The sequence below is a fragment of the Tumebacillus permanentifrigoris genome (genome assembly GCF_003148565.1).
GTDB lineage: Bacteria > Bacillota > Bacilli > Tumebacillales > Tumebacillaceae > Tumebacillus > Tumebacillus permanentifrigoris.
The window spans coordinates 65,330-180,672 of sequence record NZ_QGGL01000001.1 but is presented as its reverse complement, the minus strand read 5'-3'; the positions used below and the strand labels follow the sequence as shown (position 1 = coordinate 180,672).

Here is a 115,343-nt window from a genome sequence, read left to right as displayed (position 1 = left end):
TGATCGAAGAGATTCGCTCGGCAGGCGCCCGCATCAAACTGATCTCGGACGGCGATGTCGCCGCTGCGATCAACACCTGCTTCGAGGAGACGGGCGTGGACATCATGTTCGGCTCCGGCGGCGCTCCGGAAGGCGTGCTGGCGGCCGCTGCGATCAAATGCCTCGGCGGGGAATTCCAAGGCCGCTTGAAGCCGGAGGATGACGCAGAGATCGCACGTTGCAAAACGATGGGCATTGATGATGCCAACCGCATCCTCTTGCTCGACGATCTCGTGCAAGGCGATGACGCGATTTTCGCCGCGTCGGGCGTCACCGATGGCGAACTGCTCAAGGGTGTGCGCTTCCTCGGCAACGGCATCTGCACGTCGCACTCGGTCGTCATGCGTGCGAAGACCGGAACGGTGCGCTTCGTCGAAGCTCGTCACAACCTCGATCTCAAGCCGCACTTGGTGATGGTCTAGTCAATTGTAAGTAAAATTCAATTAGAATAATTTTTGCATCATATATTTGATAGCTAGAAAAAGTGGTATAATAAGGGCATTATGATGTTGTGAAGGTGACGGTGCCACTTGCCCATGAACATGATCGAATTAGAGGAAAAGAAACTGACCGACTTGTACAAGTTGGCGAAGCAATTTGAGATCCCGTACTACGGTACGCTCAAGAAAAAGGAACTGATCTTTGCGATTCTCCGCGCTCAAGCGGAGGAGGAAGGTCTGATGTTCGCAGAGGGCATCTTGGAGATCATGCAGGATGGCTATGGCTTCCTGCGTCCGGTCGGCTACTTGCCGTCCACCGAAGACATTTACGTCGCTGCGTCCCAGATTCGCCGCTTCGATCTGCGCATCGGGGACCGCGTATCGGGCAAAGTCCGCAAGCCCAAGGAAAACGAACGCTACTTCGGCTTGCTCCAAGTCGAGGCGGTCAATGGCATGACCCCTGAACAAGCGGCGGAGCGCATCCACTTCCCGGCGCTCACCCCGCTATTCCCGACGCGCAAGATCCAGATGGAGACCCTCCCGGAGAAGATCTCCACACGGATCATCGACTTGCTCTCGCCGGTCGGATTTGGCCAGCGCGGTCTGATCGTCGCACCTCCGAAGGCCGGCAAGACATTGCTGCTCAAGGAAATTGCCAATTCGATCACCACCAATCATCCGACGGCGGAACTGTTCGTTCTGCTGATTGACGAGCGCCCGGAGGAAGTCACCGACATGCAGCGTTCTGTGAACGCGGAAGTCGTGGCCTCGACGTTTGACGAGGTGCCGGAACACCACATCAAGGTTGCCGAGCTGGTGCTGGAGCGCGCGATGCGTCTGGTCGAGCACGGCAAGGATGTCGTGATCCTCGTCGATTCGATCACCCGTCTAACCCGCGCTTACAACTTAGTGATTCCCCCGTCTGGTCGCACGCTGTCCGGCGGGATCGACCCGGCGGCGCTCCACCGACCGAAGCGCTTTTTCGGCGCGGCGCGCAACATCGAGGAGGGCGGTTCGCTGACCATCCTCGCAACGGCGCTGGTGGAGACCGGTTCGCGCATGGACGATGTGATCTACGAAGAGTTCAAGGGAACGGGCAACATGGAGTTGCAACTCGACCGCCGTCTGGCGGAGAAGCGCATCTTCCCCGCGATCGACATCCGCAAGTCGGGTACGCGCCGCGAGGAGTTGTTGATGGACCCGGACCACCTCGACAAGATCTGGACGATGCGCAAGACGATGAGCGAATCGGGAGACTTCACCGAGTCGTTCCTGCGCAACCTCAAGAAAACCACCACGAACGAGGAGTTCATGGCGACCATCGAGGGGCAGAAGGAACAGAAGCAACTCAACGAACAAACGTAAGGTCTGTCAGAGGACCGGATGCGCATGCATTCGGTTCTTTGTGTTAGAATAGTGGTCAGGTTATTTAGAAATGAGGGAATCCCGACATGCATCTCGTGTATGCAGATACCAAAGGACAAATCTACGATCATGCCGACCTGTTGGCGCTGGGGCGCAACGGGGAGTTTTTGACCGATATCTATGATGAAGAACTGATTCCGCTCCCGGAAGGCGCCACGCTGGTCTCGCTGCCTGGGGCACGTGCGCTCGGCCTCGACCCGGAGACGGGCAAGACGATCGCACTCCCAGAGGAGTTGTCTGCGGTCGGCGCGCTGCTGCCGCAGGGCTTCACCCGCCTGTTGCTGCCCGCGTATGCGAAAAAGGACCAGAGTGAAACCTGGCCGCTTTTTGGTTACACCGCAGTGGTCTGGAAGGACGATGGCTTCTATGTGGCGGCCGAAGCCAGCGATGACCCGGACAAGTGGAACCCGCTGAGCGCTCCTGATGACAAAGTCGAAGCGGCTGTGCAAAAAATCACGGAGCTCTACCCGGAGAACCGCATCTGGAACCACCTGACCAAGTGTGCGCTGGAGTACGGATGCCTGACTTCGCGCAACACCTTCCTCGAACGCTGGGAAGGCTCGCTCCCGGTCTCGATGACCTGCAACGCAGGCTGTGTCGGCTGCATCTCCGAGCAGCCGGACGATTCGCCGTTCCCGTCGCCGCAAGTGCGCATGGACTTCAAGCCGACCGTCGAGGAGATGACCCAGTTGATGGTCCATCACTTGCAGACCGCAGGCGATGATTCGATCATCTCGTTTGGTCAAGGCTGTGAAGGCGAACCGTCGACGCGCGGTGTGGATATCGCAGAAGCGATCCGCCGTGTGCGTACACAGACCGATCGCGGCTTCATCAACATCAACACCAATGCTGGCCTGACCGACATGATCAAGCTGATCACGGACGCAGGTCTCGATCTGATGCGCGTCTCGACGATCTCAGCGCTGGATGATCACTACAATTCCTACTACCGCCCGCGCTTGTATGGGGTGGAGAATGTCGGCCGATCCTTGAAGTATGCGGCAGACAAAGGGGTCTACACCTCGATCAACTATCTGATCTTCCCAGGTGTCACCGACCGCGAGGAAGAGATCGAAGCGATGGTTGACTTCATCAACCAGAACAACGTCAAGCTGATCCAGATGCGCAACTTGAACATCGACCCGGAGTGGTACTTGAACCACATCCCGAAGCAACGCGGTGAACTGCTCGGCATGAAGTCGATGCTGGATATCTTCCGTGCAGAGTGCCCGAACACCGTGATCGGTTCGTTTACACACATCCCGCCGGAACAGATGCGCCGCACGAAGCGCTAATCAGAAAAGAAGCCTCCTCGCCCTATGTGGCGAGGAGGCTTTTTGCTTAGTGATTGGGGCCATTTTCGTTCCACCACGTAGAGTCGATGGCAGGCGGGACCACCGGTGGTTCCACCGGTTCCTCAGGCGGGACGACTTCTGCGTCCGCCAACAGGTGAAAGTGCGGGTGTGTGCTCCAACCGGGTGGCCAATTAGGTGGCCAACTGGGGAACGTTTTGTGATTGGGTCCGGGCTCATTCCACCAAGCCCCCAATGATGGCGATACCAGCATACAACTCAGCAGTGCGCAACTTACGATGACAAACAAACTCGTGCGTTTTTTCATATCGAGAACACCCTCCCATTGGGTACCGGTCTATGCAATCGTCTATTTGATTTTATAAATATGCATAAATTCTTATGACCGGATGTCTTACGTTCTATTATACATAAGCAATCCCATATTACAACATACTAATAGCAATTTCGTTAGCATCAACTTAGAAAATTTACAAGCCCTATAACTACAATTTACGACAAATTTCAACAAAAAAGAAGCCAATCGCGGAGGATGGGCTTCTTTTGACGAGCATGCGGGAGCTTACTGTGGGAATCACTGCCTAGACGAGGATTCCGATTTTGCGCAGAGAGGTGTCCAGTACGGTGTGCAGTTGGCGCAGGGTTTCGTTGGCGGAAACATAGTCGCCGATCTGTTCGTACAGTTCGGAGAGCTCTTGAATCGCCGTGCGCAGTTCGGAGCGGTGTCCACGGGACTCGTGCAAGTGTATGGCGCGCTTAATCCAATCGATTGCAGCGGTCGTGTCGCCCTGCTCGCGTTTGACGCGGGCCAGCGATTGGTAGACGCCCGCGAGGTTTTGGGCGTGTTCGGGGAGCAGGAACAGCGTCTCTTGGCAGAATGCTTCCGCCTCCTGCAAGCGACCAGCCCGGATGTAGAGGGTGGCGATCTCACTGTGGATGCGCAGGTTGTCGGTCGGCAGTTCGTGCTTGCGGTATTCGGCGAGGCATTCATGCAACAGTTCGACGCCTTCATTGACATCGCCGCGCTCCGCTTCGACCAAGGCAAAGTTCACTTTGACATCGATCGCCTGGCGGATGTTCTGCAAGCTCTCATAAATCGTCAACGCGTCGTGGCAATAGTCCATCGCACGCGAGTATTCCCCGAGGTTTTTGTACGAGTTTCCAAGCCCGAGGTAGACGTCTGCCAGTTGACGCATGTTGGTGCTACCCCGCAGCAAATTATACGCTTCCCGATAAAAGCGCACCGATTCGGCGTATTCGCCGAGCTTGAAGTGGGCGTGTCCGAGGTTGGTGATGATCCGCGCACGCGTGAAGGGGTCGATCTCCTTCACGCGGGAGAACGTCTCATAGGCTTTGTGCCAATGGTAGAGCGACAGCGGGTAATTCTCTTGGTCATAGCGCGCTTCACCCAGTTTGTTTAGACAGAGCAGGGCGGAGGCATCGTCATTTTTACGAACGACGGTGTCCAGCACTTGTTCAAACAGCTCGACCGCTTTGTCGGTTTCGCCGCTTGAGAGCAAGGCATCAGCGAGATCGTATTGAACTTCATGTACCAATAAGTGCGGAGCTGGGTTGGAGATCAGATCGCGAAACAACGGGATCGCGAGGTCGAAATTTTTGGCGGCCAGATAGGCGCGTGCCAACTTGTACGTACTGCTCTGTTCCATTTGTGTCTGCATGTCTGCAACAAAGTATTCAATCGGCGTCTCCAGACGAGTCGCAATCTGTTCCAATACTTTATGCGACGGGTACGCTTTATCCGATTCGATCTGACTGATCATAGAGATCGTCACGATCCCGGCGCCTAACTCTTGCTGTGTTAATCCTTTACGAATGCGCAACTCACGGATTTTTTGCCCCAAAGAAATCAAAGTACACCCTCCTAGTTGTTTAATACGGGTCATGATATACATCATCGAGCAATTTAAGTCGCTCGTTATAGAGTAAACTCTACCACTTAAAGTACACCCATTTTTGAAACTTGTAAAGCATTTTTATGTAGGAGATGTTGTTGCTTCCTCTGCGTTCTATGTGTTATATTAACTTTTGCGTGTGAACAAAGAGCCATGGCACAATCTATGGCTAGGAAGAGGTGAACAGGAATGAAAACTGATATCCATCCGAAGTACAATCTGACCACCGTCACCTGTGCTTGCGGCAATAAGTTTGAGACCGGTTCCGTTAAGGAAGGCCTGAAGGTCGAGATCTGCTCGCAGTGCCACCCGTTCTACACCGGTAAACAGAAGTTTCTGGATGCAGGCGGTCGTGTCGATAAGTTCAAGAAGAAATACGGAATCTAAGACACGTGACAAAAAAGCAGGGCAGTTTCTACTGCCCTGCTTTTATTGTTTCTTGGGTACGCTATATACAGCCATATCTATTGAAGTTGGGAGAGATCGCGGTTGCATTTCATGAACAAGCCTGGGTGGATCGAGGTCATCTGTGGAAGTATGTTTTCGGGCAAGAGCGAGGAGTTGATTCGGCGGGTCAAGCGGGCCAAGATCGCCCGCCAATCGGTGCAAGTGTTCAAACCGAGAATTGACGACCGCTACCACCAGACCGCCGTCGTCTCACACAGTGGGGAGAAGGAGGATGCCTATGCGGTCGGTTCTGTCGCGGAGATCGTCGACATGATCGAACCGGGCATCGAAGTGATCGCTGTCGACGAAGTGCAATTTTTTGACCGCGAGATCATCTCCCGCTGCCAAGAGTGGGCAGACCGTGGGATTCGTGTGATCGTCGCGGGCCTTGACCAAGACTTCCGCGGGGAGCCGTTCGGTCCGACGCCAGACTTTTTGGCGATCGCGGAGTACGTCACGAAGCTGCAAGCGATCTGTACGGTCTGTGGCAACCCGGCGAACCGCAACCAGCGCTTGATCAACGGCGAACCTGTAGGCATCGACGATCCGATCATTCAGGTGGGAGCGGCAGAAGCGTATGAAGCGCGATGCCGTCACTGCCATGAAGTGCCACCGGGCCGCTCGACCAACAGTTTGCAGGAGGACAAGTACAGCCGCGCCTAATACACCAATTCCCAGTGTCACGTCACTTCCTGCCGGGCAAGCTAACGGTACCCGAAGGAGGTGACCTTGATGCAGAAGAACAAGTGGGTCCAAGGTCTTGCTGTCATGCTGGCTGTCGTTTCGCTAACCAGTATGACCGGTTGCACCAAAGGTGCGCAGAATGGGTCAGATAACCGGTACGGGGTCAACACGGTCGAGATTGCACCCGGCCAAGAGATGCACCGCGTGCCGAACTGGGACAACAAAAACATCGATGTTGATGGCGACGGTGACCGCGAGCATCTCGCAGGCCGCAACAACATCGCCAACCCGTCGATCGACTTGCGCTCCTTTGCCAACCCCGGCGGGGGTTCCGATCTGACGCAAGGGGTCTACCCGCACACGTTCACTGCGGATCGCCTCGCGGATCTGGCGCACTCGGTCAATGGCGTCGCCAATGCGCGAGCGCTCGTGGTGGGACAGACGGCGATCATCGCGCTCAACCTCGACAAAGGCGTCAAGCCCCAAGCGCAGGCGCAATTGGTGCAGACGGTTCGCCAGCGCATCTTGGTGCAGGCACCGGAGTTCAAACGCGTACACATCACGGCGGATCGCGCGTTGCAACGCCGTGTACAACGCATCGCCGATGAGATTCGTTCAGGGCATTCGCTGACGATGTTCAGCGATGACATCACGGATCTGACTCGCATCATCCCAGCGATCGGCCCAGGGATGACACCAGCAGTTCCTTAATATCTGTGGAAAAAGCGGAGTCGTGCAGACGGCTCCGCTTTTTTTTGTTAGCGGATGATCCCGGTGCGGATGATTTTGAGTTTGAAGTTGACGTCGATATCCGCCTTCTCGTAGACGCTGCGCCAGAGGTCTTCTGTCCACGGTTGTTTGTAGAGAGCAGCCGCTTTGATATGAGTGCCCATCCCGAGCGGGTCGACATGGAATTTGTTTTGAAATTGGTCGATCAGGTCTTTCATGCGCGAGGTCAGCCCCGCTTGGATCTGACTCTCAACATTTTTTCTTACCTTATCGTCGGTCAGGTCATCATCACCGGAGTACTCGATGATTTGCCCAGAGACTTTGACATCATAGATGAGGTGTGGACGGTTGTTTTTCATCTCGACTTTCAGTTTGTGTTTGGTGCGGACGAAGGTGAGCATCACTTGGTCATTGATCCCGTCGCGCCCCTTGGTGTGCAGGGTTTGTTTGATGTCGCCGCCTTCGCCGGTGCCGCGCAGGAGCAACATCATCTTGGTCTCCTCTGGGGAGATCGAACCGACATATTTGTCATTGTGAAACAGCGCGGTTCCGGCGGCGACGATCACTTTGTTCTCCAATTTCACCAAGGGAATCATCGGATCTGAACCTTGGTCGAGATACAGCCGTTCAAAGTCTTGGATCGACGTCTTGGGGACGGCATAGTTTTTTTGCGACTTTTTGAGCAGTTCATAGAGGTAGCGACCGCTGGAGGGGCGGGTGGGCACTTTGTTTTTGAGCAGATCGCTTGCTTTGCCTTCTGAGACGCAGAGCACCAGCGTCTTGGTGATGTTCACGTCGCGCATCAACGTGTCGAGCACACGCCAGATGCCCTTGCGTGCCAACTCCTCTGAGAACACGGCGACGCGCATCTGGCCGCTGACGATTTGGCGGTCGGTCGCGAGTCCGATGTTCTCTCGCGCTTCCTTGCTGAGGTCACCCTTGGAGGTCAGGGTGAGCGTCTGGTTCCCGCCATTTTCGCTGATGTCAGGCATGGTGATGGTAACCAGCAGCTTGCCGTCCTTCGAGAGATCATATCCGCCGGTGAGGATCATGCCAAGGTCTTCGAGGACATAGGGCCTGGCACACCCCGCCACAGCGACTGTGAGCGCGAGCGCCAGCAACAGCGGGCGGGAGCGCTTTTGCCAGAGCGGTGTGCGGTGCGTCATGAAGCGTTCACCTCCGGGGTGTCTTCGGCGGGGGGAGAGGCCGACCCGCGCTTGCGTAGGATGATAGAAGCCAGCAGGAGCAAGGCGGGCAACAGGATTGAGACGATTCCTCCTGTAGTGCCAAGGATGGTTTCGATCTTGGTAATCAGCAAGGTGTCTTGACTCCAGATCCCCATGACCAGCACGAGGGGGAGCGTGGCCAGCACGCAACGGGGCTCGCTCCATTTGCCAAAGGAATAGAGGAAACGTCCTGCTGCCCACAGGTACGTCGCAACCGTACTGACGACGAGAAAGGACCACGTCGAGATCCCGATATGCTCGATGCGCTCAATCATCGGCAACTCGACGACTTGGAACATATGCAAGGTAGGGGAGATCACTTTCATGATCTGTCCAGGGCTGTAGAAGCCGATGGCGATGATCGAGACGAGCAGGTAGATGGTTGTGGTCAACCAGATGCCAAGGGAGGCGGCGAGCATGTTTTTTTCCTTTTTCTTGGTGAAGACGTGATAGACCAGCAACAGTTCAAATCCGACGGCTGATATCGAGACTTTCCAAGTGGCGCGCAGCAACCCGACTGCAGTGGTGTCAAAAAGCGGGAGGTAGTACTCCGGTGTGATCATGCGGGCAGGGACGATCAAGAGAAACATCATCCATACAGTAGCAAGGAACGTCGCGATCCCGAAGCGCCCGAGCACACGAGCCCCCGCCGTCGCCGCGTAGTAGCACGGGAGCAGCAACAGGATGTAGAAAACGTTGGTGGAGGTCGTCGGGAACAGCCAGAGTTGCACGACCTCGATGTAGGCGCGGCAGACCACTGTGGCGATGGTGAGGCAGTAGAGGGCAAATAGACCTCCGCAAACTCGGCCAACCCATGTGCCGAACAGCCGAGTGAAGATCTCGTACAGGTCCTGTTCGGGGAAGCGTCTGGTCACCAACACGATCATCCAGACCGCGAGCTGTGCGAGGGTTCCGGCGATGATGATGCTGATCCAACCCGGGTGCCCCGCTTCTTCGACGATGACGCGGGGCAGGTCGAACAGTCCGATGCCGACTTGGACGGTTTGGATGAGAAATAGGACGTCGAGAAAGCCCAGCGAGCGGAATTTGCGTTCGTTGATGTTGCTGGGGGTCGGGCCTTTTTTCAACTGGGGTCACTCCCTTGGGGTTTCTCTGATGTGCCTTCGGTCGGTGAGAGCGCGGTAGGCGTTACTTCTTGGGTGAAGGGCATGCGTTGGTTGTCTTTGGCCATCGTGTTCGTTGGGCGGTATTTTAAGAAGGGCAACGGCACGCGGAGGAAGGTGTCCTTCCAGTCAACCAAGCGCAGCGGGGCAAACGGTGTGAAGTAGGGCGCACCCAGCGACGAGAGGCGTAGGAAGTGGAGGATCAACATCAGATAGCCGATGAACATCCCGTACAGCCCCCACCAGCCGGCGAGCAGGATCAGCGGGAAGCGGATGGCGCGCAGGGCGCTCGACATGATGTAACTCGGTGTGATAAACGACGCGACGGTGGAGAGCGCGACGGAGATGATCAGGATGTTGGAGGTCAAGCCGGCGGTGACGGCCGCTTGTCCGATGACGATACCGCCGACGATGCCGATCGTCTGTCCGACTTTGGTCGGCAGTCGGGCGCCCGCTTCCCGCAACAATTCGATGGTGGTTTCCATCAGCAGCGTTTCGTAGAGCGGGGGAAATGGCACCCGCGCACGAGACTGGGTGAGCGTGACGAGCATGTTGGTCGGGATCAACTGGTAGTGATAGGTGACGACGGCGACGTAGAGCGCTGACAGCGAGATCGAGATCAAGACCCCGACGAGGCGCAGGGTGCGGATGACGGATGCGCTCAACCAACGGTTGTCGTAGTCCTCCGACGTCTGGAAAAATTCGATGAAGGAGGCCGGGCCAGACAGGGCGAACGGGCTGCCATCGGAGAACACGACCACTTTTCCGTCACAGAGATGGGAGACGATCCGTTCCGGGCGCTCCGTCATGTGGAACTGTGGGAACGGTGAGTACGGGTTGTCGTCGAGCAGTTGGGCAAGTTCGCCACTGTCCGTTAGTGCGTCGATGTCCACGCGGTTGATGCGCTCGGTGATCGAGTCCACGTATTCATCCGGGGCGATGCTTTCGAGGTGGAGGATGGCGACGAATTTTTTGTTGAAGCGGCCTACGCGGGTGAAGGAGACTTTGAGGTCGGTCGACTTCAGTCTTTTTCGTAGCAGTGAGAGGTTGATTTGGATCGACTCGTTGAACGCTTCCTGCGGGCCGAGGATCACCGACTCTGCCTCGGAACGGTCGATGTTGCGCGTCGGCGGGAAGTAGGTGTTGACTGCGTAGGCGCAGTTGGTTTTCTGTACGATGAACACCGTCCACCCGTCGAGCACGTATTGGATCGCGTCTTTGACGGTTTGGAGGGGGACGACATCCATGCTGCCTGACGTTTCATTCGGGCGGATGGAACTTTCCGGGTCGGTCAAGGTGTGGATGTGCGAGAAGGCCATCTCCACCCACTCTGTTTTGACGAGGGATTCGATGTAGGAAACAAACACAGGGCTGTCGGTGATCGTGCCCTGTGCGAGTTCACGTAATTTGATGTCATCACAGCCTTGGAACGCGGCCTTGATCGCCCGGATGTCTTCTGCGTAGGAGCCGATGTTTTTTTTGATCGGCTTGGCGTCAGGCTGGCTCTGCTGCTCCAACTTGGGGCGGCGATGCAGTTTTTTGAGGACGCTTTGAAAGAGTTTGTTCATCGCACAGCCTTCCTTCCGAGAGGTCTTTGTCTCTACTCTCTGCTTATCCGCCCCATTTTATGAGATTTTGACGGGTGGGGGGTGGAAGTACTATAATTAGACTGTTATACAGAGAGAGATATCGGGAGGAGGGCGTACAGGAATGGAACCGCAATTGTACATCGGCGGACAGGCTGTCATCGAAGGTGTGATGATGCGCGGCGGCGACAAGGTCGCAGTCGCGGTTCGAAAGCCTGACAACTCGATCCATGTGGAGCACGAGGTGCGTCGTTCGTGGACGCAGCGTTTCAAGTTTCTGGCCCTGCCGCTCGTTCGGGGCACTGCAGTTCTGTTTGAATCGACGTTCATCGGCTACCAAGCGTTGAACAAGTCGGCCAATTTGTCTGTCGATGAAGAGGGCGAGGAACTTTCAAACTGGCAGATGGCGCTGACGTTGATTTTCTCGTTGGCTTTTGGCGTCGGGTTGTTCATTCTCGCACCGCTCTATATCGCGCAGTGGGTCACCAATGGCGCGACCGGCACGGCGTTTGCTGCGATTGAAGGCGTGTTGCGCCTCTTGATCTTTGTGGCATATATGTGGTTGATCTCCCGCATGAAGGACATCCAACGGGTGTTCATGTATCATGGGGCTGAGCACAAGACGATCAATTGTTTTGAGGCAGGCGAGGCTTTGACGGTGGAAAATGTTCGCCGTCATACGCTGATTCACAAGCGTTGCGGGACGAGTTTCCTGCTGTTCGTGATGGTGATCTCGATCATCCTGTTCTCGTTTTTCTCCAAGGAAGGCATGTCCCATTGGGAGATGATGGCCTACCGCATCGGGTTGATGCCGGTGGTCGCCGGTTTGTCTTATGAGTTGATCCGTTGGTCGGGCAATTCGACGAACCGTTGTGTGGCATGGCTCGTGTCACCAGGCATGCTGATGCAGCGCCTGACGACCAAGGAGCCGGATGACAGCATGATTGAAGTGGCAATCGCTTCTGTTCAAGCCGTGATCGAGGATGGCAAGGCAGAATCGGCGCTTCCTGCGTAAACTATAGAAGAGGTGAGGTAAGACCATGATCGACCGTTTACAGTCCCTAGAAGACCGGTACAACCAAATCAATGATTTCCTGTGTGATCCGGCGATTGCCAGCGATCCGGCGAAACTCCGCCAGTATGGCAAGGAGCAGTCTGATCTCGAGGAGATCGTCAATGCGTACCGCGAGTACAAGGAAGTTCATGCTGGACTCGTCGATGCGAAGGCGATGCAGGATGAGAAGCTCGACGACGAGATGCGCGATCTCGTGAAAATGGAGATCTCCGAACTGTCCGAGCGCGAACAGGAATTGAAGGACCGTCTGACGATCCTGTTGCTCCCGAAGGACCCGCTCGATGACAAAAACGTTATCGTCGAGTTGCGCGGGGCTGTTGGCGGCGATGAAGCGGCGCTGTTTGCAACCGACCTGTACAAAATGTACGTGGCGTTTGCCGAGCGTCAAGGGTGGAAGACTGAGGTGATCGACGTGTCCTACACCGAACTCGGCGGCTACCGCGAGATGGTGTTCTCGATCAGCGGCAAGGGCGCGTACTCGAAGTTCAAGTTCGAGTCGGGCGCACACCGTGTTCAACGCGTCCCGGCTACCGACTCCGGCGGGCGGATTCATACGTCCACCGCAACGGTCGCAGTGCTTCCGGAAGCGGAGGAAGTCGAGGTTGAGATCCACGACAAAGACCTGCGCATCGATACGTTCTGTTCGTCCGGTCCGGGCGGCCAGTCTGTCAACACCACGCAATCGGCCGTTCGGATTACGCACGTTCCGACCGGGGTCGTGGTTTCGTGTCAGGATGAGAAGTCGCAGATCAAGAACAAGGACAAAGCGATGAAGGTTCTGCGCGCACGGATTTTTGAAATGGAGTTGCAACGTCAACACGCGGAGAACGCGGCGAACCGCAAGTCGCAGGTCGGGACAGGTGACCGTTCGGAGCGCATCCGTACCTACAACTTCCCGCAATCTCGTGTCACCGATCACCGCATCGGACTGACGCTGCACAAGCTGGATTACGTCTTGGCGGGCGACCTCGACGAGATTATCAACAATCTGATCACCTTCGAGCGCACGGAAGCTTTGAAGGCGCAGACTGACGAAGAGTAATGGCAGGTACAACTCTGCGGGAAGTCCTCATGGGGGCTTCCCGTTTCTTTGATTCACAGGGGATTCGCTCTCCTCTGTTCAATGCGGAAGCGTTGGTGCAACATGTGCTGGGTGTGGACAAGGCACGGATGCTGATGGTCTGGAACGACCCGTTCCCGGTGGAGAAGGTGGCGGAGTTTGAGTCGTTGGTTCGCCGTCGCGGGGCGCAGGAGCCGTTGCAGTATCTGATCGGCTCGACGGAGTTTTATGGGCGGGAGTTTGTGGTCAGCCCGTCTGTCTTGATCCCAAGGCCGGAGACGGAGTTGCTGATCGAAGAGGTGTTGAAGCAACGGGATCTATTTGCAGGGCGAGCCCCGGTGATCGCAGATATCGGGACGGGTAGTGGTGCCATCGCGATCACGTTAGCTTTGGAGTGGGCGGGGGCGAAGGTGTACGCAGTGGACCTTTCGAAGGAAGCCTTGGCTGTAGCCGCAGGGAACGCCGAGAGACTGCAGGCACACGTCGAGTTCCTCGAAGGCGACCTGATCTCCCCACTGCTTGAACGCGGCATTCGTCCCGATCTCCTCATCTCCAACCCTCCCTATATCCCGACCGACGACTGCGAGGAACTCGATGCCGAAGTCCGCGATCACGAACCTCGGCTCGCGCTCGACGGGGGTCCTGATGGCATGTATCCCTACCGCATCCTCTCCCAAGCCCTCCCCACTCTCTGGCCCGCATCTGGCCCCGCCTATGTCGCCTACGAAGTCGGCATCCACCAGGATATCTACGTGCAACGGATGATCGCAAAGGCTGTACCCTGCGTGGAGACGGGCATTCTCCCAGACTGGCAAGGAATCGGTCGCGTGATCTGGGGACGGCGGAAGTAGTCTCGTATTTTTTTACTAGATTTTTTGGAATGCTAGGTTTAGACCCCTCGTAGAGCGTCCATACTGACTATCAGAAGCGGTTGAGAGTCTACGAGAGAGGGATGACGAACGATGAGAAAAGGTCTGGTTCTGGCTACTGTGGCGGTTTCGATGTTCTTGACGGGGGTTGGCTATTTCAATCAATCCCAAGCTGTTGCACAAGCGCAAGACTTGGTTGTCGCTCAACCAGTGATCGCAGAGGACGGCACGGACGTAACGGATACGATCCCTGGCGACGCCATTCGCTTGCGCATCATCGCCAACAGTGATGACCCGGCCGACCAAAAGCTCAAGCGTGATGTTCGTGATCAGATCATTGTGGCTGTAGCCGATGAGATCCGCGGGTTGAAGGATCATGATGCGATCAAGGCGACGATCGCGAACTCGGTGCCGGAGATGAACGATCTCGCGGCGAAGATCATCGCGGAGAAGGGCTACTCCTACCCGGTGCAAACCGACTATGGCAACGTCCCTTTCCCGACCAAGATGTACGGCGATAAGGTCTACCCGGCTGGCGAGTACGAAGCGCTCCGCATCCAAATCGGGGAGGCCGCTGGGCAGAACTGGTGGTGTGTGCTGTTCCCGCCACTCTGCTTTGTCGACATGGCCAACGGCGACGCTGTCGCTCAGCCGAAGGACATGGAAGGGAAAAAGCAACCCGCTCCCATCACGACTGTCGATGTAAAAGACTCGGCGGATGGTCATGAGCAGGAAGTTGAAGTCCGCTCGGCTCTGGTGGACAAGCTCAGCGAGTGGTGGGACAAGATCTTCGCGTAAGTCCCCTCTCGCCCTCTATCGCTTCCTCTACCAAGCTCGTCTCCTGTATTGTCTCTGGGGGGCGGGCTTTTTGTCTTTTCTTTTCGGGGGGAAGGGGGTTTCATCTACTTTATCGAATGGTAGGAGAGGTGAGTTTGAAGGGGGTAGTTTTTTTTGAAAAAGGTACTGGTCGCGTTTGTCGCGGGGATGGTCGTCGCTACCGCCGGAGCCGCTTTTGCTGACAATCAAATCGCTGCTTTGTTCACGACTTCGGTGAAGTTCAAGGTGAACGGGTCTGATAAAACCAATAGTCTCGGCACGATACTGTACAAGGATCGCACGTATGTCCCTGCTCGATTTGTCGGTGAGGCGTTAGGTGCGGAAGTTGGCTGGGACGGTGAGCACAACACCGTCATCCTCAATAATTCAGGGAAGTTCGCTGCTCCGGCCAATGGAGGCACAACGCAGGCTACGACTGTGGTCGGGGGTCACTTTGAAGTTAGTAAGTTTACGTTGAAGAGCTCTTCGAATGCGACGAATATGAACGGGATGATTAAGAATATGGATGGTGTTGGTCATGATCTGGTTTTGAAGGTCCATTATTATGACAAGACTGGGAAGCTTTTGGGGTACGGAATTGCCACGATCTTGGGTCTGACTTCAGGGGGGCAGGTTGAGTTTTACGCGTTGTCTGAGCGGATTGATGGCGTGGTGTCGTTTTCGTTTGAGGTTGATTCGGAGTTGTAGGTTGGGTGGGTTTGAGTTGTGGCGAGGGCTCCTCTGGTTGAGGGGCCTTTTTTGCGTTCGGCGCGGTCTCCTGCCTGGGCCGGTCCGGCTGCATCACCCCGGCTCCTGTGAAAGTCGCTCGGGTCGATTCAGCCTCCCCGTCCCTTGCGGTGGCGATTGCTGATTTAAGGATTTATGTCGCGGTTAAAGAGGTATTTTGAATTGCGTACATAATATATGATTATATGGTGGGTTATATTGTGAATGAAAGGTGATGGTGTTTGGAAATGGAACGTAAAGGAAGTAAGCGAAGGCGCTGGTTTCGTAGCGGAACGGCGAATTTGTTCCTCTCGGTTGCGCTGCTAGCCAATTTGGTCGTGCCCGCATGGGCAATCCCCTCACGGGCAAGTGCTTCTGATCTGCCTGCTGGCGACTGGAATCTGAATGAGAAGGTCAGCCGCTCCTCGGCTGGCGCCGACAACGTTGGCACCACGGCCAATCCACGGATTACCAAGGACGGTCGCTTCGTGGTCTTTGAATCCAATTCGTCGACGTTGGTCGAGGGCGCTGGTCAGGATGTGCAGATTTATTTGCACGATCGCAGGACGGGCTCGACGGAGTTGATCAGTCGCTCCGCGACTGGCGAGTCGGCCAATTCGATGGCTACGAAACCTTCGGTGTCTGATGACGGTCGGTACGTCGTCTATCAATCCAAGGCGACCAATCTGGTTCAGGAGACGATCGACTTCGATCCGATCGACTCGTTTGAACGCATCTATGTGTACGACACAAGCACTCATTCGACTCATCTGGTCAGTGTGTCAGCTACTGGGGCTCCCGCGGATTCTTTTTCTCAGCAGGCGGTTATTTCGGGGGATGGTCAGTGGGTGGCGTTTGCGTCTGAGGCCAGCAATTTGTCTCAGGACTCGAAGCTGTACAGCTGGAGGCTGTACTTGCACAACTTGCAAAGCGGAGAAACGCAGGTCATTCGCAATGATTTTGCCACCGGCGTCGATGCGTTGGAACAACCCGCGATCTCGGCGGATGGTCAGGTTGTCGCATTCCGTTCCTCAGAGGCTTGGATTCCTGAGGACACCAATCAGGTGGAGGACATCTATCTGTACGATCGTTCCATGCACGGCGTGTCGTTGGTCTCTCAGTCCTTCGTGGACGAAGCGACCAATGGGGCGAGCAGTTCGCCAAGCATCAGCGCCGACGGCGCTCTCATCGCGTTTACATCAGAGGCGAGCAACTTGGTGGCTGATGATACGAATGGTCTCAGTGACGTATTTGTCTTCAGTCGCGCCTCTGGCATGACAACGCGCGTGTCGGTGACCGACACCGGCGCTCAAGCCGATGGCAACAGTTTGCGGCCCTCCCTTGCGCCGAACGGCGAACGGGTGGCGTTTGAGTCGCATGCGTTTAATTTGCTGTCGGAGGGGCTGCCTGTCGACGTCAATCGCATGCCCGATCCGTCTGTGGTCTATGTCTACAATCTGGGTTCGCAGCACGTTCAGTTGGGCAGTCGCCCCTACCAAGGTCAGTTGAACGGGGAGAGCTTGATGCCCGCGTTGTCGGATAGCGGTGCATTGGCTTTTCGGTCGGATAGTGAAAATGTCGCCCCTGCGACGACGCCGTTCCAACAGTATGACTACGGGTCTCTGTACGTGGCGCAGAATGCCTCCACGTTGCCGCAGTGGCCCGCTGATAGCAAGTTGACGGCAAGTGATGTCAACGATTTTGGCCTCATGTTGCACTGGCCCGCCCTCATCGGCCAAGATGTCGTCGGCTACAAGGTGTTTCGCACGAACACCCACCAAGAATTGCTGGGCTTCGTGGACGCGAGTACGTCCTCGTTCCACGTAAGCGAACGCTCTTATGAGGATCTGCAGTCTGGTTTTCAGGTGGAGGCGGTCAATTCCCATAACCAAACGTCTTGGGGCTCGGGCCCGAAGTTGATCAAAGGATGGAACGATTCCGAACCTCCGATGTGGCCGACCGCACCGTCCTTGACCATCACCAACTATGCTGGCTACATCTCCCTGTATGTGTCCCCGGAAGCAACCGACAATGTCGAGGTTGCCGGGTATCGCCTGTACCAGATCGATCCTGTGACGCACAACTCAACTCTGTTGCGCGAGAGTCGCTGGAATCGGTTTGAGTTCATGCCGAACGATCTGTTGTCCGATACGGACTACATGGTGGTCATCAAAGCGTTCGATTTTGCAGGCAATGAGAGCACTCCCTCTCCTGAGTGGCTGATCCATACGCCGAAATCAGTCGAAGTACAGTCCGGGCAGTTGACCGTCAACTATACAGCAGGCGACTACGATCTGCTATGGACGGCGGGTGACGCTTCCGTGACCTCCTATGAGGTCTGGGATGTCACGCCGGGCACAGTTGCTCAGATGTTGAAGCAAGTGCCAGCGACGGAGACGAGCTGGCACTTGACCACTTCGTCTGGCGGTCTCCACACGCTCGTCATCCGCGGTCGCGATGGACAACAGCGAGTGGTGTACCAGACGAACCAATTCGTCGTCTCGACCGAAGGACAGAATTTGTCCATCACGGTGGAACGCACAGGCATGGTCGGGGACTCGATGCCTCGCGGTGCGCAACAAGCCGTAACGGTTACAGGGGCTCCGAACAGTCCGGTCACGGTGACGGTCAGTTCTGACAAGTGGGATACGTCCCAATCGCCTTATGTGAGCACCCAAGTGACGACCGCGGTCGAGATGACCGAGTCGGCAACGCCAGGCGTCTACAAAGGCACGCTGACGGTGCCGGAGGGCACCTCTGCGATCACCAACATCGTGGCATCGCAGGCGAATCCAGAGGGCGGTGACCCACTGGTCACTGCTGTTGCCGGTTTGCCGTGGCAGGTGTTCGCTGAATGGGAAGCGACGATTACCGTCCCGGCGGAGTTGGCGCGTCCCCTGCACTACCGCGTGGCCTTGGTCAGCCCAAGTCGCCAGATCAATCAGGTCAAGTCGTTGAATGATTCGAGTACGCTTTCCTTTGGTCGACTGCCAGGGGCGGATGACTATACGTGGAAGATCCTCGATGCGCTCGGTCGCACGGTTCAGGAATCCCCGAAGCCCTTCTCGATTTATGGCGGGCTCAAGAACCCTGAGCAACTGGATGTGAAGGTCACCACCGTGCAAGTGAAACTGGTGGAGGACTCGAACACTCCCGTCGCCAATGCAGCCGTTTCGCTGGTGAATCCGTCGAACGGAGCGATCCTCGCCACACTGTACACGGATGCCAGCGGCATGACCCGTTCCTTTTTCGTAAGTAACTCGCAATTGCAAAGTGTGCAGGTGCGGGTGTATCTGGACGAAAATGTCTACAAGCGAGTTCCGTATCAGATGCTGAATCTGACGACTGGCCAGCTCAATCTCCAGACGCTCACGGTGGAGAAGATTGGAAAGGGTATGATTCAAGGCACTGTTCGCAACCTCGATGGGAGCCCATTGCCCGATGCGACGGTGTCCGTGACGCAAAACGTCCAAGGACGCTTTTTCAACAAGTCTGTGATGACGAACGCAGAAGGCAAGTACTCGGTGGAGGCAGTCGAAGGGCCCGTTAGCGTGTTCGTCACGCTATCCGCCAAGTATGACTACGCCCACGCCTCTCGCGATGTCACCGTCACAGCGAACGGCACGGTCACGGCCGATTTCTCGATTGCTGCGATGCAAAGCGCGACCGTCAAGATCAATCTGTTTACGAAGTATGCAGGTGATGCGCAGTGGCAAGGCCCATTGCCGATTGACTGGACGGTTGGGATTCACATGCATATGACGGTCGATGGCAACTACGTCAACAGCGACACGTTGACGGTGCGCGGCAAACAGCCAGGGGATGTCATCACCGTCTGCGCCGATGGTCGTGAGGGCGGTCTGCAACAGGCCTGCGTGGATGCTGTCGTCGACGCCAACATGCAAGCGGTCGCAGATTTGCGCCTCACGCAGGACAAAACCAACATCGTCGGCCAACTGCGTCTGCCAGCAGGGGCAGGCACGGTGAAGTACTGGTCGGCCTCGCTCTATGGGGCAGATGGCGCGATCCTTGAGAACACCAGTGACTACAACAAGTCGAGCCTGCGCTTCGCCACGCAAAAGTCTGGGGCGATGAAGCTCGTCATCGAAGCCTATGGAGACAACTGGAGCACCCGCTACCGGAAGTCTGTCGATGTCAACGTGACGGCAGGCACGCCGCTTGATCTCGGCACGCTTGATCTGGCTCGCCTCGGCGTGTTCAGCGGCAACGATGGCAATTCGCTGACTTCCTCGACTCCGCAAGTGCGTCCCGGTCAGACGGGAACGATCCGCGCCGCTTTCAAAGGCAATCGAGGTGTCAACAACGCCAAGTTGATCCTGCGCATCCCACAAGGCACAGACTATGTAGCCGACTCGGTGATGCTGGGCGATGTGGCGGTCCCTGCCAATCAGGTTGACCTGATCTCGAAGCCGGGCTTCGTGATCGTCAAGCTCGGCAATCTGGCGTACAACCAAGCAGGTGTGGTGCGGTTCAGCTTCAAGGTGCCGACCACGTTCACCGAGGGAGTTCTGCTCGCGGATGCCCAGATGTCGTATGACGGCAGCGGCGGTGACGAGATCATCGGGCAAGTGAAGCTGACCTCGTCGCAACTCACGATCACCGCGCCGCTGCGGACCAATCATCTGGCATGGACGGTCAACGGCAACGGCCCGGCGAACCAAGAACTCTCGGTCTTCGAAGGCCAGCAGTTCCTGGGAAAAACGACCATCAGCGCCGCCGGCGTATGGTCGCTCAACCTGTCGCTGCCCGATCCGAGCGGTGACAAGTTGTTCCATCTGCAAGCGGTCACCACCGATGGCAATGGAAAAACGCTCCGCTCCAAAGTGGTGGACGTCAGCTACGAACCGAACGATCCTGTCTTGCAAGAGATGACGATGCGCCAAGGCGACGGCCGTCGCGTGACGCTCGATCTCACGCACGGGGTTCCGCGCTTCCCATATGTCGTCCGCCCGTGGGATGGTTTCTACTTTGACCTGAAGTTCAACGATCCCAACGCGGTCGAAAATGTCAAAGTCCATCTCGGACATGGTGCAGGGGAGACGGTCGGACTGGCAACCAAGCTCGACAACGGACTTTGGCACGTCGAGATGATCACCTCGGGCATCAACGGTGTCGGAGAAGGCATCTACGTCACCTACGACCGCAAGAAACTGCCGCCGACCCCCGTCACCAAGGTCCCGACGGAAGCGGAAGTCCGCGATCGCATGCCAGCAGGCATGCGCGATGTCACGATCGACAGCAAGGAAAACCTGCACACCGTGGGCAATCTCACCACAGGGCACATTGATTTGACCCTGCCGGATTCGAACATGGGTCTAGGTGTCGACGTTGCGATGGAGGAGGGGCTGACCTACTCCCCGACCACCGAAGATTTGCAAAAAGCGGCCTCCACCGGGGTTCCCGTCTACGGCATGACGTTTGATGTCCACCAAGACGAATCCACCGGCAAGTGGGTCTCTGACATCTCAGGATATGTGCAAAAACCGCAGACCGGACTCAGCGTCACCCAAGGTCTGAACTTGCTCCTATCCGGGATGGGGACTCCGAGCCCGACCTCGATCTCGCCGCAGTACGCCGTCGCGGGCAGCAACGTGCTGAACGTGGTGAAGGTCACGGGCAAGATCGTCTGGAATGAAAAAGACGCCCTCTACAAGGGCGGCAACGACATTCAGCAAACCAAGCAAAATATCGACGGACGTTACGAGGTCAACAAAAAGTTCGACCAAGTCGTCGCCCTCGCCCAACGCGCCAATGCCTGCCCAGGCGGTGCCGCTTGGAACGAAAGCATCGAGTTTGCCAACAACATGATCATCGCAGGGGAAGCATCCAAGTGGGCGCTCAACCTCGCCGGAGCAGCGCTCGCACCGGAAACGCTAGGATCATCGTTGGTCTTCAACATCGCCGGCAACTTGCTGGGTGCAGGTGTTGATGTGCTCGTCGACGCGCGTTTGAAATCGCTCGATGACCACATCTCGCAGATGGGGGATTGCGCGAAACCGCGAGAGGATGAGCTAGGGGAGGCCACCCCGACTGCATCCCCGGTCTGGATCTACGACCCGAGCGGCTATGTCTACGAAACTTTTGAGGACAACCGCGTCGCGGATGCCCAAGCGACCGTCTACTACCTAGACGCTCAGACCAACGAGTGGGTGAAGTGGGATGCGGACTGGTACGGCCAGATCAACCCGCAGATCACCGACCCAGAGGGCAAGTACGGCTGGGATGTTCCGAACGGCAAGTGGAAAGTCGTCTATGAAAAAGCAGGCTACGAGACGACGGAGAGCGGTGCGATGGACGTACCGCCGCCGCGCTTCAACGTCAACATCCCGATGGTTTCCACACAATCACCGACCATCGCGGTCACGTCGGCGCAATCGTCGAACAGTGCAACGGTGCTCGAATTCACCACCGACAAATACGTGCGCACAGCAGACCTGACTGCGAATTCCCTGACCGTCATGGTGGATAACGCAGCTGTTACAGGCACGCTCACCGCCGTCGACGCGCGCGAGGATGCCAACAACGTCTCGCTCGCCCGCACGTTCCGCTTCACCACGGCGCAGAACATCGCCGCCGGCAAGCAAGTCACGATCGCATGGCCCGCGTCTGATGTCGTCAGTTATGCGGGTATCCCAGCAGAACCGGATGCAGGTCAGGTCACGGTGACGCAGACGATCACCGTGCAAACGGCAGATACCGTAGCTCCTCTGCTGAGCACCGCGACGACAAGTGTTAGTGGCGATGTGATCACGCTGACGTTCAACGAACTGTTGAACACGAAAAAAGCGCTGAGCAGCGCACAATTCACGCTGCAAGGCACGACCGTCACCCCAGCCTCCGTCGAGTACGGGGAGGATGGCCAGACGGTGAAGCTCTTCCTGAACGGCAAAACCGCTCAGTCCGGTGTCGTCGTCAACATAGCGGCGAACAGCGTCGAGGACCGATACGCCAACTCAGCAAGCGCACTGTCCGGCAACGTCACCGACAATTCGGTTTCCAGTGACGCCTCGCTGCAGAGCCTCGTCCTCGCAGGCAACGCCTACCCGCTGACTCCGGCGTTCTCGCCAAACACAACGTCCTATACGCTCGCCGTGCCGGACAAAATGGCGACGACAACCCTGCGCGCCGTCACGAACGATGGTAACGCGACGATGCGCCTCGAAGGTTTCGATCTCGCATCGAACCAAGACCGCGACATTACGCTGGCAGGTGTAGGCGACACGGTCATCCTGCTCAGCGTCACCGCAGCCGACCAGTCGACGACCCGCCAGTACCAGATTACCATCACCCATGGCTACGTACCGCCTGTGAACAACGGGGGCGGAGGCGGCGGTTCTGTCACTCCCTCTCCGACCGGTACCCTGACGCTGGAGGATGTGAAAAAATCGCTGAGCGGCTCCACGCTCACGATCGATCTGAGCAACCGTCAAGCCCCGGCGATGCTCCAAGCGGACGCATGGGCGTACTTGAAGGAACAAGGTGCTGTGCTCGTGCTGAAGCAAGCGACGTCCACACTCACGCTCCCGGCGACCGCCTTCGACGATCAGATCGAGAAGCAACTCGGTTCGCTCGACAAGCAAGTCACCTTGAACTTGGCATGGGCCGAAGTCACAGTTGACACCGCCTCGAATTGGTTCCGACAAGCAAGCGATCAGGACGCCGCCTACAAGCCCGCGTCCGCTGCGCTGCAACTCGTAGCCACCGCGACTGCAGGCTCCCGCACTGTCACGTTGCAACCGACGGGCGAACTGCACGTCACGTTGGCACTCCCGCAAGCGACCGACATCACGAAGGTTGGGGTCTATCAATATGACACCGCGACCCGCAAGTGGAGCTACGTCCGCTCGACCAACGCTCAGAAAAACGGCCTCGTGAACACGACCGTCACCAACGGTCAACCGCTCGCCTTGCTCCGATATGAAAAGTCGTTCTCCGACATCACGGAGCACTGGGCACGAGGTTCCATTGAACACTTGGCCGCACATCACATCATCGCCGGCCAGACCGACACCGCGTTCAACCCAGAAGGCAACATCACCCGGGCGGAGTTCGTCGCCCTCATCGACCGTCTGATCGGCTTGCCAGATCCGCAGTATCGGATGCACTTCACCGACGTTGCCACCTCCTCTTGGTATGTGGCAAGCGTCAACCGTGCAGCCGCGGCAGGCATTGCACATGGCTTTGAGGACGGCACCTTCCAGCCGGAGGGACAGATCACCCGCGAGCAGATGGTCGTGATGGCGATTGGAGCGCTGCGCACCAACCGCACACTCGATCCGCTGACCGAAGCGGAGCAAGCGCATTACCTCACACAATTTGACGACAGCAGCGCGATTGCTGACTGGGCGCGTGAATCGTTCGCCCAAGCGATCAAGCTCGGCCTCGTCAGCGGCATTTCTGCAGACCAGTTGGCACCGGGCGACCTGTTGACCCGCGCACAAGCGGCGGTCATCCTCGATCGTTATCCACAACCAACCCTGTAAGCCGCCAAAAAAGAGCCGTTCCCTTCGTGGGAAACGGCTCTTTTTTCTCTCATAACGGCGCGGTCTCGCTCATAGACTGATAGAAACGAGTACACACAGGAGGCATCGCCATGAGTCTAGTCATCCGCCAAGCCACGCTCGAAGACTTTGCATCCATCCACAAGTACCTCACCTCGGCTGGAGTGTCCACGGGGGGCCTCGGCGACCATCTCACGAACTACTTGGTTGTGGAAAACCCGAACGAAAACAAAATTGTAGGCACGGTAGGCTTGGAAATCTACCGAGAAGACGAACGTTTGTACGGGCTCATGCGCTCTCTCGTGCTGGAAAACAGCACGGTACAAGCGCAGGTCGGAATGGAGTTGCTCTCCCGATTTTTTGCCTATGCTGAAACCAAATCGCTGACCGCTCTGTACTTATTCACAAAATCCACAGGAATCGACCTGTTTATCCACATGGGGTTTTCCACAGTGCAAGCGGATGCGCTTCCCACGTGTATTCTCCAGTCACCACCGTATTTGGCGAATGCACAACAGGACATGGTGCCGATGGGACATCTGTATAAGTCCACAACTTATCCACATGCCCCTGTGGATATTGTGGACAAGTGAGAACGAATGTTCTCCACGTTGGAATTTCTCGCAAGTATGCCTATACTGGATAAGACAATGACTATGGGCAGGGATACCAATGACGAGACAGACGATGAGATTCACCACGGCACGCCACGATCTGGAACAAGCAGCGATGCTGTTGCGAGATGGCGAGACCGTAGCTTTTCCTACCGAGACGGTATATGGGTTGGGTGCGAATGCACTCGATGCCCGCGCTGTGGACAAGATCTTCAAGGCGAAGGGCCGCCCCTCCGACAATCCACTGATTGTCCACATTGCCCACAGGGATGATGTGCATCAACTCGTGACGCACATCCCTGAGTTGGCGCGACTGTGCATGGATCACTTCTGGCCAGGGCCGTTGACGTTGATCCTGCCGTGTACAGACGCCGTGCCGGCGAATGTCACGGCGGGCTTGGACACAGTCGGCGTTCGCATGCCCGATCACGATACGGCGCTGCAAGTGATCGCCCTCGCAGGTGTGCCGGTAGCCGCCCCGAGCGCGAATCGTTCCGGTCGACCGAGTCCGACGACAGCCGAGCATGTGCTGGAGGATCTCTCCGGGCACATCGCAGGCGTTGTGGACGGCGGTGCGGCAGGCGTGGGCGTGGAGTCGACCGTGCTGGATGTGACCGGCGCTGTTCCGATGATCCTGCGTCCAGGGGGCGTGACCCGCGAGATGCTCGAACACCTACTCGGTCCAGTCGCGGTCGACCCGGCACTTGGCAACGAAACGATCGCGCCCAAGTCGCCGGGCGTGAAGTACACGCACTACGCACCGCGTGGCACCATGTACCTCGTGGAGGGTGAACAGGCGCTCGTGGAGATGCAACGCCTCGTCCAGACAGCTGATCAAAAAGTCGGGGTGCTCACCACCGACGAGCACAAAGACCTTTTTCCAACTGCGGCCCACGTGATCTCGCTCGGCTCGCAGGATGACCTCGCGACCGTGGCCGCACGGCTTTACGACGCGATCCGTTCATTTGACCACCATGAGATTGAGGTCATCTATGCGGAGACGTTCCCAGAGGACGGAATCGGGTTGGCGGTGATGAATCGACTGCGAAAAGCGGCGGGACACAGGGTGATTCTGGCAGAATAGGCGGACGAGCTCTGCTCATGCCAGTAAAAGGCGGAAAATTGGGTATGAAAGCGCTTCATCTTTCCCCAGTGGAACGTGTATAATGGAAACAGACAACACAACGACACAACAGCTGAGTTTGTGCATTTCCACAAAGCGGAGGACCCAATCATTTCGGGGTGAGTTCTGCCAGATGAGGCAGAAGGGGTGTAGAACTCTCTTGCCACCCTAACCCGTCAGCTAACTTCGTAAGCTGCTGCGAGAGAGGTCTCTGACCTCTGTTCTGGTTGTCCAATACTACATTGGATAAAGAGGTGTTTTTGGCATGAAACAATGTCTTGTAGTGACGATGGATGAGGCTGCGATCCCTTTTATCACCACGATGAACTCGCTGGGCGTTTCGTGCGCGATTCTCGACTATTGTGTGCAGACCACCCAGTTCCTGCGGGAGCATCTCGTCGAGGCGCCGGTCATCCGGGTCGGACATCACAAGTCGGATGTCGTGAACAACGAAGCGGTGCGCCAGTGCGATACCGCTGTGGTCTTCGAAGGTGCATGGCTGGAGAGCGCCCTGATCGTACAGGCGCTCAAACAGGCGGGGATCGAACAGGTCGTCGTCGTTGCGCAGAACCAGAGTTTCATGCGCGCGTACCGCGCTCTTGGTGCTGACCGCGTCGTCGGCGTAAGGCGTTGGAACCGCGACTCGTTGCGCGTTTTGAACGCGCAGCTCGCATAATCTACAGGTCATCATGACAGCAGCCGTTCCAGTCCTACAGGACTGGAACGGCTTTTTTGCCTACCTTGTGCGCTCGTTAAACACCAAATGACGCCTGTCCCCATAGGATATAGCAATCAAACAACCAGGTAGGTGCAAGCACAATGAAGAACATGAAACAACTCGTGGGTCATGTGGTAACGCTTCAAACCAGCAAGGGAATTCAAGTAGGTGTGCTGGACAAGGTGACCGAAAAAGGAGTCACGCTCAAACCGCTGCCGCAAAAAGACCGCAAGGGTCTGGACGCAGAAAACGTTTTCTTTGGCGGGGGGTACTACCCGTATCGCGGCTTTGGGTATGGCGCGGGTGTTGGCATCGGCGTAGGAGCGGGCGTGGGCATCGGCGGAGGACTCGGCTATGGTGGGGGCCTTGGCTACGGCGGAGGCCTTGGCTACGGCGGAGGCCTTGGCTATGGAGCAGGTCTCGGTTTCGGTGGAGGACTCGGCTATGGAGCAGGTCTCGGTTTCGGTGGGGGCCTCGGCTATGGAGCAGGCATCGGCATCGGTGGAGGTATCGGCTATGGAGCGGGCCTCGGCATCGGCGGAGGCTTCGGGCATCGCCGCTCCTTATTCTGGTAAGCACGATACGGTGGGCAAAAAACCTCGGAGGGTCAATCCGAGGTTTTTATTTTGGCCAAGCCGCATAGACATGAGGTAGCAGGACAACCGGGGGGAGGGATGGTAGTGAGCAGCATACTTCTACATAATGGTGAGTTTATGACCTTGCTGGTGATGGCGCTGGCGCTAGGCATGGATGCGTTCTCACTAGGGCTTGGCATGGGGATGCTCAAGCTGCGGCCGCGCGAGATTGCGCGCATCTCAAGTACCATCGGCGTCTTTCACGTGGTGATGCCACTGCTTGGCATGGTGGTCGGCCTGTATCTGTCCAGTGTGATCGGTGACTTCACGCGCTGGATCGGCGCGTTGCTGTTGATCGGTCTCGGAGGACAGATGGTCTGGAACTCGATTTTCAGCAGAGAGGACGAGCACGGTGACAGCCGAGCGGCAGCGCGCACGAGCGGCTGGGGGCTGTTTTTATTTGCGCTGTCCGTCAGCCTCGACTCGCTGTCGGTCGGCTTCTCGCTCGGAACGTTTGGTGCCAATCTCGGACTCGCCGTCACGCTGTTCGGGATCTGCGGGATGGTGCTCGCGGCACTCGGACTGGCGATCGGCGGTCGAATCAGTCATTTATTCGGCGAGTATGGGGAAGCGATCGGCGGTGCGGTCTTGATCGCATTTGGACTCAAATTTCTGCTGTAGCTGTGCACAAGAAAAGCCGACGGGGCTACCTATGTCGGCTTTTTGGAGATTAAAAAGAGAAAACAATTCTTTCTTTGTCCTTACTAAAATATCGTGCAGGAATTTCAAAGTTTTAATGCACTTTCCTTGACGTATATTTAATATACAGGTTATGATCTTTATGACTGGAAAAATCGCCGGATCGCCCAAGATAAGACACCTACGATGGTGGCGGGGGACGACACTTTTTTACGATCGGGGAGAAGAGGATCATGATTGAAAAATTATCATCGATCGGGAACTTCGTAGGCAAGACACCGTTGGTGCACCTCGAACATCCGACCATTGATCTGTACGCAAAGCTGGAGTTTCATAACCTCATGGGCAGTGTGAAAGTACGCCCGGCGTATTATATCCTAAAGTCAGCGATTGAAAGTGGTCGCATCACTCAGGATACGACGATCATCGAGTCCTCATCGGGGAACTTCGGGATCGCGTTGGCAACTTTGTGCAAGCGACTGGGGATCAAGTTTATCCCGGTCATCGATCCGAATATCAACCCAAGTTACGAAAACCTGTTGCGGGCTCTTTCCTACCGAGTGGAAAAAGTCGAAGTGCGGGACAAAACGGGCGGCTTCTTGCTGACCCGAGTCGATCGCGTCAACGAATTGTTGCGGGAGATCCCGAACTCGTTCTGGACCAACCAATACGGCAACATCGACAACTTCAACGCCCACTTCAAAGGATTGGGCACCGAGTTGGCGGAAAGTTTTGACGAGCTTGACTATGCATTTATCGGCGTCTCGTCCGGGGGAACGATCTCGGGTGTGTCGCGCCGTTTGAAGGAGCAGTTCCCGAATGTGCGCATCGTGGCCGTAGACAGTGTAGGCTCGGTGATTTTCGGGACTCCGCCCAAGAAGCGCTACATACCGGGTATCGGTTCCAGCATGGTGCCAGACATCCTGCGTGAAGCAGTGATCGATGACGTGGTACACGTTGAGGAGACCGACACGGTCAAGGGTTGCTATCAATTGTTTGAGGACCATTGCATTTTTGGCGGCGGTTCGACCGGCACTTCGTATTTTGCCATTCAGGAGTATTTCAAGGACAAGGTGTTTGAAAAACGGCCGAAAGTCGTGTTCCTCTGCCCAGATGGCGGCACGCCGTATGCAGATACCGTGTACAACCCGGTTTGGGTCAAGGAACTAAACGACAAAAGCACCGTTCAATCGCTGTCGTAATCAAGAGAGGAGCTACGCAAATGCTTTATATGAACACCCAGAACCTGCAATCCATTGGAATCGACTGGAACGCAACGATTTCGGTCATCGAGGACGCGGTCAAGTGCCTCGCGACCGACGATTACGCGCAACCGGTCAAACCGTACCTGCGCTACCGTGACAAGAGCAACCGGATCATCGCGATGCCGGCGTTCTGCGGCGGTGATGTGAACATCGCAGGGATCAAGTGGATCGCTTCCTTCCCGAAAAACATCCACCAAGGCGTACAGCGCGCCCACTCCGTCACGATCTTGAACCAAGCGGACAACGGCAAACCGCTCGCGGTCTTCAACACCGCATACGTCAGCGGTATCCGCACTGCGTCTGTCACCGGGCTGGTCATCAAAAAGTACGAAGAAGTGAAACCGCTTGCGAACGTCAACGTCGGGATCATCGGCTTCGGTCCGATCGGCCAACTGCACCTCGAAATGGTCACCGCATTGCTTGGCGACCGGATCTCCAAAGTGTTCCTCTACGACATCGGTGGTGTGCGCGAACAGTACATCCCGGCCGCGATCAAGGATCGCGTCGAGATCGTGGATACCTACGAAGCTGCGTATGACGATGCGGACGTATTCATCACCTGCACCGTCTCGGCAGGCGGCTACATCGACCGCAAGCCGAAAAAGGGCTCGTTGCTGCTCAACGTCTCCCTGCGCGACTTCAAGCCGGAGATCCTCGACTACACCAAGTCGATCATCGTCGACGATTGGGAAGAAGTTTGCCGTGAGAACACCGACATCGAACTGATGCACAAGGAGCGCAATCTGCAGGAGGAAGACACCAAGTCGATCGTCGACGTGGTCTGCAAGGATGCGATCCGCGAGTTCCCGCTGGACGATGCTGTGATCTTCAACCCGATGGGCATGGCGGTATTCGATGTCGCGGTGGCACGCCACTATTACGACATTGCGCTCAAAACGGGTGTAGGCACCCTGCTGGAAGACTAAGGAATTGAAAAAGAGACCCTGCCGCTTGCGGACGGGTCTCTTTTTGCATTTGCATGGGGGAAGTTGGCAGGGCTATACTAGAGGAAACGATAGGGAGCGAAGGAGGAGACTCATGAATTTACTGTTTGTGTGTACCGGGAATACCTGCCGCAGTGCGATGGCAGAACCGCTGATGCGGATGCGGTTGACGAAGGCCGGGTTGGGAGATCAAGTGGAGGTGCGTTCGGCAGGCGTTGCGGCCCAAGCTGGACAACCGGCTTCCAAAGGTGCGCAGCAGGTGATGAACGCGCACGGTCTCGATGCGGATGCGCATCTGGCCACGCCGTTGGATGACGAGTTGGTGCGCTGGGCGGACTTGATTTTGACGATGTCGCAGTCGCACAAGCGGGCGATCTTGGAGCGTCATATCGAGGCGATGGATAAGACCTTCCAGTTGAAGGAGTTCGTCGACGACGACCCGGAGAGCATGAAGCTCTTTGAAGCGATGGGCGAATTGCAAGCGGAGGCACAGACCAAGCAAGCGCAGTTCATGGCGGAGCATGCCGATGAGATCGAGTCGTTGCAAGAGCGGTACCAAGAGAGCGGCGGGCAAGACCCGACGGTCGACGCCGAGCTGGCGGCGCTGCAGCAACGCCTAGAAGCGTGCGTGCAACAGGAGAGCGAGCGCATGATGGAACTGGTCGCGAAGCTACCTGATTATGATGTAGCAGACCCCTACGGGTCGGGGCAGGATGTCTACGATGCCACGGCGCGGGAGATCTCCGGGTTGCTGGATAAATTGGTGGAGCGGTTGCAGGAAGAGGGCGTGGAATAGGACTGCGCTAAGTAGTGGAGAAGCCCCGTTTGCTGAGGAAGTTGGCGGGGCTTTTCTAATTGGTTGGGCAGTAGGATATACTAGAGTGAGAAGAATGTGACGATTCGGAGGTGCGCGTGTGAAGCTGAGATCTATTCGCGTAAAAAATCTCAAAGGCATCAAGGATCTCGAAGTTAATTTAGTTGACCCTGTGAAGAAAAAGGTACGTGACCGCACCATAATCGTAGGAAAAAATGGCTCAGGAAAGACAACTCTGTTGGAGACTGCGTACTCAACACTTTGTTTAATGGGCGTAGGTGAAGCTGGCCTAAAGGATGTAGACGTTGACTTTCTATATTCGTCTGCAAGCACTTTCATCAGCGCAGATTTTCACTCGAATGATGATGTGACGAGGACGTTTAATATTGTTGCAGCAGGTAATCTGCGTTTGCCTGACAAGGATACACTATCGACGCCTGATTATTTCATCACAATTGAAACAGAAGTTGATTATGAAGAAAAAACAGTTGAGTACGTGCCACGAATTTCTCTGTATAACAAGGAAGCAGAGGCACTTTCATTTGCGATCAGGACCGCAATTGCAGGAATTGATGATAACCCGATTATAGGAAATCTCATATTTTTTCCGACTGATCGTCTCGCTTACTTTCCTACCCATTCCAGACTGGTGAATGAAAAACCTGAATACGAATGGGCATACCAAAATAATCGACATCATGATCAATGGGAAGGGTCTTTGGAGAGTTTCCTTACTTGGCTGTATTTTCGCGATTTGAAGCTTAGAGAAGGCAATCGAAATGAGCCTTCGTTGTTTGATGAGTTTAAGCAGCTCGTCAATCGCTTCTTGGAAGGGAAGCAAATTACATCTGTCGGAATGAATTACCGTGTCGAGGTTGTCAAAGAGGGGACTGGGGAGAAGATAAGTCTTGATGTTCTTAGTTCCGGGGAGAAACAACTCATTCTGTTGATCGGGGAGATGTTCCGCCGAATTCGTAAGGGCAGTCTCATTTTAATCGATGAACCGGAGATTCATCTGCACCCTGTGTGGCAAAAGCTATTTGTTGATACTCTCACGAAAATGTGTAAGAAATATGAGGCGCAATTTATCATGACAACGCAGTCTCCCTTTATTGCAGACGCTGTTTTAGAAAGCGAAATCGTGAGACTTGACGATCTAATAGAGGAGTCACGTGCATGAGTGGCTATAGGCAATTGTGTCTAGAGGGAACCGATGACGACAAGACATTGAAGAAAATGTTTGAATTGAAATGCCAAACCAAAGTTTCCGGGAACAAGAGAAGTGTTCGCAAAGACGTTTTTCAAGAAGAGGCTTGCTGTGGACTGGTTGATCGAGACTTTGATCAAGAGGAGAAAGTAGAGCACAGCAGGGGAGAGGGCTCTCGTTGTGTCATTCTTCGAAGATATGCATTGGAAAACTACCTGCTTGAGCCCTGCTATCACACAAGAACAGGTTCGCTCTGAAATTGAGAATCGGTTTGCCAGTATCCCAGCACGTGATGACATTCGATCATTCATGAAAAATTGGGAGTCTCGTGCGCAAGAGATCGATCAGGCGTGTAATACTTTAGACGGTGTGCATCGCTGGATTGATGGCAAGATACTCCTGCGAGATGTTCTCTATCAAGATGTGATTGAATTTTTGCCAGATTATGCACAACGTAGCAAGCAGGAATTTGTCGAGCAACTGGCTATCTTTGCAAAAGAGTCGCCTCCGCAAGAGCTTTGTAACATTTTTGCGAACTTCGGTATTACGGTTTTCTAAATCACTATACAACGCTAGGAGGCCACCCCCCATGAAAATCGCACTTGCAGCCGACCACGGCGGCTTTTCGTTGAAAGAGAATGTGAAAAAGAAACTGGACGCGATGGGCTTGGAGTATCATGACTTCGGCACCTATTCCGAGGAGTCGGTCGATTACCCAGACTTCGGCATCCAAGTCGCAGAAGCGGTGGCAGCCGGGCAATTCGACCGTGGCATCCTCATCTGTGGCACGGGGCTTGGCATGATGATCGTCGCCAACAAAGTCCCGGGCATCCGTTGCGCACTGCTCCACGATACGTTCTCTGCCAAAGCCACCCGCGAACACAACAACACTAACGTCATGGCGATGGGCGCGCGCGTCATCGGACCAGGGCTGGCGGATGACATCGTGGAGATCTGGCTGTCCACCGACTTCGCAGGCGGTCGTCACCAGAACCGTCTCGACAAGATCGCCACCATCGAGCAGCGCTACGGTCGCGAGGAAGGCGTCAAGGGATGCTAGAGCAGATCAAGGCACAAACTCTCCAAGTGCTCGACGAACTGGTCGCCGCGGCTGTTCTCAACGAGGAGCACCTCCTCGTCATCGGCTGCTCCTCCAGCGAAGTCGTCGGGCAAAAAATCGGCACCGCCGGTTCGGCAGAGGCCGCTGCGCAGATCGTCGCCGCCGTGCTGGAGGCCCGTGCCCAGTATGGCTTCCACGTCGCTTTTCAATGCTGCGAACACCTCAACCGCGCGCTCGTCGTCGAACGGGAAACTCGCAAAGCCTTCCAACTTGAGGAGGTCGCGGTCGTCCCCGTCCCCACTGCGGGTGGACAAGTCGCCTCGACCGCCTTTCGTGCCTTGACCCAACCGGTGCTCGTCGAGCGCATCCAAGCCGACGCTGGGATCGACATCGGGGACACGTTCATCGGGATGCATCTGCGCCCGGTCGCTGTGCCCGTGCGTCCGACCCAACGCTCGATTGGGGAAGCGCATGTCACGATGGCAAAAACTCGTCCAAAACTGATCGGTGGCGCACGTGCCATTTATGTTCTCGATAGACAGGAAAGCACGAACTTTAACTAGGTTTGTGTGGTATAATATTCGGAAATAGCTGTTATCTAAGGAGTGACCGAAGATGAACAATCATCTGAGCCAAACCTTGCAAAACACCGACCAAGAAATCGCAAAAGCGATGGAGCTGGAACTCGGCCGTCAACGCGCAAAAATTGAGTTGATCGCCTCTGAGAATTTCGTCTCCACCGCTGTCATGGAAGCGATGGGCACCGTTCTGACCAACAAATACGCAGAAGGCTACCCAGGCAAGCGCTACTACGGCGGCTGTGAATACGTCGACGTAGTCGAGGACATCGCTCGCGATCGCGCCAAGAAACTGTTCAACGCAGAGCATGCCAACGTCCAGCCGCACTCTGGCGCCAACGCCAACACCGCGGTCTATTTCGCTTTCCTCAAACCGGGCGACACCGTCCTCGGCATGAACCTCTCACACGGCGGTCACCTCACGCACGGAAGCCCAGTCAATATCTCCGGTCAATACTATAACTTCGTTCCGTATGGCGTCGAAGAAGGCACGCACCAGATCGACTACGACAAAGTACGTGCCCTCGCCATCGAAAACAAACCGAAAATGATCGTCGCTGGCGCTTCGGCGTTCCCACGCGTGCTCGATTTCCCGAAACTGCGTGAGATCGCGGATGAAGTCGGAGCCTACCTGATGGTCGACATGGCGCACATCGCGGGCCTCGTTGCGACCGGTCATCATCCGTCGCCGATCCCGTATGCAGACTTCGTCACCTCCACGACGCACAAGACCCTGCGCGGGCCGCGTGGCGGCCTGATCCTGTGCAAGGAACAATACGCCAAGCAAATCGACAAAGCGATCTTCCCAGGTATCCAAGGCGGCCCGCTGATGCATGTCATCGCCTCCAAGGCGGTCTCCTTTGGCGAAGCGCTGCGCCCGGAATTCACCCAATACATCCAGAATGTCGTCGACAACGCACAAGCTCTCGCAGCGGCGCTGATCGAGCGTGGGTTCACCCTCGTCTCCGGCGGCACGGACAACCACCTGTTGCTGCTCGACGTGCGCAACCTCGACCTGACCGGCAAAGTGGCAGAGCACCTGCTCGACGAAGTGGGCGTCACCACCAACAAAAACACCATCCCGTTCGATCCAGCGTCTCCGTTTGTCACCTCTGGCGTGCGCATCGGCACCCCGGCTGCGACCTCGCGTGGTTTTGACCAAGCGGCGATGGTCGAGATCGCCAACATCATCGAGTTGGCGCTCAAGCATCGCGACGATGCAGCGAAAGTCGAAGAAGCACGCCAGCGTGTGAAGGCGCTGTGTGACAAATTCCCGATGTACGAAGGCTTGACCTACCTCTAAGACTCCCTAGCAGGCCAAAAGAGTCCCAACCCGCCTTGGAGCGTGTTGGGACTCTTTTGGTATTCCGGCAGTGTTTTGCTATAATGGTCTAGGACATCCAACAAGTGAAGACGAAAAGGGGAGTCGGCTCATGGGCAAAGTGTACGTTTTTGACCATCCACTGATCCAACATAAATTGACCTACATCCGCCGCACAGACACGGGGACCAAGCAGTTTCGTGAACTGGTAGAGGAAGTCGCGATGCTGATGGCTTACGAGGCCACCCGTGACTTGCCCCTCGAAGATACCACGATCCAGACGCCGGTCGCCAGCACACAGACCAAGATCCTCGCGGGCAAAAAGCTCGGGATCGTTCCGATCCTGCGCGCAGGTCTCGGTATGGTAGACGGCATCTTGAACCTGATTCCGAGCGCGAAGGTCGGTCACATCGGTCTCTATCGCGACCCGGAAACCCTGCAACCGGTCGAGTACTATACCAAGCTCCCGACCGATCTGGAGGAGCGCGATCTGATCACCGTCGATCCGATGCTCGCAACAGGCGGCTCCGCTGTGGCAGCCATCACGGTCATGAAACAGCGTGGGGCGAAAAACATCAAACTGATGTGTCTGATCGCCGCACCAGAAGGCATCGAAGCGGTGCAACAAGCCCACCCGGATGTCGACATCTATGTCGCGGCTGTGGACGAGTGTCTCAATGATCATGGCTACATCACGCCAGGGTTAGGCGACGCAGGCGATCGCCTGTATGGCACGAAGTAACAGAGGAGAGCGATTACTGACTATGGAACCGATTCGTGTACTGACCGTGTTTGGGACTCGCCCGGAAGCTGTCAAAATGGCACCGCTCGTCAAAGCGCTGGAGCGCGCCGGGGACAAAATTCACTCCAAAGTCTGCGTCACCGCGCAGCACCGCGAGATGCTCGACCAAGTGCTACACCTGTTTGACATCAAGCCGGACTACGACCTCGACATCATGGAACCACGTCAGACGTTGACCGGCGTGTCGATCAAGGCACTGGCGGGCTTGGAGAAGGTCCTGCAGGAAGAACAGCCGCACATCGTGCTCGTACATGGAGACACCACGACGACGTTCGTGGCTGGGCTTGCGGCGTTCTATCAACAGGTGGCGATCGGGCATGTGGAAGCGGGATTGAGAACCTATGACAAGTACTCCCCGTTCCCAGAGGAGATGAACCGCCAACTGACCGGCGTGATGGCCGACCTGCACTTCGCCCCGACCGATCTGTCGCGTGCGAACTTGTTGCAGGAGCACAAGCCAGACGAGCGCATCTATGTGACCGGGAACACGGCCATCGATGCGATGAAGACCACCGTCCGCGATACATATACCCATCCGATTCTGGACAGCCTGCAGGGCGGGCAACGCCTCGTGTTCATGACGGCACACCGTCGCGAGAACTTGGGGGAGAAGATGCACAACATCTTCACCGCCGTTCGTCGTCTGGTCGAGGAGCATGAGGACATCGTGCTCGTCTACCCGGTGCACCTGAACCCGGCGGTCCAAGAACCGGCGCGCGTGATCCTTGGCGGTCACGAGCGCATCCACCTGATCGATCCGCTCGATGTGTTCGACACGCACAACTTCATGTCGCGGGCGACCTTGATCCTGACCGACTCGGGCGGAATCCAAGAGGAAGCTCCGTCGCTCGGAGTCCCAGTGCTCGTCTTGCGAGACACCACGGAGCGTCCAGAAGGCATCGACGCAGGCACATTGAAGCTCGCAGGCACGGACCAAGATGTGATCTATAACCTCGCACACGAACTGCTGACCAACGCCGAAGCACACCGCGCGATGGCGGTTGCCGCCAACCCCTATGGGGACGGCGAAGCGTCTGATCGGATCGTGCAGGCGATCCTCTACCACTTTGGCCTCGGGGACAAGCCGAGCGAATTCCACGTCTAAGCGATGAAAAAAGACCCCACCGTGTACGGTTGGGGTCTTTTTTTGCATGTGCCGAACGTCGAACATCTAGAGGATGCGGGAGAGGATGATGCCGCAGTTCTCGTACACCACCAGCGCCTCTGCAAACAACAGCGTGGCAGTCGATGCATCGCCGGAGTTGGCGCAGATGCGACCGAGGCGCACGAGGGTGTCGGCAACGCGCTTGGAGAAGGGGAGCTTGCGCGTGAGGTACAGACTCTCCTCCAGCGAGGCGCGACCGTCCTCTGGATTGCCGGTCAAGTGCAGGAGTTGGTAGCGCAGTGCCAATGCCCGCGCACGCTCCTCCTCGATCCCGAACTGATCCATCAGGGCGATCGCACTCTCCAAGCGTTGCAAGGCCGCCTGTAAGTCGCCCGCTTGAATCAACGTCTCGACGAGTTCCAACGAAGCGTTGACGACGCTGGCATCCTCCTGTTGGAGCTTGAGGTCGATGGTTTGCACGTAGTATCGGTTTGCTTCCTCCAAGTTGCCGGACTTCACGAACAGCGACGCGAGGTTGTAGGAGATTTCCGAGAGCTCCTGCTGTGCGTTGACTTGGTGGATGACGCGCTGTGCCTCTTGGAACAGGGCAAATGCTTGGTCGTACTGTTCCTGTTCGCGGTAGGTGGCGCCGATCAGGATCAGCGATTCGGCATACGCTTCTAAATTGTTCATCCGCGAGACCAATTCCCTCGTGCGTTCCGCATATTGGAGCGCGAGGTCAAATTGACCGAGCTTGTGATAGGCTTGAGAAATCATCGAGAGGATCAGGCGGGTCAGATCGTCCTCGATCGTTTTACACTCGGTTTGCTCGGCTTGCTTGAAGTAGTCGAGGGCCTGTGCGTAGTACGACTGCTTGAATGAGACCATACCGAATTGAAAATAAATCGACGGGAGCCACTCGACGTTCCCCGACATGATCGTTGCCGATTGCGCTTCAAACAAATATTGATTCGCTTGGTGATACTCGCCTTTCTCCGACGCAATCTGGCCTAACAGGAGGGAACTTTGCCCGATCAGATGCATGATCTTGAGGTCTTTCGCATCGACTAGGATCTCCTCGGCAAAGCGAGCTGCCATCCCGAAACGCTTGCGATACAGGAGAACTTCAGCTTCTGCGAGAAGAGTCTTGGCTCTGCGATTCAACGTTTCCTCTGGGGTCTCCCGGAAGTACTGATACGGGGATTGCAACTTGTCAGCCAAGTAGCGCAGCAAGTCCTCAGACGGTACTTGCATGTCCCGTTCGACGAGACTCAAAGTAGCGGTCGAGATATAATCTCCGGCAACGTCTTTGAGAGTGAGGTTGAGTTCTTTGCGTTTGAGTCGTAATTTTTGGCCAAGGGTCAAATAGTTCATCATGACTCTCCTCTTTCCAAAGCGACAATGAATTTCGTAACGATTCTACTTACCACAGGTTGAATATAACATCCCTTGGGACATCTTGAAAAGAGAATGTTTCCGATGGCATCGCTTACAAGGCAGGGAAAAGCGCCTAGATCGAGAAATATAGTTGTTGGTGAATGGGCAAACCTACCGTTTGGTATCTTGGAAAGGGGATTAACAAATGAGCAATCGTGATGCAGTTATCGTAAGCGCCGTCCGGACGGCGATCGGCAATTTTCAAGGTGCGTTGGCTGGGGTATCGGCCCCGGAGCTCGGCGGACTCGTTTTGAAGGAAGCGCTTCAACGTGCAGGGGTATCTGCAGAGCACGTGGAGGAAGTCATTCTCGGCAACGTCCTGCAAGCAGGTCTCGGCCAGAACCCGGCGCGTCAAGCGTCGATCAAAGCGGGTCTGCCGAACACGATCGCCTCGATGACGATCAACAAAGTCTGTGGTTCCGGCCTCAAAACCGTCATGCTCGCAGCGCAAGCCATCAAAGCAGGCGACGCAGACGCAATCCTCGCAGGTGGTATGGAGAACATGTCGCAAGCACCGTATTTATTAGAAGGGGCTCGCAACGGCTACCGGATGGGCGATGGGAAAGTCGTAGACGTGATGATCCGCGACGGCCTGTGGTGTGCATTTGACGACACGCACATGGGGATCACCGCTGAAAACGTAGCCGAACGCTACGGCCTGACCCGTGAGGAGCAGGACGAATTCTCCGCTTGGTCGCAACAAAAAGCCGAGCAAGCGCTCGCCTCGAACCGTTTTGCTGACGAGATCGTTCCGGTCGTGATCCCGCAACGCAAAGGCGACCCGATCGTGTTTGACAAGGACGAGTTCCCGCGTGCAGGCACCACGGCTGCATCGCTTGGCAAACTTCGCGCTGCCTTCAAAAAGGACGGCACCGTCACCGCTGGTAACGCATCTGGTATCAACGACGGCGCGGCGGCCCTGCTCGTGATGTCCCGTGAAAAAGCAGAAAGCCTCGGCCTGTCGATCCTCGCTACGATCAAATCCTACGCTTCTGCCGGTCTCGATCCGAACGTGATGGGCCTCGGTCCGATCTATGCAACGAAAAAAGCGCTCGAGAAAGCCAACCTCTCGATCGAGGATATCGACCTGATTGAAGCCAACGAAGCCTTTGCCGCACAAGCGCTCGCAGTCGGCAAGGACTTGAACATCCCGAATGAAAAACTCAACGTCAACGGTGGCGCCATCGCCCTCGGACACCCGATCGGTGCATCGGGCGCACGCGTGCTCGTCTCCCTGCTTCATGAGATGCAAAAACGCGATGTCAAGCGCGGCCTCGCCACGCTCTGCATCGGGGGCGGTCAAGGCGTAGCAGTGGTTGTTGAGCGCTAAAACGGGCGATTTTTAGGAACGATTTCACATACTTTTGTCGGTTCTATGAAAAAATCGTTAAAAACACGCTTGAACCCTTGTCGCGCTTGGTCGATTCGTTGACAATGCTAGCAGGGATATAGTAGTATGATCTCTGGGTTGGGGTTTCATGTGTAAAAACTCGCGTTTCGTAGCATGGAACTTCCCCAGAGATATGTGGACTCACATACATAAATTTTCCACGCGTAGGCGATGCTGGTAGATGGTATCTACAGTGGGCGGATGGGAGCCACGGAACTATGAACGAATTTCATCTCTTGGCAAGACGCACGATCAAGAACACGACCATCGTCACGGCGATTCTCGCGATACTCTGGGTGCTGTTGCCACGATTCGCGTCTCTCCTTGCCGGCCTAACGATTGGGTCGGCAGTTAGTTTGTATTTTGCTGTCAGTGTGGCAAAGCAAACGGAGATGGCGGCGGAAGTTGCCCTGTTCCAAGCGCGCAAACGCCCGAGCTTTGTGATGATGTTCCGCATCGTCATGATCTTGGCAGCCGTGTTGGCGATCAAAGTCTTGCAACCTAAGATTGGGTATGTAAGTCTTCCTGGACTGATCATAGGGTTGTTCACCTATCAATTCGTCCTCCTGGGGGGCTTCCTATACAAAAAAACTTCATAATCCATTAATTGTCGGAAGGGGTGAAATAAGTAATGGAACACCTTTTTCCCATTATTGGGGAAGGGATGTGGACGCTCAATCTGACGTCGGCGGCGATGACTTTGATCGCTATGCTGGTCGTGCTGATCATGGCTCGTCTGGCTGTCGTCAACATGAGCATCCGCAATCCTCGAGGACTGCAGAACCTCTTCGAGTGGCTGGCTGACTTCATCACCGGCCTCGCGAAGGACACCATCGGTGGCAAGCGCGCGATGACCTATGTACCGCTCGCGATGACCTTGATCACCTACCTGTTTATTTCCAACCAGATGGGCTTGATCTTCAACGTCAACGTGGAGATGGAGCACGGGATGGTCGGGATCAGTCAGGAAGCGCTGGCTGAGCACGGGGGCCACGCAGTGGTCGCGTTCTTTGCCTCTCCGACCGCGAACATGTCGGTCGCGCTGGCGATGTCGATCGGGATCGTCACCATGACCCACATCATCGGTCTGCGCAACCCGCGTAGCTACTTCAAACACTACGTGGAGCCGTACCCGGCGCTTCTGCCGTTGCACCTGATCGACGAAGTGTCCAAGTTCGTCACGCTCGGTCTTCGTCTCTTTGGTAACATCTTCGCAGGTGAAGTCTTGGTCGGCATCATCTTGGGTATCCCGATGGCGGGTGGTTGGTTCCCGACCGGTGGGATTCCGTTGGTCGTCTGGCTGGCGTACTCACTGTTCGTAGGTACGATTCAGTCCTTCGTCTTCACCGTCCTCACCCTCGTCTACATCGGTCAGAAAGTACCGCATGACGAGCATCACTAAGTCGTTTCGTCCGCAAGACCCGTTTTACCCTTTCACAACCATAAAATTAAATGGAAATCAAGGAGGTACTCTCTCATGGAAATGGCAGTAGGTCTCTTGCTCGGTCTCGCAGCAGTCGGCGCAGGTATTGGTAACGGTCTCGTAGTTGGTCGCACGATCGAAGGTATCGCTCGTCAGCCAGAAGCAAAAGGTATGCTTCAAACTCAAATGTTTATCGGTCTGGGTCTCGTCGAGGCACTTCCGGTTATCGCAGTTGCGTTCGGTCTGATCCTGTTCGGCCGTCTCTAAGATCCCATCCGGACCTTTACAGGCTGGCGGGGCGGACCTCGTAACCGCCTGCGCCTTCCTTTTGTCCAGCCCCGAAAGGAGTGAACCTTCGTGCAATTTGAACTCGGAACTATGATATTCCAGCTCGTCGCCTTTCTGCTTCTCTTCCTTCTGCTCCGCAAATTTGCGTTCGGCCCGCTGATGCGCATGATGAGCGAGCGCGCTCAATACATTGAGACCCAAATCTCCACCGCTGAAAAAGGCCGTGAAGAAGTGGAACGCCTGACCGAAGAGAACCGCATCGCTCTGAACAACGCGAAGAAAGACGCGCACGAGATGATGGAAAACGCTCGTCGCACCGGCGAGAAACAAGCGGCAGACATCGTGGCTGCAGCTGAAGAAGAAGCTCGCCGCATCCGCGAAGAAGCGGTTGCGACGATCAATCGTGAGAAAGACCAAGCCATCGCGGAACTCCGCGAGCAAGTCGGCAACATGTCCGTCCTGCTGGCTGGTAAGATCATTGCAAAAGAGTTGAACGCTGAATCCCACAAGGCTCTTTTCGAAGAGGCTGTTAAGGAAATGGGTGTTCGCGTATGAAGAACCCGACAGTAGCAAAGCGTTACGCTGAAGCGCTGTTCGACGTTGCACAGCAAAAAGGCCAGATCGAAACAGCAGAAGTAGAACTGGTTGCTATCGTCGATGCGCTTCGCGCGCATCCAGAACTCGAGAAGCTGATGCTCCATCCGAGCATCAGCACTGAAGTGAAGAAGAAACAGATGACCGAGCTGTTCGGCACCCGCGTCTCTGTGATCGTGATGAACTTCATTCTCCTGCTGCTCGACCGTCGCCGTCAGGAAAACCTCGCAGGCATCTCCGAAGAGTACACCCGCCTGGTTGACCAAGCGAACGGCCGTGTAAAAGTGACCGTAGAGTCGGCTATCCCGCTCTCCGATGAGGAAATTTCGACTTTGAAAAACACGCTCGGCGCAAACGGCAAGCAGATTGACGTCACTTCGACGGTCAACCCTGCTCTGATCGGCGGCGCAAAAGTGCGCGTAGGCGATCGTGTATTCGATTACACCGTCGCTGCTCAGCTCGAACGTTTCCGCCAAACGCTGAAATACTAGTACCTACGTGAGGGGTGAGATCATGAGCATTCGTCCTGAAGAAATCAGTGCGCTTATCAAGCAACAGATTGAGAATTATCAATCTGAAGTTCAAGTATATGATGTTGGGACCGTAATCCAAGTTGGTGACGGGATCGCACGTATCCATGGTCTTGAAAAAGTCATGGCCGGCGAACTTCTGGAGTTCTCCAACGGCGCCATCGGTATGGCGTTCAACCTTGAAGTCAACAATGTCGGTGCGGTTGTCCTCGGCACCGTCGTTGGTATCAAAGAAGGCGACACCGTTAAACGTACCGGCCGCATCGCGCAAGTTCCGGTTGGTGAAGCGCTCATCGGCCGCGTTGTGAACTCGCTCGGTCAACCGATCGACGGCCGCGGCCCGATCGAAACCAAGGAATTCCGTCCGTTGGAGTCCGCAGCTCCGGGCGTAATCGACCGTAAGTCTGTTCACGAACCGCTGCAAACCGGGATCAAGTCGATCGACTCGATGATTCCGATCGGTCGTGGCCAGCGTGAGTTGATCATCGGTGACCGTCAAACCGGTAAAACCGCGATCGCGCTCGATGCGATCATCAACCAAAAAGGCAACGGCATGGTCTGCGTCTACGTTGCAATCGGTCAAAAGCAATCCACCGTCTCGCAAGTTGTGGAAACCCTCCGCAAACACGGCGCGATGGAATACACCATCGTCGTATCCGCTTCGGCTTCCGATCCGGCACCGTTGCTCTACCTGGCTCCGTATGCAGGCGTCACGATGGGTGAGTACTTCATGTACAAAGGCGGCCATGTCCTCTGCGTATACGATGACCTCTCCAAACAAGCTGCTGCATACCGCGAAATGTCCCTGCTGATGCGCCGTCCTCCGGGCCGTGAAGCATACCCGGGCGACGTCTTCTACCTGCACTCCCGTCTGCTGGAGCGCGCTGCGAAACTGTCCGACAAGCTCGGCGGTGGTTCGCTGACCGCTCTGCCGTTCATCGAGACCCAAGCGGGCGATATCTCCGCGTACATCCCGACGAACGTTATCTCCATCACCGACGGTCAGATCTTCCTCGAGTCCGACCTGTTCAACTCCGGCGTCCGTCCGGCTGTTAACGTCGGTCTGTCCGTTTCCCGTGTTGGTGGTTCCGCACAGATCAAAGCGATGAAACAAGTCGCGGGTACCATCAAGACCGACCTCGCACAGTATCGCGAGTTGCAAGCGTTCGCACAGTTCGGCTCCGACCTCGACAAAGCGACCCAAGCTCGCCTTGATCGCGGTGCACGCACCGTCGAGATCATGAAGCAAGGCCAATACCAACCGATGTCTGTTGAGCGTCAGGTCGTCTCCCTCTGGGCTGTAAAAGAAGGCCACCTCGACTCGATCCCGGTTGAATCGGTTCTGCGCTTCGAGTCCGAATGGCTCGCGTTTATCGATACCAACTACCCGCAAGTCTTCAAGGGCATCGTCGAAGGCAAAACCCTCACCGACGAGCTCATCGCTTCCCTCAAAGAAGCGGTTGCTAAGTTCAAAGCTTCTTTTGTGGCGTAACGTCGTCTAGCCACTCCATTTCATCCCAAGGTGGTGTTTCAACATGGCAGTTAACGCCCGCGACATTCGTCGCCGTATCAAGTCCGTGAAGAACACCCAGCAAATCACCAAAGCGATGAAAATGGTAGCGGCGGCGAAGCTGCGTCGTGCGCAGGAGCGCGTAGAGCAAGCGCGTCCGTACGCAGTGAAAATGGAAGAAGTCATCGGGTCGATCGCATCGGGCTCCGGTTCTGCGAACCACCCGATGCTCGTCAAACGTCCGGTTAAAAAGACTGGCTACGTGATCATCTCCTCCGACCGTGGTCTCGCGGGTGGTTACAACTCGCAGATCATCCGTACACTCGTCAACGAAGTGCGCGGCAAGTCGAAGGATACGTATGCTATCTTCACTATCGGTCGCAAAGCGCGCGACTTCTTCAAGCGCCGCAATTACCCGCTTGTGGGTGAGGTTACTGGGTATCCAGACTCCCCGACTTTCGCTGATATCAAGGATATCGCGAACCAAGTCGTAAAGCTTTTCCAAGACGGAGTGTATGACGAAGTCTTCCTCCTCTACAACGAATTCATCTCTCCGCTGACGCAGATTCCGACGTCCCGCAAACTGCTCCCGCTCGAAGATCTGGGCAACAAGCAGCAAAAGCCGGAACCGGGTGTGCTCACGGCGAAATACGACTACGAGCCGTCTGCAGAGGCGGTCCTCGACAACCTGCTTCCGAAGTACGCGGAGACCTTGATCTTTAGCGCACTGCTCGAAGGGAAAGCGTCCGAGTTCGGTGCGAAAATGACCGCGATGGGCGCTGCTACCGACAACGCTGGCGAGATGATCAACAAGCTCACCCTCGACCTGAACCGTGCACGTCAATCGGCGATCACCACGCAGATCACCGAGATCGTCGGCGGTGCTGAGGCTGCAGCAGGTAAATAACACACTCGCTCGCGATTTACGCAAGAATGGAGGGAAACCGTGATGAACAAAGGACAAATCGTCCAGGTTCTCGGTCCGGTCGTCGACGTACAGTTCGCGGAAGGTCAACTCCCGCAGCTGAACAACGCCCTGACCATCGCTTATAAAGCACAATCCGAAGGCGAAGCAGACATCAACCTCACCGTTGAAGTCGCACTGCACCTCGGTGACAACCAAGTTCGTACCATCGCGATGTCTTCCACCGACGGCCTCGTCCGCGGCACGGAAGTTCTCGACACTGGCGCTCCGATTTCCGCAGTCGTCGGTCCGGGTACGCTCGGCCGTATCTTCAACGTCCTTGGGGAAACCATTGACGAAGTAGGTCCGGTAGAAGGCGAAAGCAAGCGCATGCCGATCCACGCATCTGCTCCGGAATTCGCAGACCTTGCAACCAAGGTTGAAATCTTCGAAACCGGTATCAAAGTTATTGACTTGCTCGCTCCGTACATCAAGGGCGGTAAGATCGGTCTCTTCGGTGGTGCAGGCGTAGGTAAGACCGTTACCATCCAGGAATTGATTCACAACATCGCGAAGCAACACGGCGGTTACTCCGTGTTCGCAGGTGTTGGTGAGCGTACCCGTGAAGGGAACGACCTTTACCACGAGATGAAGGATTCTGGCGTTATCACGAAGACCGCGATGGTCTTCGGCCAGATGAACGAGCCGCCGGGCGCACGTGCACGCGTTGCACTGACCGGTCTGACGATCGCGGAATACTTCCGCGACGTGGAAGAGCGCGACGTTCTGTTCTTCGTCGACAACATCTTCCGCTTCACCCAAGCTGGTTCTGAGGTATCCGCACTGCTCGGTCGTATGCCGTCCGCAGTAGGTTACCAGCCGACCCTCGCAACCGAGATGGGTCAGCTGCAAGAGCGCATCACCTCGACCAAAAAGGGTTCCATCACCTCGATCCAAGCGATCTACGTCCCGGCCGATGACTACACCGACCCGGCTCCGGCGACCGCGTTCGCTCACTTGGACGCTACCACCAACTTGGACCGTAAAATCGCTGAGATGGCACTGTTCCCGGCGGTTGACCCGCTTGCTTCCACTTCTCGCGCACTGTCTCCGGACGTTGTCGGCGAAGAGCACTACCGCGTAGCTCGTGGCGTGCAGGGCGTTCTGCAACGCTACAAGGAACTGCAAGACATCATCGCGATCCTCGGTATGGACGAACTGTCTGACGAAGACAAGCTCGTCGTGGCACGCGCTCGTAAGATCCAGCGCTTCCTGTCGCAGCCGTTCTTCGTTGGTGAAGTCTTCACCGGTCGTCCGGGCCGCTACGTAAAAATCGCGGACACCGTTCGCGGCTTCAAGGAAATTCTTGAAGGCAAGCACGATGACGTCCCGGAAGTTGCCTTCTACATGTGTGGCGGCATCGAAGACGTTCTCGAAAACGCGAAAGCCTAACGCTCGCCTGGGCTTAGGAGGATAAATCCATGAACAAAATGCCGATCGAAATCGTCACGCCGGAACGTAAAGTCTACTCCAATGAAGTAGACATGATCATCGCGCGCGGCGGCGACGGCGATCTCGGGATTCTGGCTGGTCATACCCCGGTCGTTACGACGCTCAAAGTTTCACAACTGCGCGTTCGCAACGAAGGGCAAGAGACCATCATCGCTGTCTCCGGTGGCTTCCTCGAAGTCAAACCGGAGAAAGTGACAGTTCTCGCTGAATCAGCTGAACTGCCAGAAGAGATTGACGTTGACCGTGCTGCCCGCTCCAAGGAGCGTGCGGAGCGTCGCCTGTCTGACAAGGGTGATAGCACCGACCATCGCCGTGCGGAATTGGCACTGGCTCGGGCGATCAACCGTATCAACACCGCGACAAGCAAACGCTAAGCAGAGCGAAAAAGTCCCACACCTGTTGGTGTGGGACTTTTTTCTGTGTAACAGAAGGTAGTTTTGGAAAGTCTTAAACTGAGTACTGACAACCAAAACACCAACTTAACGCCATACCCTGTTTTACAGCGATTATGTGGTCTGTTATAATGTTGGGGGCAAAACTATGAACTTTTTTGAAGATGGAGGGGCTGCTATGGTCTCGTATTGGAACAGTTACCTATTTATTTTCCTGTTCCTGGTTTTAGGCTTGTTGCTCCCGATTGGTGCCTTGATGGTTCTAGGCCCGCTCTTGCGTCCGAAGAACCCGACCCCGGAAAAGTTAACGACCTACGAATCCGGGATAGAACCGTTCGGCGAAGCACATGTGCGTTACAACGTCCGCTACTATCTGTTTGCACTGATGTTCGTAGCGTTCGATGTCGAAATTATGTTCCTCTACCCGTGGGCGGTTACGTTTGACTCCCTCGGTCTGTTCGGCCTCGTGGAGATGTTGATCTTCCTCGGTCTGCTCGTCCTCGGTCTCGTCTATGCCTGGAAAAAGAAGGTGTTGGAATGGAAATGACAAACAACAACAACGAAAACCAACAACCGGCGTACATGGAGTTCGAAGGCTTCACACAAGAGGAGTCGCAAGAACTTTCCAAAGGTGTTCTACTTGGTACGCTGGAGCAGATCAAAGGCTGGGCGCGTTCGAACTCGCTCTGGCCGCTGACGTTTGCCACCGCATGTTGTGGGATCGAGATGATGGGGACCGGCGCGGCGCATTATGACCTCGACCGCTTCGGCATCATCTTCCGCGCTTCTCCACGCCAAGCGGACTGCATCATCATCGCCGGTACGATCACCAAGAAGATGGCGCCGATCCTGAAGCGTCTCTACGAACAGATGCCAGAACCGAAATGGGTCGTGGCGATGGGTTCCTGTGCAACCGCAGGCGGTCCCTACGTGCGCGCCTACTCGGTCGTCAAGGGTGCTGACCAAGTCATCCCGGTCGATGTCTACATTCCGGGTTGCCCGCCGTCTCCGCCTGCACTGATCTACGGCCTCAACAAACTGCAAGACAAGATCCGCATGGAAGCGAAAGGGAAGAAGGTGCGCTAGATGAGCGAAGAAACCAAAGCCCCTGAAACCAAAGCTCCTGAAACCGAAGTGGCTCCGGAGCCTGTTGACCCGCGTGTCGAGCGCGGCAACGAACGTCTCGAATTCCTGAGAGCCCAACTCGTCAGCACGTTCGGCGAGGATGTTCTGGAAGCGGCGGAACTCAAGCAGTTCCAGCCGACCTTCACCATCAAAAATGCGCATTGGGTCGATGTCGTCGAGCACTTCAAGACGCACGCGGCGCTCGGGTTTACCTACCCGCAACTGATGGCAGGCACCGACTACAAGGAGCACATCGAAGTGTATGTGGTCGTGCATTCGTTCACATTGGACTACGATGTCGCCCTGAAAACCCGCACACCGCGTGAGAACCCGAGCATTCCGTCGATCACGCACCTGTACGCGGGCTTTAACTGGGAAGAGCGCGAGATCTACGACCTGCTCGGCGTGGATTTCCCAGGTCACCCGGACATGCGCCGGATCATGCTGGAGGACCACTGGATTGGTCACCCGCTGCGCAAAGACTACGTCGTCGAGAACTAGGGGGACAGGAAATCGATGGGAGAAATACGCACTGAAGAACTGTTGATGAACATCGGCCCTCAACACCCTAGTACCCACGGGGTGTTGCGCGTTGTCGTCAAGGTGGACGGGGAATTGATCGTCGATGCCGATCCAGTCGTCGGCTACCTCCACCGTGGCACCGAAAAACTCGCGGAAGACCTGCAGTACACGCAGATCATTCCGTACACCGACCGCATGGACTATCTATCCTCGATGGTCAACAACCACGCGATCGTCAATGCCGTGGAAAAGGCGATGGACTTGCAAATTCCTGAGCGCGCCGAATACATGCGCATCATCGTCGTCGAACTGAACCGTCTCATGTCGCACTTGGTCTTCTTGGGTACATACCTGCTTGACCTTGGGGCGATGACTCCGTTCCTGTATGCCTTCGCTGACCGTGAGAAGATCGTTGAGTTCTTCAACCGCCTCTGCGGTGCGCGTCTGACGTACAACTACATGCGCATTGGTGGCGTCAAATGGGACGCACCGAACGGTTGGCTGGATGATGTGCGCGAATTCGTTCCGTACATGCGCAAACAGTTCGACATGTTCCATGAACTGGTCACCGGCAACGAGATTTTCCTGCAGCGTGTCAAAGGCATTGGCCAGTTCGATACCGAGACCGCACTGAATTTCGCAATGTCTGGCATCAACTTGCGCTCGACCGGCTTCAACTGGGACCTGCGCAAGAACAAACCGTATTCCATCTACGACCGTTTTGACTTCGACGTGATCGTCGGCGAGAACGGGGACTGCTTCGACCGCTACATGTGCCACATGAAGGAAATGGTCGAGTCGCTGAAGATCGTCGAACAAGCGTTGGAACAGATTCCGGAAGGCCCGGTCATGGGCAAAGTGCCGAAGATCATCCGCGTCCCGGCTGGCGAGTACTACTCCGCCATCGAGGGCACCCGTGGTGAACTGGGCGTCTACATCGTCTCGGAGGGCAAGGACAAGCCGTATCGCCTGAAGTTCCGCCGCCCGTCCTTTGTCAATCTGCAGTTGCTTCCGCAACTTCTGAAGGGCCAGTCGATGGCGAACCTGATCGCAATCCTCGGAGCGGTCGATATCGTGCTTGGGGAGGTCGACGCATAACATGGCGGATTTCTTCTCTTGGGTGGATAAACCGCTCGACGGCATGGCATTTCTGAACATGGTGATCGGCGCGGTCATCGTCCTCGCCTTCATCCTCGGTGTCGTCACGTACACCATCTACTTTGAACGCAAAGTCATCGGCTGGATGCAATGGCGGATCGGCCCGAACCGCGTAGGTCCGCTCGGTCTCTTGCAGTCGATCGCCGACGTCTTGAAACTGCTGATCAAGGAGGACATTGTCCCGGCGAAGGCCGACCGCAACATCTTCCTGATCGCACCGATCCTAGCCTTTTTCCCGTCGTTTATGGTACTCGCCGTGATTCCGTTCTCCGCGACGCACATCTTCACCGCGGCGTCCAACGTTGGCGTGCTGTACTACATCGCCCTGTCGGCGATGACGATCATCGGGGTTGTACTCGGGGGTTGGGCTTCGAACAACAAGTACTCGCTGATCGGGGGTATGCGTTCGGCTGCCCAGATGATCTCCTATGAGGTCCCGCTGGCGATGTCGATGCTCGGCGTCATCCTCTTGGCCGGTTCCTTGAACCTCGTCAAGATCGTCGAAGCACAGCAAGCGTTCCCGTATGTGTGGTACGTCGTGCCGCAGATCCTCGGTTTCATCATCTTCATCATCTCGGCGACTGCCGAACTGAACCGTACACCGTTCGACTTGCCAGAAGCAGAGTCCGAATTGGTTGCAGGTTACTTTACTGAATACTCGGGTTTCCGTTTTGCGTTCTACATGCTGGCGGAGTACGTCTACGTATTTGCAATGTCTGCACTGGGTACGACGATGTACTTCGGTGGTTGGTCTGGGCCGTTCCTGCCAGGCTGGCTCTGGTTCGCGATCAAGGTTTCCTGCTTCATTTTCTTCTTCTTCTGGGTGCGGGCGACGATGCCGCGGATTCGTACCGACCAACTGCTCACCTTCGCATGGAAAGTGTTGATTCCGCTCTCCGTGGTGAACCTGGTCGCGACCGCCGTCCTCAAGTACCTTCTCAAATAGGAAACGGGGTGAAATTTCGATGTTTGGGTTCCTAAAAGGGTTGAAAGTCACGTTTGCTCAATTGGCACACAAGAAAGTCACCCTGCAATACCCGGATCAAATGCCAGACTTTGGCGAACGCTTCCGGGGCATTCACAAGTTCTACCCGGAAAAGTGCATCGTGTGCAACCAATGCGCACGGGTCTGCCCGACGTCGTGCATCTCGCTCTCCGGTAGCCGCCGTGAGGACAAAAAGCTGCACATCGATACGTATGACATCAATTTCGAGATCTGCATCCTCTGCGATCTCTGCACAGAGGTTTGCCCGACCGAAGCCATCCAGATGAGCGATCAGTTCGAACTGGCTACCTACAGTCGTGTCGACCTCTACAAAAACATCTACTGGCTTGACGAAAACGCCCGCCGCACGGATGGCGTGATCGAGTCGGAAGGCAACCAAGATTCAGCAGTCGGGGGTGAGAAGTAATGTTCTCCGGACTTGCCATCACCGGCCAGACGGTGGCGTTCTTCGTCATCGCACTGTTCGTCATCGCCTGCGGTGTCATGCTGCTCTCGATGAAAAAAGTCATCTACATGGCGCTCTCGATCGGGGGCGTGTTCATCGGCTGTGCGGCGGTCTACTTGATGCTGGAGGCGGAATTTCTCGCGTTCATCCAAGTTCTGCTCTATGCAGGTGCGATCACGATCATGATGCTGTTTGCGATCATGCTCACCAAGCACGATGAGATTGAAAAACCGGAGCCGATCACGGCGCATCCGGTTTGGGCAGCGATCGGGGCGGCGGGCTTTGGCCTCGTCATCCTCTGGGTTGTGAAATTCTCCGGCATCAAATGGCCGCAAGCGACCCCGGATTCGCCGTTCCAAGGTCAGGACAACGTCAAGCTGATCGGTGAGGCGCTGTTCAACCAGTACGTGATTCCGTTCGAGCTCGTGTCTGTCGTGCTGATCGTAGCACTGGTTGGCGCGATCACTCTCGCCAACAAGGAGGAGAAAAACTAATGCTGAGTGTAGAGCAGTTTTTGACCCTTGGCGCGATTCTCTTCTGCATCGGTCTGTTCGGCGCCCTGACCAAGCGCAACATCATCATCGTCCTCGTGTCGATCGAGTTGATGCTCAACGCCGTCAATATCAACTTGCTGACGTTTGCGCGCTTCGGCCTGATGCCGTCGATCAACGGTCAGATCTTCACCCTCTTCACGATGACGATTGCCGCGGCAGAACTCGCCGTAGGTCTCGCCGTGTTGATCTCGCTGTACCGCAACCGCAACACCAGCGATGTGCGGGATCAGGATCTCATGAAGTGGTAATGATCCTGCAGAACTTCGGAGAAAGGTGATTATATGGTACAAAATGCCTGGCTTATACCGCTCTTTCCGCTGGTGGCGTACCTGCTCCTGTTCGTGCTGGGTCGGCGAGCGCAAGAGGGCATCGTTACAGCGATCAGTGTGCTGGCCGCGTTGGCTGGTTTTATCGTATCTTTATTGATTCTGTCGGATGTGCACGCCAATGGCGCGAGCGCTCCGTATGTCTTCCACTGGTTGACCGTGGGTCAGAACACGCTGAGCATGGGCTTTGAAGTCACACCGCTCAATGCGATGATGCTGACCGTCGTCACGTTCATCTCGACGCTGGTCTTGCTGTTTTCCAAGGGCTACCTGCACGGAGATGCACGCTACTCGGTGTTCTATCAATACCTGAACCTGTTTATCTTCTCGATGCTCGGTCTCGTCATCTCCCCGAACTTGTTGCAAGTGTATATCTTCTGGGAGCTCGTCGGTCTGTGCTCGTTCCTGCTCGTCGGTTTCTGGTACTTCAAGCCAGAAGCGGCAGCGGCTGCGAAAAAGGCCTTCATCGTCACCCGGATCGGGGACGTCGGCCTGTTTATCGGGATCGTCTTGATCTATGTGGCGACCGGTACCTTTGAGTACTCGGGCGTTTTTGAAGCGTTTGAAGCGAAAAAGTTTGCGATTGACTGGATTACGCCGGATCACTTCATCACGCTCGTGGCGATTCTGATGTTCATCGGGGCGATGGGCAAGTCCGCTCAGTTCCCGCTGCACACCTGGTTGCCAGACGCGATGGAAGGTCCGACTCCGGTCTCCGCACTGATCCATGCCGCGACGATGGTCGCCGCCGGTGTCTACCTCGTAGCCCGCGCGTTCCCGATCTTCGAAGCGTCACCGGATGCACTGACCGTCATCGGCATCATCGGTGGGATCACCGCGATCTTTGCCGCTCTGATCGGTCTCACGCAAAATGACATCAAGCGCGTGGTCGCCTACTCGACCGTGTCGCAGCTCGGCTACATGGTCATGGCACTCGGCGTCTCCGCGTATGCTGCGTCGACGTTCCACCTGATGACCCACGCGTTCTTCAAAGCGTTGCTGTTCTTGGCGGCGGGTTCCGTGATCCATGCGATCCACCACAACCAAGACATTCGTTTCATGGGCGGTCTGTGGAAAAAACTCCCGCTGACCGGTTGGACGTTCCTGATCGGGGCGCTCGCGCTGTCAGGGATTCCGCCGTTTGCCGGCTTCTGGTCCAAGGACGAGATTCTGCTCGGTGCGCTGAAGTCTGGCAACACCACGCTGTTCGTGCTCGGGTTGATCGCGGCGTTCTGCACGGCGTTCTACATCTTCCGCGTGTTCTTCATGACCTTCACGGGCGAGTTCCGTGGGGAGAAGGAAGTATACGAGCATGCACATGAGTCGGGTTCGGTGATGACGATTCCGCTCGTCCTGCTCTCGATCATGGCGATCGTAGCAGGTCTGCTGAACTCGCCGCTGACCGACCACGCCTTCGAACACTTTATCTTCGGCGGTGGGGAAGAGATCGGCAAAGTCTATGACACCGAGTGGTGGCTGGCAGGACTGGCGACAGTCGTCGCGCTGGCGGGGATCGGCCTCTCGTACCTGATGTACAAGAGCAAGTCGATCAACCCAGAGGCGCTGGCGAACGGTCCGCTGCGTCCGTTCTACCAACTCTCGCTCAACAAATTCTACGTGGATGAACTGTACCATGTTGCGATCGTCAAGCCGGTCGTCTGGATCGGTCACATCCTCAACTTTATTGACAAATGGGTCGTTGACGGCATCGTTCACCTCTTCGGTGAAGGTACGTACATCGGCTCGCTCGGCCTGAAGTACAGCCAAAATGGTCAAGTGCAAACCTACGGGTTGGTCACGTTGATCGGGGCCTTGCTACTGATCGGTGCCGCGATGTATGCAGTAGGGGGGGTAAAGTAACATGATGGGGAACTTGCTGACGCTCATCGTCTTCCTCCCGTTGCTGGGCGCGCTGATTCTCGGGTTTGTACCGCGCTCCAATGATAGCCAACCGAAGGCCGTCGCGATGATCGCGACGCTCCTGCCGTTGTTGTTTGCTGGCATCCTGTACGCCAACTTTGACAGTGGGCAGACGGGGATGCAATTCACCGAATCGCATGACTGGATTCACATCGCACACGCCTTCCAAGACAAGTCGCTGGTCATCGGCTACAGCTTGGGCGTGGATGGCCTCTCGATGCCGTTCTTGCTCCTGACGGCCGTCGTGACCTTCCTCGGCGTGCTGGCGACGAAACACATGCACCGTGCGAAGGAGTTCTACATCTGGTACCTGATCTTGGTCACCGGGCTGTACGGCTGCTTCCTCTCGCTCGACCTGTTCCTGTTCTTCCTGTTCCTCGAGATGACGCTCGTGCCGATGTACTTCCTGATCGGCATCTGGGGTGGCGATCGCAAGGGTCAGGTCGCAACGAAGTTCCTGATCTACCGCGGTCTCGCATCGGTCGGCATCCTCGTGGCGTTCGTCGCGCTGGCGTACAAAGCGGCGATGGTCACCGGCGTGATGACGATGGACATGATCGCGATCACCGACGCGTTCGCAAAGGCCCCGGCCGATGTGATCACGTCGAGCTTCAAGCAAGGCATCTTCCTCGTGCTGTTCCTGGCGATTTTGATCGAGGAAGCGTTCTTCCCGTTCCATACCTGGTTGCCGGATACGCATGAACAAGCGCCGACTTCGATCTCGATGGTCGTCGGGGGCGTGCTGATGAAGATCGGTGCGTATGTGCTGTTCCGCATCGGAGTGGGCATTCTGCCGGATGCTGTGCAGTACTTCGCCACACTGATCGCTGTGATCGGGGTCATCAACATCGTCTACGCAGCACTTGTAGCGATGGTGCAACGCGATTGGCGTCGCCTGCTCGCCTTCTCCGCGATCTCCCATATGGGGGTTGTGTTGCTGGGTGTGGCGGCGATGAACCAAGCGGGTCTGCAAGGCGGGGTCTTCATGACGATCTCGTCCGGTCTGCTCTCCGGTCTGCTGTTCTTCCTGATCGGGGCGATCAAGGAACGCACCGGCACGACGATCATCGGCGCGCTGGGCGGTCTGTCCAAGCCGATGCCGATCTTGGCGGGCTTCCTGCTGGTTGCCGCGCTCGGCTCGCTGGGCTTGCCGGGCATGAGTGGATTCATCTCGGAGATCTTGGCGTTTATGGGCGCCTTCAAAGCGTTCCCGGTGTTGTCTGCTGTGGGTACGCTCGGCATCATCTTGGCGGCCGTTTACCTGCTGTGGGCGATGCAGCGCACCACCTACGGCCCGACGACGGCGCAATTGGAAGGCCTGCCTGACGCACGCGCGGTCGAATACGTGCCGATGGTCGTGCTCGTTGCTCTGATCATCTTGATTGGTGTCTATCCGTCGATCCTCGGTGACCTGGTGAACCACACGATCTCCTCATACGTCACGAGGATAGGAGGATAGTCCCATGAATGGAATCAACGGTGTAACACAACTTGCGTTTTCCGATGTCTGGCGCGTGATGGCGCCGGAGATCCTGCTCGTGCTTGGCGGCTTCTTGATCCTCGTGCTCGATCTGTTCATGAACAAGGAGAGTTCGCGTCGTCTCTCGCCGCAACTCGGAATCCTGTTCCTGATCGCGGCGTTTGTGATGACGATCCGCAACTTCGGTCTCGTCTCGGATCAAACGGCGGGCGGCACGGGCGAGCTGCTCAACCTCTCCAACATGCTGTATGTGCTCGATGACTTCGGCAATGTGTTCAAGCTCTTGTTCACGGCGGGCACTGCGCTCGTCCTGCTGATGTCGATCGACTTCTTCAAGCAAAACCCGGAAGTAAAAGTCGCGGAGTACACCTACCTGATGCTCTTCGCGACAACCGGTGCGATGGTCATGGCGTCCTCGCTGGACCTGATCACCTTGTTCGTCGGTTTGGAATTGCTCTCGATCTCGTCTTACGTGCTGGTGGCGATGCGCCGCAACCACGCCAAGTCGGCCGAGGGCGGGATGAAGTACCTCGTGATCGGGTCGATCGCGTCGGCGATGGCGCTGTACGGGATGTCGTTCCTGTACGGTGTGACCGGCCAGACCAACCTCGCGTATGGGGCACAGACGGTGATCCAGATGTGGTTGCAGTTCAAACCGCTCCTGACGCTCGCCTTCCTGCTGATGCTGATCGGTTTTGGGGTCAAAGTCTCGCTGGTGCCGTTCCATCAATGGTCGCCTGATACCTACGAAGGGGCACCGAACCCGGTCACCGCGTTCCTCGCTGTCGTCTCCAAAGCAGCAGGCTTCGCGCTGATCCTGCGCACGTTCCTCTGGGGCTTCTCTGGAGTGTTCGGCGATGTCTACATCTACCTCGTGATCCTCGCCGCTCTGACGATGGTCGTGGGGAACGTGGCGGCTCTGTCGCAGAAAAACATCAAGCGTCTGCTCGCGTACTCTTCGGTCGCCCAAGCGGGTTACCTGTTGCTGCCGCTTGCGGTGCTTGGCAAAGGCAAGTCGATCGACAACATCTGGTTGGCGCTGGGGCAGACGTCGTTCTACCTCGTCGCCTACCTGTTCATGACGATGGGCGCGTTCGCCGTGCTCACCGTCGTCACCCGTCAAGCGGGCAATGAAACGCTCGAAGCGTTCCGCGGTCTCTGGAAGCGCGCACCGTTCCTCGCCGTCTCGATGGCGGTGTTCGTGCTCTCGATGGCCGGGATGCCGCTGACGGCTGGTTTCATCGGGAAGTTCTACATCTTCCTCGGCACGATCAACACCGAGATGTACTGGCTGGGCGGTCTGTTGTTCGCCACTTCGGCGATCGCCTTCTACTACTACTTCGGTGTGCTCAAAGCGATGTTCCTCAAGGACAGCGCCGTGCAATCGCATGACAAGATTCAAGTCCCGGTTTCGCTCACCGTGACGATCGCCATCGGCTTGATCGGTACGCTCGCACTGGGGATCTTCCCGGACCTCTTGATGAAATTCCTGAACGGACTGCACTGGTTCGGACAGTAAGCGTTGTAGAAAAAAGACTCGGACCGCCCACGGTCCGGGTCTTTTTTTGTCCAATACAAAAGTCTAATGTCCCGCGCCCGCAGGTTGTGGTAAAATCGAGTCTGTATGAACTCGTGAGTCGGGAGGTTGCCCCTCATGCCTTTGGATCAAGTCGCGACAGGAGTAGGCTGGACAGCAGGAGTGAACTTGGTCTTGTTGCTGTTCGGCGTGTTGATCGCGTGGTATGCCTTGCAGGCGGTGCGCTGGGATGTGTTTGTCAAAAATCCCAAAAGCCGCCCGGCGGCGGTGTTGCGCTTGTTGGTGGCGGTGGCACTTGGCTACCAACTGATGAAGTTCGTCAGCGATTATGTGTCGATGTCGGGACTGCTCAAACATCTTTTCTAGAAATCTAGCAAGTAGAGTATAAACTCTCCACAGCGCGACCAGAATGGGTAGTATCATTCACAGGGCGTTGGGAGAGATACTTTATGAAAAGAATCGGCATCTACGGCATCATCCTCTGCTTGTTGCTTGCGACCTACAGCATCGTGCAAGCCCGGCAACAGACGGTCGCGGGAACAGCGGACACCGGCGAGTTTCTGGCACAGGCGTTCGCAGCGACCAAGGCCGATGTGGAAGGCTACAGCGTCCACAACTGGTCGGTGATCGACAAGGAGTTTCGCTCGCAGGAACAACTGAAAGCGCTCGGACAGAAGCTCAACAAAACCTTCGCCATCCAAGCCCCGAAGGAAACGCTCGACGGTGGCGGGGATCAGAACTCCTACACCCTGCGCGGCACTCGCGCAGATGGTGGCACCGCGCAGATCGTGTTGACGAGCATGAAGTTCCAAGACCGCTCGCCACAGACAGCGCTGGTGCTGACGGTCGATCGCGACGCGCAAGACCTCGGCGGTTTCCAAGCCGCGATCCAAGAGGTGCGCGAAACGGTCTCCGCTGCGAACGCGATCCCACAAATTAGCACTTGTATCAAAGGTTTGCTGGCTGATAAAATGAGTGACGGTGCATCGAGCACCTTGATCCGCGATGTCTTCCAAGACGTCAAGGCCAAGGAGATCGAAGGTGTGCGCTCCGAACTTGTCACCAGTTTGTCCGGCTATTCTCCTCTAACGAAGGATTACATAGTCACCAATGGGAACAGAATGAACCTACAAGTCGCGGTCCACTACGACGCGCATCTGGACAGGACGCGCGTGTTGGTCGGCTCCCCGATTGTTACGATCGAATATTAGGGTGGAGGGTCACCATTGGCACTTATCGTCGTTCAGGGCGGACAACGCCTAGAAGGCACCGTGCGTGCGTACGGTGCCAAGAATTCAGTGCTGCCACTGTTGGCAGCCACGCTGTTGCCCGAATCTGGCACCTCTCTGCTCCGAGATGTGCCACCGCTCTCCGACGTCCATCACCTGCGCGAGATCTTGCATGCGCTCGGATGCCAGACGGAGGAAGCAGGCGACGGCAATTTGCTTCTCAATGCACAACATGTAGATACAACAGAAGCACCGGCAGCCTTGGTCTCCAAACTGCGGGCTTCTTTTCTCGTTATGGGTCCTTTGTTGTCACGATTCGGCACCGCTCGCGTCGGGTTGCCCGGCGGGTGCTCGATCGGCTCGCGTCCGATCGATTTGCACCTCGAAGGCTTTGAAGCGATGGGTGCCGACATCGAACTAGGAGAGACGTACATCGATGCACGCGCTCCACTGGGCCGTTTGCAAGGCGCGGAGATCACCTTGCGCTTCCCAAGCGTCGGTGCGACACAGAACTTGATGATGGCCGCCGTCCTCGCCGAGGGCGTGACGGTGCTGGACAACGCCGCCAAGGAACCGGAGATCGTCGATCTCGCGGACTTCCTGAACGCGATGGGCGCCGATGTGCGCGGCGCTGGCAGCGAGACGATCTCCATCTATGGCGTCGATTCGTTGCACGGTGCCGAGCACTCGATCATCCCAGATCGCATCGAGTCGGGGACATTCCTCGTCGCGGGCGCGATCACAGGTGGCGACGTGCTGGTCGAAGGGGCGCAGGCGATCCATCTGTTGCCGGTCATCGAGAAGCTTCGCGAGGCAGGTGCGACGATCGTGGAGGAAAAAACCGGCCTGCGCGTAACACGCACCGGCCGGTTGCGTCCGCTCGACGTGACCACCGGCGTGCATCCCGGCTATCCGACCGACATGCAAGCCCAATTGACGGCGTTGCTCGCGGTGACGCCAGGGACTTCGTATGTGACGGAGACGGTGTTTGAGAACCGCTTCCAGCATCTCGACGAGCTGGCGCGGATGGGCGCGAATGTGCGCATCGACGGACAGACGGCGGTGATCACCGGCGTGGCCTGTCTGCAGGGTGCAGACGTCGCCGCGACCGACCTGCGGGCTGGAGCGGCGATGATCCTCGCGGGCCTCGTGGCCGAGGGGGAGACCCGCGTACACGCGATCCATCACATCGAGCGCGGCTATGTCGACATCGTGGAACGCTTCCGCCAACTGGGAGCGAACGTACACCGCACAGAGGGTGTCCGAGAACTGCAATTCAAATAAAACGACTCTAGTGCCGCCGCGCACTAGGGTCGTTTTTTTCATAACGCCTCGCTCATTCTCATAGACTCTGATAGACACTCTGAGAATGGAGGAACACCCCGCACATGAACAAAAAGACCTGGCTCCTCATCCCGCTCGCCATCCTCGCGCTGCTCACCGCAACGATCCTCGTGCCGTCGGCGTTGGTCGCGTTCTGGCCCTCGACGGAGCAACATCAGATTTCCTCCCAAAGCCTCGTGGGGTTGAACAACAGAGATGACATCGAGATCAAACTCTACCTCAAATCGGAAAACAAAGTCGTGCCGATCACGCTGGAGAAGTACGTGCGCGGCGTCGTCGCGGCGGAGATGCCGGTGACATTTGCAGAGGAAGCCTTGAAAGCCCAAGCGGTCGCCGCCCGCACCTACATCGTGCGCCGCTTGGTGCTGGGGGTCAAAACCGCCGAGGGTGCGGACGTCAGCGATGACCACAACGACGGCCAAGCGTATAGCACGGACGAGAAGTTGCAGCAGAACTGGGGCATGTTGAACTACCCGAAAAACATCTCGAAGATCAACAACGCCGTCAACGCGACCGAGGGCCAAGTGTTGCTCTATGAAGGCAAGCCGATCGAAGCTTTATTTTTCTCCACATCGAGCGGCAAGACGGAGAATTCAGAAGACTATTGGGGCAAGCAGATTCCCTACCTGCGCTCCGTGGACAGCCCGTGGGACCTCCAATCGGAGAAGTACAGCGCGCAACTGAGCCTGTCGCTCAACGAATTCCGCGACAAATTGGGCATCACCACCGTTCCGACCACAAGCCTTGGGCGCTTGATCCTGCCCATCGAGCGCACCGCCGCCGATCATATCAAGAAAATCAAAGTCGGTGACAAAACATTCAGCGGGCCCGACTTCCGCAAGTTGCTCGGCCTGCGCTCCACGATGTTCACGTGGGAGGTCACAGCCAACACGATCACGTTCCACACCAGCGGGTATGGGCACGACGTCGGGCTCTCGCAGTACGGGGCGGACGGGATGGCGAAGGAAGGGAAAAAGGCGCAGGAGATCCTCCTGCACTACTACCAAGGCGTGAACATCGGCCATGCGGTCGACTTGCTACCGAAAACGAAATAGCTTGTGCAACCACGTCATTTTTTATGAAAAAACTCTGGGGCGACATGTTTATCAAACTCGTATTCGGGTGAGAATGTCATTCAGAGGTGATTGACATGAACAACAACAATGAAAACAAAAACCTGCAAGACAATGCGCAAGAAACGAACAAATCCCCCAAGTCTTCGTTTTTTGCCAAACGCTGGACGTTCCCGGTTATCTATCTCGCAGCATCCGTCCTCATCGTTGGTTTGATGTACGCCAAGTCTCAAAATGCGGCACCTTACGATGTGAAGAAAACGACGGAAACTCCGAAAGTAGCAGGTCCGGCAGTCCCGAGCACCGACACCGATGCAACGGCAGCCAACGCTGCCCCGACCTTCCAATGGCCGGTTGGCGAAGGCGGTGCCGACGCGGCCGTCTCGATGGACTTCTACCGCGACGATGCATCGGAAGAGGACAAAGCAGCTTCGATCATTTCGTATGACAACAGCTTCATCGCGAACCAAGGCGTCAACCTCGGTTTGAAAAACGACGCGTCCTTCACCGTCGTCTCCGCAGCCAAAGGCACCGTGCTCAGCGTCTCCGAAGACCCGCTGATGGGGCAGACGATCGAGATCCAACACGAGGGTGGCTACACCACCTACTACGCATCCCTGACCAGCGTCGATGTACAAAAAGGCGCACAAGTGCTCGCCGGACAACCGATCGCCAAGACTGGCAACAACCGTCTGGAGAAGGATGAGAAAAACCACCTGCACTTCGAACTGCGCAAGGACGGCAAACCGGTCGACCCGAACACCGTGCTCCCGAAAAAGCCGAAGCTCGACAACGCGAAAACCACCCACACCGACTCGGAGCAATCGGCGGCCACCACGTCTACCGATGCCCAAGAGAAGGCGTCGAGCACCAGCACCGCTCCGGCGGAGAAAAAGCCAGACGCGGCGACCAACAGCAAGATGCCGGCTCCCGCAACTCCCGCAGCACCGTCCGCTCCGGCTGAGAAAACAGAGTAAGCCGAATAGAGGAAAAAACCGCTTCCCCCAACGGGTGAGGCGGTTTTTTTTCTGCGCTTGCACAGGAAATGCTAGGGTGAGATAGAGAGAGATATTTGGCGAAAACCGCGTGCCAGAGCTTGTCAATCCGCAATTTTGGAATATGGTGTACCCCTCCTCATATACATGTATCAGACAATCCGACGAACATGGGGAGGCGAAGGGAATGCACGATTACATCAAAGAACGCACCCTAAAAATCGGCGAATACATCGTGGAGACCAAGAACACGGTCCGAACGATCGCACGCGAGTTTGGGGTATCCAAGAGCACGGTGCACAAGGACCTGACGGAGCGGCTGCCGGAGATCAACCCAGACTTGGCGAATCGCGTCAAAGAGATTCTGGAATACCACAAATCGATTCGTCATCTGCGGGGTGGGGAAGCGACGAAAAAGAAGTACCGCAAGGACGAAACCAAGCGGAAATTGGCGAAAAACCTACATGTGGAAAGAGGAGTTTCCGCGCCCCTGTAGAACTTCTAGAGAGCGGAATCTCATCTACTTAGCCTCTAGCGGCGTTAACCGTTCATGAGACTTCGCTTCTTATCATGTACACATGTAACGGGGCTAAGGGAGGATCACTTTCACATGTTCGGAATCGACATCGGCGTGGACTTGGGCACAGCGAACGTGCTGGTCCATGTCAAGGGTAAGGGCATCGTACTCGATGAGCCGTCAGTCGTGGCCATCGACAGCATAACGAAAAAGGTAGTAGCCGTCGGCGAAGAGGCGCGTCGGATGTTAGGGCGCACGCCGGGTCACATCGTGGCAACCCGGCCTCTGCGCGAGGGCGTCATCGCCGACTTTGATACGACGGAGATCATGCTTAAGCACTTCATCAATAGATCCACGGGCAAGAGCCCGTTCAAGCGCCCGCGCGTGATGATCTGCGTGCCGTCCGGGATCACCTCGGTCGAGCAAAAAGCGGTCATCGAAGCGGCTGAGCGCACCGGGGCGAAGCAAGTCTACTTGATTTCAGAACCGAAGGCAGCGGCGATCGGGGCCGGATTGGATATCTTTGAACCGTCTGGCAGCATGGTGGTCGATATTGGAGGAGGCACAACCGACGTCGCAGTTCTGTCGCTCGGGGACGTTGTCACCTCCAATTCGATTCGCGTCGCAGGGGACAAGTTCGATGAAGCGATCATCCGTCATATACGCAAGGAACATTCCCTATTGATCGGTGAACGAACGGCAGAGGAAATCAAGATCAAAGTTGCGTCCGTGTTCCCGAATGCCCGCCATGAGCGGTTGGACATTCGCGGTCGCGACATGATCAGCGGTCTGCCCAAGACGGTGTCGGTAGAATCGGAAGAGATGCGGGAAGCGTTGCAGGAGACGGTCGATCTGATCGTCGTCGCGACGCATAGCGTATTGGAACAGACACCGCCAGAACTGGCAGCCGATATCTTCGACAAAGGCATCATCCTCACAGGTGGTGGCGCCCTGTTACACGGGCTGGACCGCTTGTTGCAACAACAGCTAGAAGTTCCGGTACACATCGCCGCAGATCCGTTGTTCTGCGTCGTCAAAGGCACAGGCATTGCGCTGGACAACCTCAACAAAGTCACTCGATCCCTGTTGAACAAAAAAACCTCGAACGTCGTCCATGTCTGATTCGCAGACTCGTCAAGGGAGGAATTGAGCTATGATACGCGGTTTGTACATCGCACAATCTGGCATGCAGTCCAACGAGCGCATGCAGGAAGTGGTTACCAACAACATCGCCAACGCCAACACCGTTGGGTACAAAGGCGATACAGGCGTCATCCGTTCGTTTCCAGATGAACTGCTGTTCCGGATCAATGACCAGCAAAAAGGCGGCGCGGGCGCGAACGAACGCACGATCGGCACCTTGAGCGGCGGGGCGTTTCTCGAAGAGATCGTGCCGCGTTTTGTCCAAGGGCAGCTCCTCGCATCGGACAACCCGCATGCGCGGGCGATCATCGACGGACCGCCGCGTGACGATCAGGACTTCCGCCGGGCGTTTTTCCCAGTGTCGGAGCGTCAGAGCGGCAAAGTCATGTATACGCGCGACGGTGATTTCCATGTCGAGCAAGGCACGAATTTCCTCGTCGATTCGGGTGGCAATTACGTGCTGCCGGTCGACCAGCGTTCACACAACGCGGTGGACAACCTGCGCATTCAAGTCGGGACAGATGGCAAGTACAACATCACCGACAACACAGGCGCCGCGTATGTTCCGCCGGCGGGCAATGGTCCGGTTCAGGAAGGCATCGTCTACCTCCAGGACAGCACCAAGCTGGAAAAGTACGGCGATACGCTCTACCAAGGCGGCACCGTGCTGACCGCCAACAACGACTTGGTCGGTCTGTCCTCGACGATGGCGGAGAAGCAATTGGAGCAATCCAATGTCGATCTCTCGGCGTCGATGGTCTCGATGATGCAAGTGATGCGCAGTTACGAAGCCAACCAAAAGATGATCCGCACGCTGGACACCACGTTGGAGAAGGCCGTCAGCATCGGACGTCTATAGAATCAGGTTTGAGAATCGTGAGGGAGGTGTGACGGATGAGAGCTTTGTATACGTCGGCGCATGGGATGAACGCCCAGCAATCGCGCCTGGATACGATCGGGCACAACTTGGCGAACTTGAACACCACCGGGTACAAGACGGAGGATGTGCAGTTCAAGGACATGCTGTACATGACGATGTTGCAAAAGGACGAAGTCAAGGCGCTGGACAAGCGTCAGACCACCGAAAACCTGCGTCTGGGCGCTGGTGTGCTCGCCGTCGGTACGGCGCTGTCCTTTGTACAGGGCAGCTTGCAGTCGACGCAGAGCCCGCTCGACGTGGCGATTGAAGGGGATGGATTCTTCAAAGTCCGCGCCTACGATCAAAATGGCCAACAGTTTGAAGCCTACACCCGTGACGGCTCCTTCAAGGTCGGACAAGTCGGCACGGAGCAATACTTGGTGACGGCGGACGGCAACCCTGTGCTGGATACGACAGGCAACCCGATCAACCTGACCGGATTTGAGACCGACTCGCTGACGATCGATGAGAACGGCATGATCACCGGTCTGCCGAATGCAGCGGGTGGTGGCGGTGCTGCACCAGGTCAAGCGACTCCGCGTCTCGAAGTCGGGCAGTTGGAAGTCACACGGGTCGTACACCCGGAATCCAACCTCGTAGGGGCTGGGGAGAACCTCTTCCGCCTGCATGCACAGGTGAACGCGCTGGACGTGCAAGCCAACGCGGTCATCGTCAACGGTGAGCGTCACAGCCGCGTGCAACAGCGAGCGGTGGAGATGTCGAACGTCGACATGTCGACGCAGATGACGGAGATGATCGTGGCACAGCGGGCGTACAGCATGAATGCGCGGGCGTTGACCACAACCGATCAGATGATGGGCATCGCGAACAGCCTGCGTTCGTAGGTGACATAAAAAGCACCTCTGCCAATATGGCGAGGTGCTTTTTATATAAACTTCCATGCCGACCGGTCGGCTGCGGAAGGTGTTGGTAGTATATGTGGACGAGGTCAAGGCTATACGGTATCCTGAAAGATAAGCAACTTTAACTGAGGAGGACTCTACATATGATGAACATTGATGAGATTCAAAACGTTCTGCCGCACCGCTATCCGTTCCTGCTCGTCGACCGCATCGAGGAGATCGTCGTCGGTCAGAAGGCGATTGGGATCAAGAACGTGACGGTCAACGAGCCGTTTTTCCAAGGTCACTTCCCAGGCTATCCGGTCATGCCGGGCGTGCTGATCGTCGAAGCGATGGCACAAGTCGGCGGCGTTGCGATGCTGTCGAAGGAAGAGAACAAAGGCAAACTGGCGCTGTTTGGCGGGATCGACGCCTGCCGGTTCCGTGGACAAGTCCGTCCGGGCGATGTGCTGCGCATGGAAGTGGAGATCACCCGCATGAAGGGCCCCGTTGGCAAGGGCAAGGGCACCGCGACTGTGAACGGGACTGTGGTGTGTGAGGCGGAGTTGATGTTTGCGTTTGTGGAACAGAAGTAGGAAGTTCGTCGAATAGGAAAAAACGCGGAGGCCGATGGCCATCCGCGTTTTTTGTTTAACAGTCAGAGTTTGGGTCGGAGTTGCCCAGAGTCATTTGTCGACCGCCACTACTAAAACTCATGGATACCTTGCTTTACATCCTTAGCTAAGACTTCGTAACATCCAAAATCCTCAAAGAAAATCACATAGTGATTGAACTCAAAAGGTTCATGGTCCCTGTATGTCTGCTTGGCTTCTTCCAGCCAAGGTGATGTGACTTCCATACAAACAGAATTATAAGCACTAATATGTCTGAGTTCGACTATGGGCAGGTATGATTTTTTATAGCCGATCACCTCGTAAAAGGTTAGTCCTGTCCAAGCGTACCCGCCTGTTTCCAGTTCATAATCGTAATTCAAATAGAGCAGGTTCTTTCCCACTGAAAATGTTGGGGGAGTTGTGAAATCTTGTGACAGGTGCTCGATGACAAAGATTTTAGCGAGTTGCATGTATTTCACTCCTTTTTTTGCGTTCATAGAAAGGAACTAAGCACAACGCATCCGATCAGACCGAGCCAAATCGGTAGACTTACGGAAGGTCGGGGAATCAGAAGATTGAGTTACGTCACATGCGGAAACACACTGGTGATAACCGCTTGATCTCATCACATACACTACTGACCAGAAAGCAATATAGCGTATAACAGCAGGTAGGTTAGGTTTAGAAGTATCGCTACAAGTTTCAAACGTCGAGCACGTTTCGTAACGACTAGTAAGACAATGGCCACTATGGTAGCTACTAAGGAAACCAAACCGGAGAGGATTACGTACTGTGGTGGAAACAAGTAGAAAATCCATAGCCATCCTGCATTTTTTAAATCGCTCGGTGTACCGCTGCCAACAGTCAGATAGATGATCCACGCTAGTAGATGATAACACCCAATATATAATGGAGTATTCGATAAAAATTTAATAGTACAAACACATCCTTTCCTTGTCTCTTAATCTGGGAAGAGAGGTTACGGAATGTTATTCCACTTTACCCACGGAGCAATATCATATTTACTGTGCATGTCCTCATCGTTTGGACTGTAATAATTATATGTCCCCATATCGGAAGGAAAATTGTATTCCGTTAGCAATACGTGGTCGCTATCAAATACCATTTCAAAATGGCCATCAGCAGAAACATACTTCGTATTCGTAAAGCCCGAATGCATGTGAAGCAAAGTTTTATACCAAGGTAGTTCTACCCATTTGAATTCTTCAGGTAAACTGTCCTGTATTTTTTGGAAATTTGACCAAGAGTATTGCAAGTTAAGTTTGTTTCTGAAGTAGTGCTGCTCCTTTGTTAGGTCGCCAGTTGGTATAGTTGGCATTGCAGTAATATCTTCATCTACATTTGTAAACGCACCCCCAGTTGTCTTATACTTATTTTTTCGGAAAGATTCGGCTAGATTGTGCCAACCTTCTTTATTTTCATCATCAGCAAGGAGGTATTCATTTGTGAGATGCCACAAGTACGAGTACGCAGCAGGAGACATTTGCCCGTTCTTGTACAAATTAACCTCCTCTGATGTAATATGACCCGTCGGGTCAAAGAATCGAATCGGATTATTTTGGACATACGCATACAAGTTCAAACTGAGCGGATTTTCAACTTGTCCTAAATAGGTGTCCTGAATCATGAAACGTCCTTGCACAGGGTCATACCAGCGAGCACGAAGATATTGAAGTGAAGCGGTGTTATCCCAATACTCACCGGAGTAAAGGAACGGATTCGACATCTGTTCTTGCATGGTGATCGGATTGCCCCAGATGTCGTACTCATAGCTGTTCAGGAGGGCACCGTTGGCGTCACGGATTTCTTTGACATCACCGTGGTTGTTCATGGTGTAGTATCCCTTGCGTCCTGCTGCAGCGTCATCAATTCGCTCGATCAAGCCTTGACCTCGGACATAGCGAGCTGTGAATACAGGTGTCCCGGAAGTCACGTCCGCTTCTGCAACAAGCGATTGTCCGTCGTAGTAGAAGCGAGTGGTCTTATCGCTTGTTGTGCGTTCATACAGTTGATTGTCGCCGTTGTATTTGTAGGTGACGACTTCGTTTTTGTCGGTGGTTACTTTGGTGAGTCGTTGCCACCCGTCATACTCATAGGTACCGCCGCGTTCAGCTACGACATTGTCACGTTCCGTTGCAAGCGTCGAGCGATTTCCACGAGCATCATACGAATAGTTCTCATTAAACTGACTGGAGGTTGAAATTCGATTCAACTTGTCGTAGGTATAGGCAGAAGGTGCGGTATTTTCGGTTTTTGCAGACAGGTTACCTGCCAAGTCATACGAATAGCTTGCATTGTTGACCGTGTTGGCTCCTTGTTTTTGAGTCAATGCAGACAACTGACCGATGTCGTTGAACCCGTAGGTGGTCACCACTTGGTTGGCTTGGGTAGATTGTTGCAGTTTGCCTCCAGGTGTGTACGTGTACGTCACTTCAGGGGTGCTCGTCGCGCTGGTGAGCTGTACGGTGCTCAGTTGGTTATTGGCGTTGTACGTGAAGTAGGTTTCATTGCCAGCCGGGTCGAGCAATTTGCTGCGTTGGCCATTTGCGAGATACGTATACCCGATGGACTTGCTGTCCGGGAAGGTGACGCCAGTTAGCGCCTCATCTTCTTGGTACGCAAAGGTCGTGGAACCTGTTGCATCCACCATCTTGGTACGGTGCCCCAGCAAATCGTACTCATAGGAAATGCTGTCCGTTACACCAGACGTGGAGGTGACGGTTTTTTTCGTTTGCTGGTTGCGGTTGTTGTACTCGAAGCTGTACGTGTATTGCCCGGTTCGATCGGATTGCTTGATTGGGTTGTGGTTTGCATCATAGTAGGTCTTGACCGTTTTTAACAGCGTGTCAGTCGAGGTGGACGGTGAGCCCAATTCATCGAAGGTCGTCGTCTCTGTTTTGCCATCTGGGTACTTGACGGAGGTGCGGTTCCCACGCATGTCGTAACCATACGAAGTGGTACGATTCTCCGGGTCTGTGACAGCAAACAGTTGGGAGAGTGCGTCATAGCTGTAGGTATAGGTGTTGTTGTTTCCGTCGGTTTTCGACAACACATTCCCTGCTAGGTCATACTGTGCAGTTTGCAAGACTTGGCTGCCGGTAGTTTTGAGCACTTCGGACTTGAGTACGTGACCGAGCACATCGGACGTTTCTTGTGTAGCAATGCCGTCAGCGTCCGTGACTTTCTTGGTTCTGGCAACATCGTTGTAATCGGTGGTGGTTTTGCTACCGTCTTGGGTATTCGTGACCGTGGTCGGGCGGCCATAAGCATCAAACGTAGCATCTGCGCCGTGTCCGGTTACATCTTCCGTGTGTTTGACGCGTCCGTAGGTGTCATAGACGTTTTTGAGGCGGGCTTGGTACTGACCGTTGATGTAGAGGCCTTGCTCATACTTCCAGCCCATCGCGTTGAACTTGTTGACAGCGGTCTTCAAGGTTTGGCCCGTGGTTTCGTTTTTGTCGATCTTGGTGACCGTGTTGTTGATGTCATCGTAGGCAAAGGTCATGCTGGCTTTGTCCGGGAAGATCGCTTTCGTGACGCGTCCGAGCGCATCGTATGCATAGGTGGTGATATTTCCTTTGGCATCCGTCGATTGAACGGGCTGGCCCAACACGTTGTCAAAAGTGTACTGCGTCGTGAGCGGTGTGACCTTCCCATCGGGGTCGGTGAGGCTCGACGATTGTGTGATTTTAAACTGAGCGGTCGTATCATACGCGGTCGTCGATGAGATCGTCTTGCCACCTGTGTCCGTGATGTTTTCATGAACGGCGGTTACCGCTCCGGATGCGTTTTTGTCATAGGTGTACGTGGACTGACGAAGTAACGTATTGTCTTGGTCTTTTACTTCGACCTTGGTTACCAGCCCGGATGAGGTTTCATAGGTCGTGTTGGTGTCCGAGTACTTGTTCCCGGATGTTGCCGATGGGGAACCTTGCAAGTAGACACGGGTATTCGTCAGGTAGTAGTGATCCTGATTGTTGGTGTCAGTGTACTTTGTGTACGTATGGGTCGTGGTTTGACCGTTGGCGCCCACCTGCTTGATCACATTTCCGAGGTTATCGTATTCGGAAGTCGTGGTGGTGGTTGTCTTGGTCTGCGGAGTGGAGACTTTAAAAGTATCGCTTGTGACTGTATTCGGGATCGTGAACCTTCTCACGGTGTCGTAGGTGTAGGTGTTGTTGATTTGCCATTGGTCATGTGTTTCGTTTTTACTAGTCAGCAGATAGTACGAGTAATCTGTGTAGTAGACTTGCTGGTAGGTGAACACCGTCTTATTCCCTAGCTCATCAGAAAGGGTTCTGGTGAACGGTTCGATAAAATTCAAATTGGAAGGAACGTTCTGCTCACCTGTGTACTGCATGGTGTAGTGATTGAATTTAGTGGTTGCATCCGTCGGCGTATAAGTCGCGACATCTGATACCAGGTAGTTACTCCGCATCCCATTGTTTACATATACGGGGTCTACCTTTGTATAAGTAAATGATGTTTTCGAGCCGGTAGGGTAAACTACATCTGAGACCAAGACATAGGGGTCATATAAGTAATAACTTGTAGCTGTCCAATAGTAGGCACCCTTTACAGCGTAGCTGTATTTGGTACTGCGACCAACTGGGTCGACCACTTCATTCAAGGTGTAGAAGTCTGTACTTCGCTCTGGAAGTGAGTTTTTCGTGAATTTGTACAAGACTTTTTGTTGTGTGGAACTATTGGTGTTGCCAGCTGTCAACGTGTATTGCAAATCTGTGTACGCGATCTTGATGTATCCTCCGGTTGAGGATTGAATACTCGTTACTAGATTGTAGGACTGGCCTCGGAGAGGAACCAGCTCTTTGGTAAAAGTAATAGAACCGCCTTTGCTGTTCACCATCTTCGTGCTGCTATCTCCGAAAATATAGGTGATATCTGATTTGTAAAACTTAATTTGCGGGACTCCATTAATATACTCTATTTTGTAATCCTGATAGGGGTAGTTTTCTAAGGTGTAGTGGTAATTAAAATCAGCAGCGCTATAGTAGCTGGTCATCCGGTACGTACCTTGTCCAGGCAAGTGCAAGTAAGAGTCATACCTACCATCGTAGTTCGGTGCGGAAACGGGTTCGACCCAAGGAATGTTCCAGGACCAACCTCCTCCTAATTGGTACAATTGCTGTTCCAACGAGAGGCGCGGGGTGCCAGACGCTTGTTCTAAAGCCATCGAACTTCCACTGTCATAACTACGGTTTAATGTGAATTCTAAACCGTTCTCAGCTTGGATCGTCAAGTCGTCATTGGACAACACAGAACTGCCTGATAAGGTGGAGATCATCGAATTGCCTACAGGTACAGCAAAGGGAACTTGGTCAAACTTAAGGTTGGGATCGTATTTACTTTCTGATGTTGCCGTGTTTGTTGAGGGGGTTGCTGTTAAAGCACGCACTTCTTCCTCGGTAGGTGCAGGATCGATGACTACTTTCGGGGTCTCGTCGTTACGCTTCGTGCTTGGACGCTGTTGATGCAGGGCTTCTTTGAGGCTTTTTTTGTTCTTCTTGGCAGTTTCCAAGGACTTGCGGACTTCTTGGATCGTCTGGCCTTCAAAGAGTGCGTTTTGAATCTCATCTGCCGGTACATCAAATTCTTGGCTCAACTTGTCCACGGGACTGAGTTGCACGGTGGACTTTTTACTATCTTGGGCTTGTACAGTGGGGGCTAGGCTTGTGAGGAGAATCAGGGTAGCCGTGACCGCTGACAGCAATCGCTTCGTTTTCAACATAGATCACCTGTTTTCTTAGAATCATGCTAGGGCATGGTAATTTACTTGTAGATAGTAAGGCTTATACACCTCTTCCTGATTCTGGTTTCACAAGGTTGCAAATGAAGTTTATAACGGGATCGACAGATTTGTAAATTTAAGGTTCGCAATTATCGAAACTTGTCGGAAGTTTCGAAAGTATGAGTATCATAGACTATTTGCCGAGAATGGCTATCCATTTGATTCCATATGCTTTATGATTCAAGTACACAAGGTTGCGAACATTTGCTTTCAGGAACGAGGAGTGGACTTAATGAAAAAAACGACAAATCGTTGGTTGGCGGGTGCTCTGATTATGCTAGCGCTGGCAGCCACAGTGATCCAACCGGCCCAAGCAGAGTCGACGCAACAGCAACAAGTTCAGACACAGGACCTGACAAAACCGGACGTGACGATGCCCCGTGTTTCCGTAGGGGGATCACCGACCGTAACCAATACCGTGGAAAAGCCGAATACGCTCATCCCGATTCCTCCGATGATCCCGCCCACAAGTATCACAGAGCCCAACAACGATCTCGCACACGCATCTAGCATTCTGGCGGCTACGTTGTACCAAACGTCCTTGGAACTGGCGGCCGATCTCGATGTGTTCAAGATCACGGCTACGAAGACCGCTCGCTACCATCTGTCGGTGAAAACGCCTGCGTTGAATACCTTTACCGTCAAGGTGTTAAACTCCACAGGTGCTGTTGTAGCAACGGGTCAATCGAAACAAGGGATCCAACAGGAAATCGAGTTCAACGCACAGGCAAGCTCGGTGTACTACTTCCAGGTCTCCGATGTCAATGGGGCCACGACACAACAAGACTACTCCCTTGAATTCACCGAATCCTCTGGGGTCTATGTGTACAACTCGCAAAATCGCATCCTCAACTACACGGTCCATCGCGGACTGAACAACTACCGCATGGATTACACCTACGATGGTAACGGCGTTTTGCTCAAAAAGATCAAGGTCGCATTGTAATTCCTACTAATAGAAGACGGCAAGATGAGAAAAAGACCCGGTCAGTAGCGACCGGGTCTTTTTTTCAATTCGGCTTTGATTTTGGCAAATGCGCGTTGCTTCCACGTGTTCACGGTGTCAGGATGGACTCCTTCAAGACGGGCGAGTTCCGTCATGCTGTAGCCGTCGATGACCAGTCGTTGGACGGCGAGGGCTTGGCGTTCGGAGAGCGAGGCGAGCAGTTCCCGCCATTCGAGCTCGGAGAAATTGTCCTCGGCTTGTGGGTCTACTGTCAACTCCAACGGAGATTCGCCCTCGCTGGACTCGGAATCTCCCGCCGAGTAGACTATTTCCCGGGAAGTTGTGCGATTTTTCACACGAAGGAATTGCCAGACGGCAGCACGGGTCTGGGTCTTGGCATGGGCAGCGAAGGGATGACCCCGTGCAGGATCGAACGTGTAGACGGCTTTGAGGAAGCCGAGGTAGGATTCCTGCAGCAGATCGCTGCGCTCGTTGTGCGGGACTTGAAAGTGTCGGGCGGCGGCTTGGATGAGGTTGTCAAATTCGTGGAGCAGTTCGAGCAGCGCGGCGGAGTCTTGCGCCTGCGCTTTTTGTACAACGGGTGTCCAGTGGTCGGACATCTATGAATTCCCCTCATGACGGGGACCGGTCCTCGTGTGGTGTCGTATACGCAGGTTCAGCATAGGACAGGTCCACCACCGCGTCCAAAGCGTAGCGAACAGTCCGTCGTACAGGAGTGAAGTTCAGCGGGATTCGACTGAGTTTGAGTCGGTGGGGACTCGTTGTATGTCATAGCGTGGGTTGACGTTGATTCAACTTGTGTTAAGATATGAAAAGTAATAAGGGTTCAATTATTCAACGAACGGGAGTTGTTTAAGGAATGGTGGCAACCGTGGAGAGACGAGACGTGCCGGAAGTGGTGGGCGTTGAGCACTTCATACGGGATTTGGCGGTATTGGAGCCTGTCTACGTGGAAGGCGGTGGAGATATGACGAGGATGATGCGGGTGGACGGATCGAGTTGGATTGATCCCCGACCGGTGCCGGTGGTGCTAAAAGGGATTGCGCGTTATTACGGCGTCGATCTCACGGCTGTACGGGAGCGCTATGGGGATATACTAGGGAAACGGCTGCATGTTCCGCTACCCTTTTCAACACATCTCGTGTTGGTTCCGCTCAAGATGCGGACCCCGCGTGTGGCAAAGGACGGCACCACGGGATATGTTGCCGCCCATGTGATCACAGGGATTGCCGAAGGGCACTCGCCTACCGCCTGTCGACTCGATTTGTCTGAGGGTCGCACGCTCACCTGCCTACAGAGTGCTGATTTTGCCCACCAACAACTTCGACATGCGCGGATTGTGCAGACCTTCTATGTAGAGCGCATGCGATGAGGGGACATGAAAAGGGCGCTCTGTACACGGGCGTGTACGGAGCGCCTTTTAATAGAATGAAATGCATCCTATTGAACTAATTTGCCATCTCGTTCGAATAGGTAGCGTTGGTCCGTGTTGGTCAGGAGCGCTTGCCCATTGGTGGCGTTGATGAGTTTCTGGTGCAGGGCTTCGGTGTCATCCACCGGGCAGAGCGCGTAGACGGTCACCCGATCCAGATACTCAACGCGGTCGATGTGCCAGCCCCCGGCGTGGAGTTCATTCTCGATCTTGCCATACCAGGTGTAGTCGATCTCGATCGCAATTTCTTGGAAGAGAATTCGTGTCACGATCTGGGCTGCCTGCAAACCAGCTCCACAACCCGCGCTATAGGCGCGGATCAATCCGCCTGCTCCGAGCATGATCCCACCGAAGTAACGGGTCACGACCACGGCGACATTGTGCAGTTCTTCCTTTTTGATCACTTCGAGGATCGGCTTCCCCGCTGTGCCTGAGGGTTCGCCGTCGTCGTTCGCTTTTTGGATCTCGTCGTGCGGCCCGCATACATAGGCATAACAGTTGTGCGTGGCATCCCAGTGCTTTTTTTGCAAACCCGCGATGAATTGCAACGCCTCCTCCTCCGAGGAGACCGGTGTGGCGTATCCGATGAACCGGGATTTTTTTATGATCAGCGTGTCCTCGCCCGGTGCGAGCAAGGTGCGATAGGATTTGAGCATGACGTACCTCCCTGCTTACGACTACCTCTAATCGTAAGGTTGTCGCCATGAAAATGCAACTTGTCACCCTTTTGTTACTGTACTTCAATTGACGTTCCCCTCTACGAGTCTTACAATAAGTAGGTATTTTGCTACAGGAGCTAATAAGATGGAGGAATCTCATGCGGAATAAAAAATTCATCTGGTTCACTTCGGTGATCGTGGTCCTGTACTTTGCCACGATTAGCGTGTTCTACCAGCTACCGTTCGCAACTGGACTGACGATCTTCCAAGACGTCTCTCGCTCACACTGGGCGGCTTACGACATTGAGTACATGTATAACCAAGGCCTGATGAAGGGCCGTGATGAGACGCTCTTCAACTTCTACCCACAAGCGCAGATGACCCGCTCTGAATTGGTCGCGCTGATGTTGCGCGTCGACGGCGTCGATCTCGCCACGCTCGATCCCGCGGCGACCAGCAAGTTCACGGACATCCCGTCCATCCACTGGGTCAATCCGGTGCTCGCCGATGCTCAGACGCTGAACATGATTCCGTTCAAGGACGTCGCCAACGGCCAGTTCCAACCGGACCAGCCGATCACACGCGGCGAGCTGGCACAAGCGGTCGTGCAATCGCTGCACTTGGAGATGACCACCTCGATGGAAGGTGTCATCCCTGTCACCGACATCGCCGGCAATCCCTACGAGCCTGCGATTCAGACGATGATCGCCAACAAGTACGCCAAAGGCTACGAGGATGGCACGTTTAGGCCGGATGTGATTGCCGACCGTGCAACGGTGGCAAGCCTTTTTGCCAAGGCACTGCGTGAAACGCGTCCGGAGACCAAGACAGACTCCACCGCGAAGAAAGGGGGCGGCAAATAATGCAAGGCAGTTTGCAGAACAACCGCACCCGCGACTGGACTTACTTCCTGTTGCTCACCCTCTCGTTTTTCTCGATGGTGAATTATGTGTTGCGCGATACGATCGGACACATCCCCTACGTCGGTGGCTTGATTGCCGCGTGGAAGGAAGTCCTGATCCTCCTGCTGTACATCGCCTATTACCAAAAGTCCAAAGCGCAAGGGCACTTCAATTGGAAGTCCACCCGCCTGCACAAGCTGATCCTGTTCGTCGCCATCGCGGCGGTGCTCTCGGCGATCTACAATTGGGTGGCCGATCCGATGACGCTGCGCATCCAGCCGAAGCCGTACACGTGGGTTCCGGTGCATCTGGATCTGTCGACGTTCGTCGATGGGATGCGCACGCTGCTCGAAGCGTCGCTGTACTTTTTTGTCCTGAACGCGCTGCTTGATGACGAAGATGTGATTCAAGATATGATCAACGCGATGATTGTCGCGGCGGTTGTGGTCGCTGCGTTTGGGATTGGACAAAAAATGGCAGGCGTCGAATCCCCGAAGGATTGGGTATACTCCGAGCATGAATCGAACATCAAACTGCGCGTGTTCTCCACGATCGGCAACCCGAATGCGCTCGGTGGGTATATGGTCTTGATCACCCCGATCGCCATCTCGCTGGCGATCTATGCCAAGGACTGGTTGAAGCGGTCGCTCTACGGCATCGCCGCACTGCTCATGTTGTACACGATGGTCATGACCTACTCGCGGGGTGCCTGGATCGGTTTCATCGCGGGCATGGCGCTGTACACGCTGATCACCCGCAACAAATGGCTGGCGGGGCTCGGGATCGCCGGGCTGATCGCAGCTCCGATCGTCGCACCGGATATCGTGTCCCGTCTGACGCTCGCCTTCACGCCAGAGTACCTCAACAAATCCTCGAACAAAGGTCGCGTTGAATTCTGGACCCGGGCGTACAAGATCTGGCGAGAAAGCCCGATCTTCGGGACCGGGATCGGGACGGTGGGGGACTCGGTCGCGACCCGTCACAACATGCCTGGGGCGACGTGGATTGACAACCAATATGTCAAACTGCTCGCGGAAACGGGCTTGATCGGGATCATCGCCTATGTCTCGATGGTGTTTGCCCCGATCATCGCAGGGGCGAAGTCGGTATTCGGTTCCAAACAAAAAGGCACGTACCTGTATGCGCTGAATGCAGGGATCACGGCGGCCCTGTTCGGTTTGATCGTCGAGAACGTCACAGCAGCAATTATTGAAGACTTGAACGTAACCACGCACTTCTGGGTGTTGATCGCGATCCTCTATGTGGGGATTCGCATGGCACGCGAGAAGGCAAACGCATAAAGGCAGGCGGTCTATATGGTGGAAGCACCGATTCGCGTCCTCTACTTAATCGGCGGCGGCGAGTTCGGCGGAGCGGAACAACATCTGCTCGGGCTCGTCAGCCACTTAGACACACATGAATTTCATCCGCAGGTCGCGGTCTTCTATGAAGAGGAATTCTCGACGCGCGTTCGAGAACTCGGCATCCCGACCACCGTCTTGCAGAGCGATTCGAAGTCGCTGGGCGGCCTGCATCCCTTGCGCGATCTGATTCGAGATTGGCGGCCGCATGTGATCCACACGCATGGTGTGCGCGCCAATCTGATCGGGCGCTTGGCGAACCGTGCGGAAGGCTATCCGGCGAAGTCGGTGACCACGGTACATAGCATCATGTCGCTGGACTATCCGGTCGCTTGGAAGCGCATGGTGTTCGGCGCGGCTGAGCAAAAGACCTGGCCATACGTCGATCACTTCATCCTCGTCTCGGAAGCGATGAAGCGCGACCTGATCCAGATCGGCATGCCCAAAAACAAGCTCAGCGTGATCCACAATGCGCTGGAATTGCCGGAAAAGCCACAGGAGCATGTGCCGGTGACGAACTTGCGCGAGCTGATCGGCGTCGGTGACGATGTGACGATCGTCGGCACGGTTGCGCGCCTGCACCCGGTCAAGGGCCATACCTACTTGCTCAAAGCGATTCAAAAGATCGTGCAGGAGCGTCAGGATGTCGTGTTCCCGTGGATTGGGGATGGCGATTTGCATGAGGAGTTGGAGCGTGAGGCGAAGGTATTGGGCGTCGACAAGTACATCAAGCTGCTGGGGTTCCGCAAGGATGTGCCCGATCTGTTGCCGCAACTGGATGTGTTCGTCCTCCCTTCGCTCTCCGAAGGGCTCAGCGTGGCGATCCTCGAAGCGCTGGCCGTCGGAGTCCCGATGATCGCCACCGCTGTCGGAGGAACGCCTGAGGTGATCACCGATGGTGAGGACGGACTGTTGGTCCCGCCAGCCGATCCTCACGCACTAGGAGAAGCGGTCTGTCTCCTCGTCAAGAACACGGAGCTCCGTCGACGACTCGCCAAGGCGGGTCAGGAGATGGTTTTCCGGCGATTTGCACTCTCGCGGTTGGTGCGGGAGACGACAGAAGTCTACAAAAACCAGTTGTAGTTTTTCGACAATAGGAATAGTGCAACCCCTGCTCACATAGGTTGAGTAGGGGTTTTTTAACGCCCTTGGCAAATAATAGTTGTCAAAAACGTGAGTCCTCGCTACAATCTATTCTTGATGGCCCTTTACGTTGGGGCGGACTCCTATAGCAAAAGTGCGAGGTGTTTTGTCGAAAACTGTGACTGTTCTGAACTGGACACATTTACAGATTCTAGTGGGTTACTTTTTGTCTCCCAGCTAGTGACAAACTTTTCGTAGTTTGCTATAGTACAGACATAGGCTCGAGCCCTTGAGAAACTCAACCGCCGTAGAGCTGTCATGAGAGCTCTGCCGGGGAGTGGTCTTGGCGCCACCAAGACCACAAACTGCTAGCCAGCCTGTCGTCTCGAGCCGATTCGACAGGAGCATATATCCTCACTCAAGGGTCTATACAATTATTTCTTTTCTAAGAGGGGTCCGACGATGTACGCCGAATCGTCTGAACTGTTGCAGAGATTCGACACGACAAACGATCAGACCTCGCAATCCGAAGGAGGAAGACTCTGTGACTAAAAGCAAGAAGTTCACCGCAGCTGTAGCTGCATCCGCAGTTGCATCCGCAATGGTAGCACCGGCAGCATTCGCTGGTACCACCTTCTCCGACATCGATGGTTCTTTCGCAAAAGACGCAATCGTAAAACTCGCTGACGCTGGTATCATCAACGGCGTAGGCAACGGCCAGTTCAACCCGACCGGCCTGATCGAGCGCCAAGACTTCGCGATCATCCTCGCAAAAGCTCTGAAACTCGACACCACTTCCGCACCGGCTTCCGCTACCTTCTCTGACATCCCGAAAGATCACTACGCTTTCGCAGCAGTTGAAGCAGCAGTAAAAGCTGGCCTGATCAAAGGCAACGGCGACGGTTCCTTCGGCGCTGGCGCTAACCTCTCCCGCCAAGACATGGCTGTATTCTTCGGCCGCGCTCTGAACGTTGTAGCAGGCTCCGATGTTGTTGCAGGCAAAGCTTCCAAGCTCTCCTTCTCCGACAACGCTTCGATCGCTGACTACGCAAAAGACGCTGTAGGCGCTGCATTCGAACTTGGCTACATCTCCGGCGACAACGGCGCGTTCAACCCGAACGGCAACGCGACCCGCGAGCAAGTTGCTTCCCTGGCTACCCGCTGGATGGCTGCTGCTGCAACCGTTGGTAACGCTTCTGTAACCGGTGCTACCGTCGTTGACAACAACACGCTGACCCTGTCCTTCTCCAAAGAAGTTGCAGAAGTCAAAGCTGCTGACGTGAAAGTTGCTGTAAAAGCAACCAACGCTGTAGTCAACGTACAATCCGTAACCCTGGCAGCTGACAAGAAGTCCGCAACCGTTAAGGTTGACAACCTGGCTTCCGGCACCACTTTCTCCGTATCCTTCGGTGGCAAAACTGTTGATGTAACCACGGCAACCCCGTCTAGCCTCGCAGTCAGCTCCGTTTCCGTACTGAACGGCAAGCAAATCGCTGTTAAGTTCTCCAAAGAAGTGGAAGCAGTAACCGCGACCACCGCTGCAAACTACACGCTGGTTGATTCTGCTGGCGGTGCAGTACCATTTGCTGCTCCGGTTCTTCAAGATGACGGCGTAACCGTTATCCTGAACCTGACCAACGCGACCCTCAAAACCATGTCGACTCCTGTTGCAGTAACCGTCAAAGGTGTTCTGGACGCGGCTGATGCTACCGTTAAGGCTCCGCTGTACTCCACCACCGTTACCATCTCTGACACCACTGCTGCTACCGTAGTATCGGTTTCCTCGAAAACCAACTCGGTTGCTGCTGACAAATTGACCGTTACCTTCTCGGAACCGGTTAACACCCCGATCTTCAAGATCGACGGCGTTGTCAAAGCTGGCGTTGCTAACGCTGACTTCACCGCTTACACCATCTCCAACCTGAGCCTTGACGCTGCAGCTAGCCACACTCTGCAAGTCTTGAACCTCAGCGACTTCTCTACCAACAACACTCCGCTGGTTACCCAGACCTTCAACGTAACCAAGGACGTTGCTGCTCCGACCGCTTCCGTAGCGGCGAAGAACGACCACCAGTTCCTGGTCACCTTCTCCAAAGCAGTTGACGCGACCACCGTTGCAGGCACCATGAATATCGTTGTAAAAGACGAACTGCTCGGCGCGGTTAACTCCACCGTCACCGCTGACAGCTCCGACACCACCGGTACCAAGTTCATCGTGAGCATCACCGATGCTGGTCTGTACACCAACAAAGATTCCCGTACCTTCACGCTCCTGTTGAACAACAACATCGCTGACACCCTTGGCAACAAGCTGACCGCGATGACCACGCAAGTGGCACTCAACAAAGACGTAACGGCTCCGACCATCACCGGCGCAACCTTCAAAACCAATGCTACTACTGGTGGCGTACTTGCAATCGTTCTGTCCCTGAGCGAAGGCGCTGCTGCTAATCCGGCACTGTCCACCGCTGGTATCAAAGTCATCGACCAAAACGGCGTTGACAAAACGGCTGGCTTCTTCGCACCGACCTCTCCGGTAACTGCTGGTTCTACCAAAGTTACCTTGAACCTGGCTGCTGAGAAAACCGATCTGTACAACAACTACTCCTTCTTCATCCCGGCTGGTCTGATCGCTGATAACTCCCAAGCGCTCAACAAAACCGCTGCTTACACGGCAAACGTGAACTTCGGCACCACCCCGACTTCTACCTTCACGGTTGCTCAATCTGGCTACACGCCGGTTTCGACCAACAAGTTCGTCTTCGACTTCAAACGTGCAGTTAAAGGTGGCGCAGTTGCTGGTTCCGCTACCGACCTGAACAACTACACCATCAACGGTTCGGCTCTCCCGGCTGGTACTTCTATCACCCTGGATATCGCTATGAACGTTGCTACCATCACCCTGCCGGCTAACTCCATTGCGAAGACTGACTCGAACGCGATCTTCACGATCTCGAACGTTCAAGATTCGAGCGGCAATGTAGTATCTCCGTTCAGCGGCTTCGTAGCAGTTGCTGACAACGTGTCTCCGGTTATGTCCGCAGCAGCGCTCAACGCTGACGGCACCGTATCCCTGACCTTCTCCGAAGCTCTGAACGCGAATAACGCTTCCGACTTCGTAGTATCCGTCAACGGCTCCAACCTGTCTGCTGGTTACACCGTACAAAAAATCGTTGCTGGCGCAGATGCTGGTAAGTTCCTCGTAACTGTCCAAGTAGCTCACTCCACTGGTGTTGATGCAACTGCTGGCACCGCGGATGACTTCGCATTCATCGATGCGAACGGCGACGCTACCTTCAACGCTGGCGACATCAAAGTCGCTGTCGGCGCAACCACTGGCGCACTCATGAACGCTGACCTGACCTCCGCACTGATCTCCTCCGTGAAGGTCTCCACCGTTGCAGCTCCGGCTGCTACCGATGCCAGCGGCAACGCACTCACCGGCGGCACCACTGTTACTGCGAAGTAATAGTAGCCACTTTTGAGAAGGAAAAGGGCCCGAGAAATCGGGCTCTTTTTCTTTTCCCCTGATCTGCGTTATACTTCTGGGTAGAAGCTCAGATGAGATGGAGGATGGCCCGGATGGCTGCACAGAACCAGAACTTTTTTACCCGTTTGTTTGCTCGTAAGCAACAGGACGAGGTTGTCGTCCAACCAGAACTTGATGAATCCAAGATCGCGACGAACGCGCAGACGTTGCCGCATACCCTGTTGGCCCTGACACCGGAGCAAGAGGCAGCGTTCCCGGAAGAGGTCAAGGTGGATCTGCAAAAGCGGGTCGCCAAATTACCGCCGATCAACGTCGGGGAATTCAACTTCGTGCCCTTCGAAGCGGGTCAACTGCAAGGTGGGTACTACGTGAAGGTCTTCATCCGCAATGGACGAGACGTTTCCGAAGAGATCGGCTTGGAACAGGTGCCGCTGCATCTGGTTGACGCGAGTGGTGAGAAGGTAGCGTCCGGGCTGTTTCGCGTCCAGAACTTCGGAACGTTGAAGTTCGGGGAAGCTCGATTCTGGTCGTTTGCCTGGCGGGCAGACCAGATCAAGAAGCCCGATGCAGACTTCTCCCGGTTCACCGTAGAATTTGAATAAGTAGCGTAGAAGACTCCCGGTCGCCAGGCTGGGAGTCTTTTTTCTGGGCACAGAGGAATAAAGTAGAAGCATGACGTAATAGACCTACATACGAGGCTGACAAACGGAATGGGGAGTGCTTGTCTTGAAAGACTACACGGAGTCTTACCAACGCTGGCTACAAAATGATTCACTTCAACCGGAACTTCAGCAAGAACTGCGCGGACTGACCGAGGAAAAAGCGATCGAGGACCGCTTCTATCGCCATCTGGAATTTGGCACCGGGGGGTTGCGCGGTGTGATCGGCGCGGGGACGAACCGCATGAACAAGTACACCGTCCGCCGCGTCACCGAAGGTCTCGCTCGCTACTTGACCACACATGTCGAGGGCGCACGGGACAAGGGTGTGGTGATCGCCTATGATTCCCGCCACATGTCGCCGGAATTTGCCGCCGAAGCGGCAGGCGTGCTCGCACAGCATGGGGTGCGCGCGTATCTCTTCCAAGAACTGCGCCCGACGCCGGAGCTGTCATTTGCCGTCCGTCATCTCGGCGCGGCGGGTGGCATCGTCGTGACGGCGAGCCACAACCCGCCGGAGTACAACGGGTACAAAGTCTATGGCGAGGACGGCGGGCAACTGCCGCCGCATGCGGCCGACCTGATCCTCGCGGAGATTGTAAATGTGGCGGACGAGCTGGTGCTGACCGCGCTAACCTTGCAAGAAGGCATTGATCGCGAGCTGATCACGATGCTTGGCGAGGAGATCGACGCGCTGTACAACGAGCGCCTCGTCGCGCTGTCGTTGCAACCGGATGTGATCAAGGCGGTTGCCGATGATGTGCGCATCGTGTTCACACCGCTGCATGGCACAGGCAACAAGCCGGTGCGCCGCGCCTTGGCAACGCTTGGGTTCCGCCATGTGCATGTCGTGCCGGAGCAGGAGTTGCCAGATCCGAACTTCTCGACCGTCAAGTCACCGAACCCCGAGGAACGTCAAGCGTTCACGCTGGCGCTTCAACTGGCGGAGCAAGTCGATGCGGATGTCGTGTTCGGCACAGACCCGGATGCGGATCGCGTCGGGGTCGTCGCCCGCGATGCCAACGGCGAGTTTTTCGTGCTCAACGGCAACCAGACGGGTGCGTTGCTGCTGCATTACATTCTCGAACAGCGCAAAGCCAATGGCACGCTCCCGGCTAACGGCGTGATGTTGAAGACGATCGTCACCTCGAACCTCGGGGGTGTGATCGCGGAGGCCAATGGGATCGCCACCGTCGATGTGCTGACCGGGTTCAAGTTTATCGGGGAGAAAATCAAGGAGTACGAAACGACCGGGGAGCACACGTTCCTATTCGGCTACGAAGAGAGCTATGGCTACTTGATCGGCGACTTCGTGCGCGACAAGGACGCTGTGCAAGCGGCGATGATGGCTGCGGAGATGGCCGCTTTTTACAAAGCTCAAGGCAAGACGCTCTCGCAAGTTCTGGAGGAGATCTACGCAAGGTATGGAACCTACCTCGAAGACCTGCTGTCCTTCACATTCAAGGGCAAGGAAGGCCAAGAAAAAATTGCCCAGATGATGGAAGACCTGCGCCGCACGCCGTTGACAGCGATCGGAGATCTAGCTGTGGAAGCGGCGAAGGACTATGCGCAAGGCATTGAGGGCTTGCCCAAAGCCAACGTCCTCAAGTACGTGCTGGCCGACGGCTCTTGGGTGGCGATCCGCCCATCGGGCACCGAACCGAAGATCAAGTTTTACTTCAGTGCGGTCGACACAGATCGTACAGCCGCACAAGCCAAGCTCGACGCGCTCAAATCGTTCGTCATGCAGTTGGTCAGCTAGTTGCTGTTGCTGCGTTTTCTAGGTAAAAAGCCCCTTGGCCGCCTGCGCCCAGGGGCTTATTTTTCATCTAGGCGGGGGAAAAGGCAGGAATTTGCAGGAAAGTTGCGAATAGGTTAGCCGTATTGCCAGACAAAGGAAGACAGATTTGGCTATTCCTCGACAGGACAAGGCATGGTCGAACACACAAACACAACATTTGGCAGTGTTCCAATTTACATTCTGCGGCAGGACTTATGTCCAAACTTGTCGAAATCAGTACCCACAGAAAATACGAACAGAGGAGGATACAAGGGTGGCTCGCAAACAAAGTCGTTTGCTGAGCTTGCTTGTAGCGCTGGTGATGTTGCTCACCTTGATTCCGGTGTTCCCGGCGCAGGCGGCAAGTTCGCAATATTTCACGTTCCCTTCCTTTGGGAAAACCCCACTGGAAGCGCAGAACAACCCGGTCAACGTCGATGTGATCGATCAGTTTAACGGGGTCTTCTCGCAAACGGTCCCTCAGACCTTGTCGTACAAAGTCCAACAACAAGTCTTGGATGCTGGCGGTAACTGGTCGGACAAAGGGGTTCCGAAGATCGTGGCGAACACAACCCCGATCATCTCCGGTCCCTCCAACCAAGAGTTTGCCATCCAGAAAGTCCAGCTGTTTATCGGGATGAACAAAATCACCGTCTCCACGCCGAGCGGTGTTGAAGGCGTCTGTTACGTGTTCTACGACAACGCTCCGGTCATCTTTGACATCTCCTTGAACAACGGGGACAAGCTGAACGGAAGCTCGATCCCGTATGTGGATGTCGCGGACCAATTCTTTATCATCAAAACTGCCAATGCAGACTCGGTCGTCGTCGGTTCGACCATTGCGACCAAGTACGGTTCCGGTGCATTCTCCGTTTCAAACTACCATCTCGATCCGGGTCTGAACACGCTGACCTTCGTGGCGAAGTCTGACACGCGGCAGTACACCCTGACCCGTCAGATCATTTATGTGAACGGCCCAGGCGCGCTCTACGGCGTGTACATGCAATCGGACATCAACAACTCGGCGAATGACGCTGTGCAGATCGATGGCGTCAAAGTGCTGTCCTCGCAAAACGCCTTGCCACAGGGTCTCAAAGGGACGATTTCGGTGCCTTCCAATGCGGTGATTGACCCGCAATTGGCCTTCACCAACGTCAAGCTCACCCGCGATGGCAACTCGGTGTTCAGCCATCCGATCACAGACCCAGAATTGGCCGGGAAGATCACGTTGCTCCCGCCAAAAGACGATAAAAAAGGTCACATGACCTATGATTTCTTCATCGACCTCTCTGCGATTGCGGCAGGTGGTAGCTGGCCGATCAAGTCGAACGGGACCTACACGTTCTACTTGGATGGGAAGTACTACGATGGATCGAACCAACTCAAGACGCTGCAAGGCACGGTTGCCTTTGTGTTCAAAGACAGCTCAAAAGCGTCGATCGCTGACGTCCAACAGTTGTTCGGCGTCGATGAAAGCAACGACACCGGCGGTGTCGCAGGGAAGTTCTCGAGATCGATTTCCAACCTGCCGATCTATGCCTTGATCACCGCGCAAAACAACGCGGGCGATTTCACGCCGCAAATTTCCGTTACGCAAAATGGGACGCCGGTGAACCTCGTCCAGGGGACCGATTACATTCTCCTGAACAAAGACATCACGCCGAACAAAGGTTCCGCGAAGATCAAGATCCTCAAACTTCCGTTCGTTAACGATATGACGCTCAATTTCTCCATCGTGGACAGCGGCAATACCGACAATTTCCAACCGCTTGCGTTGAAATACACGCCGATCCCGTCGATCGTTCTCTACAACATCTACGACGGCGACAACTATGCGTTGACCGACCTGCCCGACTTCTCGGGTAAGCTGTTCAACTTCGTCAGCGACACGGAGAAGCAGAACATCAAAGTCACTGTCAATGGCGCAGTCAAGCATGCGATCATCGACTTGACCACCAACCGCTTCACCGTCAAAAATTTGGACCCGGCTGCACCGAACCAGTTGCAGGGCATCTTGAATGAAGGCGCCAACGAAGTCATCGTCGAAGGCACTTCCCAAGGCATCCCGGTCATCACCCGCCTGACGGTGTACTACTTCACGACCGATGCACCGATCCTGGCCGATCCGATCCCGGTACCGGTGCCGACGGCAGCCGTGCCGACGCGCAACTTGGACGACCCGACCCACAAGTTTGTACGGGATGCTTCCTCCGCTACGACGTACAACACCACGGAGAAGACCGCAGATATTCTGTTCAACGTCACCCAAGCAGACAAGGCGGTCATCATGAAGGACGGCGTCCAGTTCTTCACGATCGACTTCAATCCTGATGGTACGACTTCGACGGCCCTGCCGATCACGGTCAACGGCATCAAGATCGACAGTGAGCCGGCGCTCCCGCTCGGATGGTTCCGCATCTACGGACTTCCGCTCACGATCGGCACCAACTCCTATGTGATCAAAGGTCTCAAAGGCCCGATCACCACGTTCAAACCGCTTTCGATCGTCCGCAGCAACCCGCCGTACCAAGTGCTGTCGCCGCTGCTCCCGCAAGAGCGCGTCGTCAACCAGAACTTCGTGCCGGTCGTGATCAAGGCGGACGGTGCTGACAAAGTTCTGATCGGCAAAACCGAGATGAACAAAGTCACCGAGAACGGCGAAATCTACTACACCTCCGAAGTTTCCAACTTGAAACCGGGGATCAATACGATCAAGTACACCGTCGTCCGTGGCACCCAATCCTCGAACGATCAGTTCGATGTCAACTATGCCAACACCGACACGATCGGTGCGCAGTACCGCGCGTCGCTGAGTTCCAGCACGGGCATGAAGGTCTTCAACAACAAAGTCAGCCTGTCGTTCCCGAAAGGCACGATGCTGACCCCGTACAACGACACCTCGACCAAGATCGAACTGTTTGACAAGCAACAATTCCTGTTCGGCATCGCGGACCCGCTCGACGGTCGCACGCAAAAGACCTACAACCACAATGGTGATGTGGTGCAGATCAATTCGGACGAAAGCAACTTCATGCGCACCATGCTGAACGTGCCGGTACACTTCGGGTATGCAAGTCAACTGTACTGGCTCGATGCGGGCTACTACGACACGACGCAACCGGGCTATGTGCAACTGAACGGGATGCAACCGTACTACGGTGTGGAGAAGAACTACAACGATCCGGCGAAACCGTACACCAAGTTCAACGTGTGGGGCCGGACGATGGGCACGTCTTGGTTGAAACCGACCAACCGTGGCACGATCACCTTGAAGTACGATGATGCAGTCCGCGACTTCGCATCCAACCGTCTCTCGATCATGCGCTTCACGATGGACAACGGTCAGATGAACTGGGTGAACATCGGCGGGAAAGTCGATTCCAAGTCGCACACGATCTCCGCATCGATCGACTCGTTCGGGTACTATGCGGTCTTCCTGAACACCTATGGCTTCGATGATACCGAATCCCATGACTTCGCTCGCGATGATATGGAGTTGATGTTCGCTCGCGGCATCATGAACTCCAAGGACGGCAGTGAGTTTGGCGCGTATGAACCGACCACCCGTGGTGAGTTTGCACAGATGATGGTCAAAGCGCTGGACCTCCCGCTGAACTACGATCCGAATAACTACCTGTTCCTCGATGTGCCGCACTCCTCGAATGTCAGTCCGTACTGGGATTGGAGATACATCGAGACAGCAGGTCAAAAAGGCATCGTGCGCGGTGTCGGGACTCGTCAGTTCGCACCAGATGACAAAGTCAGCCGTGAACAAGCGGCGACGATGATCGCTCTGGCGATGAACCTCAAGCTCGGCAAGGACTATGAACTGTCCAAAAAGAACCTCGACAAGATCTACGTCGACTCCGGGCAGATCTCGTACTACGCACGCACCGCGATTGAAGCGGTCTATCAGCAGAAGCTGATGATTGGCCGCACGATCGCGAACTCCGATCCGAAGGGCAAACCGTTGCTCGTCTTCGAACCGCAGGCGAACATCACCCGTGCGGAATCGGCTAAAGTCGTCGCGAACATGATGCGCAAATTTAACAAGCTGTAAGTCTTGCTAACAAGACAGCAGGAAAACCCCCTTGCCACACCGAATCTGGTGCGGGAAAGGGGGTTTTTTTTCATGCGCTGGAAAAACAAGTTTGTCACGACCGCCCTCGCCGGCGCGCTGTTGCTGGCTCCGGCAAACGCGGCGTGGGGTTCCGTTGACCAAAAGAACCTCGATACCTTGACCGAAGTCTACAAGTTGCTTCTCGACAGCCATTTCTCGCACCCGGATCAGGAAAAATTGTTGCGGGCTGCGATCAACGGTATGCTTACCGAATTGAATGACCCGTTTACCAATTACTTCACCCCAGAGGAGTATGCGAGCTTCGTAAGTGCCATCCAGCAGTCCTATGCAGGCGTTGGGGTCTCGCTGGCTCCTCGTGAGGATGGCAAGGCGTTGCAGGTGAAGGAGGTATTCCCTGGAACTCCGGCGGAGATTGCGGGGCTGCGCGTAGGCGATGAGATCGTTCAAGTCGACACCACCGCAGCCACACCCGACAACCTGACACATCTCGCCGATCTGCTTCGTGGAGAGGCGGACACCAGCGTCTCCGTACAAGTCGTGCGTGGTGCAGATGCGCCAAGGACGTTTACGATGACCCGCAAAGCGATTGAACTGCCGATGGTGCTGTCGAAGGACCTTGGCGATGGAATTGGCTACATCCGCATCTATTCGTTTGGTGACCGCACGTCGCAGGAGTTCGCCAAAGCGTTGTACGAACTCAAGCAAAAAGGAGCCAAGCAGCTCGTGATCGACCTTCGCGGCAACGGCGGCGGGCTCGTCAAAAGTGCGCTGGAGATCGCCGACAGCTTCCTGTCAGAGGGCACGATCTTGAATATGCACTATGAAGGTCAGGATGTGGCGTTCACGGCGGATGCGGACGGCGACACGACGATGCCGCTGGCTGTGCTGATCGACCGCAATTCAGCGAGCGCGTCGGAGATGCTGGCAGGTGCGTTGCAGAAAAACGGCCGCGCCAAGCTGGTCGGGGAAACTTCGTTTGGCAAAGGCACAATGCAGGCACCGACTGAACTCCCGAACGGTGGGTACATCAAAGTCTCCATCGACCGTTGGACGCTTGCAGACGGCACATCGCCCGACCATGTCGGCCTCGCACCCGACGTGCGTCTGACGCGACCGGAGGGTTTTTTGAACGCAGCGTTACAAGCGCTGGTCCCAACTCGCCAAGAGACGTTGGTGTTGAGCCGCACATCGCATACCGGGCGGTTGAACGATCTGGAGTTGACGGCGACGCCTGCTCTGGTGGAGTTGGCAGGTCGCGTCTACCTGCCGCTGCGGTACAGCGTGGAGATGCTGGGGGCGCCGGTGCAGTATGTCCCCGCTGAGCAGATTGTGAAATTCACCCTGCAGACGCACCAAGTCGAGATCAATCTCGCGACTGGCGCGCTGGTGGTGGACGGCAAACGCAGTGCGCTCGCCAACCCGGTGCGCATGATCGACGGATCGAGCTACCTCGCCGTGGATGCGTTGACAGAAATCGGCCTAGCGATTGATATCCAGGTAAATGAAATTAAAATCCATACGCGCTAATGCGTATGGATTTTTACTAAAGATGTTGAATTTTCTGTATGATCCACTGTACTCTAGGAGTATCAAGAATAGCGAGGGGAATCGTCGAGTGAAAACGATAAGCAAATGGCTGGCGACGACGTTGGTGCTGTCGACCGCGTTGGCACCGACAGCCGTATTGGCGGAAACGCCCACGACCAGCACGTCAAGCACAACGACGGTACAACTGGGATCGGTGGAAGGCATACTCGATCTCCAAAAAGCAGACGACTGGGCACAGGATGCGATCGTGCAAGCCAAGCAACTCGGCTTGATGAATGGCGATCCATCCGGGCGCTTCCGTCCGACCGATACGATTACCCGCGCAGAGTTCGCGGTGATGCTGACCCGGCTCTTGCACCTCGACGTGCCGACGGTGCAAGCGTCGTCTTTTGCAGATGTGCCGGCCAGCCACTGGGGCTTGTCGCACATGGAGGCTGTCAAGACGGCGGGCGTGATGCTCGGTGATGGCGATGGCACATTCCGCCCTGAGGACGCGATCACGCGGGAGGAACTGGCGGTGCTGTTGGTCAAAGCGGGTCAAAGCGATGCGCAGGATGGCGAGCCGGCGGTGGCAGACCATGCCGATGTGAGCGGGTGGGCGAAAGGGTATGTTCAAAAAGCGCTGACGATGGGCCTGATGAGCGGCGACGGAACGAACTTCGCGCCGAAGCAGGCCACGGTCCGTCAGGAAGTGGCGATGGTCGCCGTGAACTTCGTCGCCAAAGTCCCGAGCACCGTCGACATCGTCGCGGACGACCAAGTGACGGTCAAAGGCATTCCGTACCAAGTGGTCGACCCGCTGAAACCGCTGTTCAACCGGCACAACTCGCAAGCGCTGAAAAACGCCAAGATGCGGTTTGAAGTCAAGGACAAGGTGATCACCAAAGTCACCTACTTGGAACTGGTCAACGGCGGGCAGGCAGCGGCGGCGGGCGAGCAGGAGTTCAGCGGCAATGCCGTGCTGGACGCAGGCAACGCGACGATCAGCGGGCATCTGGTGGTGAGTGCAGACTACGTGTCTGTGCAAAACCTCAAGGTCAGCGGGAATTTGGAAGTGGCACAGCGTGTGCAGCACGATTTTTATAGCAACCAGCTTCGCGTGGAGGGCAAGACGATCATCAACGGTGGCGACGCCAACACCGTTGTTTTTGACCGTGCGACGTTGCACACGGTGGAGATCAACAAGCTAGGCGTACACGTGCAGACGGCCATTGGCACGGTGGTCGACGAACTGGTCGTGCAAAGCGATGCGCGGATCGAAGTGCTCGGCGTGACGATTCCGAAAGTGACCGTTACAGCCGGGGTCAAGCAACTGCAACTCGACGGGAACGGCACGATCACCAGCTTGCGTGTGGCGGATAAAAACGCCAAAGTCACGCTCCAGACCGGCACCCGCGTGCAGAGCCTCGACCTGCCGACTGGTGTTCAAGCCGCCGATGTGATCACCAACTATGAGCAAGTGAAGGGGCAGATCGGGGGTTCGAATGGCGGATCTACCGGTGGTGCGAACACGGGCGACGGATACGTTGTCCGCACCTCTGCACCGAGCGTGCAGAGCATCTCCGTTCAGGAAACCGCAGGACAAGCGGACACCGTCGTCGTCAAAAACGTACCCGCGAACACCAAGGTTCGCGTCTACGATTCGATTGTCGCAGGTCACCTGATCAGCGAGGGAGTTTCCAACGCGACGGCGACCTCCGATGTGGTCCTGCACTTGCCGACTCCCTTGACAGCGGAGCAAGCGTATCTGTACATCTCCTTGCAAACCGGTGTGCGCGAGGAAAGCTATCGCACCGAGAAGCACTTCCAAGCGGGGTGGATCGCGGACGTCGCGCTCTCGATCGCGCACCGCCCCGGCGCACATGCTTTCGAAGCAGCGCTCAAGCTCCAAGCAGGTCGTACACTAGGTGATCTGAGCGCGGTTGAGGTAGCATTCTCCTACAGCGATGAGTATGAGCAAACGGTATTGGCAACCCTGCAATCGCTGCCGGCGTTCGCGACGGGACAGGAGCAGGAGAGTTCGTTGCACATCGTCGCAACCCGCGAACAAAAAGCGAACGACCCCGATCTTCATTGGAAGCGCAGCGACTGGAACGGCAACCACTTCAACGTGCCGAATGCGCTCACCGTCCAAGTGACCGACGGGGAAGGCAATCTGCATCGAACCACCCAGTCCTTCGGTGATCTCTCCGCTCCAGCGTTGGCAGCGATCAATGAGGCCAAGACGGCAGAGGCGCTACAAGCCGTCCTAGAGGACGATCTGTATGCGACGGCGCTTGGGGTCGACACGACCTCGACATCGACCTATGCGCGCCTGACAGAGGCGGCCAAACAGCAACTCCTCGCAGATCTGGTCGGCACCTATGCACAAACTTCTGAATTGCGCGCCCTGTTTGAAGACAAAATCAACGCGGCCTCCCGCATGACGGTAGATGAACTGAAGGCGGCGACCCAAGCGCTGCTCGATGCACTGCCGGAGTCGGATGCGATCACGCTCGACAACTACAGCGCCGTCCTCCAACAGGTGGAACTCGCGGAGGGCATGGTCGCTAATTGCCTCGCCCAAGGCATCCCCGAAGACGAGCTGGTCGGACTGGACAAGCTGCGCCAAGACCGCAGTGCGGTGGATTGGTTTGCCGCTTCCGCTGACCAAATGAAGTTCCTGGCGCTCGCGGATGCGGCGTTGGCGCAACTGCCGGAAGTCGATCTCATCACCAAATCCAGCCTGACCTCGCTCCAGCCGCAGATTGAAGCGGCGACCACAGCGGTCAAAGCAGCGCGGGCGAACGGCACCCTGACGCACGAATTCACCGGTCTCGAAAAATTGGTGCGCGTCGTGCGGTTGAAAGTGGACATGCTGTTTGCGACCGATGCCAATGGAGAGATTGACAAAACCCGACTCGCGGACGATTTCACGGAGGAGAAGTTGTTTGAGGTGGCCGACCTGTTCAACGGATTGGTCGACCCGAGTTTGACGACCTTGGCGGGCAAGGACCCCGTGCAAGCTCGTCATGACTACGTGGAGGCGATGCAGCGCATCAAATCGCTGGGGCTGGGTGCAGACATCTATGCGATCGGCGACGATATGAACTTGGCGTACATTCTGTACCTCGTGCAAAACTTCGAGGGCTCTGCGAACGGGTTGCCGGCGACGGCCGACGTCACGCTCGCAGACCGCGGGACGGTTGCCTTCCTGCTCGATCAGGAGAACAGCATCCTCCTCATGACCGCCATGTCGGGGATCTTCCTGCCGAACCAAGAACAGTTCGAAGCTGCAGGTGCCAAGCTACACGAAGCGGCAGCGGTGCTCGCACCGGCTGTCATCGAAAGCCTGTTCACCGACAACACGCACAGCGAGTTGGCAGACGCGGTCGACCAAGGGTCGTTCGCAGATGCCTACCGCTTCATGAAGTACGCTGACCCCGAGGACCAAGAGGCGCTGAATGCGCTGTACGATCAAGCCCAACAGATGTTTGCCGACCTCGAATTGGTGGTGCCGGAGATCCTGCTGGCGTGGACGCCGAACTTCCCGAATCCGGATTCGTGGAACAAGGAACTCGTGGCGGGCGATACGCTGCTCGCCGCGGGCAACAAGCGCGGGAAGATCTACCTCGTCCCGAAATCCGAAAGTCCGTACTCGACGGAGGAGCTCGAAGCGCTGGTCACCGATCACAAGGCCGTTTCCGCGGCCATCACCGGTGCTGGGGAGGGTCTGGTCGGGGAACTGTTCACGACGGGGCTGCCCTCGACCCAGTATCGCTTGTTCATCGCCGACCAGTTCGGCCATGTGAAGTTTGACAGAACGGTCTACACGATCGTGGACAATGTCATCCCGTATGTGGTCTGGCCGTTGCGCGACCAGCACATCAAAGTCAATGCGCCGGTTCCGTTCGTCGATAACCGCTTTACCTTTGCAGATACGGCGGACGACACCCTGACCTACACCGTAGCGTCAAGCGATGAGTCGGTTGTCCAAGCGCTGATTGACGGTGAAAGCATCCAGATGTTGCCGATCTCCGCAGGTACGGCGACGATCACCGTCACGGCGACCGATTCGCGCGGGGCGACCTGTACGGACAGCTTCGAGGTCATCGTCGACGCGGCCGATCCGAACCATGAACCGGTCATCTCCGCCGCGATTCCTGACCAAGCGATGACCTTGGGGGATGCGGACTTGACGTTCGACATGACCAACGTCTTCACAGACGAGGATGGCGACGCGCTGGAAATCCTCGTGCCGACCTCTGATGATGAAAGTGTCGCAACGGTCACGTTCGACGGCATCACCATGACCTTGCATGCGGTCGGGACGGGGAGCACGACGATCCGCGTGCGTGTGACGGACGGCAAAGGGGGCGCACCTGTCGAGCTGACGTTCCTCGTGCAAATTTCCTAGTGCTTCCAAGTTAACACCGCTTATTTGGGAGCGAGAGAAACGAGTCAAAAGACTCGTTTCTCTTTTTTTATGGTTGAATGATTGGAAATTGTATGGTATACACTGGAATGAAGAGTAAAGGCGGGAGGAAAGTAGATGAAAAGAGGGAAAAGTAGTAGAGACAAGTATTTATGGGTTGCCGGAATACTTGGAATTCTCCTGTTCCTGCTGTTTACTTGGTTGGACCCTTCCGCAACGGAAACGCATGCGGTTGATCAGGATCAAGCGTTGGCAAAAGCGATTGCACACTGGCAGCAAGCGGGTCTGGAGACACAAGGTTTGAAATCGACCGTGTTGATGGATGGCGAGCAATTGGCGAACGGTTATCTCAGCAAAAACCACTTGCGCGACTTGTACGATACGCAACTCCTGCAACAGGCACCGCTGGTGTACTGGAAGGTGACGTTGTACCCGGCCTCGGGTGTAGGCAATGATCACTTCGAAGTGCGAATCGACCCGGACACGGGCGCGGTCGTCGCTTGGAGTCGATCGGTCAACACGTCGGAGCCCGATCCAATAGAGGGAGCAGCGGCGAAGGGGCTGGCACAGCAAGCCTTGCAAGCGCGCGGTTTCGCAGATGCGGTTGTGCAACCTGTCGCCGTGCCACCCGAAACACGCAAGCCTCGTGAAGTGCCTGTGCAAACCTTTGAGTATGTCGTCCCGGCGACGCAGTGGGCCGTCGGTGACTTGCAAGTGAAATACAACGTCTCCGTCACCGGGCAGCAAGTCAGCGAGGTGTCCTATGCCTACCTCGTTCCGGCGGAGTTTCTGACGTGGCACGAGCGACAGGAGCGGATCGGGATGATCCTGACGGGCTTGAGTCTGTTGTTCAGCTTCGGGCTGACCGTGTTGGCCTTTGTCTATCTGTTCTTGATCTCGCAAAAAAAGCCGTGGTGGTCGGCGTTGGGTCTTGGGGTGTTGACGGTGGCGTTGTTTGCACTGGCCAACCTCAATGAACTGCCGACGATCCAGCAGCAGTTTTTGGGACAAGGGCTGGGTGGGGTCGGGCGTTCGTTTGGCACTGCGCTGGTGATTTTCGGCGTGGTCGTGCTCGGGCTGTTGGTCGGAGCGGCGACGTATGTGTTGATTTTGACGGGCGGGATGTTGACGAAGGAAGTCAATCCGGCGCTGTGGACACCGCGGCGGGCCAGAAATTGGAGTGCCCATGTGCGAGGCGCGATGTGGCGTGGGTATCTCCTGGCGTTCGCATGGCTTGGGTTGCAGGGAATTTTCTATCTCGTGGCGGAAAAGGGGTTTGGCGTGTGGTATGAGGAAGACTTCTCGATGTCGCCGTCGAACATGTGGTTTCCGTTGTTGTTCCCGCTGATGGCGTGGTTGGCTGGCATTCAAGAAGAGACGACATACCGGTTGTTCGGTGTGACGTTTTTCAAACGATATTGGAAGAACTCTCTGGTGGCCTGCTTGTTGCCCGCGATGATCTGGGCGTTGGGGCACAGCTTGTATTCGGTCTATCCCATCTATACGCGGTTCATCGAGTTGAGTATGTTTGGCGTGGTGATCGGGTATTGTTACTTGTGGTGGGGGATCGAGACGGTGATTTTCGCCCATGTGGTGTTTGACACGATCCAGATGGTGATCCCGTTTTTATTGGGCGGCGATGGAAAGGAAATCTCAGTCGGCGTGCTGTATTTGCTGTTGCCGATCGTGGTGGGCTATGCGTTACACCTTGTCAGAACTAGAAATGAGGTGGAGAGTGATTCAACGGCACTCTTGTAAAGTTAGTTTGTGTTTCGAAAATATGGATACAATGTGGATGTCTATCTTTCAAATCGCGTAAGTATCATATATCATAATCGTTAAGTAAGAGACACTCTTTTGTGAAAAGACCGATTCTTGGGGGGAAACGTTCATGGATAAATCGCTAGGACAAAAGATTCGCGAATGGCGTATGCGCAAAGGAATCACACAGACGGAGCTGGCGGAGGGCCTGGTAACCCCGAGTATGATCTCTCAGATCGAATCGGACAAAGCCAACCCCTCCTTCAAGCTGCTGGAAGGCATTTCCCGCAAACTCGACGTCCCGATCGACGAGTTCTTGATGGATATGCAAGAACAACTCGAAGAAGACACCCGTTATAAGCTCGCGAAGTCTTTGATGGGCACGAAGGATTATGCAAAGGCGATTTCTGTGCTGGAAGGATTGAGCAGTACAGATGACGCCCATGAGAACGAAATTAAATTTGATCTCGCCGACGCCTATGTCCATTCGAAGAATTTTGAAAAAGCAAATAAACTGCTAGAGGGCATGTTAGAAGTCGTTGCGCTCGAACGGGATCGTTCGAAAGCCGTTCAGCTCTACTGGAAGCTGGGCTGGGCAAAGATGAGAGCCAACGACTATATTATGGCAAAGCATTATTTTAACCAATCATTGAAGGAACTTTCCAAGGCTACTGATTATGCAGCCGAGCAAAAAGGGATTTTATTTGTTCATTATGCGCTGACCTTGTCGTATTTGGGGGAAGTGCAAGGCGCTCTGGGCTATTATAAAAACGCGATCGATACATTCCAAGGTACCTCCAGTTTGAATCTGCTGGGATTTGCCTACCAAGGTCTGGCCAATACCTACTATCGTCTGGGTGAATTTAAGTTGGCAGCCGAAACAACACGCACGGCGATCACCATGTTCCGCAGTGTCAATGATCGCTTGCAGGAGTTCCGTACCAAGCAAAACTACGCCATTATTCAATATGAATTGCAAAACTATAGTGAAGCTATCTCACTATTCCAAGAATGTATTGATGAATTCAAGGCCCTAAAAGAGAATGATCTCATCGCAAACGTATACGGCGAAATGGGGATTGTCCATTTCCGGATGAAAGAGTATCAGAATGCTGAGAAATGGTGCTTCCGCGCCTTGGAGCTCCTTCCGGCCGAACACAGCGAGCGCGCATTTGTCTATCGAACGATGGGTTTGATGTATAAGGAACTTCAAAACCAAGAGCGCTCATTAGAGTATATGTTAAGTTCAGCGGGACTTTTTGAAAAATTCGGCTTGCTTGGAGAGGTATCGAAGTGTTATGCTCAGATTGTAAGCATATACGACTCGCGTGGGGAGCTTGAAAAAGCGAGTGAGTATATGCAGAAAATGACATCTTCCATGCAGGAAGGACTCAGGGTGAGGGGGCTATATTTATGAAAAAGTTCGTTTTCACGGTAATTGTTGCTCTGGCGGTAATGTTCTCTTTTGTTTCGCACGAAGTGAACACTCAAGCATCCATTAATGATCCGACCTGTGCAACGGGTTTCCAAGCCTTCTCTATTAACGATCCTACTATTTAATCGCACTCGTACCTAATACTCAAACCAGGGTATTTTCTAAGACCGCTCCCATCTGGGGCGGTCCTTTTTTGCGTTTGGGGCGGGTAGGTAGTATGATTGGTAGGGTACTAGATTCGATTTTTGAGGTGGTTTGTTTTGAAAAAGCAGTTACTTGCCATGTCCCTCGGTCTGGGCTCGACGCTGGTCGCTCTCAACCTGTGGGCCGGGACGTTTGCTCCGGAGAGCATGTCGTCGGAGCGCCTCGTGTTGGACGATACGTTCTATGAACAGAACCTCCAACTCGACACGGCCTTCGCCAACATCGCCGCCCAAAAGTCTCCCAAAGTCATCACCCTCGGCGACTCCACCATGTATGGTTCGGTCGTCTATGAAAATGAAACCATTCCGTTCTTCCTGCGCCAAGCCTTGCGCAATCAGAATCCCAATACCTCTGTCACCAACCTCGCGTACCCTGGCGCTCGTCCAGCCGATCTCTACGCGATGCTCAAACGCGCCACCGATGCGCAGCCCGATCTCGTCCTCCTCGACGTGAACGTCGTGTTTTACTCAGAGCGCATCCTCTCCGAAGGGGCCCTCGCCAACAAAACACTCAAGCGCGATTTCCTGCTCGAACCGCAGGTTCCACAAGGCATCTTCACCGACAATCGCGTCGAGGAAACCATCAAGACCTTGCTCAAAAACACCAACCTCGGCCAATACCAGCCCGCGATCAACGAAAAACTGTTCGCTGCACAACCGCGTCACTACATCCGCGAGGCTGTCACCGCCCTCGCCCCACCCCAAGCGCCCGAAGCCGTCGCCGCCAGCGCCACACCGGCGGAAAGCATCATCGGCGTCCCGTGGACAAGCAAAAAGTGGGAGCAGCCTGAACAGACCAACATGGCCCGCATCTACGGCCAAGGCCCGCTCACCGAGCGCAATGACAGTGTCCAGATGCTCGAACGCACCTTGCAATACGCCCAGGAGCACAACATCAACATCCTTTTCTACCTCACCCCGCAAAACGAGCAACTGATCGGGACGTTTTTCGACGTCAACCAACTCCGCGCCAACGAGGACTACCTGAAAAACATCCTCGACCGCGCCGGGGCTTGGTACCTCGATTTGCGTGACGCCGTCCCGTCCGCCCAATTCGGCGATTATGACCACATGCTTCGCGACGCCCATCTCGACATTGCGAACCAACTCGCGCAGGAGATCGCCGCCAAGGGAGGACTTCCGCAATGATCTTCACCACCTACACGTTCCTCGTGTTTTTTGCGATCACCTTGAGCGTGTACGCGCTTGCGCCGGCGAAGTGGCGTCCCTATGTCATGATCCTCGCCGGATTTGTGTTTTACGCCTACGACAGCCTCGCGCACTTTCTGCTGCTCCTGGCGCTGACGCTGATCATCTACACCCTCTCGCGCTCGCGGAAAAAAAGCGTGTTTGCCGCGGGCATCGTGTTCTCCGTCGGACTCTTGTTCTACTATAAATACTGGAAGATGGCGGTCACTTCGCTCGACCAGTGGTTCGGTGCTGACCTGACCGCCGTCAAGCTGGCGGTGCCGCTGGCGATTTCCTTTTTTGTCTTTGAGTTCGTACACTACCTCGTTGACGTCTACAAAGGCAAGGCACAGCGCGTCACGCTCCGGGAGTTTTTCCTGTTTATTTTCTTTTTCCCGTCCTTAGTCGCGGGGCCGATCAAGCGCATCCAGTCGTTTGAGCGGGACAAGATCTCGTTTACCGCCGCTGATGTCCAACAAGGGCTGTTCCGCATGGGCATCGGCTTGTTTAAAAAAATCGCCTTCGCCGATTCGCTCAACCCGCTGTTCGTGACCGTGTTTGCCGACCCGGCGAGTGCGACGGTGCCGGCGCTCTGGGTGGCGATGTATGCCTACGCCTTCAAGATCTACCTCGACTTTTCCGCCTATTCGGACGTGGCGATCGGTGCGGCGCAGTGCTTTGGCTACCACTTGCCTGAGAACTTCAACTGGCCGTACATCTCGCGCAACCTCGGTGAGTTCTGGCGGCGCTGGCACATCTCGCTCTCGTCGTGGATTCGCGATTACCTGTACATCCCGCTCGGTGGCAATCGCAAGGGGTTCGCCAAGGGGCTGTGGTTCCTGTTCCTCGCGATGACGATCTCCGGCCTCTGGCACGGGGCGAACTGGACCTTCGTGGTCTGGGGGATGTGGCACGGGGCAGGTCAGGCGGTCAACAAGATCTGGAGCACGTACCGGCCAGAACAGGCGGTGTTGCCCCGCCCGATCGGGAATTTGCTGGCGTGGGCGCTGACGTTTCACTTTGTCTGTTTCGGGTGGGTGTTTTTTGCCAGCCCGAGCTTGCGAGCTTCGTTTGTCTTTTTACAACGCATGATGGGGGCGTGACCCGATGACCAAGGCTTTTTTCCAAGGCGTCCTGCTCGCCGTGCTGCTCGTCGCCGTCTATTTGATCGCGGAGGGGCCGAGCGAACGCTTCATTTATACCGATTTCTAAGCCCACGAGTTCGACAAAAAGCACCCGGCCAGGCGGCGGGTGCTTTTTTCCAGTTGCCAGTTCGCAAACTCTCGAAGTAGGATGGTAACATGAGAGGAGTGTGTGCAATGACTTCGTGGAAGCGATGGACGACGGCGGTCCTGCTCGGCCTCGGCATGGCGGCAAGTTTGTGCAACACGCCGGCCGTGGCGGCAACGCCAGAGCGTCCTGATGTAGTTGTGGACGGCGAATGGATTCGATTTGACGTGCAACCACAAGTGTTTCAGTATCGCACCCTCGTACCGATGCGGATGATTTTCGAAGCACTGGGCGCCGATGTGCATTGGGAAGATGACACCCAGACTGCGGTGGCAAGCAAAAACGGGGTCACGCTGCGCTTGCCGATCGGCAGCCAAATCGTCACGAAAAACGGCCAGCCCGTCACGCTCGATGTGCCGGCGCAACTGGTCAGCAACCGGACGATGGTGCCGGTGCGGTTTCTCGCTGAGTCGTTTGGCGATGAAGTGCTGTGGGACGAACAGCAGGGCCGCGTGACGATCAACAGCGTAGGCGCCCCGAAAGTGCGGGTCGTCGGGGACGATTATGCGAGCCTACAGGATGGCATGACGGCGAGCGTGCAAGGGCTGGTGCAGAACCAGAACCTCGCGGCGCTGGTCGAAGCCGAGATCGGCAAGACGTTTCAAAAGCCGGTCTGGATCTACCTCTCGAACTCGCAGACGGGGTACCAACAGGCGATCGCCAAGTATGGGGAAGATCCCGATGCCGCGTCGATCGCCGCCGTGGCAGAAGGCATCACCTATGAATCGCGGGTGATGATCCCGTTGAGCAAATTGGCGACCGACCATGAGCGCACGCAGACGATCGCACATGAACTGATGCACGTGCTGCTCAACCAAAACGGCGGGCGCGACCTGCCTTCGTGGGTGCATGAAGGGCTGGCGTGGCAGACCGGGCTGGATGCGGAATTCCAGAACCAACCGGCTGTGATGCGCAAACAGATGGATGGCATGTTGCGCGATTATGTGCTCGGCGTGGTTGCACAAGGCACGTACCACCCGCTGATCTCTTCCACAGACGGCACGGTCGATGCGCTCAGCGGCGGGGCTGGGTACAACGTCGAATTGCAGGATTACCTCGCCTATAAATACTTGGTGGCGACGTTTGGCAAGCAGAAGTTGCTGGACTACCTCACGAAATACGCAGCAGGCGCACGCCTCACCGCCTTCTCCTCGGCGATCGGGGTGCCGCTGGCGACATTTGAAACGAACTTCAAAGCGCACTTGCAGTCGGAGATTGCGCGCACATCCAAAGGGATGGAGATCACGCTCAATGTGCCCAGCACCTTCCAAGGCTCCGTACACCTGCTCACCCAAGGCACGGGCACCACAGCAACGCAGGCGTTAACGCTGGCACCGGGCCAGCAGAAAATTCGCGTGTACAAGGACGGGCATATCGAAGGTGTTCCGGCGCAGGTGTCGGGCAAGGCCGAGCGCGACAAGGGCACGGTCTACCTGTTCGTCGATCTCGACCATGCGACCAAGGAACAAGGCGTGCAGAGCGAGAGCGGCGGCTTGGGGTTCTATGATTCCTACGGCCAGTACTACTACGGCTACGCGTGGCTGAACACCGAACAGGACGCGGTGTATCCTGACACCAACAAATTGTTCGGTCTGGAGATTCTCGACGTCCAAGCCTTTTCGTAGGTAGGTCTTTGGGCGCTTGCTGGAAATTGATGAAGTTAGTACTATTTAGTATAGAAGCAAACAAATTCTCCCGACAAAGGCAAACCTGATTGAAAGACAGGGACGCAAAGCCACGGGCCTACCGCGCACAGGCGCTAGGGCAGCCGGGTTGCCGAACTTGAGGATGTGTGGCAAGTACGGTGAGCAAGACTCGTTGGGAAACGAGGAGGAAACAAGAGATGAGCAAATGGAAATGGGCAGCCCTGTTCACCGCGATCGCACTGGTGACCGCTCCGGTCAGCACCGCACTTGCGGATACGACGCCGGTTCCGGCACCTGCACCGACCCCCGCACCAACCCCGGGCGACATGCCACCACCGCCCCCGCCAGAAGACGGCGGCATGTGTACCGACGATGGGGATGACGAGGACGACAACGGCAACATCCCGCCCGCTCCTGAGCCGGCTCCGACGCCCGTTCCTGAGCCTACGCCCGCTCCAGGTGGCGACACAGGCGGCACGACCGGCCAACCGAGCGTCGGCTTCGAAAAAGATCACGGCAAGGATCATGGCAAGGACAAGGATCAAGACAAGCATGGCGATGGCAAGGACAAGGACCATCATGGCAACCCAGGCAACGTCTCCAACCCGCCTTGCCACGACAACGGCCATCACAAGGGCTGGACGAACAAGATCAACAACATGGTCAAACGCCTCGAAGAACTGAAAAAACAACTGAACTCGCTGGAGAAAAAACTGGAGCAACTCAAAGCATGGGCGAAACAAAACGGCTCCAGCTCCGACCAAGACGCGCTGAAACAGATCGAGGAAGCCCTGAAAGCGCTCGACAGTGCAGGCGAAGCACAAGCGGACGATCTCGTCGTCCTCGCCGACACCCAAGACCAATTGCAGAACCCGGACGGCGCGATCCGATCGCTGGAGAAAGCCCTCACCCTCGATTATAAAAACGCGGACACCTACACCCGCCTCTCCAAGCAGCACCAGAAAAAAGGCGACACCAAGGACGTAAAAGTCTACGTCACCGGCAAAAAACCGGCATTTGATGTCCAGCCGGTGATCCTCGAAGGCCGCACGCTCGTGCCGCTTCGTGCGATCGGCACCGCGCTCAACGCGGACGTCAAATGGGATGAAGCGACGCAGACAGTCACCCTGACCAACAAGGACGGTCGCATCGTCACCTTGCAGATCGACTCCAAGCAAGCGACCGTCGATGGCCAACCCGTCACGCTCGACGTTCCGGCGAAAAAGCTCAACGACCGCACGCTCGTGCCGTTGCGCGCGCTGGGTAACTTCTTCCACCTCGAAGTGAACTGGGATGAAAGCAGCCAGATGGCGATCCTCAAATAAAAAGAACCTCCGAATCCGCATGTGCGGATCGGAGGTTTTTTTAGAGGGGAGAAGCATAGACGACCACTCCTGTTGGCAGGACTGAACTATTGTAGTTGCTTGCTGTGAAAATTGACGATGTAGCGATCGAGCTGTTGGCTCACTTGGAGGACGGTCGGGTGCAACAGGTCACCCTTGTACTCCTTCACGACTTCGTTCAGCTTGCGACGGATACGTTCGATTTCTTCCAAGTAGCTGTCCATGTTTAGAACCTCATTTCGCATAAAGGTCTTTCTCTTATTTTAGACACTTCTGGGGCTTTTAACAATAGTTAATCGCCCGATTGTAGTCGAAAAAATCCCTTATCGAGCGCTAAGGAAGCGAACGGCCAATTCCCCGCTTTTTTCTGCTTCCTTGCGCAATTCTTCGACGTGCGGGCGCATCATCACTTGGTAATTTTCGAGGTTGTCGACACAATCCTGAATCGTCTCGCGCAGACTCTCGTAGGTTACGTTGTTCACCGCATCGATCTGACGGTCGTAGCCAACGCGCTGGACGAAGCGATCGATTTTCGGATCGTAGGAGAGCGACACGAACGGCACGCCGCAGTGCGCGGCGAGGATCAGGGAATGCAGGCGCATCCCGATGATCAGGTCTGTGTTGGCGATGATATTCGCGATGTCGCGGAACGAGAACTGGCGGTTGAGCAACACGGCGCGCTCCTTCATATAGGAGAGCACTTTTTGCGAAGCGCCGACATCGCCTGGGTACTGCATCGGGATGAAGACGACTTTCCAGCCTGCTCGAATCAGATCATCGGCGTTCTGGGCAAGGATTTTGTGGAACGGATGCGGGGTCGACCAGTTGCGGATCGCGATGCCTGCGATCTTCTGCGTGCCGCCCAAGTAGGCGGCTTGCACACCGAATTCGCTGAGCATTTTCGCTCCGGCGTCCTTGGAGAACAGCTCCGGGTTGATCGCAAACGCCGGGTCGGCGGTGACGAACATCTCCGGCCGGGTGACGCCGTACATCTGCAGGTCTTCGCGCGACTTGGCATCGCGCACGGTGATCAGCGAGACGTGGTTGACGACTTTGCGGATCAGGCGTTCGCTGAGCGGCTTCGAGATCGGGCCGATGCCTTGTCCGTAGAACACGATCGGCTTGTTCAAGATCTTCGCCAAGCGAGCAATCCCCAAGTAATAGAGGATGCTGCGCCCGCCCGTCACGTCTTGGAGCAAACTGCCTCCCCCCATGACCAACATGTCACAGCGCATCAATTCGCGGAAGATCACACCGAAGTTCCACCGGTTGAACGCTTGAATGCCAAAAAGAGCTTCCGTGCGGTCGGGCTGGTTGGAGAGCACGACGAGTTCCGCATCGGGACGTTCCTTGCGTATGCTGGACATGATCCCGTACAGGACGGTATCATCTCCCAAATTGTCAAATCCGTAGTAACCGGATATTAATATGCGCGGCATTAGCTCTGCTCCTTATGCGGACAAAATACAGAACTAAGTATAGCAGTAGTCCCCCTTGATGAAAAGCGCCGTTTGGGAAAACATGTGATGCATGGAAGGGAGGGATTTTGCCTGATACTACGCCCAGAAATCCACGCGGAGGGAGCGAACCGAAGTGACCCGTACCCCACGTCGATCTACGCGGTACAAGAAAGTCCGAACGGCTCTGCTCGCCACTCTGGGACTTCTGCTGTTGCTGTCAGTCTTGGGATTTTATAAGTTTTACCTGTTGGCCGACCGCATATACCAGCCGGCACCGCAAGCTGAGACCTCGCAGACCCCGACCCCGCATAAGCAATCCGAACTCTTGATCCCGCCAGACGAATTGCGTGAGCGGATCTCCATGCAGAATTGGTACACGACCTCCACGCCCGACCACTCGATTTCCAAGCGGACGTTGCAAGAGCTAGGGCAAGCCCAAGCGTCCGCACCTGCAAAAGCGGCGGAACCCACGCCTGCCCCCGAATCTGCGAATCCCTTTGCCAAGTGGCTGTCCGGCCATCTCCCGAGCACCGATACCAAAAAAGGCCAGACCTTCCTGCTGCTCGGCGTCGACTCGCGCAAGGGCGAATCGGCGCGCTCTGACACGATCGTGCTGGCGACGTTGCCTGCGGGCAGTCAGGAGGTCTACCTGATGTCGATCCCGCGCGACACGCGGGCCAACGTGCCCGGGCACGGCTGGACCAAGATCAACCACGCGATGAGCTGGGGCGGCTTGCCGCTGATGAAAAAGACCGTGGAGCAATTGCTGAACGTCCCGATCGACCATACGGTCACCGTCGACTTTGAAGGGTTCCGCCAGATCGTCGACCGCATGGGCGGGCTCGATGTCACCGTGGAAAAGACCATGCGCTACTACGACCCGACGGATGGCACCAACATCTCGCTGCGCGCAGGCGACACCTTGAAGAGCGGCCAACAAGCGCTCGACTACGCCAGATTCCGCGCCGATGCGCTGGCCGATACGGGCCGGATGCAGAGACAGCAAGTTGTGATTCGTGCTATGATTCAAAAAGGAAGCGAACCGTCGAATTGGCCGAAATTGGTCAAGACGCTCGACATCCTCGGCGATCATGTCAAAACGGACGTTCCGCCCCGCGATTGGATGTCGCTGGTCATGCGCTACTCCGGCACCCGTGCGGATACGGTCAAGACGCTGTCGCTCACCGGCGAGAACCGCATCTCCAAGCAGGACAACCTCTGGTACTTCTACGTCGAGGAAGCGCAGTTGCACAAGATGAGTCGCCAACTGCAACAATTGAGGCGGGGGAATTCATAAATGGTCAAGATCTTAGGCGTGCCTTTTTCCACGCGAACCTTCACAGAAACCTGTGACTTTTTACAAGACAAATTGCAGGGGGAAACCCCGCATCACATCATCACAGCGAACCCGGAGATCGTCATGATGGCGCAGGACGATGCGGCGTTCATGACGCTCTTGGAGCGTGTGGACCTGATCACCCCAGACGGCATCGGCGCCGTCTGGGCTTCGAAGTATTACGGGCAGGCGCTGCACGACCGCGTCACGGGCGTCGAACTGTCGACGAGCTTGATTGAAGCCTGTGCCGAGCGCGGTCTGGGTGTCTTTTTGCTGGGGGCGAGTCCGCAGTCGAACACGCTGGCGATCAAAAACCTGCGCCAGCGCTACCCGCAACTGCGCATCGCCGGACAGGACGGCTACTTCAAGGAAGCGGACGTTCCCGAGGTGCTGGCTGCCGTGCGCGGGTTCAAACCGGCGCTGCTGCTGGTCGGACTCGGCGTGCCGCGCCAAGAGCTGTTCATCCACCAGCACAAGCAGGACCTGCAAGTGCCGGTGATGATCGGCGTCGGCGGTTGCATCGACATCTTTGCCGGGGTGGTCAAGCGCGCACCGAAGCTCTGGCAGCGGATGCGGATGGAGTGGTTGTACCGCTTGCTGTCCCAACCGAGCCGCTGGAGACGTCAATTGGTGCTTCCGAAGTTTGTGCTCACCGTGCTCACCGACAAAAATAGGAAGAAATAAGGTCTTTCGTCCTGCAGGACGAAGGGCGTTTCCTGTCGAAAAAGAGTCTCAGCACTACTGGGACTGGAGGACACAAACGTTATGAAAAAAGCACTCACCTTCCTCGGCACGATGGTACTCACGCTCGCGATCGGGGTTACGATTGGACAAGTTTCTCAAGCGGATACACCGAGCGCACCTGGTTCTGCTGACGATCCGATCGTCACCAAGAGCTATGTGGATCAGAAGCTCGCAGGGGTCGGCAGCGGCGGCAACACGGGCGGGGCACCAACGGGTGGCAGCACGACCGACGCTTCGTTCAAAGTCGTCACGCTCAACCCCGGCCAGACGCTCAAAGGTGGCGAAGGCGCGGAGTTCATCCTGCGCGGAGGCACGGCGACAGCGATTGCCAGCACCAACGGTGGCGTCTCAGACGTCACGGGAGCGGACGATCTCGCACAGGGCGCGAACGTTGAATTGAACCACTTGCTCCTCACACCGCGCAATGACGGTCGCGGGCTGAAGGTGGGCAGCAGCACCGCTTATGTGCTGGTGCGCGGCTCCTATACGGTCCAGTAACCACAGGGATAGGCTCTGCGCGCATGACGACAGGGCCTGTTTTCGTGTTCATGATGCAATGGGGGATATCAACCAGTGGCATATCAGGGTAAAAACTACAGCAACAACGCCAACGCGGTCCGACCACAGCAACAGACCCCACAGAAGCCGAAAAAAAAGCTCCGTTGGGGCCGCTTCTTGCTGCTCTTGTTCGTCTTCACCCTCGTGATGGGGCTGACGGGCCTCGCCGCATATGGGTGGTACTTGGAACGCAAAGTCGTGCAGGCCGACGCCAACGCCACGCCGATTCCCAAGGACAAGCCTGTCAATGTCTTGATCATCGGCGTCGATCGCGATCCAAAATCGAGCGATGCAAACCGCCGCTCGACGTTCAACACCGACACGCTGATCCTCGCGCACATCGACCCGAGCACACACAGAGCCGCGCTGCTCTCGATACCGCGCGACACCCGCGTCCAACTGCCGACCGGCATGGAGAAGGTCAACGCCGCCTATGCGATCGGCGGCATGGACCGCTTGAAGAAAACGGTCAACGAATTGACCGGGTTGCCGATTGACCGCTACCTGATGATCGACTTCCCGGCGTTCATGCAGATGATCGATGGAGTGGGCGGGTTGGAATTTGATGTCGACAAGCCGATCAGTGACCCGGAGGGCACCGTCTCGCTGAAGCCGGGTCTGCAACATCTGAACGGGAAGCAAGCGCTCACCGTCGTGCGCTTCCGCCAAGAGGAGATGGGCGACATCGCCCGCGTCGCACGGCAACAGCGCTTCCTCGAAGCGCTGGGAACCAAGATGAAGGGCAGCAACCTCGTCGAGTGGACGAAGGCGTTGCGGGGCATGAGCGACTCCTTGACCACCGACATGTCGATCAACGACATGGGGACGCTGGCGTACTCGATGCACGGCGAAGGTGCGACCGTCAACGGCTACACCGTACCGGGCGAATTCCTCAACCTCTACGACGTCTCCTATTGGAAAGCAGACACGAAAAAACTGCAGACCATCGTCCAAGAGATGAAAAACTAACCGTAGCCTCCAGTATGTGCGCAGGGTAGTCCCGACGCGACTGCACACACTAGAACTACCGACTCGCGGACACGGGTCGGAATAACCCCTAGTGGAGGTGCATCTTCATGGCATTAGGAAGCAGTAGACGCAACGATCAACTCGTCCCTAACGCACACCAGGCGCTCGACGACATGAAGTATGAAATCGCGGCGGAGATGGGCTTGCCGGTCTACCAAGGCAGCGAAGACTACTGGGGACACATCACCACCCGGGATGCGGGGGCGGTCGGCGGACACATGGTTCGCAAGCTGATCGCGTTTTCACAAGCGGCGTTGGTTCAGCAAACCAAATCCTAAACTTCATAGCGTGCCGATGTAGGCAGAGGGCTCCGGGAGACACCGGGGCTTTTTTTCTGCCTCCCTATTTTTAACGCTCGTTCAAAATATCATGCGTATCAAGCAATAATCATTGACACACTCTATGAAATGCAGTACCATTACTTTGTTTTCCGCAAAAAAGAGTCACTCCAAAGACGAGTTGTCTATTGGAAACCAATACATAAGGGGGACCACCTCATGGCAAAACGCTATTTGTTTACCTCTGAGTCCGTTACCGAGGGGCATCCGGATAAGATCTGCGACCAGATCTCCGATGCAGTACTGGACGCGATCTTCGCCAAAGACCCGAACGCACGAGTCGCATGCGAAACGTCTGTTACTACCGGTCTTGTGCTCGTAGCAGGCGAGATCACCACTTCGACCTACGTTGACATCCCGAAGATCGTTCGCGAAACGATTCGTGAGATCGGCTACACCCGCGCGAAGTACGGCTTCGACGCGGAAACCTGCGCCGTGTTGACCTCGATCGACGAGCAGTCTGCTGACATCGCGCTGGGCGTCGACAAAGCGCTCGAAGCACGCGAAGGTCAAATGTCTGACGAAGAGATCGACGCAATCGGCGCGGGTGACCAAGGTCTGATGTTCGGCTTTGCTGTCAACGAAACCGAGGAACTCATGCCGCTCCCGATCTCGCTGGCGCACAAGCTGTCTCGTCGCCTCGCGGAAGTTCGCAAAAACGGCACGCTCACCTACCTCCGTCCGGACGGCAAGACCCAAGTCTCCGTCGAGTACGAAGGGGATAAGCCGGTGCGCATCGACACGATCGTCATCTCCACTCAACATGCGGAGGAAGTCACACTTGAGCAGATCAAAAAAGACCTGCACGAGCACATCATCTCCGCTGTGATCCCGGCGCATCTCGTGGACGAGAACACCAAGTACTTCATCAACCCGACCGGCCGTTTCGTCATCGGCGGCCCGCAAGGCGATGCAGGTCTGACCGGCCGCAAGATCATCGTCGACACCTACGGCGGCTATGCACGCCACGGCGGCGGCGCGTTCTCCGGCAAGGACCCGACCAAGGTTGACCGCTCGGCAGCGTATGCAGCTCGTTACGTGGCGAAAAACATCGTCGCAGCGGGTCTGGCAGACAAGTGCGAAGTGCAACTGGCGTACGCAATCGGCGTAGCACGCCCGGTTTCCGTCATGGTTGACACCTTCGGCACTGGTAAAGTCGCAGATGAGAAGATCGAAGAACTGGTCAACGCCAACTTCGACCTGCGTCCGGCTGGGATCATCAAGTCCCTCGACCTGCGCCGTCCGATCTACCGTCAAACCGCAGCATACGGCCACTTCGGCCGCAACGACCTCGACGTTCCGTGGGAGCGCACCGACAAAATCGACGTGCTCCGTCAAGGCGCAGGTCTGTAAGACTCCGCTTTTTACAAAGAGCCCCTGTCCGCAACTGCGGCAGGGGCTTTTTTTCGCGAGAAGTTAGGCGGTGATCAGTTCGCCACCGTACTTCGATTGGTTGAAGGTATCCCACTCCTCGTACAGCTTGACCGAGAGGCTCATCGCTTCGATCAGGCCGACGGAGTGGCCTTGCTTTTGGTAGAGGTGCAGCGAATTGTTCAGATGGCGGATCGCCGTCGGCAGGTCGCGCTTGGTGCGGTACATGTCGGCGAGCAGGTGGTAGGCGCGCGCCGTTTCCAGCTCGTTGTCGCTGAATTTCGAGAGCGCCCCTTGGAGGCGTTCGATCGCGCCTTCCAGATCGCCGGACATCTGCAACATCAGCGCCATCTCCAACTCGGTCACGCCGAGGTTGTAGGAATCTTCGTCGCGCTGGTACAAGTCCATGCATTCCTCGAGGATCGACAGCGCTTCCTGCGTCTGTCCTTGCTTGCCGAGCAGCACGCCCAGCGACCGCTTCACGTCGGTCGTCAGCTTCATGTTGGTCACCGATTTGAAGATGATGTACGCCTGTTCGGAGAAGTACGCCGCCTGTTTGTAATCGTTGTTGTCGCGGTGCGAGAGCGAGAGGTTCAGGTACATCTGCCCGACTTCCTCCAACGACAGGAACGACTCGCGCGATTCATACGCCGCTTGCAAGTAGTTCAACGACTCATCGAGGTAGCCGAGGCGGTAATACGTGTTGCCAATCGAGGTCAACAGGCGCGACTTGGCGGCCGAGTCCACATCGCCTTTTGCCAACAGATCGCTCGCTTTCTGCCAATGGTAGAGCGCGAGTTGATACTGACCGGATTGCTCTGCGATATCGCCGAGGCGTTGCAGGATCTTGATCTGTTGCGGGATGTCGCCATTGTTCATCGCGATCGGCAACAGTTGATCGAGCGGTGCGCTCGCTTCGTCGAACTTGCCCAGACGTTGGCAACATTCGGAGAGCGTCATCTGGAACTCACTCAAGTCGGTGCCGGGGGAGTCTTGCAAGGATTTCAAAAGCGAGTAGGCTTTCTCATAGGATTCGGACGCCATCAGCGCCTTGGCGAGCGTATAGGAAGAGCGTTGACGCTTGTTGGCGTCGGTGTCGCTGACGAAGAACTCAATCGGCTTTTGCATGCGCTCCGACAGCGCCTGTAGGACATTATAGGAAGGGAAGGCTTTGCCGTTCTCAATCTGGCAGATCATGCTCGATGTCACGATCCCCTGTGCGAGCTCATTTTGGGTATAGCCCAGTTCTTTGCGGGCTTGACGGATGCGTTGACCTAAAGAAAGATGATTCATTGAAGTTAGCCTCCCTTATTTGATCTGTGCGTCGATCGAAGATTTGATAAGTTTATCGTAGCAACACTCTTATTTAAAATCAAAGTTAAGAGTCGTTCTGAGTGAACAAGAACCCTCTCACGCCGTGTTTTCTCGCCCTTACGCTTGTTTTTATGAATCAGTTTTACTTATTTTTCAAAAAAATAGACTGTTTTTGTCGAATGCTCACGTTTTCATCAGTGTCTGCGTCGATTGTTCTCAAAAAGATTTTTCAAAGTCCTAAAGTGACCCCCAGACGCGGAGACGGGCCTCCGAATCCTGTAGCATATCACCCTTACCCCATTGCTTGGGGGCACAGACCACCCATCTGTGCCCCCCTTTTTTTGTCTTCTGGCCAGATGGCAGGAAATTGGGCCGTGGTAGGGAATTTAAAACATATAGACTGTCGAATGCGGGGTATGATGTGTGGCGAACGAATTTGATACGAAGGTGTTAGATACGGCGATCAACGCAACCCTGCAGGCAATCGAGGACGGCAAGAACCAAGTCTTCGAGATCGCCGAGAGTGCCCGCAAGGAAGAGACGGCGATGCGTGATGACGCAGTGGCCATCCAGCGGCAGGTTGCGGAAACGATCCGAGAAGTGGAGCGTTTGGAACGCGCCTATACATTGGCTCGACACAGGCTGGTCGAGGTGAGCCGCGACTTTGAACGGTATTCAGAGGCGGAGATCAAGCAAGCCTATGACGACGCCCATAAAGTACAGACCCAAGTGCTGGTCATCCGCGAGCGTGAGCAACAACTGCGCGCCCGCCGCGATGATCTCGACCGGCGGTTGCGCAATTTGGAACAGACCATCCATCGGGCGGAGTCGCTGATCACCCAACTGGGTGTCGCGTTCTCCTATCTTTCTGGAGATCTGTTGCAGATCAGCAACGTGCTCAAAAACGTCGAGCAGCGCCGCTTCCTCGGCATCCGCGTGATTCAAGCGCAGGAGGAGGAGCGCAAGCGCGTCGCCCGGGAAATCCATGATGGGCCGGCGCAGACGATGGCCAATGTCGTGCTGCGCGCCGAGATCTGTGAGAAAATGCTCGACCGCGATGTCAACAAAGTCCGCACCGAACTGCAAGAACTCAAAGACAGTGTGCGCGTGTCGCTCGCCGAAGTGCGTCAGATCATCTTTGACCTGCGCCCGATGGCGCTCGACGACCTCGGGCTCGCCCCGACGCTGCGCCGCTACTTGGCAGACTTCCAGGACAAGCACAAGGTCGTGACCGAACTCAAAGTGCTCGGGCGGGAGAAACGCTTCAATAGTTCCTTGGAAGTGGCGGTGTTCCGCTCCATCCAAGAGGCGCTCAATAACATCTGGAAGCACGCGAAGGCGCAGAGCGCCACAGTTCGCTTAGAGTTGACAGAGAAGCAAGTCAACGTGCATATAGAGGATAACGGGATTGGATTTGATGTGGACGAAGTCAGCTCCGGTGGAGCGGGCGGTCACTTCGGATTGCTCGGGATCAAGGAACGCATCCAGTTGCTCGAAGGCAAGCTGGAGATCAAGTCAAACCGGGGCAAGGGCACGAAGGTCATCCTCTCGTTGCCGATCTCGGAGAGTCATGAATGAGGAGGCTTAGGCCAAGATGCAGAGAGAAAAAATTAGACTGCTCTTAGCGGATGACCATACGCTGTTTCGGCAAGGGTTGCGCCGTATCTTTGAACTAGAGGACGACATGGACATCGTCGGCGAATGCCAAGACGGGGAGATCGCCGTGGCAAAAGCGCTGGAACTGCGCCCCGATGTGGTGCTGATGGACATCAACATGCCCAAAAAGACCGGGGTGGAAGCAACGCGGGAGATCAAGCTCGTCGAGGAGGGCATCAAAGTTCTGATCCTCTCCATCCATGACGATGAAGCGTATATCTTTGAGACGATCCGCGCAGGGGCGAACGGCTACTTGCTGAAGGACGTGGAGTCGAACACGCTGGTCGAAGCGGTGCGCCAAGTGGCAGGCGGTTCTTCGTTCATCCATCCGCAGGTGACCACCAAGCTGCTCGATGAATTCAAGCGCTTGTCCAACCAAGTGTATGATGGGGAGTACGAGGCGGGTGAACCGACGCTCTCCCTCGAATGGCAGGACATCCTGACCCAGCGCGAGATGGAAATTCTCCGACTGATGGCGGAGGGCAAAAGCAACCGCACGATCGGTGAAGTGCTGTTCATCTCGGAGAAGACGGTCAAAAACCATGTCTCCAGCATCCTCGGCAAGCTCAGTGTTGACGACCGCACGCAAGCGGTGATCACCGCGGCCAAGCGATGCTGGGTCAAATTGTAAGATAATTTACACGTTGGATAAGCAGGGCGGCATATCTTGATACCATCCACGGAGGAGGTGTTGAGTGTGGTCGCCCTTTTTATCTGGGGATTCGCGTTGTACGGAATGTTCGTCTTGCTCTGGCGCGTCGTGCGCTTTCTCATGCAGCGCAGCCGACAGGGAGTTCCGATCACCGCCGTGCTGATCGTCCAGGAGGGGGCCTCTTACATGGAAGGCATCCTCCGCACGTTGACGACAGCAGAGCCGTTTGTCGGTCGAGACTTCGAGATCGTCGTGATCGACTGCGGGTCGCGCGACGAGACGGTGCGCATCGTGGAAGCGATGGCGCATCGGCGGCCGACGATCCGGCTCGTGCATGCGCGTGGGGAACCGTATGAAGTGATGCAGCCGTGGTTGACCCGCCGCGCCCGGACGGTGCCGTGCATATTCGATCTGCGGGAGAACGTCTCGCCGCTCGATGTGGTGCCGACGCTCGCGGCGTTCTGGGCCGATCAATTGGTGTAACCGCTAAGGTTTCGCTAACAGACTTAAGTCGTACTCTTTTTTGATGTAACAATAGGACTTTGGTCTCATGCACAACCGAGTTGTGCCGTCATATAATGAAAGCAGATGATGAGTCAATCAATAAAGGCAAACCCGTCGAAAGGCGGCGACGCAAAGCCATGGGTCTTCCACCGAGTCTCCCTAACTCGGTAATGACTGCCAGGTTGCTGATTGATACGGTAGCGGAACAGATACCCCACTGTTCTGCGAAGTATCCTTTTTCAGCAGCGCGCTGAAAAAGGATATTTTTTTAACTCAGCGCTTGACTCATCCGGTAGCATTCTCTCATTTTTTCCCTTTTTGTAATCCCCCTACCCCCCCACAGCAGAGAGAGACCTTGCACGGGCCCCCAACCCGCAAGCGTCTCTCTTTGCGCGTTTTGGGGGTTTTTTGCTATTTCCTGTTCCCCCTGTTGTTCACAAAAAAGCGGCCTCTCCTGCCAGCAGCAGAAGAGGCCAAGTATGTTGCGAAGGAGGTCAGGTAATGAAAAAGTGACATGCCACAAGGGTTGTCGTCCGTACTGTAGTCTATGCATGAGGTGCGGGGATGTGAACTGAATTATCTGAATTCAACATCTATTTTTTGGATCAAGCCCTTTACATAGACTTCACGAAAGCTCAATCTCCGTATGGGATACTGGATCTGAAGCCAAGTGCGGGGAGTGATCCGATCGATGAAGACCAACAAGCACAGCAAGGGTGTATCCGTACAGACGAGATTGACGGTGTTTGTGACGGGGCTTTTGCTGCTCGTCGTCGTGGCGATGGGGGCGACCGTCTATGTGGTTGTGGCCCAAGACCTGCAAGGCATGGCCGAATTTCAATTGCGAGGGCATGTCTCAACCGTGAGCAAACAGATGAGCATCCTGCTGGAGACGTCTGACAACCGTGAGTTTGAACGCAACGTAGAGTACCTGCTGTCTGCCGAACACAAGCAATTCGCCGAGGTGGGCTGGTCGTTGCAATCGAACTTGTTGCAGAGCGGGGCGATCTCTGGCTTGGAGGATCATGATCCAATTGAGATCAGCATGCAACTCTATGAAGCGATGCTGCAGGATCGGTCGGGCGTGGCGCACAGTTCGGAGAGCGGTCGCGATCTGACGTATGCGTTTCAGGTCGTGCCAGAGCGCAACATGTTGTATGTAGCAGCCGTGCGCGATGAGGAGATTCTCCAGCCGTTGACCCATGTGCGCGACGTCACACTGGCGCTGGTCATGGTGGTGTTGGGGATCGGATTCGTTGGCGTGCGCCTGTTCGCGGTGCGACTGCGACGCTCGATCACCGCGATTCAAAAAGTCATGCAGCGCGTGGCGGCGGGGGATCTGTCACAGGAATTGGATGAGGAGCACGGCATGCGTGAGATTCGAGCGCTCGGTGGGGCGGTCAACGGGATGGTTCGCAATTTGCGAGCGTTGATTCAGAGCGTGGATCACACTGCGATGCAAGTGACCGCCTCCTCACAGGAGTTGCTGAGCAGTGCTGAACAGACCGCCAGCGGCATCAAGCAGGTCGCGGCGACGGTGCAGGAAGTGGCGGGGCAAGCGGAGTTGCAAGCCACCTGTACCGAGGAGAACGCAGCGGCTGTGGAGCAGATGGCAGCAGGTCTGCAACGGATCGTCAACACCTCCGTCGATGTCACGGCGGCCTCTCGTGCCACCGCTGGCGAGGCGGAACAAGGCACGCGTGCGGTGCAGAGCGCCGTCCAACAGATGGAGTTGATTCACGGCACCGTCGACAGCATCGC

Annotated in this window: 98 protein-coding genes and 3 riboswitches (2 of these 101 running past the window's edge); of the genes, 86 read left to right on the top strand and 12 right to left on the bottom strand. The window is 55.7% G+C overall.

Going from position 1 to position 115,343, the window contains the following annotated elements:
- The 3 genes from glpX to C7459_RS00805 form a co-directional block, all read left to right on the top strand.
- A protein-coding gene (glpX, locus tag C7459_RS00815; RefSeq protein WP_109685286.1) for a class II fructose-bisphosphatase crosses the window boundary here: on the top strand, positions 1 to 461 show its end. Its footprint begins 508 nt before the window's first position; only the last 461 of its 969 coding nucleotides appear in the window; its start codon lies beyond the left edge, outside the window; it ends in the stop codon at positions 459 to 461.
- Positions 462 to 575: 114 nt separating this feature from the next.
- Positions 576 to 1,844, top strand: coding sequence for a transcription termination factor Rho (gene rho, locus C7459_RS00810; RefSeq protein ID WP_109685284.1), 1,269 nt, complete (start codon positions 576 to 578; stop codon positions 1,842 to 1,844).
- 86 nt (positions 1,845 to 1,930) lie between these two features.
- Complete coding sequence (locus C7459_RS00805) at positions 1,931 to 3,199, top strand: radical SAM family protein (RefSeq protein ID WP_109685282.1); 1,269 nt, start codon at positions 1,931 to 1,933, stop codon at positions 3,197 to 3,199.
- 599 nt (positions 3,200 to 3,798) lie between these two features.
- Here the strand turns inward: C7459_RS00805 and C7459_RS00800 are convergent.
- Entirely contained in the window at positions 3,799 to 5,088 is a 1,290-nt protein-coding gene (locus C7459_RS00800; protein WP_170119189.1) for a helix-turn-helix domain-containing protein, read from the bottom strand.
- Positions 5,089 to 5,319: 231 nt separating this feature from the next.
- On the opposite strand from C7459_RS00800, the gene rpmE reads away from it, so the two are divergent.
- The 3 genes from rpmE to C7459_RS00785 all read left to right on the top strand — a co-directional run bounded on the left by rpmE (position 5,320) and on the right by C7459_RS00785 (position 6,972).
- Positions 5,320 to 5,517: a 50S ribosomal protein L31 gene (rpmE, locus tag C7459_RS00795; protein WP_109685278.1), complete on the top strand. Its 198-nt coding sequence runs from the start codon at positions 5,320 to 5,322 to the stop codon at positions 5,515 to 5,517.
- Positions 5,518 to 5,619: 102 nt separating this feature from the next.
- The gene (locus C7459_RS00790; RefSeq protein WP_109685276.1) at positions 5,620 to 6,240 is read left to right on the top strand and encodes a thymidine kinase; all 621 of its coding nucleotides are present in this window, start codon (positions 5,620 to 5,622) and stop codon (positions 6,238 to 6,240) included.
- A gap of 69 nt (positions 6,241 to 6,309) precedes the next feature.
- Positions 6,310 to 6,972, top strand: a complete 663-nt coding sequence (locus C7459_RS00785; RefSeq protein WP_109685274.1) for a YhcN/YlaJ family sporulation lipoprotein — start codon at positions 6,310 to 6,312, stop codon at positions 6,970 to 6,972.
- Between the two features lie 47 nt (positions 6,973 to 7,019).
- On the opposite strand, the gene C7459_RS00780 is transcribed toward C7459_RS00785, so the two are convergent.
- The 3 genes from C7459_RS00780 to C7459_RS00770 are packed head-to-tail and all read right to left on the bottom strand — an operon-like array spanning position 7,020 to position 10,908.
- A complete protein-coding gene (locus tag C7459_RS00780; RefSeq protein WP_109685272.1) occupies positions 7,020 to 8,156 on the bottom strand; it encodes a Ger(x)C family spore germination protein in 1,137 nt (378 codons plus the stop codon).
- Entirely contained in the window at positions 8,153 to 9,304 is a 1,152-nt protein-coding gene (locus C7459_RS00775; RefSeq protein WP_109685270.1) for a GerAB/ArcD/ProY family transporter, read from the bottom strand. The genes C7459_RS00780 and C7459_RS00775 overlap by 4 nt, the downstream gene beginning before the upstream one ends.
- Complete coding sequence (locus C7459_RS00770; protein WP_109685268.1) at positions 9,301 to 10,908, bottom strand: spore germination protein; 1,608 nt, start codon at positions 10,906 to 10,908, stop codon at positions 9,301 to 9,303. Before C7459_RS00770 ends, C7459_RS00775 begins: the two co-directional genes overlap by 4 nt.
- 142 nt (positions 10,909 to 11,050) lie before the next feature.
- On the opposite strand from C7459_RS00770, the gene C7459_RS00765 reads away from it, so the two are divergent.
- From C7459_RS00765 to wecB, 21 genes are all read left to right on the top strand, one after another.
- A complete protein-coding gene (locus tag C7459_RS00765) occupies positions 11,051 to 11,941 on the top strand; it encodes a DUF1385 domain-containing protein (RefSeq protein WP_109685266.1) in 891 nt (296 codons plus the stop codon).
- Positions 11,942 to 11,966: 25 nt separating this feature from the next.
- The gene (prfA, locus tag C7459_RS00760; protein ID WP_109685264.1) at positions 11,967 to 13,043 is read left to right on the top strand and encodes a peptide chain release factor 1; all 1,077 of its coding nucleotides are present in this window, start codon (positions 11,967 to 11,969) and stop codon (positions 13,041 to 13,043) included.
- A complete protein-coding gene (prmC, locus tag C7459_RS00755) occupies positions 13,043 to 13,912 on the top strand; it encodes a peptide chain release factor N(5)-glutamine methyltransferase (protein ID WP_109685262.1) in 870 nt (289 codons plus the stop codon). The genes prfA and prmC overlap by 1 nt, the downstream gene beginning before the upstream one ends.
- 111 nt (positions 13,913 to 14,023) lie before the next feature.
- Positions 14,024 to 14,728 (top strand): stage II sporulation protein R, encoded by a 705-nt coding sequence (spoIIR, locus tag C7459_RS00750; RefSeq protein WP_109685260.1) that lies wholly within the window; start codon positions 14,024 to 14,026, stop codon positions 14,726 to 14,728.
- A 153-nt stretch (positions 14,729 to 14,881) separates the two neighbouring features.
- Positions 14,882 to 15,454 (top strand): stalk domain-containing protein, encoded by a 573-nt coding sequence (locus C7459_RS00745; RefSeq protein ID WP_109685258.1) that lies wholly within the window; start codon positions 14,882 to 14,884, stop codon positions 15,452 to 15,454.
- A gap of 266 nt (positions 15,455 to 15,720) precedes the next feature.
- Entirely contained in the window at positions 15,721 to 23,976 is an 8,256-nt protein-coding gene (locus C7459_RS00740; RefSeq protein WP_109685256.1) for an S-layer homology domain-containing protein, read from the top strand.
- Positions 23,977 to 24,086: 110 nt separating this feature from the next.
- On the top strand, positions 24,087 to 24,587 hold the full coding sequence (locus C7459_RS00735; RefSeq protein WP_109685254.1) for a GNAT family N-acetyltransferase: 501 nt from the start codon (positions 24,087 to 24,089) through the stop codon (positions 24,585 to 24,587).
- A 79-nt stretch (positions 24,588 to 24,666) separates the two neighbouring features.
- Positions 24,667 to 25,692, top strand: a complete 1,026-nt coding sequence (locus C7459_RS00730; RefSeq protein WP_109685252.1) for an L-threonylcarbamoyladenylate synthase — start codon at positions 24,667 to 24,669, stop codon at positions 25,690 to 25,692.
- A gap of 100 nt (positions 25,693 to 25,792) precedes the next feature.
- A riboswitch (cyclic di-AMP (ydaO/yuaA leader) is annotated at positions 25,793 to 25,941 on the top strand.
- A 55-nt stretch (positions 25,942 to 25,996) separates the two neighbouring features.
- Positions 25,997 to 26,407 (top strand): NAD-binding protein, encoded by a 411-nt coding sequence (locus C7459_RS00725; RefSeq protein WP_109685250.1) that lies wholly within the window; start codon positions 25,997 to 25,999, stop codon positions 26,405 to 26,407.
- A 143-nt stretch (positions 26,408 to 26,550) separates the two neighbouring features.
- On the top strand, positions 26,551 to 27,024 hold the full coding sequence (locus C7459_RS00720) for a hypothetical protein (RefSeq protein ID WP_109685248.1): 474 nt from the start codon (positions 26,551 to 26,553) through the stop codon (positions 27,022 to 27,024).
- 99 nt (positions 27,025 to 27,123) lie between these two features.
- Entirely contained in the window at positions 27,124 to 27,705 is a 582-nt protein-coding gene (locus tag C7459_RS00715; protein WP_109685246.1) for a manganese efflux pump MntP, read from the top strand.
- A gap of 251 nt (positions 27,706 to 27,956) precedes the next feature.
- Complete coding sequence (gene sbnA / locus C7459_RS00710) at positions 27,957 to 28,925, top strand: 2,3-diaminopropionate biosynthesis protein SbnA (protein ID WP_109685244.1); 969 nt, start codon at positions 27,957 to 27,959, stop codon at positions 28,923 to 28,925.
- Between the two features lie 20 nt (positions 28,926 to 28,945).
- A complete protein-coding gene (gene sbnB, locus C7459_RS00705; RefSeq protein ID WP_109685242.1) occupies positions 28,946 to 29,914 on the top strand; it encodes a 2,3-diaminopropionate biosynthesis protein SbnB in 969 nt (322 codons plus the stop codon).
- A gap of 112 nt (positions 29,915 to 30,026) precedes the next feature.
- A complete protein-coding gene (locus C7459_RS00700; protein ID WP_109685240.1) occupies positions 30,027 to 30,728 on the top strand; it encodes a low molecular weight protein arginine phosphatase in 702 nt (233 codons plus the stop codon).
- A gap of 118 nt (positions 30,729 to 30,846) precedes the next feature.
- Positions 30,847 to 31,926: an AAA family ATPase gene (locus C7459_RS00695; protein WP_109685238.1), complete on the top strand. Its 1,080-nt coding sequence runs from the start codon at positions 30,847 to 30,849 to the stop codon at positions 31,924 to 31,926.
- A 207-nt stretch (positions 31,927 to 32,133) separates the two neighbouring features.
- Positions 32,134 to 32,511 (top strand): hypothetical protein, encoded by a 378-nt coding sequence (locus C7459_RS00690; protein WP_109685235.1) that lies wholly within the window; start codon positions 32,134 to 32,136, stop codon positions 32,509 to 32,511.
- Between the two features lie 31 nt (positions 32,512 to 32,542).
- On the top strand, positions 32,543 to 33,013 hold the full coding sequence (gene rpiB, locus C7459_RS00685; protein WP_109685233.1) for a ribose 5-phosphate isomerase B: 471 nt from the start codon (positions 32,543 to 32,545) through the stop codon (positions 33,011 to 33,013).
- Complete coding sequence (locus C7459_RS00680; RefSeq protein ID WP_109685231.1) at positions 33,007 to 33,576, top strand: TIGR01440 family protein; 570 nt, start codon at positions 33,007 to 33,009, stop codon at positions 33,574 to 33,576. The genes rpiB and C7459_RS00680 overlap by 7 nt, the downstream gene beginning before the upstream one ends.
- A 52-nt stretch (positions 33,577 to 33,628) precedes the next feature.
- Positions 33,629 to 34,894 carry a serine hydroxymethyltransferase gene (locus C7459_RS00675; protein ID WP_109685229.1) on the top strand — a complete coding sequence of 422 codons (1,266 nt, stop codon included), beginning with the start codon at positions 33,629 to 33,631 and terminating at the stop codon, positions 34,892 to 34,894.
- Positions 34,895 to 35,024: 130 nt separating this feature from the next.
- Positions 35,025 to 35,654, top strand: coding sequence for a uracil phosphoribosyltransferase (gene upp / locus C7459_RS00670; protein WP_109685227.1), 630 nt, complete (start codon positions 35,025 to 35,027; stop codon positions 35,652 to 35,654).
- 22 nt (positions 35,655 to 35,676) lie between these two features.
- Positions 35,677 to 36,819 carry a non-hydrolyzing UDP-N-acetylglucosamine 2-epimerase gene (wecB, locus tag C7459_RS00665; RefSeq protein WP_109685225.1) on the top strand — a complete coding sequence of 381 codons (1,143 nt, stop codon included), beginning with the start codon at positions 35,677 to 35,679 and terminating at the stop codon, positions 36,817 to 36,819.
- A 66-nt stretch (positions 36,820 to 36,885) separates the two neighbouring features.
- Here wecB and C7459_RS00660 read toward each other — a convergent pair whose 3' ends face one another.
- Complete coding sequence (locus C7459_RS00660; protein ID WP_170119187.1) at positions 36,886 to 38,193, bottom strand: helix-turn-helix domain-containing protein; 1,308 nt, start codon at positions 38,191 to 38,193, stop codon at positions 36,886 to 36,888.
- Between the two features lie 208 nt (positions 38,194 to 38,401).
- Between C7459_RS00660 and C7459_RS00655 the strand changes: the two genes are divergently transcribed.
- From C7459_RS00655 to fabZ, 31 genes are all read left to right on the top strand, one after another.
- Complete coding sequence (locus C7459_RS00655; RefSeq protein WP_109685222.1) at positions 38,402 to 39,586, top strand: acetyl-CoA C-acetyltransferase; 1,185 nt, start codon at positions 38,402 to 38,404, stop codon at positions 39,584 to 39,586.
- Between the two features lie 278 nt (positions 39,587 to 39,864).
- Positions 39,865 to 40,245 carry a hypothetical protein gene (locus C7459_RS00650; protein WP_109685220.1) on the top strand — a complete coding sequence of 127 codons (381 nt, stop codon included), beginning with the start codon at positions 39,865 to 39,867 and terminating at the stop codon, positions 40,243 to 40,245.
- 32 nt (positions 40,246 to 40,277) lie between these two features.
- Positions 40,278 to 41,048 carry a F0F1 ATP synthase subunit A gene (gene atpB / locus C7459_RS00645; protein WP_245884354.1) on the top strand — a complete coding sequence of 257 codons (771 nt, stop codon included), beginning with the start codon at positions 40,278 to 40,280 and terminating at the stop codon, positions 41,046 to 41,048.
- 75 nt (positions 41,049 to 41,123) lie between these two features.
- The gene (gene atpE, locus C7459_RS00640; RefSeq protein WP_109685218.1) at positions 41,124 to 41,336 is read left to right on the top strand and encodes a F0F1 ATP synthase subunit C; all 213 of its coding nucleotides are present in this window, start codon (positions 41,124 to 41,126) and stop codon (positions 41,334 to 41,336) included.
- A 90-nt stretch (positions 41,337 to 41,426) separates the two neighbouring features.
- Complete coding sequence (gene atpF, locus C7459_RS00635; RefSeq protein WP_109685215.1) at positions 41,427 to 41,912, top strand: F0F1 ATP synthase subunit B; 486 nt, start codon at positions 41,427 to 41,429, stop codon at positions 41,910 to 41,912.
- Positions 41,909 to 42,442: a F0F1 ATP synthase subunit delta gene (locus C7459_RS00630; RefSeq protein ID WP_109685212.1), complete on the top strand. Its 534-nt coding sequence runs from the start codon at positions 41,909 to 41,911 to the stop codon at positions 42,440 to 42,442. The genes atpF and C7459_RS00630 overlap by 4 nt, the downstream gene beginning before the upstream one ends.
- Before the next feature lie 22 nt (positions 42,443 to 42,464).
- A complete protein-coding gene (gene atpA / locus C7459_RS00625; protein ID WP_211320313.1) occupies positions 42,465 to 43,973 on the top strand; it encodes a F0F1 ATP synthase subunit alpha in 1,509 nt (502 codons plus the stop codon).
- Positions 43,974 to 44,016: 43 nt separating this feature from the next.
- Positions 44,017 to 44,898, top strand: a complete 882-nt coding sequence (gene atpG / locus C7459_RS00620) for an ATP synthase F1 subunit gamma (protein ID WP_109685210.1) — start codon at positions 44,017 to 44,019, stop codon at positions 44,896 to 44,898.
- 42 nt (positions 44,899 to 44,940) lie between these two features.
- Entirely contained in the window at positions 44,941 to 46,347 is a 1,407-nt protein-coding gene (atpD, locus tag C7459_RS00615) for a F0F1 ATP synthase subunit beta (RefSeq protein WP_109685208.1), read from the top strand.
- A gap of 29 nt (positions 46,348 to 46,376) precedes the next feature.
- Complete coding sequence (locus tag C7459_RS00610; protein WP_109685205.1) at positions 46,377 to 46,781, top strand: F0F1 ATP synthase subunit epsilon; 405 nt, start codon at positions 46,377 to 46,379, stop codon at positions 46,779 to 46,781.
- Between the two features lie 166 nt (positions 46,782 to 46,947).
- Positions 46,948 to 47,346, top strand: a complete 399-nt coding sequence (locus tag C7459_RS00605) for an NADH-quinone oxidoreductase subunit A (protein WP_281272714.1) — start codon at positions 46,948 to 46,950, stop codon at positions 47,344 to 47,346.
- 35 nt (positions 47,347 to 47,381) lie between these two features.
- Positions 47,382 to 47,885: a NuoB/complex I 20 kDa subunit family protein gene (locus tag C7459_RS00600; RefSeq protein ID WP_109685880.1), complete on the top strand. Its 504-nt coding sequence runs from the start codon at positions 47,382 to 47,384 to the stop codon at positions 47,883 to 47,885.
- Complete coding sequence (locus tag C7459_RS00595) at positions 47,886 to 48,425, top strand: NADH-quinone oxidoreductase subunit C (RefSeq protein ID WP_109685201.1); 540 nt, start codon at positions 47,886 to 47,888, stop codon at positions 48,423 to 48,425.
- Positions 48,426 to 48,440: 15 nt separating this feature from the next.
- The gene (locus C7459_RS00590) at positions 48,441 to 49,544 is read left to right on the top strand and encodes an NADH-quinone oxidoreductase subunit D (protein WP_109685199.1); all 1,104 of its coding nucleotides are present in this window, start codon (positions 48,441 to 48,443) and stop codon (positions 49,542 to 49,544) included.
- A 1-nt stretch (position 49,545) separates the two neighbouring features.
- Positions 49,546 to 50,550, top strand: a complete 1,005-nt coding sequence (gene nuoH / locus C7459_RS00585; RefSeq protein ID WP_170119186.1) for an NADH-quinone oxidoreductase subunit NuoH — start codon at positions 49,546 to 49,548, stop codon at positions 50,548 to 50,550.
- Positions 50,551 to 50,569: 19 nt separating this feature from the next.
- A complete protein-coding gene (locus C7459_RS00580; RefSeq protein ID WP_109685197.1) occupies positions 50,570 to 51,016 on the top strand; it encodes a NuoI/complex I 23 kDa subunit family protein in 447 nt (148 codons plus the stop codon).
- Positions 51,016 to 51,549, top strand: coding sequence for an NADH-quinone oxidoreductase subunit J (locus C7459_RS00575; protein WP_109685195.1), 534 nt, complete (start codon positions 51,016 to 51,018; stop codon positions 51,547 to 51,549). Before C7459_RS00580 ends, C7459_RS00575 begins: the two co-directional genes overlap by 1 nt.
- The gene (gene nuoK / locus C7459_RS00570) at positions 51,549 to 51,857 is read left to right on the top strand and encodes an NADH-quinone oxidoreductase subunit NuoK (RefSeq protein WP_109685193.1); all 309 of its coding nucleotides are present in this window, start codon (positions 51,549 to 51,551) and stop codon (positions 51,855 to 51,857) included. Before C7459_RS00575 ends, nuoK begins: the two co-directional genes overlap by 1 nt.
- Before the next feature lie 33 nt (positions 51,858 to 51,890).
- Positions 51,891 to 53,795 carry an NADH-quinone oxidoreductase subunit L gene (nuoL, locus tag C7459_RS00565; protein ID WP_109685191.1) on the top strand — a complete coding sequence of 635 codons (1,905 nt, stop codon included), beginning with the start codon at positions 51,891 to 51,893 and terminating at the stop codon, positions 53,793 to 53,795.
- A gap of 1 nt (position 53,796) precedes the next feature.
- Positions 53,797 to 55,314 carry a complex I subunit 4 family protein gene (locus tag C7459_RS00560; RefSeq protein ID WP_245884353.1) on the top strand — a complete coding sequence of 506 codons (1,518 nt, stop codon included), beginning with the start codon at positions 53,797 to 53,799 and terminating at the stop codon, positions 55,312 to 55,314.
- A 4-nt stretch (positions 55,315 to 55,318) separates the two neighbouring features.
- Positions 55,319 to 56,854 (top strand): NADH-quinone oxidoreductase subunit N, encoded by a 1,536-nt coding sequence (locus C7459_RS00555; RefSeq protein WP_109685189.1) that lies wholly within the window; start codon positions 55,319 to 55,321, stop codon positions 56,852 to 56,854.
- A gap of 135 nt (positions 56,855 to 56,989) precedes the next feature.
- Complete coding sequence (locus tag C7459_RS00550; RefSeq protein ID WP_109685187.1) at positions 56,990 to 57,238, top strand: DUF1146 domain-containing protein; 249 nt, start codon at positions 56,990 to 56,992, stop codon at positions 57,236 to 57,238.
- Positions 57,239 to 57,321: 83 nt separating this feature from the next.
- Positions 57,322 to 58,083, top strand: coding sequence for a YwmB family TATA-box binding protein (locus tag C7459_RS00545; RefSeq protein ID WP_109685185.1), 762 nt, complete (start codon positions 57,322 to 57,324; stop codon positions 58,081 to 58,083).
- Positions 58,084 to 58,098: 15 nt separating this feature from the next.
- Entirely contained in the window at positions 58,099 to 59,385 is a 1,287-nt protein-coding gene (murA, locus tag C7459_RS00540) for a UDP-N-acetylglucosamine 1-carboxyvinyltransferase (protein WP_109685183.1), read from the top strand.
- A 104-nt stretch (positions 59,386 to 59,489) separates the two neighbouring features.
- A complete protein-coding gene (spoIID, locus tag C7459_RS00535) occupies positions 59,490 to 60,500 on the top strand; it encodes a stage II sporulation protein D (RefSeq protein WP_109685181.1) in 1,011 nt (336 codons plus the stop codon).
- A 95-nt stretch (positions 60,501 to 60,595) separates the two neighbouring features.
- Complete coding sequence (locus C7459_RS00530) at positions 60,596 to 61,495, top strand: M23 family metallopeptidase (protein ID WP_109685179.1); 900 nt, start codon at positions 60,596 to 60,598, stop codon at positions 61,493 to 61,495.
- A 205-nt stretch (positions 61,496 to 61,700) separates the two neighbouring features.
- Entirely contained in the window at positions 61,701 to 62,009 is a 309-nt protein-coding gene (spoIIID, locus tag C7459_RS00525; RefSeq protein WP_109685177.1) for a sporulation transcriptional regulator SpoIIID, read from the top strand.
- Positions 62,010 to 62,123: 114 nt separating this feature from the next.
- Positions 62,124 to 63,152 (top strand): rod shape-determining protein, encoded by a 1,029-nt coding sequence (gene mreB, locus C7459_RS00520; RefSeq protein ID WP_109685175.1) that lies wholly within the window; start codon positions 62,124 to 62,126, stop codon positions 63,150 to 63,152.
- Between the two features lie 31 nt (positions 63,153 to 63,183).
- Positions 63,184 to 64,032 (top strand): flagellar hook-basal body protein, encoded by an 849-nt coding sequence (locus C7459_RS00515; RefSeq protein ID WP_109685173.1) that lies wholly within the window; start codon positions 63,184 to 63,186, stop codon positions 64,030 to 64,032.
- 35 nt (positions 64,033 to 64,067) lie between these two features.
- The gene (locus C7459_RS00510) at positions 64,068 to 64,937 is read left to right on the top strand and encodes a flagellar hook-basal body protein (RefSeq protein WP_109685171.1); all 870 of its coding nucleotides are present in this window, start codon (positions 64,068 to 64,070) and stop codon (positions 64,935 to 64,937) included.
- A 161-nt stretch (positions 64,938 to 65,098) separates the two neighbouring features.
- Entirely contained in the window at positions 65,099 to 65,530 is a 432-nt protein-coding gene (gene fabZ / locus C7459_RS00505; protein WP_109685169.1) for a 3-hydroxyacyl-ACP dehydratase FabZ, read from the top strand.
- A gap of 110 nt (positions 65,531 to 65,640) precedes the next feature.
- Here fabZ and C7459_RS00500 read toward each other — a convergent pair whose 3' ends face one another.
- Both C7459_RS00500 and C7459_RS00495 read right to left on the bottom strand, forming a co-directional pair.
- Positions 65,641 to 66,018: a hypothetical protein gene (locus C7459_RS00500; protein WP_109685166.1), complete on the bottom strand. Its 378-nt coding sequence runs from the start codon at positions 66,016 to 66,018 to the stop codon at positions 65,641 to 65,643.
- A 509-nt stretch (positions 66,019 to 66,527) separates the two neighbouring features.
- Positions 66,528 to 71,315: an RHS repeat domain-containing protein gene (locus C7459_RS00495; protein ID WP_211320312.1), complete on the bottom strand. Its 4,788-nt coding sequence runs from the start codon at positions 71,313 to 71,315 to the stop codon at positions 66,528 to 66,530.
- Positions 71,316 to 71,610: 295 nt separating this feature from the next.
- Between C7459_RS00495 and C7459_RS00490 the strand changes: the two genes are divergently transcribed.
- Complete coding sequence (locus C7459_RS00490; RefSeq protein ID WP_170119185.1) at positions 71,611 to 72,324, top strand: pre-peptidase C-terminal domain-containing protein; 714 nt, start codon at positions 71,611 to 71,613, stop codon at positions 72,322 to 72,324.
- A gap of 41 nt (positions 72,325 to 72,365) precedes the next feature.
- Here C7459_RS00490 and C7459_RS00485 read toward each other — a convergent pair whose 3' ends face one another.
- The gene (locus tag C7459_RS00485; RefSeq protein ID WP_109685161.1) at positions 72,366 to 72,944 is read right to left on the bottom strand and encodes an RNA polymerase sigma factor; all 579 of its coding nucleotides are present in this window, start codon (positions 72,942 to 72,944) and stop codon (positions 72,366 to 72,368) included.
- A gap of 260 nt (positions 72,945 to 73,204) precedes the next feature.
- Between C7459_RS00485 and C7459_RS00480 the strand changes: the two genes are divergently transcribed.
- Positions 73,205 to 73,717, top strand: coding sequence for a hypothetical protein (locus C7459_RS00480; protein WP_109685159.1), 513 nt, complete (start codon positions 73,205 to 73,207; stop codon positions 73,715 to 73,717).
- A gap of 68 nt (positions 73,718 to 73,785) precedes the next feature.
- Here C7459_RS00480 and C7459_RS00475 read toward each other — a convergent pair whose 3' ends face one another.
- Positions 73,786 to 74,433, bottom strand: a complete 648-nt coding sequence (locus C7459_RS00475; RefSeq protein WP_109685157.1) for a YigZ family protein — start codon at positions 74,431 to 74,433, stop codon at positions 73,786 to 73,788.
- 161 nt (positions 74,434 to 74,594) lie between these two features.
- Here C7459_RS00475 and C7459_RS00470 point away from each other — a divergent pair, with 161 nt between their 5' ends.
- The 16 genes from C7459_RS00470 to C7459_RS23920 all read left to right on the top strand — a co-directional run bounded on the left by C7459_RS00470 (position 74,595) and on the right by C7459_RS23920 (position 102,602).
- A complete protein-coding gene (locus tag C7459_RS00470; RefSeq protein ID WP_109685155.1) occupies positions 74,595 to 75,299 on the top strand; it encodes an S-layer homology domain-containing protein in 705 nt (234 codons plus the stop codon).
- Entirely contained in the window at positions 75,299 to 76,639 is a 1,341-nt protein-coding gene (locus tag C7459_RS00465; protein ID WP_109685153.1) for an O-antigen ligase family protein, read from the top strand. The genes C7459_RS00470 and C7459_RS00465 overlap by 1 nt, the downstream gene beginning before the upstream one ends.
- Before the next feature lie 18 nt (positions 76,640 to 76,657).
- Positions 76,658 to 77,782 (top strand): glycosyltransferase, encoded by a 1,125-nt coding sequence (locus C7459_RS00460; RefSeq protein ID WP_170119184.1) that lies wholly within the window; start codon positions 76,658 to 76,660, stop codon positions 77,780 to 77,782.
- 544 nt (positions 77,783 to 78,326) lie between these two features.
- Positions 78,327 to 81,251: an S-layer homology domain-containing protein gene (locus C7459_RS00455; RefSeq protein ID WP_109685149.1), complete on the top strand. Its 2,925-nt coding sequence runs from the start codon at positions 78,327 to 78,329 to the stop codon at positions 81,249 to 81,251.
- Between the two features lie 113 nt (positions 81,252 to 81,364).
- Positions 81,365 to 81,874, top strand: a complete 510-nt coding sequence (locus C7459_RS00450; protein WP_170119183.1) for an SLAP domain-containing protein — start codon at positions 81,365 to 81,367, stop codon at positions 81,872 to 81,874.
- Positions 81,875 to 81,998: 124 nt separating this feature from the next.
- The gene (locus C7459_RS00445; RefSeq protein ID WP_109685144.1) at positions 81,999 to 83,693 is read left to right on the top strand and encodes a phospho-sugar mutase; all 1,695 of its coding nucleotides are present in this window, start codon (positions 81,999 to 82,001) and stop codon (positions 83,691 to 83,693) included.
- A 292-nt stretch (positions 83,694 to 83,985) separates the two neighbouring features.
- A complete protein-coding gene (locus tag C7459_RS00440; RefSeq protein WP_109685142.1) occupies positions 83,986 to 87,771 on the top strand; it encodes an S-layer homology domain-containing protein in 3,786 nt (1,261 codons plus the stop codon).
- A 72-nt stretch (positions 87,772 to 87,843) separates the two neighbouring features.
- Positions 87,844 to 89,319: a S41 family peptidase gene (locus C7459_RS00435; RefSeq protein ID WP_109685140.1), complete on the top strand. Its 1,476-nt coding sequence runs from the start codon at positions 87,844 to 87,846 to the stop codon at positions 89,317 to 89,319.
- 88 nt (positions 89,320 to 89,407) lie between these two features.
- On the top strand, positions 89,408 to 93,736 hold the full coding sequence (locus C7459_RS00430) for an S-layer homology domain-containing protein (RefSeq protein WP_170119182.1): 4,329 nt from the start codon (positions 89,408 to 89,410) through the stop codon (positions 93,734 to 93,736).
- 135 nt (positions 93,737 to 93,871) lie between these two features.
- Positions 93,872 to 95,512 carry a CPBP family intramembrane glutamic endopeptidase gene (locus tag C7459_RS00425; RefSeq protein ID WP_109685136.1) on the top strand — a complete coding sequence of 547 codons (1,641 nt, stop codon included), beginning with the start codon at positions 93,872 to 93,874 and terminating at the stop codon, positions 95,510 to 95,512.
- 133 nt (positions 95,513 to 95,645) lie between these two features.
- Positions 95,646 to 96,932, top strand: coding sequence for a helix-turn-helix domain-containing protein (locus C7459_RS00420; RefSeq protein WP_109685135.1), 1,287 nt, complete (start codon positions 95,646 to 95,648; stop codon positions 96,930 to 96,932).
- Positions 96,929 to 97,075, top strand: coding sequence for a hypothetical protein (locus tag C7459_RS23050; RefSeq protein ID WP_170119181.1), 147 nt, complete (start codon positions 96,929 to 96,931; stop codon positions 97,073 to 97,075). The genes C7459_RS00420 and C7459_RS23050 overlap by 4 nt, the downstream gene beginning before the upstream one ends.
- Positions 97,076 to 97,210: 135 nt before the next feature.
- The gene (locus tag C7459_RS00415) at positions 97,211 to 98,302 is read left to right on the top strand and encodes an SGNH/GDSL hydrolase family protein (protein WP_109685133.1); all 1,092 of its coding nucleotides are present in this window, start codon (positions 97,211 to 97,213) and stop codon (positions 98,300 to 98,302) included.
- Positions 98,299 to 99,444 carry an MBOAT family O-acyltransferase gene (locus C7459_RS00410; protein WP_109685131.1) on the top strand — a complete coding sequence of 382 codons (1,146 nt, stop codon included), beginning with the start codon at positions 98,299 to 98,301 and terminating at the stop codon, positions 99,442 to 99,444. The genes C7459_RS00415 and C7459_RS00410 overlap by 4 nt, the downstream gene beginning before the upstream one ends.
- A 216-nt stretch (positions 99,445 to 99,660) precedes the next feature.
- A complete protein-coding gene (locus C7459_RS00405; RefSeq protein WP_170119180.1) occupies positions 99,661 to 101,256 on the top strand; it encodes a copper amine oxidase N-terminal domain-containing protein in 1,596 nt (531 codons plus the stop codon).
- A 68-nt stretch (positions 101,257 to 101,324) separates the two neighbouring features.
- Positions 101,325 to 101,412: riboswitch (cyclic di-GMP riboswitch) on the top strand.
- Positions 101,413 to 101,474: 62 nt separating this feature from the next.
- Entirely contained in the window at positions 101,475 to 102,602 is a 1,128-nt protein-coding gene (locus C7459_RS23920; RefSeq protein ID WP_211320311.1) for a copper amine oxidase N-terminal domain-containing protein, read from the top strand.
- An 86-nt stretch (positions 102,603 to 102,688) separates the two neighbouring features.
- Here the strand turns inward: C7459_RS23920 and C7459_RS00395 are convergent, their stop codons facing one another.
- Together C7459_RS00395 and csaB are read right to left on the bottom strand one after the other, a co-directional pair.
- Complete coding sequence (locus C7459_RS00395; RefSeq protein ID WP_109685127.1) at positions 102,689 to 102,844, bottom strand: aspartyl-phosphate phosphatase Spo0E family protein; 156 nt, start codon at positions 102,842 to 102,844, stop codon at positions 102,689 to 102,691.
- A gap of 99 nt (positions 102,845 to 102,943) precedes the next feature.
- A complete protein-coding gene (gene csaB / locus C7459_RS00390) occupies positions 102,944 to 104,059 on the bottom strand; it encodes a polysaccharide pyruvyl transferase CsaB (RefSeq protein ID WP_109685125.1) in 1,116 nt (371 codons plus the stop codon).
- A gap of 154 nt (positions 104,060 to 104,213) precedes the next feature.
- On the opposite strand from csaB, the gene C7459_RS00385 reads away from it, so the two are divergent.
- From C7459_RS00385 to metK, 6 genes are all read left to right on the top strand, one after another.
- Positions 104,214 to 105,377 carry an LCP family protein gene (locus C7459_RS00385; protein WP_109685123.1) on the top strand — a complete coding sequence of 388 codons (1,164 nt, stop codon included), beginning with the start codon at positions 104,214 to 104,216 and terminating at the stop codon, positions 105,375 to 105,377.
- Entirely contained in the window at positions 105,378 to 106,100 is a 723-nt protein-coding gene (locus C7459_RS00380; protein ID WP_109685121.1) for a WecB/TagA/CpsF family glycosyltransferase, read from the top strand. It begins immediately after the preceding gene.
- 81 nt (positions 106,101 to 106,181) lie between these two features.
- Positions 106,182 to 106,658, top strand: coding sequence for a hypothetical protein (locus C7459_RS00375; protein ID WP_109685119.1), 477 nt, complete (start codon positions 106,182 to 106,184; stop codon positions 106,656 to 106,658).
- 75 nt (positions 106,659 to 106,733) lie between these two features.
- Positions 106,734 to 107,687: an LCP family protein gene (locus tag C7459_RS00370; protein ID WP_109685117.1), complete on the top strand. Its 954-nt coding sequence runs from the start codon at positions 106,734 to 106,736 to the stop codon at positions 107,685 to 107,687.
- A gap of 107 nt (positions 107,688 to 107,794) precedes the next feature.
- Positions 107,795 to 108,025: an alpha/beta-type small acid-soluble spore protein gene (locus tag C7459_RS00365; RefSeq protein ID WP_109685115.1), complete on the top strand. Its 231-nt coding sequence runs from the start codon at positions 107,795 to 107,797 to the stop codon at positions 108,023 to 108,025.
- A gap of 219 nt (positions 108,026 to 108,244) precedes the next feature.
- Positions 108,245 to 109,438, top strand: coding sequence for a methionine adenosyltransferase (metK, locus tag C7459_RS00360; RefSeq protein WP_109685113.1), 1,194 nt, complete (start codon positions 108,245 to 108,247; stop codon positions 109,436 to 109,438).
- 63 nt (positions 109,439 to 109,501) lie between these two features.
- Here the strand turns inward: metK and C7459_RS00355 are convergent, their stop codons facing one another.
- Positions 109,502 to 110,749, bottom strand: coding sequence for a helix-turn-helix domain-containing protein (locus tag C7459_RS00355; RefSeq protein ID WP_109685111.1), 1,248 nt, complete (start codon positions 110,747 to 110,749; stop codon positions 109,502 to 109,504).
- Positions 110,750 to 111,193: 444 nt separating this feature from the next.
- Here C7459_RS00355 and C7459_RS00350 point away from each other — a divergent pair, with 444 nt between their 5' ends.
- The 4 genes from C7459_RS00350 to C7459_RS00335 form a co-directional block, all read left to right on the top strand.
- Entirely contained in the window at positions 111,194 to 112,348 is a 1,155-nt protein-coding gene (locus C7459_RS00350) for a sensor histidine kinase (protein WP_109685109.1), read from the top strand.
- A 16-nt stretch (positions 112,349 to 112,364) separates the two neighbouring features.
- Positions 112,365 to 113,057, top strand: coding sequence for a response regulator transcription factor (locus C7459_RS00345; protein ID WP_109685107.1), 693 nt, complete (start codon positions 112,365 to 112,367; stop codon positions 113,055 to 113,057).
- Between the two features lie 66 nt (positions 113,058 to 113,123).
- The gene (locus C7459_RS00340) at positions 113,124 to 113,561 is read left to right on the top strand and encodes a glycosyltransferase family protein (RefSeq protein WP_109685105.1); all 438 of its coding nucleotides are present in this window, start codon (positions 113,124 to 113,126) and stop codon (positions 113,559 to 113,561) included.
- A 115-nt stretch (positions 113,562 to 113,676) separates the two neighbouring features.
- A riboswitch (cyclic di-GMP riboswitch) is annotated at positions 113,677 to 113,772 on the top strand.
- A gap of 501 nt (positions 113,773 to 114,273) precedes the next feature.
- Positions 114,274 to 115,343, top strand: partial view of a methyl-accepting chemotaxis protein gene (locus C7459_RS00335; protein WP_109685102.1) — the 5' portion only. The gene runs 595 nt beyond the window's last position; only the first 1,070 of its 1,665 coding nucleotides appear in the window; its start codon is at positions 114,274 to 114,276; the stop codon falls past the right edge of the window.

What these genes read in the sequence shown, in the direction of transcription:
- rho (WP_109685284.1), top strand. Translation starts at nt 576, where the DNA reads ATGAACATGATCGAATTAGAGGAAAAGAAACTGACCGACTTGTACAAG.
- C7459_RS00805 (WP_109685282.1), top strand. Translation starts at nt 1,931, where the DNA reads ATGCATCTCGTGTATGCAGATACCAAAGGACAAATCTACGATCATGCC.
- rpmE (WP_109685278.1), top strand. Translation starts at nt 5,320, where the DNA reads ATGAAAACTGATATCCATCCGAAGTACAATCTGACCACCGTCACCTGT.
- C7459_RS00785 (WP_109685274.1), top strand. Translation starts at nt 6,310, where the DNA reads ATGCAGAAGAACAAGTGGGTCCAAGGTCTTGCTGTCATGCTGGCTGTC.
- C7459_RS00780 (WP_109685272.1), bottom strand. Translation starts at nt 8,156, where the DNA reads ATGACGCACCGCACACCGCTCTGGCAAAAGCGCTCCCGCCCGCTGTTG.
- C7459_RS00770 (WP_109685268.1), bottom strand. Translation starts at nt 10,908, where the DNA reads ATGAACAAACTCTTTCAAAGCGTCCTCAAAAAACTGCATCGCCGCCCC.
- C7459_RS00765 (WP_109685266.1), top strand. Translation starts at nt 11,051, where the DNA reads ATGGAACCGCAATTGTACATCGGCGGACAGGCTGTCATCGAAGGTGTG.
- prfA (WP_109685264.1), top strand. Translation starts at nt 11,967, where the DNA reads ATGATCGACCGTTTACAGTCCCTAGAAGACCGGTACAACCAAATCAAT.
- prmC (WP_109685262.1), top strand. Translation starts at nt 13,043, where the DNA reads ATGGCAGGTACAACTCTGCGGGAAGTCCTCATGGGGGCTTCCCGTTTC.
- spoIIR (WP_109685260.1), top strand. Translation starts at nt 14,024, where the DNA reads ATGAGAAAAGGTCTGGTTCTGGCTACTGTGGCGGTTTCGATGTTCTTG.
- C7459_RS00740 (WP_109685256.1), top strand. Translation starts at nt 15,721, where the DNA reads ATGGAACGTAAAGGAAGTAAGCGAAGGCGCTGGTTTCGTAGCGGAACG.
- C7459_RS00735 (WP_109685254.1), top strand. Translation starts at nt 24,087, where the DNA reads ATGAGTCTAGTCATCCGCCAAGCCACGCTCGAAGACTTTGCATCCATC.
- C7459_RS00730 (WP_109685252.1), top strand. Translation starts at nt 24,667, where the DNA reads ATGACGAGACAGACGATGAGATTCACCACGGCACGCCACGATCTGGAA.
- C7459_RS00725 (WP_109685250.1), top strand. Translation starts at nt 25,997, where the DNA reads ATGAAACAATGTCTTGTAGTGACGATGGATGAGGCTGCGATCCCTTTT.
- C7459_RS00720 (WP_109685248.1), top strand. Translation starts at nt 26,551, where the DNA reads ATGAAGAACATGAAACAACTCGTGGGTCATGTGGTAACGCTTCAAACC.
- C7459_RS00715 (WP_109685246.1), top strand. Translation starts at nt 27,124, where the DNA reads ATGGTAGTGAGCAGCATACTTCTACATAATGGTGAGTTTATGACCTTG.
- sbnA (WP_109685244.1), top strand. Translation starts at nt 27,957, where the DNA reads ATGATTGAAAAATTATCATCGATCGGGAACTTCGTAGGCAAGACACCG.
- sbnB (WP_109685242.1), top strand. Translation starts at nt 28,946, where the DNA reads ATGCTTTATATGAACACCCAGAACCTGCAATCCATTGGAATCGACTGG.
- C7459_RS00700 (WP_109685240.1), top strand. Translation starts at nt 30,027, where the DNA reads ATGAATTTACTGTTTGTGTGTACCGGGAATACCTGCCGCAGTGCGATG.
- rpiB (WP_109685233.1), top strand. Translation starts at nt 32,543, where the DNA reads ATGAAAATCGCACTTGCAGCCGACCACGGCGGCTTTTCGTTGAAAGAG.
- C7459_RS00680 (WP_109685231.1), top strand. Translation starts at nt 33,007, where the DNA reads ATGCTAGAGCAGATCAAGGCACAAACTCTCCAAGTGCTCGACGAACTG.
- C7459_RS00675 (WP_109685229.1), top strand. Translation starts at nt 33,629, where the DNA reads ATGAACAATCATCTGAGCCAAACCTTGCAAAACACCGACCAAGAAATC.
- upp (WP_109685227.1), top strand. Translation starts at nt 35,025, where the DNA reads ATGGGCAAAGTGTACGTTTTTGACCATCCACTGATCCAACATAAATTG.
- wecB (WP_109685225.1), top strand. Translation starts at nt 35,677, where the DNA reads ATGGAACCGATTCGTGTACTGACCGTGTTTGGGACTCGCCCGGAAGCT.
- C7459_RS00660 (WP_170119187.1), bottom strand. Translation starts at nt 38,193, where the DNA reads ATGAACTATTTGACCCTTGGCCAAAAATTACGACTCAAACGCAAAGAA.
- C7459_RS00655 (WP_109685222.1), top strand. Translation starts at nt 38,402, where the DNA reads ATGAGCAATCGTGATGCAGTTATCGTAAGCGCCGTCCGGACGGCGATC.
- C7459_RS00650 (WP_109685220.1), top strand. Translation starts at nt 39,865, where the DNA reads ATGAACGAATTTCATCTCTTGGCAAGACGCACGATCAAGAACACGACC.
- atpB (WP_245884354.1), top strand. Translation starts at nt 40,278, where the DNA reads ATGGAACACCTTTTTCCCATTATTGGGGAAGGGATGTGGACGCTCAAT.
- atpE (WP_109685218.1), top strand. Translation starts at nt 41,124, where the DNA reads ATGGAAATGGCAGTAGGTCTCTTGCTCGGTCTCGCAGCAGTCGGCGCA.
- C7459_RS00630 (WP_109685212.1), top strand. Translation starts at nt 41,909, where the DNA reads ATGAAGAACCCGACAGTAGCAAAGCGTTACGCTGAAGCGCTGTTCGAC.
- atpA (WP_211320313.1), top strand. Translation starts at nt 42,465, where the DNA reads ATGAGCATTCGTCCTGAAGAAATCAGTGCGCTTATCAAGCAACAGATT.
- atpG (WP_109685210.1), top strand. Translation starts at nt 44,017, where the DNA reads ATGGCAGTTAACGCCCGCGACATTCGTCGCCGTATCAAGTCCGTGAAG.
- atpD (WP_109685208.1), top strand. Translation starts at nt 44,941, where the DNA reads ATGAACAAAGGACAAATCGTCCAGGTTCTCGGTCCGGTCGTCGACGTA.
- C7459_RS00610 (WP_109685205.1), top strand. Translation starts at nt 46,377, where the DNA reads ATGAACAAAATGCCGATCGAAATCGTCACGCCGGAACGTAAAGTCTAC.
- C7459_RS00605 (WP_281272714.1), top strand. Translation starts at nt 46,948, where the DNA reads ATGAACTTTTTTGAAGATGGAGGGGCTGCTATGGTCTCGTATTGGAAC.
- C7459_RS00600 (WP_109685880.1), top strand. Translation starts at nt 47,382, where the DNA reads ATGGAGTTCGAAGGCTTCACACAAGAGGAGTCGCAAGAACTTTCCAAA.
- C7459_RS00595 (WP_109685201.1), top strand. Translation starts at nt 47,886, where the DNA reads ATGAGCGAAGAAACCAAAGCCCCTGAAACCAAAGCTCCTGAAACCGAA.
- C7459_RS00590 (WP_109685199.1), top strand. Translation starts at nt 48,441, where the DNA reads ATGGGAGAAATACGCACTGAAGAACTGTTGATGAACATCGGCCCTCAA.
- nuoH (WP_170119186.1), top strand. Translation starts at nt 49,546, where the DNA reads ATGGCGGATTTCTTCTCTTGGGTGGATAAACCGCTCGACGGCATGGCA.
- C7459_RS00580 (WP_109685197.1), top strand. Translation starts at nt 50,570, where the DNA reads ATGTTTGGGTTCCTAAAAGGGTTGAAAGTCACGTTTGCTCAATTGGCA.
- C7459_RS00575 (WP_109685195.1), top strand. Translation starts at nt 51,016, where the DNA reads ATGTTCTCCGGACTTGCCATCACCGGCCAGACGGTGGCGTTCTTCGTC.
- nuoK (WP_109685193.1), top strand. Translation starts at nt 51,549, where the DNA reads ATGCTGAGTGTAGAGCAGTTTTTGACCCTTGGCGCGATTCTCTTCTGC.
- nuoL (WP_109685191.1), top strand. Translation starts at nt 51,891, where the DNA reads ATGGTACAAAATGCCTGGCTTATACCGCTCTTTCCGCTGGTGGCGTAC.
- C7459_RS00560 (WP_245884353.1), top strand. Translation starts at nt 53,797, where the DNA reads ATGATGGGGAACTTGCTGACGCTCATCGTCTTCCTCCCGTTGCTGGGC.
- C7459_RS00555 (WP_109685189.1), top strand. Translation starts at nt 55,319, where the DNA reads ATGAATGGAATCAACGGTGTAACACAACTTGCGTTTTCCGATGTCTGG.
- C7459_RS00550 (WP_109685187.1), top strand. Translation starts at nt 56,990, where the DNA reads ATGCCTTTGGATCAAGTCGCGACAGGAGTAGGCTGGACAGCAGGAGTG.
- C7459_RS00545 (WP_109685185.1), top strand. Translation starts at nt 57,322, where the DNA reads ATGAAAAGAATCGGCATCTACGGCATCATCCTCTGCTTGTTGCTTGCG.
- spoIID (WP_109685181.1), top strand. Translation starts at nt 59,490, where the DNA reads ATGAACAAAAAGACCTGGCTCCTCATCCCGCTCGCCATCCTCGCGCTG.
- C7459_RS00530 (WP_109685179.1), top strand. Translation starts at nt 60,596, where the DNA reads ATGAACAACAACAATGAAAACAAAAACCTGCAAGACAATGCGCAAGAA.
- spoIIID (WP_109685177.1), top strand. Translation starts at nt 61,701, where the DNA reads ATGCACGATTACATCAAAGAACGCACCCTAAAAATCGGCGAATACATC.
- mreB (WP_109685175.1), top strand. Translation starts at nt 62,124, where the DNA reads ATGTTCGGAATCGACATCGGCGTGGACTTGGGCACAGCGAACGTGCTG.
- C7459_RS00515 (WP_109685173.1), top strand. Translation starts at nt 63,184, where the DNA reads ATGATACGCGGTTTGTACATCGCACAATCTGGCATGCAGTCCAACGAG.
- C7459_RS00510 (WP_109685171.1), top strand. Translation starts at nt 64,068, where the DNA reads ATGAGAGCTTTGTATACGTCGGCGCATGGGATGAACGCCCAGCAATCG.
- fabZ (WP_109685169.1), top strand. Translation starts at nt 65,099, where the DNA reads ATGATGAACATTGATGAGATTCAAAACGTTCTGCCGCACCGCTATCCG.
- C7459_RS00500 (WP_109685166.1), bottom strand. Translation starts at nt 66,018, where the DNA reads ATGCAACTCGCTAAAATCTTTGTCATCGAGCACCTGTCACAAGATTTC.
- C7459_RS00490 (WP_170119185.1), top strand. Translation starts at nt 71,611, where the DNA reads ATGAAAAAAACGACAAATCGTTGGTTGGCGGGTGCTCTGATTATGCTA.
- C7459_RS00485 (WP_109685161.1), bottom strand. Translation starts at nt 72,944, where the DNA reads ATGTCCGACCACTGGACACCCGTTGTACAAAAAGCGCAGGCGCAAGAC.
- C7459_RS00480 (WP_109685159.1), top strand. Translation starts at nt 73,205, where the DNA reads ATGGTGGCAACCGTGGAGAGACGAGACGTGCCGGAAGTGGTGGGCGTT.
- C7459_RS00475 (WP_109685157.1), bottom strand. Translation starts at nt 74,433, where the DNA reads ATGCTCAAATCCTATCGCACCTTGCTCGCACCGGGCGAGGACACGCTG.
- C7459_RS00470 (WP_109685155.1), top strand. Translation starts at nt 74,595, where the DNA reads ATGCGGAATAAAAAATTCATCTGGTTCACTTCGGTGATCGTGGTCCTG.
- C7459_RS00465 (WP_109685153.1), top strand. Translation starts at nt 75,299, where the DNA reads ATGCAAGGCAGTTTGCAGAACAACCGCACCCGCGACTGGACTTACTTC.
- C7459_RS00450 (WP_170119183.1), top strand. Translation starts at nt 81,365, where the DNA reads ATGGCTGCACAGAACCAGAACTTTTTTACCCGTTTGTTTGCTCGTAAG.
- C7459_RS00435 (WP_109685140.1), top strand. Translation starts at nt 87,844, where the DNA reads ATGCGCTGGAAAAACAAGTTTGTCACGACCGCCCTCGCCGGCGCGCTG.
- C7459_RS00425 (WP_109685136.1), top strand. Translation starts at nt 93,872, where the DNA reads ATGAAAAGAGGGAAAAGTAGTAGAGACAAGTATTTATGGGTTGCCGGA.
- C7459_RS00420 (WP_109685135.1), top strand. Translation starts at nt 95,646, where the DNA reads ATGGATAAATCGCTAGGACAAAAGATTCGCGAATGGCGTATGCGCAAA.
- C7459_RS23050 (WP_170119181.1), top strand. Translation starts at nt 96,929, where the DNA reads ATGAAAAAGTTCGTTTTCACGGTAATTGTTGCTCTGGCGGTAATGTTC.
- C7459_RS00410 (WP_109685131.1), top strand. Translation starts at nt 98,299, where the DNA reads ATGATCTTCACCACCTACACGTTCCTCGTGTTTTTTGCGATCACCTTG.
- C7459_RS00405 (WP_170119180.1), top strand. Translation starts at nt 99,661, where the DNA reads ATGACTTCGTGGAAGCGATGGACGACGGCGGTCCTGCTCGGCCTCGGC.
- C7459_RS23920 (WP_211320311.1), top strand. Translation starts at nt 101,475, where the DNA reads ATGAGCAAATGGAAATGGGCAGCCCTGTTCACCGCGATCGCACTGGTG.
- C7459_RS00395 (WP_109685127.1), bottom strand. Translation starts at nt 102,844, where the DNA reads ATGGACAGCTACTTGGAAGAAATCGAACGTATCCGTCGCAAGCTGAAC.
- csaB (WP_109685125.1), bottom strand. Translation starts at nt 104,059, where the DNA reads ATGCCGCGCATATTAATATCCGGTTACTACGGATTTGACAATTTGGGA.
- C7459_RS00380 (WP_109685121.1), top strand. Translation starts at nt 105,378, where the DNA reads ATGGTCAAGATCTTAGGCGTGCCTTTTTCCACGCGAACCTTCACAGAA.
- C7459_RS00375 (WP_109685119.1), top strand. Translation starts at nt 106,182, where the DNA reads ATGAAAAAAGCACTCACCTTCCTCGGCACGATGGTACTCACGCTCGCG.
- C7459_RS00365 (WP_109685115.1), top strand. Translation starts at nt 107,795, where the DNA reads ATGGCATTAGGAAGCAGTAGACGCAACGATCAACTCGTCCCTAACGCA.
- metK (WP_109685113.1), top strand. Translation starts at nt 108,245, where the DNA reads ATGGCAAAACGCTATTTGTTTACCTCTGAGTCCGTTACCGAGGGGCAT.
- C7459_RS00355 (WP_109685111.1), bottom strand. Translation starts at nt 110,749, where the DNA reads ATGAATCATCTTTCTTTAGGTCAACGCATCCGTCAAGCCCGCAAAGAA.
- C7459_RS00345 (WP_109685107.1), top strand. Translation starts at nt 112,365, where the DNA reads ATGCAGAGAGAAAAAATTAGACTGCTCTTAGCGGATGACCATACGCTG.